The organism is Mycobacterium sp. NGS54, from assembly GCF_059812465.1.
Map to the genome: position 1 here is coordinate 57672 of NZ_JCALCS010000008.1, position 110669 is coordinate 168340.

General features: G+C 68.9%; 113 protein-coding genes and 3 pseudogenes (2 of these 116 cut by a window edge). 59 read left to right on the plus strand and 57 right to left on the minus strand.

All coding sequences use genetic code 11. The features are described from left to right. Window positions 1-483 carry the 5' portion of an SDR family oxidoreductase gene (locus tag AC5Y5E_RS24860; RefSeq protein ID WP_499905824.1) on the minus strand. It extends 195 nt beyond the left edge of the window, so only the first 483 of its 678 coding nucleotides appear in the window; it begins with the start codon at window positions 481-483; its stop codon lies off the left edge, out of view. A gap of 213 nt (window positions 484-696) precedes the next feature. On the opposite strand from AC5Y5E_RS24860, the gene modA reads away from it, so the two are divergent. Next, window positions 697-1494, plus strand: coding sequence for a molybdate ABC transporter substrate-binding protein (gene modA / locus AC5Y5E_RS24865; RefSeq protein ID WP_499905826.1), 798 nt, complete (start codon window positions 697-699; stop codon window positions 1492-1494). Between the two features lie 12 nt (window positions 1495-1506). Here the strand turns inward: modA and AC5Y5E_RS24870 are convergent, their stop codons facing one another. Next, the gene (locus AC5Y5E_RS24870; protein ID WP_499905828.1) at window positions 1507-4128 is read right to left on the minus strand and encodes an ATP-binding protein; all 2622 of its coding nucleotides are present in this window, start codon (window positions 4126-4128) and stop codon (window positions 1507-1509) included. Between the two features lie 123 nt (window positions 4129-4251). Between AC5Y5E_RS24870 and AC5Y5E_RS24875 the strand changes: the two genes are divergently transcribed. The 4 genes from AC5Y5E_RS24875 to AC5Y5E_RS24890 all read left to right on the plus strand — a co-directional run bounded on the left by AC5Y5E_RS24875 (window position 4252) and on the right by AC5Y5E_RS24890 (window position 8313). Next, the gene (locus AC5Y5E_RS24875; protein WP_499906371.1) at window positions 4252-5046 is read left to right on the plus strand and encodes an ABC transporter permease; all 795 of its coding nucleotides are present in this window, start codon (window positions 4252-4254) and stop codon (window positions 5044-5046) included. Further along, a complete protein-coding gene (locus AC5Y5E_RS24880; RefSeq protein ID WP_499905829.1) occupies window positions 5043-6140 on the plus strand; it encodes a sulfate/molybdate ABC transporter ATP-binding protein in 1098 nt (365 codons plus the stop codon). Before AC5Y5E_RS24875 ends, AC5Y5E_RS24880 begins: the two co-directional genes overlap by 4 nt. Window positions 6141-6237: 97 nt before the next feature. After that, on the plus strand, window positions 6238-7236 hold the full coding sequence (locus tag AC5Y5E_RS24885; protein ID WP_499905830.1) for an alanine and proline-rich secreted protein Apa: 999 nt from the start codon (window positions 6238-6240) through the stop codon (window positions 7234-7236). Between the two features lie 48 nt (window positions 7237-7284). Continuing rightward, window positions 7285-8313, plus strand: coding sequence for a zinc-binding alcohol dehydrogenase family protein (locus AC5Y5E_RS24890; protein ID WP_499905832.1), 1029 nt, complete (start codon window positions 7285-7287; stop codon window positions 8311-8313). Window positions 8314-8320: 7 nt separating this feature from the next. Here AC5Y5E_RS24890 and AC5Y5E_RS24895 read toward each other — a convergent pair whose 3' ends face one another. The 3 genes from AC5Y5E_RS24895 to AC5Y5E_RS24905 are packed head-to-tail and all read right to left on the minus strand — an operon-like array spanning window position 8321 to window position 12375. Further along, entirely contained in the window at window positions 8321-9061 is a 741-nt protein-coding gene (locus tag AC5Y5E_RS24895; RefSeq protein WP_499905834.1) for a CPBP family intramembrane glutamic endopeptidase, read from the minus strand. 35 nt (window positions 9062-9096) lie between these two features. Further along, window positions 9097-11484: a phosphoketolase family protein gene (locus AC5Y5E_RS24900; protein WP_499905836.1), complete on the minus strand. Its 2388-nt coding sequence runs from the start codon at window positions 11482-11484 to the stop codon at window positions 9097-9099. Window positions 11485-11526: 42 nt separating this feature from the next. Further along, window positions 11527-12375 carry an SDR family oxidoreductase gene (locus tag AC5Y5E_RS24905; RefSeq protein ID WP_499905837.1) on the minus strand — a complete coding sequence of 283 codons (849 nt, stop codon included), beginning with the start codon at window positions 12373-12375 and terminating at the stop codon, window positions 11527-11529. 108 nt (window positions 12376-12483) lie between these two features. On the opposite strand from AC5Y5E_RS24905, the gene AC5Y5E_RS24910 reads away from it, so the two are divergent. Continuing rightward, window positions 12484-12993: a GNAT family N-acetyltransferase gene (locus AC5Y5E_RS24910; RefSeq protein ID WP_499905839.1), complete on the plus strand. Its 510-nt coding sequence runs from the start codon at window positions 12484-12486 to the stop codon at window positions 12991-12993. On the opposite strand, the gene AC5Y5E_RS24915 is transcribed toward AC5Y5E_RS24910, so the two are convergent. Then, entirely contained in the window at window positions 12990-13892 is a 903-nt protein-coding gene (locus AC5Y5E_RS24915; RefSeq protein WP_499905841.1) for an undecaprenyl-diphosphate phosphatase, read from the minus strand. The two genes, AC5Y5E_RS24910 and AC5Y5E_RS24915, sit on opposite strands and share 4 nt — an antisense overlap. Window positions 13893-14042: 150 nt before the next feature. Between AC5Y5E_RS24915 and AC5Y5E_RS24920 the strand changes: the two genes are divergently transcribed. The 3 genes from AC5Y5E_RS24920 to AC5Y5E_RS24930 all read left to right on the plus strand — a co-directional run bounded on the left by AC5Y5E_RS24920 (window position 14043) and on the right by AC5Y5E_RS24930 (window position 20309). Further along, entirely contained in the window at window positions 14043-16457 is a 2415-nt protein-coding gene (locus AC5Y5E_RS24920) for a CoA transferase (protein ID WP_499905843.1), read from the plus strand. Window positions 16458-16589: 132 nt separating this feature from the next. After that, window positions 16590-18074, plus strand: coding sequence for an acetyl-CoA acetyltransferase (locus tag AC5Y5E_RS24925; RefSeq protein WP_499905844.1), 1485 nt, complete (start codon window positions 16590-16592; stop codon window positions 18072-18074). Between the two features lie 111 nt (window positions 18075-18185). After that, window positions 18186-20309 (plus strand): Rossmann-fold NAD(P)-binding domain-containing protein, encoded by a 2124-nt coding sequence (locus AC5Y5E_RS24930; RefSeq protein ID WP_499905846.1) that lies wholly within the window; start codon window positions 18186-18188, stop codon window positions 20307-20309. A gap of 6 nt (window positions 20310-20315) precedes the next feature. Here the strand turns inward: AC5Y5E_RS24930 and AC5Y5E_RS24935 are convergent, their stop codons facing one another. The 5 genes from AC5Y5E_RS24935 to AC5Y5E_RS24955 form a co-directional block, all read right to left on the minus strand. Beyond that, the gene (locus tag AC5Y5E_RS24935; protein ID WP_499905848.1) at window positions 20316-21041 is read right to left on the minus strand and encodes a DUF72 domain-containing protein; all 726 of its coding nucleotides are present in this window, start codon (window positions 21039-21041) and stop codon (window positions 20316-20318) included. A gap of 69 nt (window positions 21042-21110) precedes the next feature. Next, the gene (locus AC5Y5E_RS24940; RefSeq protein WP_499905849.1) at window positions 21111-21443 is read right to left on the minus strand and encodes a TfoX/Sxy family protein; all 333 of its coding nucleotides are present in this window, start codon (window positions 21441-21443) and stop codon (window positions 21111-21113) included. A gap of 123 nt (window positions 21444-21566) precedes the next feature. Further along, on the minus strand, window positions 21567-22058 hold the full coding sequence (locus tag AC5Y5E_RS24945; RefSeq protein ID WP_499905851.1) for a hypothetical protein: 492 nt from the start codon (window positions 22056-22058) through the stop codon (window positions 21567-21569). A 217-nt stretch (window positions 22059-22275) separates the two neighbouring features. Beyond that, window positions 22276-24588: an endopeptidase La gene (lon, locus tag AC5Y5E_RS24950; protein ID WP_499905853.1), complete on the minus strand. Its 2313-nt coding sequence runs from the start codon at window positions 24586-24588 to the stop codon at window positions 22276-22278. 120 nt (window positions 24589-24708) lie between these two features. Continuing rightward, complete coding sequence (locus AC5Y5E_RS24955; RefSeq protein WP_499905855.1) at window positions 24709-25953, minus strand: alpha-hydroxy acid oxidase; 1245 nt, start codon at window positions 25951-25953, stop codon at window positions 24709-24711. 18 nt (window positions 25954-25971) lie between these two features. Here AC5Y5E_RS24955 and AC5Y5E_RS24960 point away from each other — a divergent pair, with 18 nt between their 5' ends. Further along, on the plus strand, window positions 25972-26409 hold the full coding sequence (locus AC5Y5E_RS24960) for a DUF1810 domain-containing protein (protein ID WP_499905857.1): 438 nt from the start codon (window positions 25972-25974) through the stop codon (window positions 26407-26409). On the opposite strand, the gene AC5Y5E_RS24965 is transcribed toward AC5Y5E_RS24960, so the two are convergent. From AC5Y5E_RS24965 to AC5Y5E_RS24975, 3 genes are read right to left on the minus strand one after another with little or no spacing between them, the layout of a single operon-like run. After that, the gene (locus tag AC5Y5E_RS24965; protein ID WP_499905859.1) at window positions 26406-27701 is read right to left on the minus strand and encodes an alpha-amylase family protein; all 1296 of its coding nucleotides are present in this window, start codon (window positions 27699-27701) and stop codon (window positions 26406-26408) included. The two genes, AC5Y5E_RS24960 and AC5Y5E_RS24965, sit on opposite strands and share 4 nt — an antisense overlap. Window positions 27702-27711: 10 nt before the next feature. Continuing rightward, the gene (locus AC5Y5E_RS24970; RefSeq protein WP_068140282.1) at window positions 27712-28248 is read right to left on the minus strand and encodes an alkyl hydroperoxide reductase; all 537 of its coding nucleotides are present in this window, start codon (window positions 28246-28248) and stop codon (window positions 27712-27714) included. Window positions 28249-28257: 9 nt separating this feature from the next. Further along, a complete protein-coding gene (locus tag AC5Y5E_RS24975) occupies window positions 28258-28845 on the minus strand; it encodes a peroxiredoxin (RefSeq protein ID WP_499905861.1) in 588 nt (195 codons plus the stop codon). A 101-nt stretch (window positions 28846-28946) separates the two neighbouring features. Here AC5Y5E_RS24975 and AC5Y5E_RS24980 point away from each other — a divergent pair, with 101 nt between their 5' ends. Genes AC5Y5E_RS24980 through AC5Y5E_RS24995 form a run of 4 tightly spaced genes read left to right on the plus strand, consistent with a single transcriptional unit; the run spans window position 28947 to window position 31838 of the window. Continuing rightward, window positions 28947-29891, plus strand: a complete 945-nt coding sequence (locus tag AC5Y5E_RS24980; protein WP_499905862.1) for a hydrogen peroxide-inducible genes activator — start codon at window positions 28947-28949, stop codon at window positions 29889-29891. A 26-nt stretch (window positions 29892-29917) separates the two neighbouring features. Continuing rightward, complete coding sequence (locus tag AC5Y5E_RS24985) at window positions 29918-30619, plus strand: EthD domain-containing protein (RefSeq protein WP_499905863.1); 702 nt, start codon at window positions 29918-29920, stop codon at window positions 30617-30619. A 9-nt stretch (window positions 30620-30628) separates the two neighbouring features. Then, the gene (locus AC5Y5E_RS24990) at window positions 30629-31072 is read left to right on the plus strand and encodes a PPOX class F420-dependent oxidoreductase (protein ID WP_499905864.1); all 444 of its coding nucleotides are present in this window, start codon (window positions 30629-30631) and stop codon (window positions 31070-31072) included. Window positions 31073-31088: 16 nt separating this feature from the next. Then, a complete protein-coding gene (locus AC5Y5E_RS24995; protein ID WP_499905866.1) occupies window positions 31089-31838 on the plus strand; it encodes an enoyl-CoA hydratase/isomerase family protein in 750 nt (249 codons plus the stop codon). On the opposite strand, the gene AC5Y5E_RS25000 is transcribed toward AC5Y5E_RS24995, so the two are convergent. After that, window positions 31839-32018 carry a (2Fe-2S)-binding protein gene (locus tag AC5Y5E_RS25000; protein WP_067008254.1) on the minus strand — a complete coding sequence of 60 codons (180 nt, stop codon included), beginning with the start codon at window positions 32016-32018 and terminating at the stop codon, window positions 31839-31841. A gap of 239 nt (window positions 32019-32257) precedes the next feature. Here AC5Y5E_RS25000 and bfr point away from each other — a divergent pair, with 239 nt between their 5' ends. From bfr to AC5Y5E_RS25050, 10 genes are all read left to right on the plus strand, one after another. After that, the gene (gene bfr, locus AC5Y5E_RS25005) at window positions 32258-32737 is read left to right on the plus strand and encodes a bacterioferritin (protein WP_499905867.1); all 480 of its coding nucleotides are present in this window, start codon (window positions 32258-32260) and stop codon (window positions 32735-32737) included. 65 nt (window positions 32738-32802) lie between these two features. Further along, window positions 32803-34899, plus strand: coding sequence for an MDR family MFS transporter (locus tag AC5Y5E_RS25010; RefSeq protein WP_499905869.1), 2097 nt, complete (start codon window positions 32803-32805; stop codon window positions 34897-34899). Then, on the plus strand, window positions 34896-35390 hold the full coding sequence (locus tag AC5Y5E_RS25015; protein WP_066932920.1) for a carboxymuconolactone decarboxylase family protein: 495 nt from the start codon (window positions 34896-34898) through the stop codon (window positions 35388-35390). The genes AC5Y5E_RS25010 and AC5Y5E_RS25015 overlap by 4 nt, the downstream gene beginning before the upstream one ends. A gap of 100 nt (window positions 35391-35490) precedes the next feature. Then, window positions 35491-36372, plus strand: a complete 882-nt coding sequence (locus AC5Y5E_RS25020; protein ID WP_499905871.1) for a TIGR03854 family LLM class F420-dependent oxidoreductase — start codon at window positions 35491-35493, stop codon at window positions 36370-36372. Between the two features lie 22 nt (window positions 36373-36394). Next, on the plus strand, window positions 36395-37747 hold the full coding sequence (locus AC5Y5E_RS25025) for a type I glutamate--ammonia ligase (RefSeq protein WP_499905872.1): 1353 nt from the start codon (window positions 36395-36397) through the stop codon (window positions 37745-37747). Continuing rightward, a complete protein-coding gene (locus AC5Y5E_RS25030) occupies window positions 37744-38838 on the plus strand; it encodes an amidohydrolase family protein (protein ID WP_499905874.1) in 1095 nt (364 codons plus the stop codon). The genes AC5Y5E_RS25025 and AC5Y5E_RS25030 overlap by 4 nt, the downstream gene beginning before the upstream one ends. 30 nt (window positions 38839-38868) lie before the next feature. Beyond that, window positions 38869-39711 (plus strand): lysophospholipid acyltransferase family protein, encoded by an 843-nt coding sequence (locus tag AC5Y5E_RS25035; protein WP_499905875.1) that lies wholly within the window; start codon window positions 38869-38871, stop codon window positions 39709-39711. Further along, window positions 39711-40145 (plus strand): SRPBCC family protein, encoded by a 435-nt coding sequence (locus tag AC5Y5E_RS25040; protein ID WP_499905877.1) that lies wholly within the window; start codon window positions 39711-39713, stop codon window positions 40143-40145. The genes AC5Y5E_RS25035 and AC5Y5E_RS25040 overlap by 1 nt, the downstream gene beginning before the upstream one ends. A 219-nt stretch (window positions 40146-40364) precedes the next feature. Continuing rightward, a complete protein-coding gene (locus AC5Y5E_RS25045; RefSeq protein ID WP_499905878.1) occupies window positions 40365-41729 on the plus strand; it encodes a PPE family protein in 1365 nt (454 codons plus the stop codon). After that, window positions 41726-43102: a PPE family protein, SVP subgroup gene (locus AC5Y5E_RS25050; RefSeq protein ID WP_499905880.1), complete on the plus strand. Its 1377-nt coding sequence runs from the start codon at window positions 41726-41728 to the stop codon at window positions 43100-43102. Before AC5Y5E_RS25045 ends, AC5Y5E_RS25050 begins: the two co-directional genes overlap by 4 nt. Window positions 43103-43136: 34 nt before the next feature. Here AC5Y5E_RS25050 and AC5Y5E_RS25055 read toward each other — a convergent pair whose 3' ends face one another. Further along, window positions 43137-43859, minus strand: a complete 723-nt coding sequence (locus tag AC5Y5E_RS25055; RefSeq protein ID WP_499905881.1) for a ubiquinone/menaquinone biosynthesis methyltransferase — start codon at window positions 43857-43859, stop codon at window positions 43137-43139. 142 nt (window positions 43860-44001) lie between these two features. On the opposite strand from AC5Y5E_RS25055, the gene AC5Y5E_RS25060 reads away from it, so the two are divergent. Together AC5Y5E_RS25060 and AC5Y5E_RS25065 are read left to right on the plus strand one after the other, a co-directional pair. After that, a complete protein-coding gene (locus tag AC5Y5E_RS25060; protein ID WP_499905882.1) occupies window positions 44002-44205 on the plus strand; it encodes a hypothetical protein in 204 nt (67 codons plus the stop codon). 69 nt (window positions 44206-44274) lie between these two features. Next, a pseudogene (locus tag AC5Y5E_RS25065) lies at window positions 44275-44953 on the plus strand (hypothetical protein); the annotation flags it as partial. An 18-nt stretch (window positions 44954-44971) separates the two neighbouring features. Here AC5Y5E_RS25065 and AC5Y5E_RS25070 read toward each other — a convergent pair. Further along, window positions 44972-45061, minus strand: a pseudogene (locus AC5Y5E_RS25070) (nuclear transport factor 2 family protein); the annotation flags it as partial. Between the two features lie 152 nt (window positions 45062-45213). Between AC5Y5E_RS25070 and AC5Y5E_RS25075 the strand changes: the two are divergent. Further along, window positions 45214-47442, plus strand: coding sequence for a glycoside hydrolase domain-containing protein (locus tag AC5Y5E_RS25075; RefSeq protein WP_499906372.1), 2229 nt, complete (start codon window positions 45214-45216; stop codon window positions 47440-47442). After that, window positions 47439-48737 carry a glycosyltransferase gene (locus AC5Y5E_RS25080; protein ID WP_499905884.1) on the plus strand — a complete coding sequence of 433 codons (1299 nt, stop codon included), beginning with the start codon at window positions 47439-47441 and terminating at the stop codon, window positions 48735-48737. Before AC5Y5E_RS25075 ends, AC5Y5E_RS25080 begins: the two co-directional genes overlap by 4 nt. Window positions 48738-49150: 413 nt before the next feature. Here the strand turns inward: AC5Y5E_RS25080 and AC5Y5E_RS25085 are convergent, their stop codons facing one another. Then, a complete protein-coding gene (locus AC5Y5E_RS25085; RefSeq protein WP_499905886.1) occupies window positions 49151-49609 on the minus strand; it encodes a nuclear transport factor 2 family protein in 459 nt (152 codons plus the stop codon). 408 nt (window positions 49610-50017) lie between these two features. Between AC5Y5E_RS25085 and AC5Y5E_RS25090 the strand changes: the two genes are divergently transcribed. Then, on the plus strand, window positions 50018-50200 hold the full coding sequence (locus tag AC5Y5E_RS25090) for a hypothetical protein (protein ID WP_499905887.1): 183 nt from the start codon (window positions 50018-50020) through the stop codon (window positions 50198-50200). Here the strand turns inward: AC5Y5E_RS25090 and AC5Y5E_RS25095 are convergent. From AC5Y5E_RS25095 to AC5Y5E_RS25120, 6 genes are all read right to left on the minus strand, one after another. Beyond that, window positions 50197-51519, minus strand: coding sequence for a cytochrome P450 (locus AC5Y5E_RS25095; protein ID WP_499905889.1), 1323 nt, complete (start codon window positions 51517-51519; stop codon window positions 50197-50199). The two genes, AC5Y5E_RS25090 and AC5Y5E_RS25095, sit on opposite strands and share 4 nt — an antisense overlap. A 58-nt stretch (window positions 51520-51577) precedes the next feature. Next, window positions 51578-51997: a lipoprotein LpqH gene (locus AC5Y5E_RS25100; protein ID WP_499905891.1), complete on the minus strand. Its 420-nt coding sequence runs from the start codon at window positions 51995-51997 to the stop codon at window positions 51578-51580. A gap of 14 nt (window positions 51998-52011) precedes the next feature. Beyond that, window positions 52012-52845 (minus strand): SDR family oxidoreductase, encoded by an 834-nt coding sequence (locus AC5Y5E_RS25105; RefSeq protein WP_499905893.1) that lies wholly within the window; start codon window positions 52843-52845, stop codon window positions 52012-52014. Between the two features lie 6 nt (window positions 52846-52851). Beyond that, window positions 52852-53325: an SRPBCC family protein gene (locus AC5Y5E_RS25110; RefSeq protein WP_499906373.1), complete on the minus strand. Its 474-nt coding sequence runs from the start codon at window positions 53323-53325 to the stop codon at window positions 52852-52854. 31 nt (window positions 53326-53356) lie between these two features. Continuing rightward, window positions 53357-53776 carry a resuscitation-promoting factor RpfC gene (gene rpfC / locus AC5Y5E_RS25115; RefSeq protein ID WP_499905894.1) on the minus strand — a complete coding sequence of 140 codons (420 nt, stop codon included), beginning with the start codon at window positions 53774-53776 and terminating at the stop codon, window positions 53357-53359. Between the two features lie 122 nt (window positions 53777-53898). Further along, complete coding sequence (locus tag AC5Y5E_RS25120; RefSeq protein ID WP_499905896.1) at window positions 53899-54492, minus strand: chorismate mutase; 594 nt, start codon at window positions 54490-54492, stop codon at window positions 53899-53901. 52 nt (window positions 54493-54544) lie between these two features. Between AC5Y5E_RS25120 and AC5Y5E_RS25125 the strand changes: the two genes are divergently transcribed. Beyond that, window positions 54545-55126: a lipoprotein LppJ family protein gene (locus tag AC5Y5E_RS25125; protein WP_499905897.1), complete on the plus strand. Its 582-nt coding sequence runs from the start codon at window positions 54545-54547 to the stop codon at window positions 55124-55126. Window positions 55127-55187: 61 nt separating this feature from the next. Here the strand turns inward: AC5Y5E_RS25125 and ag85B are convergent, their stop codons facing one another. Further along, complete coding sequence (ag85B, locus tag AC5Y5E_RS25130; RefSeq protein ID WP_499905899.1) at window positions 55188-56177, minus strand: diacylglycerol acyltransferase/mycolyltransferase Ag85B; 990 nt, start codon at window positions 56175-56177, stop codon at window positions 55188-55190. Between the two features lie 684 nt (window positions 56178-56861). Here ag85B and AC5Y5E_RS25135 point away from each other — a divergent pair. Next, a complete protein-coding gene (locus AC5Y5E_RS25135) occupies window positions 56862-57989 on the plus strand; it encodes a DUF7159 family protein (RefSeq protein ID WP_499905900.1) in 1128 nt (375 codons plus the stop codon). A gap of 9 nt (window positions 57990-57998) precedes the next feature. Here the strand turns inward: AC5Y5E_RS25135 and AC5Y5E_RS25140 are convergent, their stop codons facing one another. From AC5Y5E_RS25140 to AC5Y5E_RS25150, 3 genes are read right to left on the minus strand one after another with little or no spacing between them, the layout of a single operon-like run. Continuing rightward, window positions 57999-58538, minus strand: a complete 540-nt coding sequence (locus tag AC5Y5E_RS25140; RefSeq protein WP_499906374.1) for a YceI family protein — start codon at window positions 58536-58538, stop codon at window positions 57999-58001. Window positions 58539-58560: 22 nt separating this feature from the next. Next, window positions 58561-59574 (minus strand): alcohol dehydrogenase catalytic domain-containing protein, encoded by a 1014-nt coding sequence (locus AC5Y5E_RS25145; RefSeq protein WP_499905902.1) that lies wholly within the window; start codon window positions 59572-59574, stop codon window positions 58561-58563. Window positions 59575-59584: 10 nt separating this feature from the next. Beyond that, entirely contained in the window at window positions 59585-60862 is a 1278-nt protein-coding gene (locus tag AC5Y5E_RS25150; RefSeq protein WP_499905904.1) for a cytochrome P450, read from the minus strand. A 188-nt stretch (window positions 60863-61050) separates the two neighbouring features. On the opposite strand from AC5Y5E_RS25150, the gene AC5Y5E_RS25155 reads away from it, so the two are divergent. From AC5Y5E_RS25155 to AC5Y5E_RS25170, 4 genes are read left to right on the plus strand one after another with little or no spacing between them, the layout of a single operon-like run. Further along, window positions 61051-61638, plus strand: coding sequence for a dihydrofolate reductase family protein (locus AC5Y5E_RS25155; RefSeq protein ID WP_499905905.1), 588 nt, complete (start codon window positions 61051-61053; stop codon window positions 61636-61638). 49 nt (window positions 61639-61687) lie between these two features. After that, the gene (locus AC5Y5E_RS25160) at window positions 61688-62092 is read left to right on the plus strand and encodes a hypothetical protein (protein WP_499905907.1); all 405 of its coding nucleotides are present in this window, start codon (window positions 61688-61690) and stop codon (window positions 62090-62092) included. A gap of 12 nt (window positions 62093-62104) precedes the next feature. Beyond that, window positions 62105-62395 carry a hypothetical protein gene (locus AC5Y5E_RS25165; RefSeq protein ID WP_499905909.1) on the plus strand — a complete coding sequence of 97 codons (291 nt, stop codon included), beginning with the start codon at window positions 62105-62107 and terminating at the stop codon, window positions 62393-62395. Window positions 62396-62441: 46 nt separating this feature from the next. Further along, on the plus strand, window positions 62442-62687 hold the full coding sequence (locus tag AC5Y5E_RS25170) for an Rv1893 family protein (protein WP_499905911.1): 246 nt from the start codon (window positions 62442-62444) through the stop codon (window positions 62685-62687). A gap of 6 nt (window positions 62688-62693) precedes the next feature. On the opposite strand, the gene AC5Y5E_RS25175 is transcribed toward AC5Y5E_RS25170, so the two are convergent. Together AC5Y5E_RS25175 and AC5Y5E_RS25180 are read right to left on the minus strand one after the other, a co-directional pair. Then, the gene (locus tag AC5Y5E_RS25175) at window positions 62694-63824 is read right to left on the minus strand and encodes a nitronate monooxygenase (protein ID WP_499905912.1); all 1131 of its coding nucleotides are present in this window, start codon (window positions 63822-63824) and stop codon (window positions 62694-62696) included. Window positions 63825-63959: 135 nt separating this feature from the next. Next, on the minus strand, window positions 63960-64409 hold the full coding sequence (locus AC5Y5E_RS25180; protein ID WP_499905914.1) for a hypothetical protein: 450 nt from the start codon (window positions 64407-64409) through the stop codon (window positions 63960-63962). 166 nt (window positions 64410-64575) lie between these two features. On the opposite strand from AC5Y5E_RS25180, the gene AC5Y5E_RS25185 reads away from it, so the two are divergent. The 4 genes from AC5Y5E_RS25185 (at window position 64576) to AC5Y5E_RS25200 (ending at window position 70790) form a co-directional block, all read left to right on the plus strand. After that, window positions 64576-66249: a PE family protein gene (locus AC5Y5E_RS25185; protein ID WP_499905916.1), complete on the plus strand. Its 1674-nt coding sequence runs from the start codon at window positions 64576-64578 to the stop codon at window positions 66247-66249. Between the two features lie 83 nt (window positions 66250-66332). Then, the gene (locus AC5Y5E_RS25190) at window positions 66333-67691 is read left to right on the plus strand and encodes an HNH endonuclease signature motif containing protein (RefSeq protein ID WP_499905918.1); all 1359 of its coding nucleotides are present in this window, start codon (window positions 66333-66335) and stop codon (window positions 67689-67691) included. Between the two features lie 104 nt (window positions 67692-67795). Continuing rightward, complete coding sequence (locus AC5Y5E_RS25195; protein WP_499905919.1) at window positions 67796-69736, plus strand: flavin-containing monooxygenase; 1941 nt, start codon at window positions 67796-67798, stop codon at window positions 69734-69736. Window positions 69737-69764: 28 nt separating this feature from the next. Next, window positions 69765-70790, plus strand: coding sequence for an alcohol dehydrogenase catalytic domain-containing protein (locus AC5Y5E_RS25200; RefSeq protein ID WP_499905921.1), 1026 nt, complete (start codon window positions 69765-69767; stop codon window positions 70788-70790). A 6-nt stretch (window positions 70791-70796) separates the two neighbouring features. Here AC5Y5E_RS25200 and AC5Y5E_RS25205 read toward each other — a convergent pair whose 3' ends face one another. Next, window positions 70797-71714, minus strand: a complete 918-nt coding sequence (locus AC5Y5E_RS25205) for a class I SAM-dependent methyltransferase (protein WP_499905923.1) — start codon at window positions 71712-71714, stop codon at window positions 70797-70799. A gap of 43 nt (window positions 71715-71757) precedes the next feature. Further along, window positions 71758-72189 (minus strand): D-aminoacyl-tRNA deacylase, encoded by a 432-nt coding sequence (gene dtd, locus AC5Y5E_RS25210; RefSeq protein WP_499905924.1) that lies wholly within the window; start codon window positions 72187-72189, stop codon window positions 71758-71760. Between the two features lie 51 nt (window positions 72190-72240). Here dtd and AC5Y5E_RS25215 point away from each other — a divergent pair, with 51 nt between their 5' ends. Further along, a complete protein-coding gene (locus AC5Y5E_RS25215) occupies window positions 72241-72546 on the plus strand; it encodes an MTH1187 family thiamine-binding protein (RefSeq protein WP_499905926.1) in 306 nt (101 codons plus the stop codon). On the opposite strand, the gene AC5Y5E_RS25220 is transcribed toward AC5Y5E_RS25215, so the two are convergent. Both AC5Y5E_RS25220 and lipJ read right to left on the minus strand, forming a co-directional pair. Then, window positions 72543-73037, minus strand: a complete 495-nt coding sequence (locus tag AC5Y5E_RS25220; protein WP_499905927.1) for a macro domain-containing protein — start codon at window positions 73035-73037, stop codon at window positions 72543-72545. The genes AC5Y5E_RS25215 and AC5Y5E_RS25220 overlap by 4 nt on opposite strands. Beyond that, window positions 73034-74389, minus strand: coding sequence for a bifunctional lipase/adenylate cyclase LipJ (gene lipJ / locus AC5Y5E_RS25225; protein WP_499905928.1), 1356 nt, complete (start codon window positions 74387-74389; stop codon window positions 73034-73036). Before lipJ ends, AC5Y5E_RS25220 begins: the two co-directional genes overlap by 4 nt. A 54-nt stretch (window positions 74390-74443) precedes the next feature. On the opposite strand from lipJ, the gene AC5Y5E_RS25230 reads away from it, so the two are divergent. Continuing rightward, on the plus strand, window positions 74444-75733 hold the full coding sequence (locus AC5Y5E_RS25230; RefSeq protein ID WP_499905930.1) for a competence/damage-inducible protein A: 1290 nt from the start codon (window positions 74444-74446) through the stop codon (window positions 75731-75733). A gap of 2 nt (window positions 75734-75735) precedes the next feature. On the opposite strand, the gene AC5Y5E_RS25235 is transcribed toward AC5Y5E_RS25230, so the two are convergent. Then, window positions 75736-77073 (minus strand): MFS transporter, encoded by a 1338-nt coding sequence (locus AC5Y5E_RS25235; RefSeq protein WP_499905931.1) that lies wholly within the window; start codon window positions 77071-77073, stop codon window positions 75736-75738. Here AC5Y5E_RS25235 and AC5Y5E_RS25240 point away from each other — a divergent pair. After that, the gene (locus AC5Y5E_RS25240) at window positions 77063-78130 is read left to right on the plus strand and encodes an amidohydrolase family protein (protein ID WP_499905932.1); all 1068 of its coding nucleotides are present in this window, start codon (window positions 77063-77065) and stop codon (window positions 78128-78130) included. The two genes, AC5Y5E_RS25235 and AC5Y5E_RS25240, sit on opposite strands and share 11 nt — an antisense overlap. Before the next feature lie 32 nt (window positions 78131-78162). On the opposite strand, the gene AC5Y5E_RS25245 is transcribed toward AC5Y5E_RS25240, so the two are convergent. Continuing rightward, the gene (locus tag AC5Y5E_RS25245; RefSeq protein ID WP_499905934.1) at window positions 78163-79413 is read right to left on the minus strand and encodes a PE family protein; all 1251 of its coding nucleotides are present in this window, start codon (window positions 79411-79413) and stop codon (window positions 78163-78165) included. A 212-nt stretch (window positions 79414-79625) separates the two neighbouring features. On the opposite strand from AC5Y5E_RS25245, the gene AC5Y5E_RS25250 reads away from it, so the two are divergent. Further along, complete coding sequence (locus tag AC5Y5E_RS25250) at window positions 79626-80018, plus strand: phage holin family protein (protein WP_499905935.1); 393 nt, start codon at window positions 79626-79628, stop codon at window positions 80016-80018. 3 nt (window positions 80019-80021) lie between these two features. Here AC5Y5E_RS25250 and AC5Y5E_RS25255 read toward each other — a convergent pair whose 3' ends face one another. From AC5Y5E_RS25255 to AC5Y5E_RS25285, 7 genes and pseudogenes are all read right to left on the minus strand, one after another. Then, window positions 80022-80804, minus strand: a complete 783-nt coding sequence (locus AC5Y5E_RS25255) for an enoyl-CoA hydratase/isomerase family protein (RefSeq protein ID WP_499905937.1) — start codon at window positions 80802-80804, stop codon at window positions 80022-80024. Then, window positions 80801-81781, minus strand: coding sequence for an FAD-dependent oxidoreductase (locus AC5Y5E_RS25260; RefSeq protein WP_499905939.1), 981 nt, complete (start codon window positions 81779-81781; stop codon window positions 80801-80803). Before AC5Y5E_RS25260 ends, AC5Y5E_RS25255 begins: the two co-directional genes overlap by 4 nt. A 16-nt stretch (window positions 81782-81797) precedes the next feature. Beyond that, window positions 81798-82286, minus strand: a complete 489-nt coding sequence (locus tag AC5Y5E_RS25265; RefSeq protein WP_499905941.1) for an Rv1352/Rv1906c domain-containing protein — start codon at window positions 82284-82286, stop codon at window positions 81798-81800. Between the two features lie 325 nt (window positions 82287-82611). Next, window positions 82612-83049, minus strand: a pseudogene (locus tag AC5Y5E_RS25270) (Fur family transcriptional regulator); the annotation flags it as partial. A gap of 457 nt (window positions 83050-83506) precedes the next feature. Then, window positions 83507-84001, minus strand: coding sequence for an SRPBCC family protein (locus tag AC5Y5E_RS25275; protein ID WP_499905942.1), 495 nt, complete (start codon window positions 83999-84001; stop codon window positions 83507-83509). An 18-nt stretch (window positions 84002-84019) separates the two neighbouring features. Beyond that, complete coding sequence (locus AC5Y5E_RS25280; RefSeq protein WP_499905943.1) at window positions 84020-84643, minus strand: nitroreductase family protein; 624 nt, start codon at window positions 84641-84643, stop codon at window positions 84020-84022. A gap of 19 nt (window positions 84644-84662) precedes the next feature. Further along, window positions 84663-85145, minus strand: a complete 483-nt coding sequence (locus AC5Y5E_RS25285; RefSeq protein WP_499905945.1) for a carboxymuconolactone decarboxylase family protein — start codon at window positions 85143-85145, stop codon at window positions 84663-84665. Window positions 85146-85344: 199 nt separating this feature from the next. Between AC5Y5E_RS25285 and AC5Y5E_RS25290 the strand changes: the two genes are divergently transcribed. The 3 genes from AC5Y5E_RS25290 to AC5Y5E_RS25300 are packed head-to-tail and all read left to right on the plus strand — an operon-like array spanning window position 85345 to window position 88205. Beyond that, on the plus strand, window positions 85345-86034 hold the full coding sequence (locus AC5Y5E_RS25290) for a hypothetical protein (protein WP_499906375.1): 690 nt from the start codon (window positions 85345-85347) through the stop codon (window positions 86032-86034). 8 nt (window positions 86035-86042) lie between these two features. Continuing rightward, the gene (locus AC5Y5E_RS25295) at window positions 86043-87476 is read left to right on the plus strand and encodes a class I adenylate-forming enzyme family protein (protein WP_499905947.1); all 1434 of its coding nucleotides are present in this window, start codon (window positions 86043-86045) and stop codon (window positions 87474-87476) included. Window positions 87477-87491: 15 nt separating this feature from the next. Then, complete coding sequence (locus AC5Y5E_RS25300) at window positions 87492-88205, plus strand: hypothetical protein (RefSeq protein WP_499905949.1); 714 nt, start codon at window positions 87492-87494, stop codon at window positions 88203-88205. Here AC5Y5E_RS25300 and AC5Y5E_RS25305 read toward each other — a convergent pair. Both AC5Y5E_RS25305 and AC5Y5E_RS25310 read right to left on the minus strand, forming a co-directional pair. Then, window positions 88191-89177, minus strand: a complete 987-nt coding sequence (locus AC5Y5E_RS25305; protein WP_499905950.1) for an NAD(P)H-dependent flavin oxidoreductase — start codon at window positions 89175-89177, stop codon at window positions 88191-88193. The genes AC5Y5E_RS25300 and AC5Y5E_RS25305 overlap by 15 nt on opposite strands. Further along, window positions 89174-89566, minus strand: a complete 393-nt coding sequence (locus tag AC5Y5E_RS25310; protein ID WP_499905952.1) for a tautomerase family protein — start codon at window positions 89564-89566, stop codon at window positions 89174-89176. The genes AC5Y5E_RS25305 and AC5Y5E_RS25310 overlap by 4 nt, the downstream gene beginning before the upstream one ends. 93 nt (window positions 89567-89659) lie before the next feature. On the opposite strand from AC5Y5E_RS25310, the gene AC5Y5E_RS25315 reads away from it, so the two are divergent. After that, window positions 89660-90529: a LysR family transcriptional regulator gene (locus AC5Y5E_RS25315; RefSeq protein WP_499905953.1), complete on the plus strand. Its 870-nt coding sequence runs from the start codon at window positions 89660-89662 to the stop codon at window positions 90527-90529. An 89-nt stretch (window positions 90530-90618) separates the two neighbouring features. On the opposite strand, the gene AC5Y5E_RS25320 is transcribed toward AC5Y5E_RS25315, so the two are convergent. Then, a complete protein-coding gene (locus AC5Y5E_RS25320; RefSeq protein WP_499905954.1) occupies window positions 90619-91422 on the minus strand; it encodes an alpha/beta fold hydrolase in 804 nt (267 codons plus the stop codon). Window positions 91423-91509: 87 nt separating this feature from the next. Here AC5Y5E_RS25320 and AC5Y5E_RS25325 point away from each other — a divergent pair, with 87 nt between their 5' ends. Together AC5Y5E_RS25325 and AC5Y5E_RS25330 are read left to right on the plus strand one after the other, a co-directional pair. Next, complete coding sequence (locus tag AC5Y5E_RS25325) at window positions 91510-91845, plus strand: DUF962 domain-containing protein (protein ID WP_499905955.1); 336 nt, start codon at window positions 91510-91512, stop codon at window positions 91843-91845. Next, the gene (locus tag AC5Y5E_RS25330; protein ID WP_499905957.1) at window positions 91842-92390 is read left to right on the plus strand and encodes a TetR/AcrR family transcriptional regulator; all 549 of its coding nucleotides are present in this window, start codon (window positions 91842-91844) and stop codon (window positions 92388-92390) included. The genes AC5Y5E_RS25325 and AC5Y5E_RS25330 overlap by 4 nt, the downstream gene beginning before the upstream one ends. Here the strand turns inward: AC5Y5E_RS25330 and AC5Y5E_RS25335 are convergent. Genes AC5Y5E_RS25335 through AC5Y5E_RS25360 form a run of 6 tightly spaced genes read right to left on the minus strand, consistent with a single transcriptional unit; the run spans window position 92387 to window position 96144 of the window. After that, entirely contained in the window at window positions 92387-93244 is an 858-nt protein-coding gene (locus tag AC5Y5E_RS25335; RefSeq protein ID WP_499905958.1) for a lipase family protein, read from the minus strand. The two genes, AC5Y5E_RS25330 and AC5Y5E_RS25335, sit on opposite strands and share 4 nt — an antisense overlap. Before the next feature lie 19 nt (window positions 93245-93263). Further along, window positions 93264-93863 (minus strand): YbhB/YbcL family Raf kinase inhibitor-like protein, encoded by a 600-nt coding sequence (locus tag AC5Y5E_RS25340; RefSeq protein ID WP_499905959.1) that lies wholly within the window; start codon window positions 93861-93863, stop codon window positions 93264-93266. Window positions 93864-93915: 52 nt separating this feature from the next. Continuing rightward, window positions 93916-94359 carry an SRPBCC family protein gene (locus AC5Y5E_RS25345; protein WP_499905961.1) on the minus strand — a complete coding sequence of 148 codons (444 nt, stop codon included), beginning with the start codon at window positions 94357-94359 and terminating at the stop codon, window positions 93916-93918. A 35-nt stretch (window positions 94360-94394) separates the two neighbouring features. Continuing rightward, window positions 94395-95399 carry a zinc-binding dehydrogenase gene (locus AC5Y5E_RS25350; protein ID WP_499905962.1) on the minus strand — a complete coding sequence of 335 codons (1005 nt, stop codon included), beginning with the start codon at window positions 95397-95399 and terminating at the stop codon, window positions 94395-94397. A gap of 29 nt (window positions 95400-95428) precedes the next feature. After that, window positions 95429-95833, minus strand: coding sequence for an SRPBCC family protein (locus AC5Y5E_RS25355; RefSeq protein WP_499905964.1), 405 nt, complete (start codon window positions 95831-95833; stop codon window positions 95429-95431). Then, window positions 95830-96144, minus strand: a complete 315-nt coding sequence (locus AC5Y5E_RS25360) for an ArsR/SmtB family transcription factor (protein ID WP_499905965.1) — start codon at window positions 96142-96144, stop codon at window positions 95830-95832. Before AC5Y5E_RS25360 ends, AC5Y5E_RS25355 begins: the two co-directional genes overlap by 4 nt. A gap of 88 nt (window positions 96145-96232) precedes the next feature. Between AC5Y5E_RS25360 and AC5Y5E_RS25365 the strand changes: the two genes are divergently transcribed. Beyond that, complete coding sequence (locus AC5Y5E_RS25365; protein ID WP_499905966.1) at window positions 96233-96955, plus strand: MBL fold metallo-hydrolase; 723 nt, start codon at window positions 96233-96235, stop codon at window positions 96953-96955. Here the strand turns inward: AC5Y5E_RS25365 and AC5Y5E_RS25370 are convergent. Beyond that, window positions 96952-97326, minus strand: a complete 375-nt coding sequence (locus AC5Y5E_RS25370) for a hypothetical protein (protein WP_499905968.1) — start codon at window positions 97324-97326, stop codon at window positions 96952-96954. The genes AC5Y5E_RS25365 and AC5Y5E_RS25370 overlap by 4 nt on opposite strands. A 194-nt stretch (window positions 97327-97520) precedes the next feature. Between AC5Y5E_RS25370 and aceA the strand changes: the two genes are divergently transcribed. The 3 genes from aceA to AC5Y5E_RS25385 all read left to right on the plus strand — a co-directional run bounded on the left by aceA (window position 97521) and on the right by AC5Y5E_RS25385 (window position 101832). After that, window positions 97521-99809, plus strand: a complete 2289-nt coding sequence (gene aceA, locus AC5Y5E_RS25375) for an isocitrate lyase ICL2 (RefSeq protein ID WP_499905969.1) — start codon at window positions 97521-97523, stop codon at window positions 99807-99809. Between the two features lie 319 nt (window positions 99810-100128). After that, window positions 100129-100521: a hypothetical protein gene (locus AC5Y5E_RS25380; protein WP_499905971.1), complete on the plus strand. Its 393-nt coding sequence runs from the start codon at window positions 100129-100131 to the stop codon at window positions 100519-100521. Window positions 100522-100671: 150 nt separating this feature from the next. Continuing rightward, a complete protein-coding gene (locus AC5Y5E_RS25385) occupies window positions 100672-101832 on the plus strand; it encodes an LLM class flavin-dependent oxidoreductase (protein WP_499905973.1) in 1161 nt (386 codons plus the stop codon). A 21-nt stretch (window positions 101833-101853) separates the two neighbouring features. On the opposite strand, the gene AC5Y5E_RS25390 is transcribed toward AC5Y5E_RS25385, so the two are convergent. After that, complete coding sequence (locus AC5Y5E_RS25390; protein ID WP_499905974.1) at window positions 101854-102300, minus strand: hypothetical protein; 447 nt, start codon at window positions 102298-102300, stop codon at window positions 101854-101856. A 286-nt stretch (window positions 102301-102586) separates the two neighbouring features. Between AC5Y5E_RS25390 and AC5Y5E_RS25395 the strand changes: the two genes are divergently transcribed. After that, on the plus strand, window positions 102587-102916 hold the full coding sequence (locus tag AC5Y5E_RS25395) for a hypothetical protein (RefSeq protein WP_499905976.1): 330 nt from the start codon (window positions 102587-102589) through the stop codon (window positions 102914-102916). 33 nt (window positions 102917-102949) lie between these two features. On the opposite strand, the gene AC5Y5E_RS25400 is transcribed toward AC5Y5E_RS25395, so the two are convergent. After that, window positions 102950-103417, minus strand: coding sequence for an SRPBCC family protein (locus tag AC5Y5E_RS25400; RefSeq protein WP_499905978.1), 468 nt, complete (start codon window positions 103415-103417; stop codon window positions 102950-102952). 119 nt (window positions 103418-103536) lie between these two features. Here AC5Y5E_RS25400 and AC5Y5E_RS25405 point away from each other — a divergent pair, with 119 nt between their 5' ends. Continuing rightward, a complete protein-coding gene (locus tag AC5Y5E_RS25405; RefSeq protein WP_499905979.1) occupies window positions 103537-104619 on the plus strand; it encodes a serine hydrolase domain-containing protein in 1083 nt (360 codons plus the stop codon). Between the two features lie 7 nt (window positions 104620-104626). On the opposite strand, the gene AC5Y5E_RS25410 is transcribed toward AC5Y5E_RS25405, so the two are convergent. Both AC5Y5E_RS25410 and AC5Y5E_RS25415 read right to left on the minus strand, forming a co-directional pair. Continuing rightward, a complete protein-coding gene (locus AC5Y5E_RS25410) occupies window positions 104627-106198 on the minus strand; it encodes an allophanate hydrolase (RefSeq protein ID WP_499905980.1) in 1572 nt (523 codons plus the stop codon). Next, complete coding sequence (locus AC5Y5E_RS25415) at window positions 106188-107594, minus strand: TIGR00366 family protein (protein WP_499905981.1); 1407 nt, start codon at window positions 107592-107594, stop codon at window positions 106188-106190. The genes AC5Y5E_RS25410 and AC5Y5E_RS25415 overlap by 11 nt, the downstream gene beginning before the upstream one ends. A 277-nt stretch (window positions 107595-107871) precedes the next feature. Between AC5Y5E_RS25415 and AC5Y5E_RS25420 the strand changes: the two genes are divergently transcribed. The 4 genes in view from AC5Y5E_RS25420 to AC5Y5E_RS25435 are tightly spaced (at most 37 nt apart) and all read left to right on the plus strand, a layout consistent with a single transcriptional unit that may run on beyond the window. Then, window positions 107872-108621 carry an SDR family NAD(P)-dependent oxidoreductase gene (locus AC5Y5E_RS25420; RefSeq protein ID WP_499905983.1) on the plus strand — a complete coding sequence of 250 codons (750 nt, stop codon included), beginning with the start codon at window positions 107872-107874 and terminating at the stop codon, window positions 108619-108621. A 21-nt stretch (window positions 108622-108642) separates the two neighbouring features. After that, window positions 108643-109389, plus strand: a complete 747-nt coding sequence (locus tag AC5Y5E_RS25425) for an SDR family NAD(P)-dependent oxidoreductase (protein WP_499905984.1) — start codon at window positions 108643-108645, stop codon at window positions 109387-109389. 37 nt (window positions 109390-109426) lie between these two features. Next, window positions 109427-110170, plus strand: a complete 744-nt coding sequence (locus tag AC5Y5E_RS25430; RefSeq protein ID WP_499906377.1) for a DUF899 domain-containing protein — start codon at window positions 109427-109429, stop codon at window positions 110168-110170. Window positions 110171-110183: 13 nt separating this feature from the next. Further along, window positions 110184-110669 carry the 5' portion of a sigma-70 family RNA polymerase sigma factor gene (locus tag AC5Y5E_RS25435; RefSeq protein ID WP_499905986.1) on the plus strand. Its footprint extends 492 nt past the window's final position, so 486 of the gene's 978 nt are visible here — the first part of the coding sequence; it begins with the start codon at window positions 110184-110186; its stop codon lies beyond the right edge, outside the window.

Here is a 110669-nt window from a genome sequence, read left to right on the forward strand (position 1 = left end):
GCCGAAGGCCTCCGCCTGTCCCGCGGTCCAATTCGACAGCGTCGCCTTGATCGCGGCGTCGATGCTGCCGGCGGGCGGGTTCTCCGCCACCACGCTGATGATCGAGCCACCCGAGCGCAGGTTGTCGCCAACGGCCTGCACGGTCAGCGCCACCGACAGCACGGTCGCATCCAGGGCGTTGCGCCACGCTTTGGCCGAGTCGGCCAGCGAGTGGGTGCGCGGGTCGCCCGGGTCCCAGGCCGGCGCCGGGACGTTGACGATGGTGTCGAGGTGATGGGGGAACAGCCCGCGCGCCTCGGCCAGGCTGGCCGGGTCGGAGGTGTCGCAGACGATGGCGTCGACGTCCAGTTCCTTCGCGGCGATCTCGACATCGCTGCGACGCGCACCAACGAGGGTCACCTTGTGGCCGTCGTCGCGGAAGCCCTCGGCCACTGTGCGTCCTAGATCCGTGTCGCCCCCGGTGACCAGAACCTCCACTGCCATGACCTCCTCGTGTTCAACGTTGAACCCAGAAGCTGCCTGGGACCTCCGCGCGTTTATGGCATAAATCTAAGAAGATGTTACTGGACGGTAGCTAGTCCGCGAAACTCCGGGCCCCGCGACGCGCGGATTATTTGGATAACTATTCGGCAGCCACTCGTTTGCGGCGATTTAGCCACCGAGCGCGCCGCATCACCGGCGGACTAGGGTGCACCGATGCGGCAGAGCGGGATCATGAGCGGTTTGGTTTCGACAGTGTTGGTGTCCGTCATGGCGTTGGGCCCGCTCGGCTGCAGCTCGAAAACGCCGTCGTCATCGCCCCCTCAGCCGGCCCAGCCCGCCGGGAAGGTCGTCGTCTTCGCCGCGGCCTCGCTGAAGGCGGCGTTCGGCCAGATCGCTGAGCAGTTCAAGATCCAAAACCCCGGCAGCACAGTCGATTTCGAGTTCGCGGGTTCCTCCGAGCTCGCCACGCAGCTGACCCAGGGCGCCACGGCCGACGTCTTCGCGTCGGCGGACACCGCGCAGATGGACACGGTCGCCAAGGCGGGGCTGCTGGCCGGCAACCCGACGAACTTCGCCTCGAACACGCTGGTCATCGTCACGGCGCCGGGCAACCCGAAGAAGGTCGGGTCCTTCGGGCACCTCGCCAAGCCGGGGCTGAGTGTGGTGATCTGCCAGAAGCCGGTGCCGTGCGGATCGGCGACCCAGCGCCTCGAGGACAGCACCGGCGTGCGCCTCAGCCCGGTCAGTGAGGAACTCAACGTCACCGACGTCCTCAACAAGGTCACCACCGGACAGGCGGACGCCGGGCTGGTCTACGTCACCGACGCCCACAGCGCCGGGAACAAGGTGGCGACGGTGAACTTTCCGGAGGCCGCCGGCGCCGTCAATGTCTATCCGATCGCGGTGTTGAAGAACGCCGCACAGACTGCGCTGGCGCAAAAGTTCGTGGCGATGGTCACCGGTGATACCGGTCAGAACATCCTGGCCGGGTTGGGCTTCGCCAAACCCTGACCTTGCGGGCATTCAGTTGGAGCGTTCGAGTTCCGTTCGGGCCTGGTCGATTTGGTCGTAGGCGTACGTCACCATCGCGGCTGTGGCCATCGCCTCTCCCGTGCTGGCGAGCGATTCGTAGGTCTGGTCGCCGAGGACGCCGCGCAGGTCGGCGATGGCGGTGCTGAGTTCCGACGCGGTGAGGGGATTGAAGGCGAAACCGGCGATGGTGGCCGCCGGTTCGAGGCGTCCGAGGCGGTCGAGGAGTACGGCGAGAGTTCCCAGGGCGAAAGGGATGTAGGCGACGTTGCCGGCGTCATAGAAGTTGCGGATCGCCAGAGTGATGTGATCGAGGGCCGCCGGCGGATCGCCGTGTTCGGCCTCAAGCCGAGACAGGACGGTAGCCAGCAGTGCTTCGGCCGCGCGGCTGCCGCTGCCTTGGGCGATCACCAGGCCCCGGCGCAGGGCGTCCAGCGCGCGGGCGGGGTCAGCGTCGCGGCAGGCGAAGCCGTAGGCGTAGAGCGCGTTCGCGAGCACCCAGGGGTTATGGGTGGCTTCGGCCGAGTCGACCAGCCCGTGCGCGGCGGCCCTCGCTTCCGCACCGGCTCCGGCCACCGCAAGTCCGACCACCAGCATCGCCTGGGTGACCGTATGGGTGTCGCGGCCGCGGGCGAACTGGGCGCGACACCACTCGATGTTTCGTTCGGCCTGGCCGACGAGCGGGTACACCGCAGTGAGCGCGCCCTCGGCACCGATCTGCACCTGGCCGCCACCACCGATCACCGTCTGGCCGGCGTCGGCATAGCCGACAGCCTCGTCGATCCGGCCAGTCCAGTAGCACTGCGCGGCGTTCACGTACAGGGTCGCGAGCCGAGGATGGGCAACGGCGCGGGCGGGCTCGATGAGCTCCTCGGCCCAGGCCATGGGCTCATAATTGGCGACCAGAGCGCCGAGGAGCGCCGTGTACGCGGCGATGGCCGCAGCGGTGTCCAGATCGGCTTGGTCGGCGGCCCAGCGAAACGCGGTGCGCAGATTGGCCAGCTCGACGGTGAACCAGGCATACGCATCCCGCTGACGCGGGCTGTCCCACAGCGCCAGGATGTCGGCTTCACGTCCGGCGAAGTAGCGAGCATGGGCATCGCGGACCTCGGTGGCCTGCCCATTTGCGACGAGCTGTTCCTCGGCGAACTGGCGGATCGTTTCGAGCATCGAATATCGGGTCCGGCCCGACGACCGGTCGGCGACCAGCAGCGATTTATGCACCAGGGCGTCGAGTAGGTCGAGGACGGCGTAGTCGTCACCGGAACCCATGACCGCGCAGGCGCTTTCGAGGTCGAACCCGCCGGCGAACACCGAGCACCGCTCCAGCAGGAGTTTCTCCGCGTCCTCCAGGTGGTCGTAGGACCACGCGACGGCGTGGCGCAGGGTTTGGTGGCGTGACAGGCCGCGCCGCGAACCCACCAGGAGCCGGAATCGTTGATCCAGGCGATCTCGCACCTCGCCGGCCGACATCGACGCCATCCGTGAGGCCGCCAACTCGATAGCCAACGGAATACCGTCGAGTCGGCGGCAGATTTCCACGACAGCGACCGCTTCGTCGGGCTGGGCCAGCGAGAAGTCTGAAACCACGCTGTGGGCGCGGTCGACGAAAAGGTTCACGGCGGCGGATTCGGTTCCGGAGTCGACGTCGAGCGACGGGACGCGCCATAACTGTTCCTCGCTGACCCCCAATCCTTCTCGGCTGGTCGCGAGAATCGTTACGGTCGCCGAGGTGGCGAGGATCCCCTCGACGAGATCGGCGATACTGTCGACAACGTGTTCGCAGTTGTCGAACACGAGCAGCCGGACTCTGTCCTCCAGCGCGCCCGCGACGCTGTCGCTCATGCTTTTGCCCGGCTGTTGGATGATGCCCAGCACCGCGGCCACCGCGTCGGGCACCGCCGCGGGATCGCTTACCGCGGCCAAGTCGAAAAACCAGACCCCGTCGGGGAATTCATCGGCCAGCCGCGCCGCGACTTCGGTGGCCAGGCGGGTCTTGCCGACGCCGCCCACCCCGGTCAACGTGACCAACCGACGAGCCTTCACCGCCGCCTGCAGCTCGGCGACCTGCGACTCGCGGCCAATAAAGCTCGTGGTCTGAGGCCGCAGGTTCCCCGGGCTCGCATCCAGCGCCCGCAGCGGCGGAAAGTCTGTCGGCAAGCCCTCCGCTTTGACCTGGAACAGCTGAACCGGAGTCGACAGATCCCGCAGCCGTCGCGGCCCCAGGTCGCGTAGCTCAACACCGCTGAGTAGACCCGCCGTCGACTCAACCAGAAGGACCTGCCCGCCGTGCCCGGCGGCCATCACCCGCGCCGCGCGATTGAGCACCGCGCCGAAGTAGTCCCCGTCGCGCAGCTCGGCCTCCCCGGTCGCAATCCCCATCCGCACCGGCAACTCCAGCGCCCGCTGCGCGGCCACCGCCGCGTCGACCGCGGACCTGGGGGAAGCGAACGCCGCACACACCCCGTCACCGGTGTGCTTGAACAACCAACCCCCGTGCGCCTCGACCGCCGTGCGCAACACCTCATCGTGCGCCGCCAGCGCCGCCCGCATCCGCTCCGCGTCGGCCTCCCACCGACGCGTCGAACCCTCAACGTCGGTAAACAGAAACGTCACAACACCCGAAGGAGCCGGCACCCCAGCAGAATCTCACAACAGACCCGCTCCAAGGCCACACATCGACAGCAACCACTAGGTTGAGGCGATGTAGATCTCCCGACCACGGTTAGGGGTGTACGGATTAGCGAGCGCCGCACGGATCTGCCCCGATGGGTGTACCTCCCCGCCGCCGCGGGGACCGCGTTCGTGGTCGTGCCGCTGATAGCGATCGCGACCAAGGTCGACTGGCCGAACTTCTGGTCGCTGATCACCAGCCCCTCGTCGCGGACGGCGCTGCTGCTGAGCCTGAGGACGGCCGCCGCGAGCACCGCCCTGTGCGTCCTGTTGGGTGTCCCGATGGCGCTGGTGCTGGCCCGCAGCACCGCGCGCCTGGTCCGGCTGCTGCGGCCGCTGATCCTGCTGCCGCTCGTGCTGCCCCCCGTGGTGGGCGGCATCGCGTTGCTCTATGCGTTCGGCCGGCTGGGATTGATCGGGCGATACCTCGAGGGCGCCGGCGTCAGCATCGCCTTCAGCACGACCGCGGTGGTGCTGGCGCAGACGTTCGTCTCGCTGCCGTTTCTGGTGATTGCTCTCGAGGGTGCCGCGCGCACCGCGGGAGCCGACTACGAGATGGTCGCGGCGACGCTGGGGGCGCGACCGAGCGCGATCTGGTGGCGAGTGACGCTGCCGCTGCTGCTGCCCGGGATGACGTCGGGGGCGGTGCTGGCGTTCGCCCGCTCGCTGGGCGAGTTCGGCGCGACGCTGACGTTCGCCGGGTCGCGGCAGGGGGTGACCCGGACGCTGCCGCTGGAGATCTACCTGCAGCGGGTGAGCGACGCGGACGCGGCGGTGGCCCTGTCGATCCTGCTGGTGGCGGTGGCGGCGGTGGTGGTGCTCGGCCTGGGCGCGCGGCGACTCACCGGGGTGTCGGCGTGAGTGAATTGCAGGTCCGCGCCGTCGTCGCCGAACGCGGCGTGGATGTGGAGTTTTCGGTGGCGGCGGGCGAGGTGCTCGCCGTCCTCGGACCCAACGGCGCCGGCAAGTCCACCGCCCTGCACATCATTGCCGGGCTGCTTCGGCCCGACGAGGGCGTCGTGCGACTGGGCGGCCGGGTACTGACCGACACCGCGGCGGGCGTGCACGTGGCAACCCACGAGCGCCGGGTGGGGCTGCTGCTGCAGGACCCGCTGCTGTTCCCGCACCTGAGCGTCGCCGCGAACGTGGCGTTCGGACCGCACAGTCGCCGGGGCGCGTTCCGTTTCGGTCGCGCCGACAAAAAGGCGACCGCGCTGCGCTGGCTGCGCGAGGTGGACGCCGAGCGCTTCGCCCACCGGAAACCGCGCGAGCTGTCCGGGGGTCAGGCCCAGCGGGTCGCGATCGCCCGCGCCCTGGCGGCCGAACCCGACGTGCTGCTGCTCGACGAGCCGTTGGCCGGGCTCGACGTCGCCGCGGCCGCGGGCATCCGCGCGGCGCTGCGCGACGTCGTCACGCGAACCGGCTGTGCGGTCATTCTGATCACCCACGACCTGCTCGACGTGTTCACGCTGGCCGATCGGGTGCTGGTGCTCGAGTCTGGGAAGATCGCCGAAATCGGGCCGGTGGCAGACGTTCTCACCGCGCCGCGCAGCCACTTCGGCGCCCGCATCGCTGGCATCAACCTGGTCAACGGCACCGTAGGGCCCGACGGCTCGCTGCACGATCGCACCGGTGCGCACTGGTATGCCACTCCGGCCCAGGAGCTGGACGGCCGGGTGGTCAACGCGGTCGCGGTGTTCCCGCCGACGGCGGTGGCCGTGTACCGGGATCGACCGCGGGGCAGCCCCCGCAACACGGTCGAGGTGACGGTGGCGGAGCTGGATGCCCACGGGTCCGCCGTCCTGGTGCGAGGCCGCGAGCAGCCGGACGGCGCCCCGGGGCTGGCCGCGGAAATCACCGCGGATGCCGCCACGGAGCTGCGGCTGGCGCCCGGCGAGCGCGTCTGGTTCTCCGTCAAGGCCCACGAGGTCACGCTGTACCCAGCGCCGCACTGACCTGCGCCGACGCGCGCAAGGTTGCACATCGGAAACATCCCACGAACCGCCGCACGGCACCCTTGCGTCACAGCCGTAACGCGGTAGGTTCGTCGCCATGGATCAGGTGGACCCGAACTCGACACGTCGGAAAGGGCTGTGGGCGACGCTGGCGATCGCCACGGTGACCAGTGCCAGCGCCGTCGCCATCGCGTTACCGGCGACCTCCAACGCCGATCCCGAGGTTCCGACGCCCGTCCCGCCGACCACGACGACCGCGGCACCGGCACCGGCGCCCGCGTCGCCGACGACCACGACCCCGCCGCCGCCCGGCGCGCCGGCGGCGCCGCAGCCCCCGCCCGGCGACCCCAACGCAACGCCCCCTCCGCCGGTCGATCCGAACGCGCCGCCACCGCCGGCCGTCGATCCCAACGCGGGCCGGATCGGCAACGCCGTCGGCGGGTTCAGCTTCGTCCTGCCCGCCGCCTGGGTGGAGTCCGACGCGACGCATCTCGATTACGGTTCGGAATTGCTCAGCAAGACGACCGGCCAACCGCCGGCACCGGGGCAGGCGCCGCCGGTCGCCAACGACACCCGCATCGTGATGGGCCGGCTGGACCAAAAGCTTTACGCCAGTGCCGAAGCCAGCGACGCCAAGGCCGCGGTCCGGCTGGGCTCGGACATGGGTGAGTTCTTCATGCCCTATCCGGGCACCCGGATCAACCAGAGCGCCACCCCGCTGACGGGCGCGAACGGGATCACCGGAAGCGCGTCGTACTACGAGGTGAAGTTCAGCGACCCGTCCAAGCCGAACGGCCAGATCTGGACCGGTGTGGTCAGTGGGCCGTCGGCCGGGAACGGGCCGCCCCAGCGCTGGTTCGTGGTGTGGCTCGGAACCTCGAACGACCAGGTGGACCAGGGCGCCGCGAAGGCGCTGGCCGAGTCGATCCAGCCCTGGACAGCGCCCGCGCCCCCCGCGCCGGCGCCGGGCGCCCCCGAAACCGCCCCCGGCGCGCCGGCGCCCGCTCCCGGGGTACCGGCACCCGCCCCGGCGCCGGGCCAGGCGCCCGCGAGCGAAGTCACCCCCACCGCCGCGCCGACGCCGCAGCGCGCCTGATCGGGGCTATCCCGTTGCGGCCGTGACGAATAGCGGCATGATGTAGTGATGGCCCCGGCGGTGACGACCACGACCATGCGCGCGTGGCGGGTGCGCCGCCCTGGACCCATGGCGACCGGCCCACTCGAGCAAGTCACCGCCGAGGTGCCGCGGCCCGCGCCGACTGAGCTGCTGGTGGCGGTTCGCGCGTGCGGCGTGTGCCGCACCGACCTGCACGTCACCGAGGGTGACCTGCCCGTGCACCGCGATCGGGTGACGCCCGGTCACGAGGTGGTGGGGGAGGTCGTCGAGGTCGGCGCCGAGGCGGGTGACGGGTTCAAACCGGGGGACCGGGTGGGCATCGCCTGGCTGCGCCACACGTGCGGCGTGTGCAAATACTGTCGTCGGGGCAACGAGAACCTGTGCCCGGAATCCCGCTACACCGGCTGGGACGCCGACGGCGGGTACGCCGAATTCGCGACCGTCCCAGCCGCTTTCGCGCACCACCTGCCGAGCGGTTACAGCGACACCGAGCTGGCGCCGTTGCTGTGCGCCGGCATCATCGGATACCGGTCCCTGTTGCGCGCGGAGCTGCCTGTCGGCGGGCGGCTGGGCCTCTACGGTTTCGGCGGCAGCGCCCACATCACCGCCCAGGTCGCATTGGCCCAGGGCGCCGAGGTGCATGTGATGACCCGCGGGGCCGAGGCGCGCGAGCTGGCGCTGGAACTCGGCGCCGCGTCGGCCCAGGGCGCGGCCGATCCGCCGCCGGTGCCGTTGGACGCCGCGATCCTGTTCGCGCCCGTCGGCGAGCTGGTGCTGCCCGCGCTGGCGGCGCTGGACCGCGGCGGCACCCTGGCGATCGCGGGAATTCACCTGTCCGATATCCCGTCCCTGAACTACCAGCGCCACCTGTTCCAGGAGCGCCAGGTCCGATCGGTCACGTCGAACACGCGGGCCGACGCGCGCGCCTTCCTCGAGTTCGCCGGGCAACACCACATCGAGGTGACCACGCCCGAATACCCGCTCGCCCAGGCCGACGCGGCCCTGACGGATCTGAGCGCCGGCCGCATCGCCGGTGCCGCGGTCCTGCTCGTCTGAGCGGGGCTCAGCTCGACAGGTGCCACACCAGCGCCGCGGCCAGGGCGCCGAGCCCGTTCAGCGACCAGTGCAGCGCGATCGGAGCGATCAGGCTGCCGCTTCGCCGGCGCAACCAGCTGAAGACGAAGCCGGCCGCCCCGGTCGCCAGCACCGCCAGCGTCACACCGGCCAGCATCCCAGCGAACCCGCCGCCGAACAGTCGGGTGAAGCCGACATTGTTGCTGGTGAGCCCCAGCGACGTGGCGACGTGCCAAAGGCCGAACAGCAGCGACCCGCCCAGCGCCACCCCGCGAAAGCCCCAGGCGCGGTTCAGCGCGCCGTGCAGCACGCCGCGAAACGCCAGCTCCTCGGGGATGACGGTCTGCAGCGGGATGATCACCATCGACGCGATCAGCGCGCCGGAGATCGTGGCGTAGTGGTTGTTCAGAAACATCGGCCGCGTCGCCGGCAACAGGATCCCGATCGCGATCACCGACGCCACGACGGCCACGGCGCCCAGCGCATAGGCCAGCCCGGGCCTCCAGTGTTCGCGGCCGAGACCGAGGTCCGTCCAGCCCAGCCCGCGGTAGCGCATCAACGCGACCAGCCCGACGGCGGCGGCCGGGACGGTCGCGATGCTCGCCCACGGCGTGGTGAAGTGCGCGACGAGGTTCGTCAGCACCAGCACGACGACCACCACGGCAATGTCCAGATGGATGCGCAACCGGTGGAGCGGCGACGGCGGTGCGGCGGCGATGGCGTCGGGCATCCGGCAAGTTTACCTGCGGCCCCCGTCGGGCCAGCTCAGCTCGGCTGGGCCGCCTCCCAGGTCCATCCCGAGATCGCCGGGTCGTCCTCGCCGTGCTCGCGGGTGTAGGCGCGCGCGGCGAGGCGGGCGTCGACCATGCGCTGCCGCAACACGGCGGCCTGGCTGGCCAGCCCGTCCACCCGGTCGATGACGTCGATGACCAGGTGGAACCGATCGAGATCGTTGAGCATCACCATGTCGAACGGCGTCGTCGTGGTGCCGCGCTCCTTGAAGCCGCGCACGTGGATGTGCGGGTGGTTGGTGCGCCGGTAGGTGAGCCGGTGGATCAGCCACGGGTAGCCGTGGTAGGCGAAGATGACCGGCTTGTCGCGGGTGAACAGCGCGTCGAACTCCTTGTCCGGCAGGCCATGCGGGTGCTCGGATTCCGGTTGCAGCCGCATCAGGTCGACGACGTTGACCACCCGGACGGCCAGGCCGGGCAGCTCGCGCCGCAGGATGTCGGCGGCGGCGAGGACCTCCAGCGTCGGGATGTCCCCCGCGCAGGCGAGCACCACATCGGGCTCGGCGGCGGCGGTGCTCGCCCACGGCCAGATGCCCAGGCCGCGCGCGCAGTGGGCGATGGCCTGGTCCATGTCCAGGTAGGCCAGCGCGGGCTGCTTGCCCGCCACGATCACGTTGATGTAGTTGCGGCTGCGCAGGCAGTGGTCCGCCACGGACAGCAGCGTGTTGCCGTCCGGCGGCAGGTAGACCCGCGTCAGCTCGGCCCGCTTGTTCGCGACCAGGTCGATGAAGCCGGGGTCCTGGTGCGACGCGCCGTTGTGGTCCTGGCGCCAGACGTGGGAGGTCAGCAGGTAGTTCAGCGAGGCGATCGGGCGCCGCCAGGGCAGCTCCCTGCTGGTGGCCAGCCACTTCGCGTGCTGGTTGAGCATCGAGTCGACGATGTGCACGAACGCCTCGTAGCAGTTGAACAGGCCGTGCCGGCCGGTCAGCAGGTAGCCCTCCAGCCAGCCCTGGCACAGGTGCTCGGAGAGCACCTCCATCACCCGGCCGTCGGGCGCGAGGTGCTCGTCGTCGGGCCCTATTTCGGAGAGCCACACCTTGTCGGTCGCCCCGTAGACGGCGTCGAGCCGGTTGGACGCGGTCTCGTCGGGGCCCATGAGCCGGAAGCGGTCGGAGTTGCGGGCGATCACGTCGCGCAGGAAGGTGCCCAGTATCCGGGTGGCCTCGTGCGTCTCGGCGGCCGGCTGCGGCACCGCCACGGCGTAGTCGCGGAAGTCCGGCAGCTCGAGGTCGTGCAGCAGCAGCCCGCCGTTGGCGTGCGGGTTGGCGCTCATCCGGCGGTCGCCGTGGGGCGCCAGCGCCCGCAGCTCGGGGCGCAGCGCGCCGTTGCCGTCGAACAACTCCTCGGGCCGGTAGCCGCGCAGCCATTCCTCCAGCTGGGCGCGGTGCTCGGGATTGTCGTGGGTTTCGGCCAGCGGCACTTGATGCGCGCGCCAGGTGCCCTCCACCTTCTTGCCGTCCACCACCTTCGGGCCGGTCCAGCCCTTCGGGGTGCGCAGCACGATCATCGGCCACACGGGCCGCTCCGAGCGGCTCCCGCCGCGGGCGGCGCGCTGGATGGCCGCGATGTCGTCGAAGGCGTCGTCGAGGGCGGCGGCCAGCTGCTGGTGCACGTTGGCCGGGTCGTCCCCGGCGACCGTGATGGGGCGGTAGCCGTACCCGCGCAGCAGGGATTCGAGTTCGGCGTGGGGGATGCGGGCCAGCACGGTCGGGTTGGCGATCTTGTAGCCGTTCAGCTGCAGGATGGGCAGCACGGCGCCGTCGGTGACCGGGTTCAGGAACTTGTTGGAGTGCCAGCCGGCGGCCAGGGGGCCGGTCTCGGCCTCGCCGTCGCCGACCACGCACGCCACCACCAGGTCCGGGTTGTCGAACGCCGCCCCGTAGGCGTGCACCAGCGCGTAGCCCAGCTCGCCGCCCTCGTGAATCGATCCCGGCGTCTGGGCCGCGACGTGACTGGGGATCCCGCCGGGAAAGGAGAACTGCCGGAACAACTTCCGCAGCCCCTCGGCGTCCTCCTCGATGCCGGTGTACACCTCGGTGTAGGTGCCCTCCAGGTAGGCGTTGGCGACCAGCCCGGGCCCGCCGTGGCCCGGCCCGGTGACGTAGATGACGCTGGCGTCGCGGTCGCGGATGACCCGGTTCAGGTGCGCATAGATCAGGTTGAGCCCGGGGGTGGTGCCCCAGTGGCCCAGCAGCCGGGGTTTGACGTGCTCGGACGACAGCGGTTCGGTCAGCAGCGGGTTGTCCAGCAGGTAGATCTGCCCGACCGAGAGGTAATTGGCTGCGCGCCAATACTTGTCGATGAGGGCGAGTTCGTCGTCGGAGAGGGCTGCGACACTGGTGGTCGGGGTTTCTACAGTCACCCCGCCGATTGTCCGCGCCCGAGGTGAACGGCGCTCGTCGCGCTATTCCTCCCCGCGGGCCCGCGCCTCGTACGCCCGGCGCTTCTCCACGTCGACGTCGTCGGTGAAGACGTGGTCGCCGCCGAGCAGGCGGTTGAGCCCCTCGGCGATCCTGCGCGGCCAGAACCTCTGGGACACCACCATCGCGCCGGCGGCCTTGGTGATCCGCACCCGCGGCTTGGGGTGGGCCACCAGCCTGACGATTGCGTCGGCGATCTCGGCCGGCTCGGCGTTGCGGAACCCCTTCATGCCGGGTGTCCCGGCGACGAGCTCGGTGTTGACGAACGTCGGCAACACCATGGAGAACTCCACGCCGGCCGAGCGGTACTCCAGCCGGGCCGAGTCGGTGAACGCGACGACTGCGTGCTTGCTGGCGCAGTAACTGGCCAGGCCGACGATATAGAGCTCGCCGGCCAGGGAGGCGACGTTGATGACGTGCCCGGATCCGCGCGGAACCATGCGCTGCACCGCCAGCTTGCTGCCCAGCATGACCCCGTAGACGTTGATGTCGAGGATGCGGCGGGTGACCGCGTCCGGCTCGTCGATGATCCGCCCGACGGGCATGATGCCGGCGTTGTTGATCAGCACGTCGATCGGCCCGAGCTGGCGCTCGACCTCATCGAGGAAGTCGGCGAACGAATGCGCGTCGGTCACGTCGAGTTTCCCGTAGACGTCGAGGCCGAGCGCAGCGCCCGACTCCTTCACCCGCACCTCGTCGATGTCTCCGATCGCGACCTTGGCGCCCAGGTTATGCAGCGCGGTCGCGGTGGCCAGCCCGATCCCGCGGGCGCCGCCGGTGATAACGACGACCTTGTCGCGGACCCTCAGCCCGATCGATGCCGCATCTGCCATGGCGGGTCCTCCCAAAAAAGTTGACGGGTGTCAGGTTGGCGCTGGGGTAAGCACAGCACTGGACGCCGCCCCGCGCAAATAGCGCCGTGGAAGCCGATACTCGCAACCGTGACCGAGGTGCGCGCGGCCGTCCCGGAGGACGCCGACGAGGTGGCCCGGGTGCAGGTGCGCTCGTGGCGGTCGGCCTATCGGGGCCTGATCGCGCAGGACTTTCTCGACGGCCTCACGCCCGAGTTCTTCGCCCACCGATACACGTTCGGCCGGGTGGGGATTGGGCTGCCGTCAACCCTGGTCGCGGTCGACGGCTCCGATATCCGCGGCCTGGCGACCACGGGCCTGTGTCGCGAGGTGGAGTTCCCGAATCTCGGTGAGCTGATGGCGATTTACGTCGATCCCGCGCACACGCGGACGGGGGTGGGGCGGCTGCTGATGGCCGCCGCGCGCCAGCGGCTGCGCATCCTGGGCGTCGCGGGCGCGTTGCTCTGGGTGCTGGAGGGCAACGTCGACGCCCGCCGGTTCTACGAACGCGACGGGTGGCGTTTCGACGGAACCCGCCGCACAACGGCTTTCGGAAGCGCGCCGGCGCAACAGGTCCGCTACCGCTGCGCACCCGTCTAGTGCAGGCCCAGCCACACCAGGCTGGCCCCGCCCACCAGGGCGCAATAGACGGCGAACGGTGTCAGGGTGCGGGTCTGGAAGTACCGGGTCAGAAACCGCACGGCCAGGTAGGCGCAGACGAAGGAGGCGACGCTGCCGGCCAGCACCTGGCCGCCGATCCCGGCGCCCAGCGGCCCGAACAGGTCGGGAATCTTGTAGACCCCGGCCGCCAGGATGATCGGCGTGGCGAGCAGGAACGAGAAGCGGGCGGCGTCCTCATGCGAGAGCCCGCGCCACAGGCCGGCCACCATCGCGATGCCGGAGCGACTGATGCCGGGCAGCAGCGCCAGGATCTGCGAGGAGCCGATCACCAGCCCGCGGCCCATCGACAGCTGGGCCAGCCGGTTGTCGATGGCCTCGCCGCGATGGTCCTCGTGCTCTTCGTCGCCGGCCGGCGAAACGCGGCGGCGCAGCACCTCGCCGGCATACAGCGCGATGCCGTTGAGCAACAGGAATGCCGCCGCCGGAATGGGTTTGCCCAGCGTGGTCCGGAACAGGTGCTCGAGGGCCACCCCGGCCAGGCCGACGGGGATGGTGGCGACCACGATCAGCCAGGCCAGCCGCTCGTCGGGCGTCTGGATCCGGCGATACCGCAGCGAGGAGAAGAAGCCGGCGACGATCCGCAACCAGTCCCGCCAGAAGAACACCAGCAGGGCGGCGGCGGTGGCGACGTGCAGGCCGACGATGAACGCCAGATACGGCGACTCGGGGCTGGAGACGTTGAGGTCCCGGGCCCAGCGCCCACCGACCAGCGCCGGCACCAACACCGAGTGCCCGAGGCTGGAGACCGGGAACAGCTCGGTGACGCCCTGGAACGCGCCGACTACCACGGCCTCGACGTAGCTCAACTGCGCGGTCATTGGGTGAGGCGCCTCCATCCGGGATCGTGAACAAGAACTACCGAGCGTAGCTGGTCGGGATTCGCGCGCGAACCGGCTTGGGCGGCTGCACATTTGGCCGCCGCGCAACTGCTCGCGGGTGGCCGCTGACCAGCCGGGTACGGTGGGCGGATGGCGGAGGGGCTGCTCGAAACCGTGCGCGTGCTGGACCTGTCGGGTGGCAGCGCCGACGCGGTCACGCGCCTGTTCGCCGATCTCGGCGCCGACGTCCTCAAGATCGAGTTCCCGGGTGGCAGCCTGGGGCGCGACGCCCTGCCGGCGCTGGCCGGCGCCAGCATCCCGTTCGCGCTGCACAACGCCAACAAGCGGGCCGCGGTGCTGGACCCGCTCGAGGACGGCGACTGCGGCCGGTTCCTCGACCTGGCCGCCGAGGCCGACATCGTCGTGGACAGCGGCCTGGCAGGGCACGTCGGTGCCTTCGGGATATCGGGCGCGGAGTTGGCGGCCCGGTATCCGCACCTGGTGGTGCTGTCGGTCACCGACTTCGGCGAGACGGGTCCGCGCTCCGCCTGGCGTGCCACCGATCCGGTGTTGTTCGCGATGTGCGGCTCGCTGGCGCGTTCCGGTCCCACCAACGGCACCCCGGTGCTGCCGCCGGACGGCATCGCCTCGGCCACCGCCGCGGTGCAGGCGGCGTGGGCGGCGCTCGTCGCGTACTACAACCGGTTGCGCTGCGGCACGGGCGATTACATCGACTTCTCGCGGTTCGACGCGGTCGTGATGGCGCTCGACCCCGCGTTCGGCGCGCACGGGCAGGCCGCCGCCGGCACCCGCCACAGCGGGCAGTGGCGCGGGCGCCCGAAGAACCAGGACGCCTACCCGATCTGCCCATGCAAGGACGGGTACGTCCGGTTGTGCGTGATGGCGCCGCGGCAGTGGCGGGGGTTTCGCCGCTGGCTGGGGGAGCCCGAGGAGTTTCAGGGCCCCGAATACGACGCGATCGGCGCCCGGATGGCGGCCTGGCCCGAGATCAGCGTGCTCGCTCAGGCCCTGTTCGCCGACCAGACGATGAAGGACCTGGTCGCGGCGGGGCAGGCCCACGGGGTGCCGATCGCCGCGGTGCTGCCGCCGTCCTGGGTCCTGGGCTCCGACCATTTCCAAGAGGTGGGCGCGATCACCGAGGCCGAGCTGTTGCCGCGGGTGCGGACGAGCGTGCCCACCGGGTATTTCGTCGTCGACGGGCAGCGCGCGGGTTTCCGCACGCCGGCCCCGGCCATCGGGCAGGACCAACCGTATTGGCGCGGTAACCCGGTGCTGGTGCGCGCGCCGTCGGGAAGGGTCGGCGACTACCCGCTGACCGGGCTGCGGATCCTGGACCTGGGCATCATCGTCGCGGGCGGCGAGCTGAGCCGGCTGTTCGGCGACCTGGGCGCCGAGGTCATCAAGGTGGAAAGCGCCGACTATCCCGACGGCCTGCGGCAGGCCCGCGCCGGCGACGCCATGAGCGAGTCGTTCGCGTGGACCCACCGCAATCAGCTCGGCCTGGGCCTGGACCTGCGCAGCGCCGAGGGCAAGGCGATCTTCGGCCGGCTGGTCGCCGAGGCCGACGCGGTGTTCGCCAACTTCAAGCCGGGAACCCTTGCCGCCCTTGGCTTTGACTACGACGCGCTGCGCGCCATCAACCCGCGGATCGTGCTCGCGGGCAGCAGCGCCTACGGCGACAGCGGCCCATGGCGCACCCGGCTGGGCTACGGCCCCTTGGTCCGCGCCGCCACCGGGGTCACCCGGCTGTGGACGTCGGAGGACGCGGACGACCGGGCGGACGGCCAGGCCGGCACGGGACGGCACGCCTTCTATGATGCGACGACGATCTTCCCCGATCATGTCGTCGGGCGGGTCAGCGCCATCGCGGCGCTGGCCGCGCTGATCCGTCGCGATCGCACCGGCGCCGGCGCTCACGTCCACGTCTCGCAGGCCGAGGTGGTGATCAATCAGCTCGACACCCTTTACGTCACCGAGGCCGCGCTGGCTGCGGGCATCGGCCCGATCCGCGACGACACCAGCCTGCACGCGGTCTACCCGTGCGCGGGCGACGACGAATGGTGCGTCATCTCCATCGCCTCCGACGACGAATGGCGCTGCCTCGCAAGCCTTCTCGACCACCCGCAATGGGTTGACGACCCGCGGTTCGCGACCGGCGAGTCGCGGCTGGCCAACCGCCGCGAGTTGGTCGAGCTGGTGTCCGCCTGGACCCGCACCCGCACCCCGCTGCGCAACGCCGAACTGCTGCAGGCGGCCGGGGTCCCGGCCGGTCCGATGTACCGCCCGCCGGACATCCTCGAAGACCCCCAGCTGATCGGGCGAAAGCTGTTCAGCGACATGACTCATCCGCTGATCGAGCGCCCGATGCCCGCGGAGACGGGCCCGGCACCGTTTCAGCACATTCCGCCGGCCCCACAACGCGCGGCGCCCCTGCCCGGCCAGGACACCCGCGAGATCTGCCGGAACCTGCTCGGGTTGGGCGCGGACGAGACCGAGCGGCTGATCCGCGACGGCGTGCTGTTCGCGACCGCCGGACCGACCTAGCCCGGCTGGCCCGTCCCCGCGCGCCGAACGCCGCGCTGGCGTGACGCTCGGCAACCAATGCCGCGCTGGCGTGACGCTCGGCGAGGCCGGGCTGCGGGCCGGCCGGATCCATAGTCACGCTAAATTCGTCGCATGAGCGTCGATCCCAGGACACCGGTGCTGATCGGCTACGGCCAGGTCAACCACCGCGACGAAATCGACCCGGCGGCGCGGTCGGTCGAACCGGTGGACTTGATGGCCGCCGCGGCGCGGGAGGCCGCGGATGCCCGCGTGATCGAGGCGGTGGACTCCATCCGCGTGGTGAACGTGCTGTCGGCGCACTACCGCGACCCCGCGCTGCTGCTGGGCGAGCGGCTCGGCGCCGAGGAATACACGACCCGGTACAGCCCGGTCGGGGGCAACGTCCCGCAGTCGCTGGTCAACCACGCCTGCCTGGACATCCAGCAGGGCCGGGCCGGTGTCGTGCTGCTCGCGGGCGCCGAAACCTGGCGCACCCGCCGGGGGCTCAAGGCCAAGGGCGGCCGGCTCGAGTGGACGGCGCAGGACGAGTCCGTGCCGATGGCCGAGATGATCGGCGAGGACGTCCCGATGTTCGGCGAGGCGGAGCTCAAGAGCGGGCTGAACCTGCCGTCCTTCGTCTACCCGCTGTTCGAGCAGGCGCTTCGCATCGCCAACGGCGAATCCGTCGACAGCCACCTCACGCGCATCAGCGAACTGTGGGCGCGGTTCAACGCCGTCGCGGTCGGCAACCCGCACGCGTGGATCCGCAAGCCGGTGACCGCCGAGGAAATCCGGCGGGCCGGGCCGCAGAACCGGATGATCAGCTGGCCCTACACCAAGCTGATGAACTCCAACAACATGGTCGACCAGGGCGCCGCGCTAGTCCTGACGTCGGTCGAGCAGGCGCAGCGCCTGCAAGTCCCCGCCGACCGGTGGGTGTTCCCGCACGCCGGCACCGACGCGCACGACACCCCCTCCATCGCCGAGCGCGACGAGCTGCACCGCTCGGCGGCCATCCGGATCGCGGGCGCGCGGGCCCTGCAGCTGGCCGGCCTGGGCATCGACGACGTCGACTATGTCGACCTGTACTCCTGCTTCCCCTCCGCCGTTCAGGTCGCGGCGGCCGAACTGGGCCTTAGCACCGACGACCCGGCCCGCCCGCTCACCGTCACCGGCGGGCTGACCTTCGCGGGCGGCCCGTGGAGCAACTACGTCATGCATTCGATCGCCACCATGGCCGAACTGCTGGTGGCCAACCCCGGGCGCCGCGGCCTCATCACCGGCAACGGCGGCTACCTGACCAAACACAGCTTCGGCGTCTACGGCACCGAGCCGCCGGCCGAATTCCGTTGGGAGGATGCGCAGCCGGCGGTGGACCGCGAGCCCACCCGGGAGGGCCTGGTCGAATGGGACGGCGTCGGGACCGTCGAAGCCTGGACCACACCATTCGACCGCGAGGGGCGACCCGAGAAGGCGTTCTTGGCGGTGCGCACGCCCGACGGGGCCCGGACCCTGGCCGTCATCGCCGACCCGGATGCCGCCGAAGCGACGGTGCGTGAAGATATCGGTGGCGCCAAGGTTGCCGTCACCCCGGACGGCAACGCGGCGCTGCGGTAACCGGCCGGGCGGATCGCCACGGGTCAAAGGTCCCCAATCCGGGGGCAACGGTCGCGTAAGTGACACCAACTTGCCTATTGTCGGGTTGGACGTTGGGGGAGGTGAGCCCAGGTGCACGTCCTGGTTACCGACGCCACCGGCGCAGTAGCGCGGCTGGCCGCACGGCAGCTGATCGCTGCCGGACACACGGTCAGCGGGATTGCTGAACACCCCCATCCCTGCTTGGATCCGGGCGTCGAGTTTGTTTGCGCGCCGCTGAGCGACCCCGTCCTGCAAGGCCTGGCCGACGAGGCCGACGCGGTGATCCACCTGGCCCCGATCGACACCAGCGCGCCCGGGGGCGCGGACATCGACGGGGTCGCCCACGTGACTGACGCTGCCGCACGCGCCGGTGCGCGGCTGCTGTTCGTGTCCCAGGCCGCCGGCCGGCCGGAGCTGTATCGACCCGCCGAGGAGCTGGTGTCCACCGGTTGGGCGCCCAGCCTGGTCGTCCGGATCGCGCCGCCCGTCGGCCGCCAGCTGGACTGGATGGTGTGCCGCACCGTGGCGACGTTGCTGCGCACGAGGATTTCCGCGGCCTCGACCCGGCCGATGCGCGTCCTGCACGTCGAGGACCTGGTCCGGTTCCTGGTCTTCTCGCTGAGCACCGACCGCACCGGCGCGGTCGACCTCGCCACCCCTGACACCACCAACGCGGTCACAGCGTGGCGGCTACTGCGATCCGTTGGCCCGCGTTCACGACTGAACGGGGTTCGCAGCTGGTCGAAGTTGATCCCGAAGATGGATCTCACTGCGGTGCAAGAGGATTGGGGTTTCGAATTCGGCTGGCAAGCGCTCGAGGCGGTCGCCGACACCGCGCGCGGCCTCGCCGGGCGCCGGCTCCTTCCGGAGGGTGCGCTCAGCCACGGCGGCCAGGTGGCGCTTCCGGTCGAGGTCCTCCCGCGGCCCCGGCCGTCCGACGAATTGCGCAGCGCGGCCCCCGACGGGATGGAGGGCGAGTTCGACGACCGGATCGATCCCCGGTTCCCGGTCTTCAGTGCTGCCCGGCTGGCCGAGGCGCTGCCCGGCCCGCTCACCCCGATAACGCTCGACGTTCAGCTCGGCGGGCTGCGCACGGCCAGCCGGGTGATGGGCCAAGTGCTCGCGCTGGGCGGCGTGGTCGACGACGAGTGGAGCAGCCGGGCGATCGCGGTCTTCGGCCACCGCGCGTACGTCGGGGTGTCGGCCAACGTCGTCGCCGCCACCCAGCTGCCCGGTTGGGACCAGCACGCCGTCACCCGGAACGCCCTGGCCGACCAGCCGCAGGTCGGCGACGTCCTGCCGTTCGGCGAGCCGAAGCTGGCCGAGGGGGCGCTCGGGTCGCTCGCCAAAGCGGTCGTGACGGCGCGCTCGCTGGCGGTGATGCGCCACCTCAAACGCGACACGCTGGCCTACGCCGCGGCCGCGAAGGCCGAGCACGCCGATGCAGCGCAGCTGGCCGCGCTGCCGGAAGCCGCCCTCGAGGTCCGGGTGCCGCTGCTGCGGGATCGCATCCACCAGGGCTGGATCCTCACGGCGTTGTGGCTGATCGATTCGGGGGTCACCGCGGCGGCCCTGGAGCCCACGCGGGCCGCGTCCCGGGTGGCGGGACTGGGCACGATCGTGGAAAGCACCCGCATCGCGTCCGAGGCCGCCGAACTGGCGGCGGCGTTGCGCAGCGATCCACCGTTGTGTGCGCTGGCCGCCGAGGGCAACATCGGCAGCATCCGTGCGCTGTCTCCCGACACCGCCGCCGCCCTCGACGCCGCCGTCGCCAGGATCGGGCACCGCGGGCCGGGGGAGGCGGAGCTGGCCAGCCCGGTGTTCAGCGACGACCCGGCGATGTTGCTGACGGCGGCCGCCGAGCTGGCCGACCCCGCGCTGGTCACCGAGCCGGCGCCGCCTCCTTCACTCGTGCGGCGAGTGGCCGCCAACGCCCGCGGCTCGCGTGAGCTGGCCCACGACGCCACCCTGCGGTTCACCCATGGGCTGCGGATGACGTTGCGCGAGTTGGGATCCCGGCGGGTCGCGGCGGACCTGATCGACCTCGCCGACGACGTCTACTACCTCACGTGTGACGAGCTGATCACCATGCCGGCCGACGCGCGGCTGCGGATCAAGCGCCGCCGGGCCGAGCGGGAGCGGCTGCAGGTGCAGCGCCCTCCCGACGTCATCGACGGCAGCTGGGCCCCCGTGGGCCAGCTCGGCGACGCCTGAGCGCCGTCAACCCACCAGCCCGCGCAGGAATAGCGCGTTGCGCACGGCGTGGCCGCCCAGATCGTTGTTGAAATACATCCACACGTCCCTGCCGTCGCGGCCCCATTCGGCGATCTGGTCGGCCCAGCGTCGCAGCTGGTCGTGCGAGTAGCAGCCGGCGTAGATCGCGTCCTGATCCGGGCCGTGCATCCGGACGTACACCAGATCGGTGGTGGCGCGGGGCACATACGCCAGCCCGGCACCGCTCATCACCACGTACGCGGCGCGGCGGCGTTCCAGCAATTCGTACACGGCCGGCTCGTTCCAGGACGGGTGGCGCAGCTCGACGGCCACGCGGATGGATTCGGGCACGCTGCCCAGGAAGGCGTCCAGGCGCGCGTCGTCACGCTGTTGCCCCGGGTGCAGTTGGACGAGCAGCACCCCGCGGCGGTCGCCCAGCAGCTGCCAGCAGCGCTCGAACCGCTCGATCCACGGTTCGGGCGAGGACAGCCGACGATAGTGCGTCAGCCCACGATGCGCCTTGACCGACATGCGGAAGCCGTCGGGCAGCTGATCGCGCCAACCGGCGAACGTCGAATCCTTGGGCCACCGATAGAAACTCGCGTTCAGCTCGACGGTGTCGAAGACCTCGACGTAGCGGGCCAACCGGCGCGCCGACGGCAAGCCCGTCGGGTAGAGCACGTCAGCCCAATGGTTGTAGGACCATCCGGAGGTGCCGATCCGCACGGTCAATGCCGGTGCACCTCGTCGTTGTCCACACCGCACCGCCTACCCGAACCGTTCTCGAGCAAACCCCGGCCGTCACTTCGGGGGCAGGCCGCGGGCGTAGCCGGCGCCCCGGGTGACCCAATCCTGCAGTTGCCGTTTGGTTCGCACGCCGTCGGCGTCGACGCGCAGCCAGCCGCGGGCTTCCCGGCCCGCCATCACCATGGGGCCGACATGGGCACGCTTCAGCAGCTTGTCGGTGTCCTGTGGCGGCACCCGGACCAGCAATCCGCCCTGGCCGCTGGCGGCCACCGACATGTTGCCGTTGATCAGGAACGCCAGACCGCCAAACATCCGCTTCTCCTCGACGCCGCGCTGGGGGCCGAGCAGTTCGCGGATCCGGTTGACCAGGTCTTCGTCATAGGCCATGGGCCGACCCTAGCCCCGAGGTCCGACAGGCTCGGCGATATGTCGATCACCCGACACCCAGAAATGAGGACAGCCGCCCCCTTGCGGGGGCGGCTGCCACATTCCGGTTTTTAAGTACCGGTGTTAGCGGGGCGTTCCGATGGTGCCGCCGCCGTTGACCTGGCCCCCGGCGTTGCCCGCGGGGGTGTACGCCTGGAAACCGGTGGACGTGTTGACGCCCCACTGGCCCACGTCCGGATTGAACACGACCGGAAGCTGGGTGCCGTCGGGGTCACCGACGGGCGGAATCCAGGTGGCCGGCAGCCCGTAGCGGCCCGGGTCGTTGTAGTGCCCCGGCGGCGGGAAGCCGTTCTGGCCCGGGGGAAGCGGGCTGCCCGGCGCGTTGCAGTTCACGCCCGGCGCGCCGGGGTTACAGATCGGCAGACCGGGCACGGTCTGGCCCGGACCCGGCAGGTCACGGTCGCCGCCCGGCACGTTCGGCCCCGGCACATTGGGGCCGGGTCCCGGCACGTTCGGGCCCGGATCGGCCAGCGCGAAACCGGTTCCGATCCCCAGCGCCGCGGATCCCAGGCCACCGGCCATCGCGGCGGTGGCGGCGATCTTGGTGAGGTTCATGTGAACTCCTTGTCCAGCTTGGCTGCGACGCACGCAGCGCAACAGCATTGACGGTGTTGTTCAGTTGTCTCCCCAAGCTCCTGGATCGGGGCCGAGGGAAGGGGGATGACCCCCTGGTCCCTCGGCTACCCGAGTCGGCCGAGCCGAAAACACGCTCGGGCCGATTGATTGGCAGCAGACTCCCAGGCTTTCGACAAGCGACTGGCAGCCGGCGCGCCTAGGCGGCGACGGTCGCGGCCTGCGGCACGGGTTCGAGCGCCTGCGCGACGATGTCGGCGACGTCCGTCATCGGCTTCACCTGCAGCGCGCCGAGCACCTCCGCCGGGACGTCGTCCAGGTCCGGCTCGTTGCGCGACGGGATGAACACCGTTGACAGGCCGGCACGCTGGGCGGCCAGCAGCTTCTGCTTCACGCCGCCGATCGGCAGCACCCGCCCGTTCAGCGTGACCTCGCCGGTCATCCCGACGTCGGAGCGCACCTGGCGTCCGGTCGCCATCGACACCAGCGCGGTCACCATCGTGACGCCGGCCGACGGCCCGTCCTTGGGCACCGCGCCCGCGGGCACGTGCACGTGGATGCGCCGGTCCAGCGCCTTGGGGTCGACCCCCAGCTCCGCGGCGTGCGAACGCACGTAGGACAGCGCGATCTGCGCCGACTCCTTCATCACGTCGCCCAACTGACCGGTCAACTGCAAACCGGGCTCGCCGTCGGTGGCTCCCGCTTCGATGTAGAGGACGTCGCCGCCCAGGCCGGTCACGGCCAGGCCGGTGGCCACCCCGGGCACCGCCGTGCGTTCGGCGGACTCGGGCGTGAACCGCGGACGGCCCAGGTAACCGACCAGGTCGGGCTCGTCGATGGTCACCGGTTCGTCGGCGATCTTGGTCGTCACCTTGCGCAGCGCCTTGGCCAGCAGCCGTTCGAACTGACGAACCCCCGGCTCGCGGGTGTAATCCGCCGCGATCTTGCGCAGCGCGGCGTCGGTGACCGTGACCTCGTCATCGTTCAGCGCGGCCCGCTCCCGCTGCCGGGGCAGCAGGTAGTCGCGGGCGATGGCGACCTTGTCGTCCTCGGTGTAGCCGTCGATAGTCACCAGCTCCATGCGGTCCAGCAGGGCCGACGGGATGTTCTCGATCACGTTGGCGGTGGCCAGGAACACCACATCGGACAGGTCCAGGTCCAGATCCAGGTAGTGGTCGCGGAACGTGTGGTTCTGCGCCGGGTCGAGCACCTCGAGCAGCGCCGCGCTCGGGTCGCCGCGGTAGTCGGATCCGACCTTGTCGATTTCGTCCAGCAGCACGACGGGATTCATCGAACCCGCCTCGCCGATCGCGCGCACGATCCGGCCCGGCAGCGCGCCCACGTAGGTGCGCCGGTGGCCGCGGATCTCGGCCTCGTCGCGGACACCGCCCAGGGCCACGCGGACGAACTTGCGGCCCAGCGCCCGGGCCACGCTCTCACCCAGCGACGTCTTCCCGACGCCGGGGGGACCGGCCAGCACCATCACGGCGCCGGAACCCCGCCCGCCGACGACCTGCAGCCCGCGCTGCGCACGCCGGGTGCGCACCGCCAGGTATTCGACGATGCGGTCCTTGACGTCGTCCAGCCCGTGGTGGTCGGCATCCAGGACGCCCCGCGCCGCGGCCAGGTCCGTCGAATCCTCGGTCCGCACGTTCCAGGGCAGGTCGAGCACGGTGTCCAGCCAGGTGCGAATCCAGCCGCTCTCCGGGCTCTGGTCGCTGGAGCGTTCCAGCTTGCCGACCTCGCGCAGCGCGGCCTCGCGCACCTTCTCGGGCAGGTCGGCGGCCTCGACGCGGGCCCGGTAGTCGTCGGACCCGTCTGGCTCGCCCTCGCCCAGCTCCTTGCGGATCGCGGCCAGCTGCTGGCGCAGCAGGAACTCCTTCTGCGTCTTCTCCATGCCGTCGCGAACGTCCTCGGCGATCTTCTCGTTGACCTCGACCTCCGCCAGGTGCGAGCTGGTCCAGTCGATCAGCACGCGCAGCCGCTCGGCCACGTCCACGGTTTCCAGTAGCTGGCGCTTCTGCACGTCGGTCAGGTATGACGCGTAGCCGGACGTGTCCGCCAGCGCCGACGGGTCGGTCAGGCTGTTGACGTAGTCGACGATCTGCCAGGCCTCGCGGCGCTGCAGCATGGCCAGCAGCAGCTTCTTGTATTCCGCGGCCAGGGCCTTGATCTCGTCGGTCGGCTCCGGCTCGGGCGCCTCGGTCACCTCGACCCACAGCGCGGCGCCGGACCCGGACGCGCCCGCCCCGATGTGTGCGCGACGCTCGCCACGCACAACGGCGGCTGTGCCGCCGCCGGCGATCCGGCCGACCTGCAGAATCTTCGCGATCACGCCGTGGCTCGGGTACCGGTCGTCCAGCCGCGGGGCGATCAGCAGCTGCCCGGACTCGCTGGCCTGCGCGGCGTCGATCGCCGCTCGCGCGGCGTCGTCCAGCGCAATCGGCACCACCATTCCGGGCAACACGATCGTCGGTGTGAACAACACCGGCACGGACTTGGCTTCAGCCATTCGATCCTCCAAAAGTTGAGTCTGCTGCGCTTAACCCAGCCGGGCACGGGTTTGTTCCCGACGTGATTTCGCCACGAGCGTGCGGCCAGCCGCACGCTCGGACGCGGGTGCGCACCGCCGTTACGCTGGCGGCGAAATCGGTCCCAGCCGCTGCAATTGCGTCACGTGCTTGGGCGAAAGCTCCTCGAGGCAGGTGGCGCCCAGTAGTCCCATCGTCCGGATGATCCCGCTCCGCAGGATCTCGATGGCGCGGGCCACACCCGCCTCGCCGCCGGCCATCAGCCCGTACAGGTAGCCCCGCCCGACCAGCGTGCACCGGGCCCCGAGCGCGATCGCCGCGACGATGTCGGCGCCGGACATGATGCCGGTGTCCACCAGGATCTCGGTGTCCTTGCCCAGCTCACGCGCGACCGTCGGCAACAGGTGGAAGGGCACCGGGGCCCGATCCAGCTGGCGCCCACCGTGATTGGACAACACGATCCCGTCGACGCCACGGTCCACGACGGCGCGGGCGTCCTCGAGCGTCTGGATCCCCTTGACCACCAGCTTGCCGGGCCATTGGGCCTTGATCCACTCCAAGTCATCGAAGGTCAGGCTGGGGTCGAACATCGTGCTGAGGTACTCGCCGACCGTGCCCGACCAGCGGTCCAGCGAAGCAAAGGCCAGCGGCTCGGTGGTCAGCAGGTCGAACCACCACTTCGGGTGCGGCACCGCGTCCAGGACGGTGCGCAGCGTCAGCGTCGGCGGGATCGTCATGCCGTTGCGGTTGTCGCGCAGCCGCACGCCCGCGACGGGGACGTCGACGGTGGCCAGCAGGGTGTCGAATCCCGCGTCGGCCGCGCGCTTCACCAGCGCCATCGAGCGGTCCCGGTCCCGCCACATGTAGAGCTGGAACCACTTGCGGCCCTGGGGAACCGCCGTGACGAGGTCTTCGATCGCCGTGGTGCCCAGGGTGGAGAGCGAGAACGGGATTCCCGCCCGCGCGGCTGCCCGCGCGCCGGCGATCTCGCCCTCGGTGTGCATCAGCCGGGTGAACCCGGTGGGCGCGATCCCGAACGGCAGCACGACCGGCTGGCCCAGGACGTTCCATCCGGCGGTGACATTGGAGACGTCGCGCAGGATGGTCGGGTGAAACTCGATGTCGCGGAACGCCTGTCGGGCCCGCGCGATGGACAGCTCGTCCTCGGCGGCGCCGTCGGTGTAGTCGAACGCCGCCCTGGGGGTGCGGCGTTTGGCGATGCGGCGCAGGTCCTCGATGGTGTACGCGGCTGCCAGGCGGCGCTTGGTCGCGTCGAGTTGCGGCCGTTTGAACTGCATCAGCGGCGCCAGGTCGCGCACCTTGGGCATTCGTCGCTTGACGGCCATGTATGCAACCGTAGTCATGTGGCATCGGCAAGCGACCCATTCGATCTGAGACGTTTCGTGTCGGCACAGTCCGGGATCTACCGCGCCGCCGTCGAAGAGCTGCGCAATGGACGAAAACGCGGTCACTGGATGTGGTTCGTCTTCCCACAACTGCGCGGGCTGGGCAGCAGTGCGATGGCGGCCCGCTACGGCATCACATCGCTCGAGGAAGCCCGCGCCTATCTGCAGCATGAGCTCCTCGGGTCGCGACTACGCGAGTGCACTCAGCTGGTCAACCAGGTGAAGGACCGCTCGATCATCGACATCTTTGGTTCGCCCGACGACCTCAAGCTGCGCTCGTCGATGACGCTGTTCGCCCACGCGACCGACGATAACCACGACTTCGTCACCCTGCTCGACAACTACTTCTACGGCCAGGAGGACCCTCTGACCTTGGCGCGGCTGACGGGCCCCTAGGCCGGGCCTAGAATCCGCCAGCCATGTGGCTCGACGACCACCGCGTCGACGACCTCCCGTGGCGGCGCCGAGGAGCCGGCGAGCACCTGCAGGTGGGCCGTGCCGAGCTCCGACAGCGGCGCGCGCATCGGCTCGTCGCCGATATTGAGCGCGACCAGCAGCGCGTTGTCACCGCTGCGCGTCTCGTAGACGTAGTGCCGGTTTTCCAGCCGCAACGCGGTCGTCGAGGCCGCGTGCAACCACGGGTGACGGCGGCGCAATCCGACGAGGAACTGGTGCAGTCTCCACATCTCGGCGCCGAACACGTCTAATTCCAGTGGGGGAGTGCCGAACTCGGGGCGCACCGCGTCGTCGCCGCCGTATCGCTCCTCCTTGACGCCGCGGAACCCGAGCTCGTCGCCGGCGTACACGCTGGGCACCCCGCCCACGGTAAGCAGGATCGCCAGCGCCTGGGCCACGTGCCCGGGTCGCTCGAGCCGGCTGGCGATGCGGGTGACGTCGTGATTGCCGATGAACGTCAGCGGGGCGAAGGTGGCCAGAAACTCGTTGTGCCGCTGCAGCGCCCAGTCCAGCTCGAAGAAGTTGCCGTCGTTGAGGCTGCTCCAGATGGCCTTCCACAGCTCGTACTGGGTCGCCGAGTCGAACTTCGCCGCCTCGACCACCGCGGCGTAGTCGCCATGGATGAGCTCGCCGACGAACCAGGCGTCCGGATGCTGCTCGCGCACCCGCGGCAGCGTCGACGCCCAGAATTGTTGCGGCACAATGTAGGCCGCGTCGAGGCGCCAGCCGTCCGCGCCGCGGCGCAGCCAGTGCGCCATCACGTCGGCGACGTAGCCGACGACCTCGGGGTTGTCATGGTTGAGCGTGATGAGTTCCGAGTGGCCCTCGAAGGTACCGCCGCTGAACCACCCCGGTGCCTCGTCGCGATAGCGCGGAAAGTCCACGCCGACGTGATTGAACACGCCGTCGAGCAGGATGCGCAGGCCGCGGCGGTGGGCCTGGGCGACGAGGTAGTCGAAGTCGGCGTCGTCCCCGAGCCGCGGATCGATCCGGTAGTGATCGGTGGTGTCGTAACCGTGTGTGCGGGAGGCGAATATCGGGCCCAGCGCGATCCCCGACGCCCCCAGCGCGATGGCATGGTCGAACCAGTCGACGAGCCGCCGCAGCCGATGTTGACTCGGCTGCGGCGGCTCGGACGATTCCGGCTCGTATGATTCCGGAAATGCCCCGACGAATCCCAGCGGATAGACCTGCCACCAAATCGCGTGCTCGATCCAGGCGGGTTTCGTCACAACGGCGCGATCAGCCGACGGCGGCCAGTGTCTGGGCGGCGACGATCGCTTGCGCCACACCGGCGACGATCGCCGCGGCCTTCAGCGCCTCGAGGATGGCCTCGCGGTCCACGCCCGCCTCGCGCAGCGTGTGCTCGTGGGCGACGACGCAGTGCGAACATCCGTTGATCGACGAAACCGCGAAGGACCAGAGCTCGAAATTCGCCTTGTCCACACCCGGGTTGGCGATGATGTTCATCCGCAGCCCGGCCCGCAGATCGTCATACTGGCCGTCCAGGAAGCCGCGGCCCCGGTAGAACACGTTATTCATGCCCATGATGGACGCGGCTCCCAGTGCCGCCTGGTACGCCTCGGCCGACAGGTAGTCGCCGGCCTCGGCGCCAATCTCGGCCAGCACCTGGGTGTTTCGCGTGGCCGCGGCGCTGGCCAGCAGGGTGCCCCAGAGCTGCTCCTCGTTCAGCACCGTGCTGCGTGTGATCGAGCCCAGGTTGAGCTTGAGGTCCTTGGCGTATTCGGGCAGCGCGGCCTTGAGGTTCTCGACGCTCATCTCGCCCCCTTATGCCGATGCCTTGAGCAGCTCGCCGGCGTCGATGGTCGGGTCGCCCTTGCGCCAGTTGCAGGCGCACAGCTCGTCGGATTGCAACGCGTCCAGGACTCGCAGCACCTCGTCGACGTTACGCCCCACGGATCCCGCGGTCGCCGAGACGAATTGGATTTCGTTATTCGGATCGACGATGAAGGTGACCCGGTCGGCGACGCCGTCGGCGTTGAGCACGCCCGTGGCCAGCGAAAGCTCCCGTTTGATGTCCGAAAGCATCGGGAAGGGCAGCTTCTTGAGGTCTTCGTGCTGCGCGCGCCACTGGAAGTGCACGAACTCGCTGTCGATCGAGACACCGAGAACCTGGGCGTCGCGGTCGGAGAACTCGTCGTTGAGCTTGCCGAACGCCGCGATCTCCGTCGGGCACACGAAGGTGAAGTCCTTGGGCCAGAAGAAGATCACGCGCCACTTGCCGTCGTGGTCCTCGTTGGTGATGGTGGTGAAGTAGTCGCCCGGTTGCTTGGCGTCGACCTTCGACAGGTCACCGCCGATCAGCGCGGTGAGCTGGTAGGCGGGGAATTGGTCGCCGATTGTCAGCAGGGACATATCGCTCCTTAACTGGAATTATTCAAGATTAGCCGTCTGCAACCATGATGCCGCCCCACGCATTTGAAGTAAAGGTGATATATCACACTATACTTATTGGTATGACCGATAAGACCTATCAGCCCACCGTCGCCGGTCTCCGCGCGTTCGTCGCGGTCGCCGAGAAGCAGCATTTCAGTAGCGCCGCAACAACTCTCGGCGTGAGCCAGTCGACGCTGTCGCAGGCGTTGGCGGCGCTGGAGGCGGGGCTGGGCACGCAGCTGATCGAAAGATCGACCCGGCGTGTCTTCTTGACGGCGGAAGGCACGCAGCTCCTGCCGCGGGCCCAGGCCGTGGTCGAGGCCGTCGACGCGTTCAGTGCCGCGGCAGTGGGCGCATCCGATCCGCTGCAGGCCGGCGTGCGGTTGGGACTGATCCCCACCGTGGCGCCCTACGTGCTGCCGACGGTGCTGGCCGGGCTGGCCGACCAACTGCCGTCGCTCACGTTGCGGGTGATCGAGGATCAAACCGAGCGGCTGCTCAGGCTGCTGCGTGAGGGAGCGCTGGACGCGGCGCTGATTGCGCTGCCCGCCTCCGACGTGCCGGGCGCGGGCATGACGGCGATCCCGATCTATGACGAGGACTTCGTGCTCGCCCTGCCGCCGGGGCATCCGCTGTCGGGCAAGCGCCGGGTGCCCGCGACCGCGCTGGCCGAGCTGCCGCTGTTGCTGCTGGACGAGGGGCACTGCCTGCGCGACCAGGCGCTGGACGTCTGCCAGAAGGCGGGCGTGCGGGCCGAGCTGGCCAACACCCGCGCCGCGTCGCTGGCCACCGCGGTGCAGTGCGTGACCGGCGGGCTGGGCGTGACGCTCATTCCGCAGAGCGCGGTACCGGTCGAGGCCGCCCGCAGCCGGCTCGGGCTCGCGCAGTTCGCCGCGCCGCGCCCGGGGCGGCGGATCGGACTGGTGTTTCGCTCCTCGAGCGGCCGCGACGAGTCCTACCGGCAACTGGCGGCGACGATCGGCACATTGATCGGCCAGGAACACGAGGTACGCCCGGTCAAATGACCGATCGCCGGCGGTAAGTTCGGCGCATGGAAAAGGTGATCGCGGTACTGATGCGCCCGGAGCCGGACGATGACTGGTGTGCCCGCCAGCGGGGTCACGTCGCCGGCGCGCTGTTGGAGCTGGGCCTGTTCGGGCTGCAGGTGAACGTCCGTGACAGCGCGGTGCGTCATTCCCTGATGACGCTGACGACGATGGACCCGCCGGCGGCCGCGGTGGTGAGCATGTGGACCCAGCAGTGCTATGGCGACCAGATGCAGGCGGCGCTGAAGTTCCTCGGCCAGGAATGCGACCAGCTGGCCGCCTACCTGGTGACGGAATCGGTCCCGCTCGCCGCGCCGCCGACCGAACCCGGTTGTCGGACAACGGGTCTGGCCAACATCGCGTTGCTGCGCCGGCCCGCACAGCTGGACCAGGCGACCTGGCTGGCCCGGTGGCAGGGCGACCACACCTCGGTGGCCATCGAGACGCAGTCGACGTTCGGCTATACCCAGAACTGGGTGGTGCGAGCTCTCACCCCGGACGCGCCGGGAATCGCGGGCATCGTCGAGGAGTTGTTCCCCGAGGAGGCGATCACCGATCTGAAGGCGTTCTTCGGTGCCGCCAACGACGACGACCTGCAATACCGGCTCGGCCGGATGGTCGCCAGCACAACTGCATTCGGCGCCAACGAGAACATCGACACGGTGCCGACCAGCCGCTACGTGTTCAGGACACCATTCCGGGATTGAGGATCGCTCATGACAACGCTCGACGAGGCAGTGGCGCTGGCCAAGGAAGAGAGCGGTCTTGCCGTGGTCTCGACGATTCGCGCCGACGAAACCGTGCAGGCCTCGCTGGTCAACGTCGGGCTGCTGCCGAATCCGGCCACCGGTGAGCCCTGCTTGGCCTTCACCACGTACGGCAAGGTCAAGCTCGCCAACCTGCGAGCACGCCCGCAACTGGCCGTCACGTTCAAGAACGGCTGGCAGTGGGCGACGGTCGAGGGCCGTGCGGAGCTGGCCGGCCCGGATGACGCGCAGGGCTGGCTGAGAGACGCCGACCAGTTGCGGCTGCTGCTGCGCGAGGTGTTCACCTCCGCCGGCGGTACCCACGACGACTGGGACGAGTACGACCGCGTCATGGCCAAGGAGCGGCGCGCGGTGGTGCTGATCGCGCCGACCCGCGTCTACAGCAACGGCTGACCGTTAGGCTGCAGCGGTGACGCTGCAGATCGACGACAAGAACCGGGTACGCACCCTCACGCTCAATCGGCCCGAGGCGCTCAACGCGTTCAACGAAGCGCTGTATGACGCGACGGCGGACGCGCTTCTGGCCGCCGCCGACGATCCCGAGGTCGCCGTCGTCCTGCTGACCGGCGCGGGCCGCGGGTTCAGCGCGGGCACCGACCTCGCCGAGATGCAGGCGCGGATCACCGACCCGGGCTTCACGCCCGGAAAGCACGGCTTCCCCGGCCTGATCGACGCGCTCGCCGCGTTCCCGAAGCCCCTGATCTGCGCCGTCAACGGCGTCGGCGTGGGGATCGGCGCCACCATCCTCGGCTACGCCGACCTTGCCTTCATGTCGTCGACTGCCCGGCTGAAGTGCCCCTTCACCAGCCTGGGCGTGGCCCCCGAGGCGGCTTCGTCGTATCTGCTGCCGCAGCTGGTGGGCCGGCAGAACGCCGCCTGGCTGTTGATGTCCTCGGAATGGGTCGACGCCGACGAGGCGCTGCGGATGGGTCTGGTCTGGCGGGTCTGCGACCCGGAGGACCTGCTACCCGAGGCACGCCGCCACGCGGAAGTCCTTGCGGCCCGGCCGATTTCGAGCCTGATGGCCGTCAAGCACACGATGATGGAACCGGTGCGTCCCGAGATCGCGGCGGCCAGCGCACGCGAGGGCGCTCACTTCGCCGAATTGATGGGCGCACAGGCCAACGCCGCGGCCCTGGCGGACTTCAACAAGCGCTAGCTATTGGGCCGGCTCGAATTGGCGCGAGGCGGCGATGATCGCGCGCAGGGTGCGCCTGCAGCGCCCGCAGTCGCCGCCGGCCCCGCACGCCTCGGCGACCTCCTTGGACGTCGACGCTCCCTGCGCCACGACGTCCGACACGGTTTGATTGGTGGCCCCGACGCACAGGCATACGTACATCAGCGCACCCCTCGGGCGCGGGCGTAAGCCGAGCGAACCAGCCGCATGTTAGCGAAGTCTACCCTAAGTAGGTTAGCGACGCCTAACCCCAAAAAAGTGACCCGCGCGACACACTGAGCACAGCCATACCTTCCTGGAAGATTCCCATCCGGCATGGCAAAGTGCTGGTAGCGCCCGGTGTTTCAGCCCAGCCCGCCGCCGCGGCGAGACGTGACAGCCCTCAGACGCTAGGAGTGACGATGCAAGGTGATCCGGATGTTCTGCGCCTGCTCAACGAGCAGCTGACCAGCGAGCTCACCGCGATCAACCAGTACTTCCTGCACTCAAAGATGCAGGACAACTGGGGCTTCACCGAGCTGGCCCAGAAGACCCGCGAAGAGTCGTTCGACGAGATGCGCCACGCCGAGGAGATCACCGACCGCATCCTGCTGCTCGACGGGTTGCCGAACTACCAGCGCCTCTTCTCGTTGCGCGTCGGCCAGACGCTGCGCGAGCAGTTCGAGGCCGACCTGGCCATCGAATACGAGGTGCTGGATCGGCTCAAGCCGGGGATCATCATGTGCCGCGAGAAGCAGGACAGCACCAGCGCGAACATCCTGGAAAAGATCGTGGCCGACGAGGAAAAGCACGTCGACTACCTGGAGACCCAGTTGGAGTTGATGGAAAAGCTGGGCGAGGAGCTGTACTCGGCGCAGTGCGTGTCGCGTCCGCCGAGCTGACGAGTTGATTGCCGCCGCCTGACGCTGGGCACCCGTATGCATCGGGCGCCGACGGAAGGGCAGGCATGACGAGCACGACACCGGCTGCGGTTCCGACCCGCCAGGCCCACGAGTCCCCGCCCGGCGACGCCGCGGTCAACCCGCAGCGACGGAATTTCATCTTCGTGGCGGTCCTGCTCGGCATGCTCATGGCGGCACTGGACCAGACGATCGTTGCGACCGCGCTGCCGACCATCGTCGCCAACCTCGGCGGGGCGGGCCATCAATCGTGGGTGGTCACCAGTTACCTGCTGGCGTCGACCATCATGACCGCCCTCGTCGGCAAGTTCGGTGACCTGTTCGGCCGCAAGCGGGTGTTCCAGGCGGCCGTGGTGTTTTTCGTCGGCGGGTCAGTGCTGTGTGGGCTCTCGACGTCGATGGGCATGCTGGTGGCGGCGCGCGCGCTGCAGGGCATCGGGGGCGGCGGGCTTATGGTGACGGCCATGGCGCTGATCGGCGAGGTGATTCCGCTACGCGATCGCGGGCGCTACCAGGGCGCGATGGGCGCGGTATTCGGCGTCACCACGGTGATCGGGCCCCTGCTCGGCGGGTACTTCACGGACCACTTCACCTGGCGCTGGGCGTTCTGGATCAACGTGCCGATTTCCGTCGTGGTCTTCTTCGTGGCGGCCGCGGCCATCCCGGCACTCTCCGACCGCAGCAAACCGGTCATCGACTACGTCGGGATCCTGCTCGTCGGGCTGGGTGCCTCGGGCCTGACGCTGGCCACCAGCTGGGGCGGCACCACGTATCCGTGGGGCTCGGCGACGATCGTCGGGCTGTTCGCCGGTTCCGCGGTGGCCCTCGGGACCTTCGTCTGGGTCGAAAGCCGCACGGCCGCACCGATTCTGCCGACCCGGTTGTTCGGCAGCCCGGTTTTCACGGTGTGCTGCGTGCTGTCCTTCGTAGTGGGGTTCGCGATGCTGGGCGCCCTGACGTTCCTGCCCACGTACATGCAGTTCGTCGACGGCGTCTCGGCCACCACGTCGGGCCTGCGCACGCTTCCCATGGTGGTGGGGATGCTGACCACGTCGATGGGCAGCGGTGTGCTCGTCGGCCGGACGGGCCGATACAAGGTCTTTCCCGTCGCGGGCACCGCGGTGATGGCGGTGGCTTTTTTCCTGATGTCGCGGATGGACCCGTCGACGTCGGCCTTGGTGCAGTCGCTGTTCCTGGTCATCCTCGGCGCGGGGATCGGGATGTGCATGCAGACGCTGGTCCTCATCGTGCAGAACACCTCGAGCTTCGACGACCTCGGGGTCGCCACCTCGGGCGTGACCTTTTTCCGCACCATCGGAAGTTCTTTCGGCGCAGCGATATTCGGTTCGCTGTTCACCAACTTCCTGCACAGTCGGATCGGTCCGGCCCTGGCCGCCGGCCGCGCGCCGGCCGCGGCGGCCGCGTCACCCGAGGCGCTGCACCGGCTGCCCCGCGACATGGCCGCGCCGATCGTGCGGGCCTACGCCGACTCGCTCACCCAGGTATTCCTGTGGGCGGTTCCGGTCGCTCTGGTCGGCTTCGTCTTGGCGCTGTTCCTGCGCGAGGTGCCACTGCGCGGCATCGGCAACAAGCGGGGCGACATCGGTGAAGCGTTTGCCATGCCGACCAGCCAGACTCCCGACGAGATGCTGGAGGCCGCGATCGGCCGGCTGCTGCGGGGCGTTCCCGGCATGCGACTGCGCAGTATCGCGATGCGACCCGATTGCCGGCTCGACGTCGCCGGGTTGTGGGGCGTCCTGCGTATCAACCGCTACGGGCAGATGTACGGGGTCGCGCGGCTCACCGACATAGCGGACTACCTGCGCATCCCGTTCGAGGTGCTGGAGCCCACCTTCTCCCGCCTCGTCGCCGCCGGTTACGCGCGGGGCGACGGCGACGAATTGTGGCTGACCCCCGCCGGGGCGCAGCAGGTCGACTATGTCCAGGCGCTGCTCGTGGCCTGGCTCGTCGACAAGCTGGAACGCTCGCCCGGCTTCGAGGGGCGCCCCGACCGCAGGCAGGTGCAGGCCGCGCTCGAACGCGTCGCGCATCGCGTGCTGGCCCAACGTGATTGGGACGACGAGACGCCGACGGTGGCCATAAACGCGCTAGGTCAGGGGGCTGGGCGTACCATCACGCCATGAGCCGAATCGGAACGTTCGCTGACGACGACATCTATGGCTGGGCCGCGAAGTCTCCGGACCTCGGCGGCGCGATCGCCAACTTCAGCCAGGCGGTCTACACCAAGAACCGGCTGCCCATGCGCACCCGAGAACTGGCGCGCACGGTCATCGCCCATGACAACGAATGCACGGTGTGCATGAACACCCGCGACGCCGACGGGCCCGCGGCGGGCGTCGACGAAGAGCTCTACGAGCACGCGCTGGAGTGGCGCACCTGGCCCGGCTACAGCGAGCAGGAGCGCCTGGCCGCCGAGTTCGCGCACCGCTTCGGCACCGAACACACCAAGCTGCGCGACGACGAGGACTTCTGGGCCCGCGCCAACGAGCACTTCTCCGAGGAGCTGCTCGCCGACCTCGCCATGTCCTGCGCCCTGTGGGTCGGGATGGGCCGGATGCTGCGCACCCTCGACATCGGTCAGGCCTGCAAGCTCACCCTGCCCAGCCGCGCCTAGGCGTCGCGACACTGCAACGGCTGCGACGGCGTGCCGGGAAACGTCGCAGCCGGTTAAGTTTCGCGGGCACAAATCGCCTCGCCGCCATGTTGCGGTACCTGTGAAGATTCGTTTCGGCGTCAGCCTGGGCGCGGATACCCCTCCGGACCGGCTCGCCGGCATCGTCGATCACCTGGAGAGCAGCGGTGTGGACTCGCTGTGGTTCTCCGAGCTGGTCTACTCCCCGGCGGTCGATCCGGTGGTCGGCATGGCCTACGCGCTGGCCCGCACGGCCCGGCTGAAGGTGGGCACGTCGGTGGCCGTGCTGCCGGGCCGGCACCCGGTGCTGGTGGCCAAGCAGCTCGCGTCGTTGGCCGCCGTCGCCCCCAAGCGGGTCCTGCCCGTCTTCGGGCTGCGGTCGGCGATCCCGGCCGAGCGCGAGGTGTTCGTCGTCCCCGACGGGGAACGCGCGGCGGTGTTCGACGAGGCGCTGCGGGTGCTGCGCGCGGCGCTGGTCGACGATTCGGCGACCTACAGCGGGCGGTATTTCACGGTGAGCGGGGCCGCGGTCGCCCCGCGGCCGGAGCCGCCGCTGGACATCTGGCTGGGTGGTTCGGCGCCGGCGGCGTTTCGGCGCATCGGCGCGCTGGCCGACGGCTGGCTGGGCAGTTTCCTCACCCCTGCCGAGGCCCGCGCCGGGCGCGAGGCGATCGAACGCGCCGCGGAGCGGGCCGGGAGGCGAATCGAGCCCGATCACTACGGCATCTCGCTGGCCGTCGCGGACGGCGAGTTGTCCCCGGAGCTGATGGCCGCGGCCCGCCGGCGTCGCCCCGAACTCGATCCCGGCGAGCTGATCGCCGCCGATTGGGACCGGCTGCACCGCCAACTCGACGGCTACCTCGACGCCGGGCTGACAAAGTTCGTCATCCGCCCGGCCGGCATGGCGCCGCTGGACGGCTTCCTCGACCGGTTCGCCGCCGAGTTGATCCCGCGCCAGAACTGATCGACTTGCCACAATGGCAGCCATGACAGCCACGCCCCTCGCCGCCGCCGCGATCGCCCAGCTGGAGGGCGAAGGCGTCGACACCGTCATCGGCTCCGTGGTGAACCCCGCCGGTCTCACACACGCCAAGACCGTGCCCATCCGGCGCACCAACACCTTCGCCGATCCCGGCCTGGGCGCCAGCCCGTCCTGGCACGGATTCGCCATCGACCAGAGCGGCATCGCCTTCAGCGACGACGTCGGGGTGGTCGGCGACCAGCGGCTGCGCATCGACCTGTCGGCGATGCGGATCGTCGGCGACGGGCTGGCCTGGGCGCCCGCCTCGTTCTTCGAGCAGGACGGCACGCCCGTTCCGGCGTGCGCCCGCGGAACGCTGGGCCGGATCGAGGCCGCGCTCGACGAAGCGGGCCTCGAGGCGGTCGTCGGGCACGAGATCGAGTTCCTCCTCGTCGCCCCCGACGGCGGCCGGCTGCCCGCGACGCTGTGGGCGCAGTACGGCCTCGCCGGCGTGCTCGAACACGAGGCCTTCATTCGCGACGTCAACGCCGCGGCCACGAGGGCCGGTGTGGCGATCGAGCAGTTCCACCCCGAGTACGGGGCCAACCAGTTCGAGATCTCGCTGGCGCCGCTGGCTCCGGTCGCCGCCGCCGACCAGCTGGCGGTGACCCGGCTCATCATTGGCCGGGCCGCCCGCCGCCAAGGGTTGCGCGTCAGCATGTCGCCGGCGCCGTTCGCCGGCAGCGTCGGATCCGGCGCACACCAACACTTTTCGCTGACGAGCGCCGAAGGGCCGCTGTTTTCCGACGGGGCCGGGCGCGCGGGCATGACGGCGGCGGGGGAGAACGCCGTCGCCGGGGTGGTCGCGGGGCTGCCCGACGCCCAGGGCGTCCTGTGCGGATCGATCGTGTCGGGTCTGCGGATGCGGCCCGGCAACTGGGCCGGGGCCTACGCATGCTGGGGAACCGAGAACCGGGAGGCCGCCGTGCGGTTCGTCAAGGGCGGGCCCGCGAGTCCTCGTGGCGCCAACGTCGAAGTCAAGATCGTGGATCCCTCCGCCAACCCGTACCTGGCGACGGCGGCGATCCTCGGCCTGGCGCTGGACGGAATCAGGCGCGAGGCGGAACTGCCCCCCGAGATCACCGTGGACCCGGCCAACCTGTCCGAGTCGGAACGCGCCGAGGCCGGCATCGTGCGGCTGCCCGAAGCCCAGTCGGAAGCCCTTGCCGCGCTTGATGGTTCGGCGCTGCTGCGGGGAATCCTGGGCGACGCCGCGGTCGACATGGTGGTCGCGGTCCGGCGCCTGGAGCATCAGCGCTACGGCGACCTCGATCCGGAGCACCTGGCGGACAAGTTCCGGATGGCCTGGAGCCTGTGAACGCCCTGGCCGAACACATCGATCAGGTGGCGCTGATCGACCAGCACGTGCACGGGTCCTGGTTGGCGGCGGGGGATCGGGCGCGGTTCGAGAACGCCCTCAACGAGGCCAACACCGAACCGCTCATGGATTCCGGCCTCGACTCCCAGCTCGGCTTCGCGGTGCGCGCCCATTGCGCACCCATCCTGGGTCTGCCCAAACACGTTGAACCGCAAGCCTACTGGGAACACCGCAGCCAGCACACCGAGGCGGAGCTGGCGCGCCTGTTCCTGCCAACCGCCGGGGTGAGCGACTGGCTGGTGGACACCGGGATCGACGGCGTCGCCGGCCTCGCCGAGCTTCGCGAGTGGTCGGGCAACCGCACCCACGAGGTCATCCGGCTCGAGCAGGTGGCGGAGCAGGCCGCGCAGGCGCCGGGTGACTACGCGTCGGCCTTCGAGGAGATCCTGCACCGGCGCGCGGCCACCGCGGTCGGCACCAAGTCGATCCTGGCCTACCGCGGCGGGTTCGACGGTGACCTGAGCGAACCGTCGGCGCCCCAGGTCGCCGAGGCCGCGGGACGGTGGCGCCACGACGGCGGCACCCGGCTACGGGATCGGGTGCTGCTGCGGTTCGGGCTGCACCAGGCGCTGCGGCTGGGCAAGCCCCTGCAATTCCACGTCGGCTTCGGCGACCGGGACTGCGATCTGCACCGGGCCAACCCGCTGCTGCTACTCGATTTCCTGCGCCAGTCCGGGGGCACGCCGATCGTGCTGTTGCACTGCTATCCCTACGAGCGCGAGGCCGGTTACCTGGCGCAGGGGTTCAACAACGTCTACGTCGACGGGGGGCTGAGCGTCAATTACCTGGGGGCGCGCGCCCCGTGGTTCATCGCGCGGCTGCTGGAAATGGCGCCCTTTCGCAGGATCTTGTACTCATCGGACGGGTACGGCCCCGCGGAGTTGCACTTCCTCGGTGCGACGTTGTGGCGCAAGGGTATTCATCGCGTGTTGAGCGGATTCGTCGCCGACGAAGAGTGGAGCCGGGACGACGCGATCCGGGTGGTCGACCTCGTCGCCCGTGACAACGCCGCCCGCATCTACCGCGTTTGACGCCCGGTAGCACCGGGGTACCCCGCCGTAATGGCGACCATGGGGGACGTCTTGGAGTGGGCCCGCAACCAGGTGGTGTCGCGGGTCCCGAAAGCCGACCTGGACCAGCGCGACCCCGACTACATCCGCGACCAGCTTCCGGGCACCTGGCTGCTGGCGTCGCTGTACTTCCGGGCGGACGTGCGCGGCCTGGACCGGATTCCGGCCGACGGGCCGGTGCTGCTGGTCGGTAACCACAGCGGCGGCAACGTGCCCCCGGACACGTTCGTGTTCACGCTCGCGTTCTGCTCCTACTTCGGCGTCGAGCGGCCCTTCTATCAGCTGGCCCACAACCTCGTCGTGTCCGCGCCGCCGCTGGGCTGGCTGCGCAAGTTCGGCACCGTCGCCGCAAACCCCGAAAACGCCCGCCTGGCACTGGAATCCGGCGCGGCGCTGCTGGTCTATCCCGGCGGCGACTACGAGGTCTTCCGCCCGTCGTGGGAACGCCACAAGGTCGACTTCGGCGGCCGCATGGGCTACGTGCGGCTGGCGCGCGAAACGGGCGTGCCGATCGTCCCCGTCGCCAGCGTGGGCGGCCAGGAGAGCGCACTGTTCCTCAACCGCGGACAGTGGCTGGCCAAGCTGCTGATGGCGGACAAGTTGCTGCGGCTCAAGAGCATCCCGATATCGCTGGCGCTGCCGTGGGGCCTCAACATCAGCGACCTCGCGGGCCACATTCCGCTGCCGACGAAGATCGTCATCGAGGTGCAGCACCCGATCGACGTCGACGGCTCGGAATTCGAAGACCAAGCCGTGCACGACAAGGTGACGGCCAGCCTGCAGGGCGGCGTCGACCGCCTGGCCGCCGAGCGTCGATTCCCGGTGATCGGCTGATGCGCGTCGAACGCCGCTGTGTCATCAACTCCGACCGCGACGCGGTCTGGAAGATCGTCAGCGACCCGGACTGCTACCCGTCCTTCATGACCAGCCTCGAGCGGTGGGAGTCGTCCAACGACATCGACCGCGGCCTCGGGGCCCGCTACACCGTGCACTGGAAGATCGGCTCGGTGCCGGTCGGCGGGCTGATCGAGGTGGTCGAGTTCGACGACCGCCGCGACCTGGCGTGGGTGGGCATCACCGGGGTCAACCTGCGTGGGCGCATCCGGCTGCGCGACGGCACCGACGGCAAGACCAAGGTGACGTTCCGGCTGTCGTATCAGGCGCCCGGCGGTTTGATCGGCTACATCGCCGACCGCATCGCGGTGCGTCAGGTGGGCCGCAACCTGTCCGCAACCCTCAAGTGCCTCAAAGGCCTGGCCGAGTCGTAGCCGTTCTACCGCGAGCAGACGCAGAATCGCCCAATTTTGGGCTTTAGTAGGCGATTTTGCGTCTGCTCGCGCTGGCCACCGGGGCCAGATGCGCCGCCCGCATCCGTCCGTAGTCCGCCCGTGACAAGCCGCCCTCCGCATCGTCGTCTCGATTTCTATCCTTCCGAGGCGAAGAGCGCCATGCTTACGCCGGGGCCAGTTAGCGAGGAGGTAGTACTCGTGAATTTCGGGGCATTGCCGCCGGAGGTCAACTCCGCGCGGATGTATATGGGAGCGGGTTCAGGCCCGTTGATGGTGGCCGCGTCGGCATGGGACGGGCTGACGGCGGCGTTGAGTTCGGCGGCAGGCGCGTATCAGGCCACGATCGTGGAGCTCACCGGCGGGCCGTGGTTGGGCGCGGCGTCGATGTCGATGGCGATGGCGGCCTATCCCTACCTGCAGTGGATGAATACCACCGCGATACAGGCCGAGCTGACCGCCAACCAGGCCAGGTCGGCGGCCGCGGCGTACGAGGCGGCCTACGCCGCCACGGTGCCACCGCAGGTGATCGCGGCCAACCGGGCGTCGCTCATGGCGTTGATGGCCACCAACGTCTTCGGCCAGAACACCGCCGCGATCGCCGCCACCGAAGCCGAGTACGGCGAGATGTGGGCCCAGGACGCCGCCGCCATGTACGGCTACGCCGGCGCGTCGGCGGCCGCGACGACCCTGACGCCGTTCAGCACGCCGGCGCAGAACACCAACCCCGCCGGGGCGGGGGTCCAGCCCGCCGCCGGGGCGGCCTCGTCGGCGCAAGCAACGGTGTCACAGGCACTTTCCGCCTTGTCGGCCGTGCCCGGCGCGCTCGGAAGCCTCGCCGCGGGATCACCGTCGTTCGACCCGGTGACATGGTTGATCGACCTTTTGAACAGCCCCCTGGGCGTCGCACTCAACACCTTGAGCGCCGCTGTGAGCATGCCCGTCAACAGTATCGGCAATAGCGGCTCGTTCCTGGCTGTCGACGCGATCTACTTTGTGGCTCCGTTGATCTCCGCAGCGTTCCCGGGGCTGGCGCCGGTGGCTCCGGTGGCCGGCGCGGTGCCGGCGGGCCTGGCGGCGTCCGATGTCTCGACCCTGGCGGGCTCGGTGGGCGGTGCCGACGTATCGGCGGGCCTGGGCCGGGCGGCGTCGGTCGGCGACCTCACGGTGCCACAGTCCTGGGGCCGCGCGGCGCCCGAAATCCGCCTTGCCGCAAGCGTATTGCCGATAGCAGGCCTGGACGCGTTGCCCCGGGCGGAGGCGGCCGCGCCGGCCGGCTGGTTCGGCGGCATGCCCCCGATCGGCAGCGTCGTCAACGCACCCCGGATCGGGGAAGGTCCTTCCAGCTCCCGTGCCCGTCACAAAGTGATCCCCGAGATAGCGACGGGCGGGAATCTGCTGGCGAGCCCATCGGATTCGCAGCCGAAGCCGACCCGACGAGAGCCGGATGGCGAGTTGGGCGATCGCGAACGCGCCGAACTGGACGAACTGCGCCAGGAGATGGCCGATCTCGCGATGGAACGAGACGCGGTCGCCCGCCTGATCAAGGAGGCAATCCGGCCATGAGCGTCTTCGATTTCGGGGCCTTACCACCGGAGATCAATTCGGGGCGGATGTACATGGGAGCGGGTTCGGGCCCGCTGGTCGCGGCGGCATCGGCTTGGGATGGGCTGGCGGTTGAGCTGGGTTCGGCGGTGAGTGGGTATCGGGCGGCGGTCTTGCAGCTGACCGGCGGACAGTGGTTGGGCGCGGCGTCGGCGTCGATGGCCGCGGCGGCTTTCCCCTATGTGCAGTGGATGAATACCACCGCGATGCAGGCCGAGCTGACCGCCAACCAGGCCCGGTCGGCGGCCGCGGCGTACGAGGCGGCCTACGCCGCCACGGTGCCACCGCCGGCGATCGCGGCCAACCGGGCGTCGCTCTCGGCGTTGGTGGCCACCAACATCTTCGGCCAGAACACCCCCGCCATCGCGGCCACCGAAGCCCAGTACGCCGAGATGTGGGCCCAGGACGCCGCCGCCATGTACGGGTACGCCGGCGCGTCGGCGGCCGCAACGACCCTGACGCCGTTCAGCACCCCGGCGCAGGACACCGACCCGGTTGGAATCGCCACCCAAGCCGCCGCGGTCGGCCAGGCGACCGGCACACCCGCCGCATCGATCCAATCAACGCTGTCACAGCTACTGAACGCGGTGCCCAACGCGCTGCAAGGACTCGCCTCGGGCGGCCCGGCGCAGTGGCTGCTGGACCTGCTGAACAGCGCCCCGGTCCAGGCCTTCGAAGGCCTGATGTTCGGCACCGCGGGCTATCAAAACCTCTTCAGCACCGGGGCCTTTCTCGCCTCGGGAGTCTCGTTCCTGGTGGCCCCGTTCGAAAACCCGTGGATCCAATCTGGATTGGTGTTGTCGGAGGCCGCGGCGCCGGCGGCCGCGGCCTCCGACGTTTCCGGGGTGCCCGTGGGCGCGGGATCGACCCTGGCGAGCTCGGTGAGCGGTGCCGGCGCATCGGCGGGCCGGGCGGCATCGGTGGGCGGACTTTCGGTGCCGCAGTCCTGGGGCAACGCGGCCCCCGAGATCCGGCTGGCCGCCAGCGGACTGCCGATGGCCGGGGCCGCCGCGGTGCCGCAGGTGGGGGCGGCGGCCTCGCTCGGCGGGGTGCCCGCGATCGGCCCGATCGGCAGCGTGGTCAACGCGCCACGGAACGGAGCGGGCGCCGCCGGCGGCCGCGCGCAGGCCCAAACCGGCGCGGAAAAGGCCCCGACCGCGCGTGCGCAGGCACACTGGCGCGGATTCGACCTGTTGACCCCCGACGGGCGGTCGCCGTTGAGCGAGCGTGAGGAACTCATCGCGCTCCGGAAGGGGGTCGCCGCCCTGACCCGGGAGCGCGATCTGCTCAAACGCTCGGCAACCCTGTTGATCCAGGAAGCCCTACAGCGCTAAGCCGAATCCGTTGCCGCCGTTGCCGTTAGCTCTGTCAGGCGGCCTCGCGCGAACCGAAATGAACAGTCGCGAACCCGCTGCTCAACGAGACGTAGCCGGCATCCACGAAGCCCGATTCCCGCATCGTCTCGGTCAACCCGTCCCGCGACAGCCAGGTGCGGATCGAATCGGAGGTGTAGTGGTGGGCGTCGCGATGCCAGGCCACGGCCCAGCCCAGCGCCGGCATCAGGACGAAGTACAGCGCGTCGTGCAGGAGCGTCAGCGTCTTCGAGTTCGGCTTGCTGAAATCGAGCACCATCAACCGGCCGCCCGGCCGCAGGACGCGCCGGAATTCGCGCAGCGCCCGGCCGCGGTCCGCGACGTTGCGCAGCCCGAAGCTGATCGTCACGACGTCGAACGACGCATCCGGGAAGCGCAGGTCCATGGCGTCGCCCTCGTGGAACTCGACGCCGCCGCGCTGTCGCCCCCGGGCGACCGCAAGCATCGCCGCACAGGAGTCGACGCCGACGACCCGGCCGTTCGGCCCGACCGCCGCCTGCTCCAGGAACGCGAGGTCGCCGGTTCCGGTCGCCACGTCCAGCACCCGTTCGCCCGGCCGCAGGGCGCAAAGCTCCATGGCCTGGCGCTTCCACAAGCGGTGCAGCCCGAGGGTCCACAGATCGGTCATCACGTTGTAGCGCGTCGCGAGCGCCGAAAACAGCTCCTTGACGTAGCTGCTCTTGGCCTCGTCGGACTCGTTCCATCGCCGGGTGATCATCGGATCCGCACACCCCTTCCGATCGAGGTCGGGTTGGTTCCAGCTCGACGGTCGGCGTTGCCGACGCCATGATGCCTGTCTAACATGTGTCTAATAGCCTTGACTACTGGTAGGGGCCAGCCACGATCCGAAGGCATCCGCCATGCTGCATTTACTGCCCAAATCTCACTCGCCATCCGATTCCGTGTCGCCCGACGCCAAGGCGCAGCACCACTGGCCCGGTGCCTCGGTTATCGCCGCGATCGGGCACATGCACATCGGGCTGCCCGAGCCGCGGACCTACCCGCTGCACGAGCCCCGATTTTTCGAGGACGAGCTGATGTCCCGCCTGATGGAGCACCTCTGAATCATTCTGCGCGGTAACCGTTTTCGACGGCCTCCGCCCGATTGTGCGCGGCAGCGGAGCACATCCGGCCTGAACTCCGGCAGCGGCAACATCGGCATCGGCAACTCCGGCACCGGCAACATCGGTTTCTTCAACTCCGGCAACGGCAACATCGGCATCCTCAACGCGGCCATCAACACGCCGGGCGGCCAGGGCAACTTCGGCATCGGGAACTCCCGGCCTGGGGAACATCGGGTTCGGGAACTCCGGCACGGCCAACTTCGGCTTCGGCAATTCCGGCGTGCTGGACACCGGGTTCTTCAACTCGGGGCAGTTGGACACCGGCTTCGGGAATGCGGGCGGCACGCTGGATACCGGCGGCAACACGGGCTTCCGGAATTCGGGCAACACGAATACGGGCTGGGGGAATTCAGGCAACGTCAACACGGGCATCTGGAATTCGGGCAACGTGAACACGGGCCTGGGGCTGACCGGTGACAGCGGCCTGACCACCTCGGGCCTCGGCAACACCGGCTTCGACGTTTCGGGCTTTGGAAACACCGCCAGCGGGGGCACCACAGCCGACGGCTTTATGTCGGGATTTGGAAACAACGCCTACGGCAGCACGGTGAACGGTCTAGTCTCGGGCTTCTTCAACACCGGGGTCCCGAGCGCCTCGAATCCCGGCATATCCGGTCAGGTCTCGGGCTTACTCAACGCCGGCAATCTCATATCGGGCTTGTTCGGCCTGAGCAACTTCTTCAAGTAACTCTTGGCGACACCGTCCTCAGACCAACGCCGTCGCGTCAAACACCAAGCTGGTGTCGGCGGTCGCCAAGTTCTCGAAGTGGTTGGGCGGCGCGAAGGCCACGAGGCTTCCCTGGCATCTTCTACCCGCGTCTGTGGCCGTTGGTCGCCGAGGAAACCTGAACGGCGGGCCGCGGCGTCGTCCGCCTGACTCGCGGAGTTCACACGGCGGAAACCCGTGGTCGCCGTCTGACTGCGTAGCCTGCCTCCATCCTCGAACACATTGATCCCTTCATCGGCACCGCCGCGACGCAGCTACCGTCGCCGCGGGACCTCGCTGCGACCTGGTGGTGGCCGAAGCCGCAGGTGGGCAACACCCACCCCGGAGCGGTCTCCCCCTTCGGCATGGTGTCCGCCTGCGCGTACTCCGGTGCCTACCCGACCGGTTACGGCCGGTACCCCAAGATCACCGAGGGACTGCCGCCGGAGATCTTCGCGGAGACCCAGGCGTCGGGGTTCACGCACTTCCAGCAGTCCGGCACCGGGGCGATCCGCAAGTACTACAACTACGCCCGCGTGACGCCGATGCTGGACCCGCTGGACAACCTCGGGACGGCGTGGGCGCTCCACGCCGAGACGTCGTCGCCGGGGTACTACGCGGCGACCCTCGACAACGGCATCCGGTGCGAGATCACCGTGGGGGACAAGGTGGCGGTTCACCGCTACGCGTTTCCCGAGCACCGCAACGCCCGCGTCGTGCTCGACCTGTCGTGCGGCGGCCTGGTGATCGAGCACGGTCGGACGGTGCCGCTGCGCGCGCAGGTCGAGAACCTCGGCCGCGGCAAGGCGCAGGGCACCGTGGTCATGGAGGGGGTGCCGCTCTCGGTCGCCGTCGAGGTCGAGGCCCCCGGTTGGCGCCAGATGCTCTGGCACGACAAGCGACTGATCGACGGGGGCACCCGGCTCGACTTCGACTACATCCGCCCGACCACCCTGCGGCCGTTCGGGCTGTTGTTCATGGGGCCGGCCCAGGCGGGGACCGTGATCGAGGTCCGGATCGGGTTCTCCCTGCGCGGCACCGAGCAGGCAACCGACAACCTGCGCACCGAGTGCGATAGCGGCAAGCACACCTTCGACGTCGTCCGCGCCCGGACCCGGAAGAAGTGGAAGGAACACCTCGACCTGATCCAGGTCGAAGGCGGCTCCGAGGCGCGCCGTCAGGTCTTCGGGACCGCGCTCTACCACTCCCTGATCAAGCCCTGTTTCGGTGACGACGAGTCCCCGTTCTGGCCCAACAGCGGGCCGTTCGCGTTCGACGTCTGCACCATGTGGGACATCTACAAGACCCAGATCCCACTGCTCATGGCGATCGTGCCGGAACGGGCCGCGGACCTCCTGGAGTCGTTGATCCGGGTCTGCGAGGAAGAGGGCAACTTCCCCGTCGGCTACCGGATGGCCCGCGGGGCGGACCGGTTCTTCCGGCAGGCGAGTGCGTTGGCCCACACCGCCCTTGCCGACGCGCAGGAACTGAACCTGCGGGAGATCGACTGGAGTTGGGCCCTGGTCCACATGGTCGACGACCTACGGCGGATGTACGGCGAGGACTTCATCGAGAAGGGCATCGTCCACCCCATCACCCACACCCTCGACCTCGCCTACGCCTACTACTGCACCGCCAAGGTCGCCCGCGCGGTCGGGGACACCCGGCTCGCCGCGGAGTCCGAGGAGCGCAGCGCGGGTTGGGTGAACGCGTTCGACGCCTCGAACGGCCTGTTGAAGGACTCGGAGTACTACGAGGGCGGTAAGTGGAACTACTCGTTCCGGTTGATGCACGACATGGCCGGCCGGATCGCTCTCGCCGGCGGGGACGAGGCCTTCGTCGGCATGCTCGACGCATTCTTCGGCTACTGCGCCGAACCGGTGACCCAGCCGGGCATCGAACCGAAGCCCGCCGAGATGGAGATCGGCTACGCGCTCAACCGGTTCGAGGGATTGAACAACGAACCGGACATGGAGGCCCCGTGGGCTTACCACTATGCCGGCCGACCCGACCGGACGGCCGAGGTGGTGCACGCGGCGCTGACGTGGCAGTTCGGCACTGGCCCCGGTGGCCTGCCCGGTAACGACGACAGCGGCGGCCTGTCCGCCTGGTACGTGTGGGCGTCGCTGGGGCTCTTCCCGGTGGCCGGCCAAGGTCTCTTCTTGGTGAACACTCCGGCTTTCGAGCGTTCCCGCTTACTGATCCGGGGCAAAGAGTTGACCATCACTACCAGCGGATTCGTCGAACAGCCGATCGGGTCCGACGGCATCGACTCGACTCCGTCGGTGCAGTACGTGCAAGCCGCAACGTTCAACGGCACACCGCTTCAGGGAACCCACATCTCTGCCGGGGAGTTGCACGCAGCAGGAACGCTGCACATCGAGCTGGGTCCGGAACCCAGTTCGTGGGGCCGGTCGGAGAGACCGCCGTCGGCCCGAGGCCCTGTCCCGACGACCCAGGGTGCACCATGAACCGTCCTCTTCGTCGTCTCGTCATCGTCGTCCGAGCCGACCCGGTCATCTGCGGCCACAGCGGCGAGGCCCGTAACCTCGCCGAGGTCGCGCTGAAGCGCGGGTTCGACGACGTTCGACTGTTGACGTGGCCGATTCCCGTATTGGAAGGTGCGGGACTCCCGCTGAAACCCTTGGATCGCCTGCAGGACTACAGTCCCGGCATCACCGTCGAGCGGCCCGAACCGGTCGGTGACTACCGCGTCCCGGACGGTCGCTACATGGCCGGCCTCACCGGGCGCCTGGTGGAACTGCTCACCGACGGTGTTCCGACGACCTGCCTGTCGATGTACCTGATGCCGCACACCATGGTGGTCGCGGACGCGGTGACCGCCGCCGCCGCAGCAGGTCTCGACACGGATGTCACCACAATCGCGAAGGCGGTCGGGTCGGATGTCACGAATGTGATTCGTAACTGCCTGCTCGACGGGGGGGTCGGTGCCGCGATCGCGTTGATGGCCCGCTACTTCGGCAGCGACCGGGTCGTCGCCGTGTCGGAATACACGAAGGACGAGATCGTCGCCGCGGCAACCGAACTCGACGAACGCGCCGGGACCCGGTTCGCGCAGGAATGCCGCGATCGGATCGAGATCAGCTACCCGGCGATCAACACCGGGGCGTTCCTCGACCTCGACGAGGAGGCGGTCGAGGCGGCCCTGGCCAGTCGAGGGCTCGAGCGCAACGGCTACGTCCTGTTCCTGTCCCGGGTCGCCCGGGCCAAGGGCGTGGACGACCTGATCCACGCCTACCGCGATTCCGCTGCGGCGCAGAAAGTCAAGCTCGTCGTCGCCGGCACCGGACCGCAACTGCAGGAGTACAAGGACCTGGCGGCGGGGGACGACCGCATCGTCTTCCTGAGTGACGTGGACGACGACGAGAAGCCGCTGCTGATGCGCGGCTGCGCGGCCTACGCCCTGCCGACGCGGCCGGAACCGGAGTTCGTCGAGACCTTCGGGATCGCCCTGACCGAGAAGATGCTCGCGGGCGGTGGCCCCGTCATCACCTGCCTGACCGGTGGGACCGGGGAAGCGGTGGGCGACACCGCGTTCATCGTGCCGCACAGCGACCGGGCGGCGCTCGCGGAAACCATCGACCGGGCGATCTCGTTGCCGGAGTCCGAGCGACACGCGATGGAGATGAGAGCGCGGCAGCACGCTCTGACCTTCGATCGGTTCCGGGTCTTCGACGACATGTTCGGGACGAGCGAGTCGCCGGGGTACGTCGGGCCGGCCGAGTTGGCGGCCACCGGCACCTGAACGGGCCCCTCCGCCGTCGAGCGGTACCACGGCCGCCCCGGCGTGCCCCAGGATCAGGCGTGGATCGAGTCGTTCTCCGGGCATTTTCGTTCACGAAAGCCACAAATCAGCCTCCGCGTGGCCTCGTCGGTGATCTGGCTTCAGTGACTCTCAGAACTAGTTGGAAGAATTGCTTAGGCCCGCGGTCACCATTGCGGCCCCACCCATGCCCCAGCGTGCGGGCGATGCCGCCACGGTCCCACGGAATCCCGTCAGGAGAGATGACCTCGCCCGCCGGAACGGCGCGCATGGCGCGATTCCACGACCGCACCTCGGGGGCGAGATCCAGCAAAGGGTCTGACACGTCAATCGTGTGACATATAGCGTTGTGCTAGTCGAACATCACTCGAACATCGCCCTTAGAGCGGATAGTGTCAGACTAACGCTGTGGCATCAAATACCCAGCTAGTGTCCGCATTCGCAAGATTCTCGAAGTGGTTGGGCGGCGCGAAGGCCACGAGGCTGTTCATGTCCCAATAGTCTTTCCACACGGTGATCTTGCCGTTCTCGACCTTGTGGACGGTGACGAACCTGAGCACGCCCCGCTCGCCCGACGCGAAAGTCCAAGTCTCCGAATGCTCGTAGATGACGTCGGAGCCGTTGGACACCAGCACGCCGTCGTGGTTCTCGTAGGCCGCCAGCGGCTCGAGCCCGATCTTGAGCCGTTTCACGATGTCTTCGGGGCCGCGCGCGGCCAGGGCGGGGACGGGCATGTCGACGTAGAGGCAGTCGTCGCTCAGGAACGTCTTCACCGCATCCCAGTCACGTCGCGAGAGCGCCTTCCACATGCCGACGACGACATCCTCGACCGCGACTTCGGAAACCTGTGTCATAGCGGCAAATAAACCGGGTTACCCCACACGTGTCAACCATCGCCTCTTCGGCACATACTCGCCAGCGTGACCACGCTGCGGCGCTATCTCGCCGAGGAGATCGCGACCCGACCACGTCGATGGCCTGCTGACGCGCCGCGAAACCCTGCGGCGGGGCAAGGCGCTCGCTCGCGGGTTCCGGGGGACCAGCGAGGATTGCCACGACTGGGTGACACCCACGGCTACCGATACGGCGATCGGATGGGCTTGGCAATTCGGGATTTTCGCGGCCGGCACGTTGCCCGCGGTGATCATCGTCGCGTCGGGCGCTCCGCCGGCGAAGCGGTTCCGCGGGCCAGGACCCTTAAGCGTCGACCAACCGCGCATAAATGCAGTCGCTGCGTGCGGCTTTGCCGCATACTTGGCGACGTGACATCGCATCGCGATACCCCCGAGGAGACGGGGGCGCATCCGGTCGACGGCGTGCTGACCCGGCGCGACGCCATCCGACGGCTGGCACTTGTCGCCGTCACGGCGGCCCCCAGCACCCTCGTCGCGGCCTGTTCCGGCAACAGAAGCTGGCCCGGGCGGCGGCGTCGGCGTCGCCGTTAGGCGTCGACGGGAGCCATCGCCCGTGCCGGCCCCAGCACCACCGGCAGCGTCGACCAACCGCGCAACACCCGCGTGTCTCGCCGGCTCCCGGTGCCGGCCGCCCGCACTTCCGGAAAACGGTCGAAGAACGTCCGCAGCCCGACTTCCCCCTCGGCACGCGCGAGGGCGGCCCCCAGGCAGAAGTGGCGCCCGCCGGAGAACGCGAGATGCCTTCCCGCGTTTGGCCTTTCGATGTCGAAGCGATTGGGATCCGGGAATACCGACGGATCCCGGTTGGCGGCGGCCAGATATATCACCACCAAGTCGTCCCGTTTGATCCGCATGCCGGCCACTTCGACGTCCCGCAGCGCCACCCGCGCGGTGAGCTGCACCGGCGAGTCGAGCCGCAAAATCTCCTCGACGGCGCCTGCCCACAACTCGGGACGGCGACGCAACGTCTCCAGATGCTCGGGCGTGTCCAGCAGCATCCGGATCCCGTTGCCCAGCAGGTTCACCGTGGTCTCGAAGCCCGCGGCCAACACCAGGCCGGCGATCGCCTGCAGCTCGTTCGCGTCGAGATGTGTTTCGGCGGAGCCACTTTCAGCGGTTTGGATCAGCTGGCTCATCAGATTGTCGCTCGGGGCGCGCCGCAATTCGCGCAGGTGGTCGGAGAGCCAGGCGTTGAACCCGACGATCCCTTGCTGCACCGTGCGGTATTGCCACCAGGGCAGGCCGATGTCCAGGCTCGGCGCGCCGAGCTCCCCGAACTCCAGGACGCGGGGCCGGTCCCGCTCGGGGACTCCCAAGATGTCGCTGATGATCGCGACCGGAAGCTGCGAGCAGTAGCTCCCGACGATATCCACCACGCCGGACTGGCCGGTCAGCTGATCCAGCAGCTCGGTCGCGGTGTGCTGGACGCCGTCGCGCAAGGCGGCGACCGCCCTGGGCGTGAACACGGCCGACACCGTCTTGCGGTAGCGGGTGTGGTCCGGTGGCTCGACGGCCAGCAGCGACGGCGCGCGCAGCGGATGCATGAGATCGTCGTTGGTGCGGCGCTCCAGCCAACGCAGCGGGGCCGGCAGGTTCGAGCCCATGTTCACCACGCGGAAGTCGTCGGACCGCAGCAGCTCGTGGGCCAGGGCGTGGTCGGTGGTCAGGTAGTTGACGCGGCCCTTCACCAGCGGTCCCTGGGCGCGCAGTTGCTCGTAGAACGGGACCGGATCTTTGGCCACCGTCGGGTCGGCGATCAACCTGGCCTGCAGGTCGCCCCGGCGCATGCCGATCGCCGCGACGCTCCGAATAAACCCGTGCATCACGAGCCAGTGCAATCTCTCCTTCACGGGGCCTCCATCAGCTCGGGTGGTCTGAACCCAGCGTAGGCCGAATTCGCCTGAGCGCTCAGCACTCGGCGGTGATCTTGAAGTCGGTGGTCACCGTCTTATTGGGATTGCTGCTACTGATGCCATATGCGCTGCCGGTAATGGTGTAGGCGTTGTTGGTCAGCTCGACACGCGCGTCTCCGACCCCGCCTTGCCAGAAGCTGCCGGTGAAGCCGGCGAAGTTGCGGATCTTCACCCACTGCGGGATGGCCCGGTAGCCGCTGAGCATCACCACCGCCTCGACGTGTGCATCGTGATCGCCGATGTCGAGGGTCCGGTAAGACTGGTTCTGGCTGCACGCGGCGGGACGCGTCGTCTGGGTGGCGCCGCCGATGGTCACCCGGGCGGCTTTCCGGGGCACCGTCTGCGCGTGACCACACCCCACGACGCCGGCCCCGGCGATCAGGACGAAAACGGCTGCGATCCAACGGTTTCGCACCAGGGCACCTTCCCTTATTGCTGCTTCGGCATCAGCGCGGGCAGGGCCTTGACGATGCGGCCCCGCACCAACTCCGGGCTCAGACCCTTGAGCAGATCGATCACGCGAATACTCTTGGGCACGTACCAGTGCAGCCGCTTCGGATTGTGGTAGGCCTGCCATGCGGCCTCCGCGACGCTGCTGGCTGGCATCAGCCGCATCATGCCCTTCTTCGGCGCGCTCGCGCGGAGCTCCTCGCCGGACATCGCCGCCCCGCCGTCGTCCGAGTGGTTGGTTGTCGTGGTGAGGATGGCGGTGTCGATCAGACCCGGCAACACGTCCGCGACGCGCACACCGTGGCGTTGCCATTCCACGCTCAGCGCCTCGGTCAACCCCTTGACCGCGTGCTTGGTCGACGAATACACCGCGATGCGCGGCATCCCGTAGGTGCCCGCCGAGGACGACGTCGAGAACATCAGGCTGCCGTGGGTCTTCTTCAGGTAGGGCAGCGCGACGTAGGCGCCGGTCAGCACCGCCTTGTAGTTCACCTCCACGACGCGCATCGCGGCTTCGTAGGGCACGTCCTCGAACCAGCCCGATTCGCCGATGCCGGCGTTGTTCCACATCATGTCGAGCCCGCCGTCGGCGTTGCCGGCGCAGAAATCGGCCAGCGCGCCCTCCAGCGCGGCCTTGTCGGTCACGTCGACGGCGCGCGTCCACAGCCGGTCGTCACCCAGCTCTGCGCGCAGCGTCGTCAGCCCGTCCTCGTTGCGGTCGACCGCGCCGACGCGCCAACCGTTGGCGTGGAACAGCTTGGCTCCCTCGCGGCCCATGCCACTGCCCGCGCCGGTGATGAAGACCGATTTCACGTCGCGTCAGCCCGCCTCGACCACGTCTTTGATCCGGTTGAGGGTCTTGGTCATATCGCGGACGTTGCGTCGCCTGCGCAGGAATCCGCCCAACAACCAATAGACGCCGAGCCACGGCGCGGGATTCAGCCGAAACGACTCGGTCACATCGGTGCCGCCGCCGCTGGGCGCCAACCGGTAGTGCCAGTTGTTCACCGCCCGGTCGCCGAGCATCACCGCGAACCCGAATTCGCGGCCGGGTTCGCACGCGGTGACCTTGCACGTCGTCCAGTAGACGGGTCCCATCTCGTTTCGCCGTACGTGGCCGCGAAACTTGGCGCCGAGCGCGGGGCCGGTCGCGTCGCCCAGCCACTCCGCCTCGAACACCTCCGGGGAGAACCGTCCCGTGTTGCGAACGTCCGCAATGAGATCCCAGATCTTGTCCGCGGGCGCCGCCATGTGAACCGTCGCCGAACCTTCCATGGGCTGATCCAAACACAGCTTCGCCCCGGCTCATAGGGCGCGATATTTGTCAGTGCGGGATGGCGGCCTGGATGAGCCCGTTGATGATCTGTTTGATGCCCTGGGCGGGGTGCGTGTACATCGCGATCGGGAGGCCGGACGCCGAGCCGCACTTCGGCCACGGGTCGAGTCCGTCTTGCGCGAAAACCCGGTTGGCGACGGCGATCTGGTCTTCCCTGGACGCGGCCGCCGGATTGCCGACGCCACCGTAGGCGGCCCAGGTGCCCGGCTTGAATTGCAGCCCACCGTATTCGCCGTTTCCGGTGTTGGCGTGCCAGTTGCCGCCGGACTCGCATTGCGCGACCGCGTCCCAGTTGGGGGCGCCGGGAGCGGCGCCTGCGACGCCGGAGGAACTCAGCGATGCTGCAACGAACCCGCCGATCATGACGGACGTGACGAGAGGCTTGCAGAGTTTTCTCATGCCAGACATTTCGACGGGCGTGTCCGAAGCGTTACCGATTCGAAAAGGTCGCGAGATAAGCCGCCTAGCAGGGAACTTGGGCCACTGACCAGCGAAATCAGAGCTTTAGAGAATCGTGAGAAATGGATAAATTAGCCCTGGCAATACGACTGGGTCGCACGCGAAAGGGCTTGTTGGTAAAGGCCGTCGAGTTTGCGGGCGCGTACGACGTCGCTCCTGGCGGCGTCCAGGTCGGTGGCGCAGCCTGGCGAGTGCAACAGGTCCCAGCCGGCCACGATCTGGGCCAGCATCGTGTGGTTGAGGCCATCGATCGTCGACCGCGACTCCGACAGGTCCGGCGCCGCGGTTGGTGCATCCGCCGGGTTCAGCTTCCAGTCGGCGAACCGGCTGTATTCGATTGCCTCGGTGGCGCTTATCTGATCGCCGAAGACCCGGGTGACGTAATCGGGGTCGACCCGCGCGGCGCTCGCCTCGGCGCCCAGTTCGGCGAGCTGCTGCTGGACCCGGCCCGGGTCCTCGATGGCGCCGCGCGTGTGCCATTTGAAGGCGGCCACCGGCTCGGCGACCTGCAGCCGCTGCGCGGCCGCGTCGACCAAGCCGATCAGCGGGCTGTCGGTGTCGCCGCGCGCCGGCGTGGGCGGTGCCGCACACACCAGGGCCCCAAGCAACCCGGCCAACGCGAGGCGCCCCACCGGGCGGCAGAACCGCCCGCAATTGCCGGTCATGACCATCATTCTGGCCCGACTCCGACGTTCCGCCGAGTTAGCCTGGGCACTGATGCCGCAGGTGTCTTCCGGAGATTGGTTGCGCTCGACGCAGGTTCGCGCGCTGATCGCCGCCGCGCTGACGGCCTCGCTGGTCCTCGGCGGAACCATCCTGTTGGTGGACAGGCTGCATACCACGACCTCCGACGTCCTCGACCATCCCGCCAACCCGGTCAGCGACGCTCAGTCCGAGGCCCAGGCGGTCGACTCGGCCCGACAAATCGTGACCCTGACCGGGCTGCGGACGGCGTCGGCAGGCTACACGTTCATGTCGTGCAAAAATCGCGAAGATCCGCCGTACCAGGGCGCGATCTACCTGACCTTCGCGCTGCCCACCGATGCGCGGCCGGAAGCCTACTTCCCGACCCTCGCCGCGACGCTCGCCGGCCACGGCTGGACCGAGGGCCTGCCGCCCAACGATCACCTGTTCGCCAGGTCCCTCACCAAGGACGCCGTCACGGCGATCGTGTACCGGGAGACCGACGCGCCGAACGTGGGCGTCCTGCGCGTCTACGGCCAGTGCCGGAACATGAACAACCACCGCACCGACGCGACCGCGTGGACCGACGTCACCGACCGGTTGAAGGCCCCCTAACGCGCTACTGCGCCTGACCTCGTCGTCAAGCGCAGTAGCGGAACCTCCGGCAGATCAGGTGTTATCCACCGCCGCCGGGGGTAGCTCCCAGGCTGCTCTGCAGGTCGCCCTTCATGGCGTTGAGCTGCGCTCCCCAGTACTCCCAGCTGTGGGTTCCGTAGGCGGGGAAGTTGAACACGGCGTTGTGGCCGCCCGCGGCGTTGTAGGCGTCCTGGAACTTCTTGTTGACGCCGATCATGAAGTTGCTCTCCAGGAACGTGGCCGGCAAGTTGGCACCGCCCAGTTCGTTCGGGGTCCCGTTGCCGCAGTACACCCAGAGCCGGGTGTTGTGTTCGACGAGCAGGTTGACGTTGACCAAGGGGTCGTTACGTTGCCACGCGGGGTCGTTGTCCGGTCCCCACATGTCTTCCTTCTTGTAGCCGCCGGCATCGCCCATCGCCAGGCCTATCCAGCCCTGCCCGGTGGACGGGCTGAGGTAGCCGGACAGCGAGCCGGCGTAGACGAACTGGCCGGGGTGGTAGTTCGCCAGGTTCATCGCCGACGCGCCCGCCATCGAGATCCCGATCGCGGCGCTGCCGTTCGGCTTGACGCTCCGCTGCGACGACAGGTAGCCGGGCAGCTCGCTAGTCAGGAACGTCTCCCACTTGTAGGTCGAGCAGCCGGCCTTCCCACACGCCGGGCGGTACCAGTCGGTGTAGAAGCTGGACTGCCCACCGACCGGCATGACGACCGACAGGCCCGACTTGTAGTACCACTCGAACGCGGGCGTGTTGATGTCCCAGCCGTTGTAGTCGTCCTGGGCACGCAGGCCGTCCAGCAGGTAAACAGCCGGCGAGCCGCTTCCACCGCTTTGGAATTGGACCTTGATGTCGCGGCCCATCGAAGCGGACGGAACTTGCAGGTACTCGACCGGCAACCCGGGGCGCGAGAACGCCCCCGCGGTCGGCCCGCCCCCCGCAAGACCGATCAGGCCCGGCATGGTGACAGCCGCCGCCGTACCGACCAAAAGCCGGCGCCCCCAGGCCCGGATCTTCTCGCTCACGTCTGTCATACCTGCCCCTTGTCCGTCCGTGTGATCGCGGTCTCAGGCAGGAATTTACCGGGTCATTGATCAAAATGTCGATCGGGACGCGTTGGTGTCTCAGTTTCATATCGGTTTCGGCCCGAATTTCGCATTGTGGATTAAGTCGATGGCGACGGCGCGAGTGCGACCGCGGCGGGCCCCAGGCAGGCGACCTTTCCGCCGGAAAGCCCGAGGCAGCAGGCCGTATCGCGCGCGGGAGGCCGGGGGAGCCCGCCGCATCCGACTTAAGAGGACGACCACTTCCGATCGAATGGCGCGGCCGATTTCCATCGCGCGGCGCGCGACATAGTCCGGTCCCGCCGGGAGTGTCGGAGTTGGTCGCCCACGCGTTCGATTGGCGCCGGCGAGCGCGGCAATTTTTCGCGGCCGTAAAAGCCCGGCCGGTTGAAATCGGGTAGCGCCTCACCAGCCGTTTTGCGTCGACCGTCCGGCAGCGATTCTCGGATTCAACCCGTTCGCCTGCGCGTATGGGGGAGATTTGGAACCGGGGGAGCCGAACTCGCGCGGACCGCGTAGGCTCTCACGGAGCAAGCCGATGGAGACCACACAATCCCGGTCCGTTCCGGCCCTCATAGAACTGCCGCGCCAGCCTTTTTGGTGCGTGAGTGCGGCTGAGGGCGTAGGAGGTCCGGGACCGATTGAGGTGCAGACTTGGACACGGTACTAGGGCTATCGCTGACGCCGACCACGGTCGGGTGGGTCCTGGCTGAAGGGCACGGCGCAGACGGCACGATCCTGGACCACCGCGAGCTGAGCCTGCGCGCAGGGCGCGGCGCGCGCGCCCTGAACACCGCGGAGCAAGTGGCGGACGAGGTGTTGCGGGTGGATGCGATGGCGTCCGCCGGCGAGCGCCGGGTGCGCGTGATCGGGCTGACCTGGAACGACGACGCGTCCGCGCAGGCGGCGCTGCTGTTGGAGGCCTTGACCGACGCCGGCTTCGACAACGTGGTGCCCGTCCGGTTGCTGGAGGCGGTCGAGACCCTGGCACTCGCGATCGCACCGGTCATCGGATATGAGCAGACGGCCGTCTGCATCCTCGACCACGAGTGGGCCACGGTCGTCATGGTCGACACCCATGACGGCCAGACCCAAACGGCCGTCAAGCACGTGCGCGGCGGCTTCGACGGGCTGACGTCCTGGCTGAGCGGGATGTTCGAACGACGGACGGGCTGGCGGCCCGGCGGGGTGGTTGTCGTCGGCGCGGGCAACGACGTTGATGGATTCTCGTGGCAGCTCGAAAAGACCTTGCCCGTACCGGTTTTCGCGCAGACGATGGCCCAGGTGACGATCGCGCGCGGCGCGGCGCTGGCCGCGGCGCGCAGCACCGAATTCACCGACGACCAACTCGTGTCGCATTTGGGTGAGCCCGCCGCCGCGCCCGAGGCGCGCCCCCGCAAGCTGTCTTACGCCGGCGCCGTGACCGCGTTGGCCGCGGGCGCGATCACCTTCGTCTCGTCGCTCTCACTCGCCCTGGGCATTCAACTGGCCCCGGCCAGCGAGTCCGCTCCGGGCAAACGGGTCGTGCACGCGCCGCCGCCGCAGATCGCCGAGGCCGTCGCGCCCGCTCCCGCACCGCCGCCGGAAGCGGTGCCGCCCGCGGCGCCGTCGAAAGCGCCCGCGGGGGTACCGGCCCCGGAGCCGGGGTCCGGAGGGGAGCAGCAAGCCGCCGCCGAACAACAGCCGGACTCGAACGACCGTCAGCCGTACTTGACGCGGGTGCTCGAGCACATCCCCGGGGACACGGGTGAACCCGCGCCGCCCCACGCGCCGACGCCCTAGCGCAGGAGCTCAGCCGTCCTTGGCGTGAGCGGCGCTGAACGACACCGTCACCTCGTCGCCGACCCGCAGCGAGCCCATCAGCAGTGAGTATGGCTTGACGCCGAAATCGGTTTGGCGAACCCGCGATTCGGCGGTCATTTGCCACCGGTCGCCGAGATCATCTGTGCGCAAATCGATTACGTGCTTTCTGGACTGCCCGTTGATGTGTAGTTTTCCGGCGAGACGGTACCCGTCGCGGGTCTTATCGATCGTGTCCGCCATGAATCGGATCTCGGGATAGCGGTTGGCGCCCAACGACTTCAGCGCGTTCGATTTCACCAGGGCCTTTTCCGGCCCGGACAACGCCTTGACACCGCCCTCGCCGCGCAGCACCTCGAACGACTCGACGTCGACGGTCAGCTCCGCGGTGACGGGCTCAGCGGCGGCCCAGGCCACCGTGGCCTCCCAGCGCGTCATCGCGATGGTGAGCCGATGGCCCATCCGCGCCGCCCGGCCCGCGACGCCGGTGCGGATCAGCAACTCACCGTCGGAGGCGGTCAGGGTCCACAGGTTGGTCACAGCGCGGCCGTCGTCACATCGTCAACACGGTGCGGTAGTGCGCTCGCCCCTGCTCCAACGCCGCAAAGCCCTCGGCCGCCTGCGCCAGCGGCAGCTCCTCGATCCACGCCCGCACACCGGACAGGACCGCGAAATGCATGGTGTCCTCGACGTCTTTGGCCGTGCCGGAGGGATGGCCGACGATGCTGACCCCCGGGCCGATGAGCTGGATGGGACTGATCGGCAACGGTTCGGGCGTCACGCCGATGGTGACGAGCTCGCCTTGCGGCGATATCCCGCCGACGGTCGCGGCCATCGCCGGCGAGTTGCCCGCGGTCGCGAGCACCACCGCCGCGCCGCCCAGGGCCTTCAGCGCTTCCGCCGGATCGGCGGCGGTGGAGTCAATGTAGTGGTGGGCGCCCAACTTCCGGGCGTCCTCCTCCTTGCCGCTACCACGGTTGATCGCGATGGTCTCGAAACCCATCGCCCGCGCGAACTGTACCCCGAGGTGGCCGAGCCCGCCCACCCCGAGGACGGCGACGCGGTCGCCCGGCACCGCCTTCGTATGCCGCAAGGCGTTGTAGGTGGTGACGCCGGCGCAGCCCATCGGCGCGGCCTCGGCGTCGGACAGCCCCACCGGTATCCGGGCGAGCGCGCTGCCCGGGACGGTCACCGACTCCGCGTACCCGCCCGGATATTGGTAGCTCGGGACCTTCCCGTTCTCGCAGTGAATGAAGTGCCCTTTTCGGCACTGATCGCAGTGGTAGCAGCACCCGCCGAACCAGCCGACCGCGACGCGATCGCCGACCGCGAAACCCTCGACGCCGGCACCGAGTTCGGCGATCGTCCCGGCGATTTCGTGCCCGGGGGTCAACGGCCACGTCATGCCCGGGAAGCCACCCGCGACAAAGTGTGCGTCCGTGCCGCAGATCCCACAGGCGGTGACCGTCAGCCGCGCCTCGTCCCGGCCCGGCGGCTTCGTTTCGACATCGACCAGTTCCAACGGTGCCCCGGCCGACCTTACGTGAACAGCTCGATGGGTAGCCATGAGCTTGAGGCTAGTGCGCGGCAGGTGCTTTCGCGCCGTCGGTGTGGTAGTCGACCTGCCAGTGCTTGATGCCGTTGAGCCAGCCCGAGCGCAGCCGCTCGGGCTTACCGATCGATTCCAGGTTCGGGATGCCGTCGGCGATCGCGTTGAACATCAGATCGATCGTCATCCGGGCGAGGTTGGCCCCGATGCAGTAATGCGCGCCGGTTCCACCGAATCCCACGTGCGGGTTGGGGTCGCGCAGGATGTTGAAGGTGAACGGGTCGTCGAACACCTCCTCGTCGAAATTGGCCGAGCGGTAGACCATTACCACCCGCTGGCCCTTCTTGATCTGCACGCCGGACAGCTCGTAGTCCTCCAGCGCGGTGCGCTGAAACGACGTGACCGGGGTGGCCCACCGCACGATCTCGTCGGCCGCGGTGCCGGGGCGTTCCTTTTTGAACAGCTCCCACTGGTCGGGGAAATCGGTGAACGCCATCATGCCCTGGGTGATGGAGTTACGGGTGGTCTCGTTGCCGGCCACGGCCAGCAGGATGACGAAAAAGCCGAACTCGTCGTCGGAGAGCTTGTGGCCGTCGATGTCGGCCTGCACCAGCTTGGTGACCAGGTCGTCGCCCGGGTTCTTCGCCCGGTCGGCGGCCATCTGCATGCCGTACGTGATGAGTTCGACGGACGCGGTGATGGCATCGTTGTTGGCGAATTCGGGGTCCTGGTCGCCGACCATCTCATTCGACCAGTGGAAGAGCTTCTTGCGCTCGTCCTGGGGAACGCCCATCAACCCCGCGATGGCCTGCAACGGCAGCTCGCACGAGACCTGCTCGACGAAGTCACCGCGACCCTCCGCCGCCGCTTCCTGGACGATGTGCCGCGCGCGCTCGGCGAGGTCGCCGCGCAGGCGCTCGATGGAACGGGGAGTGAAAGCCCGGGAGATGATCTTGCGCAGCCGGGTGTGTTGCGGCGCGTCCATGTTGAGCAGCACGAACTTGCCCCGTTCGACCTGCTCGCCGACCGTGCCGTCCTTGTACCGCGGCAGCGCCGTCTTCTGCAGGCTGGAGAAGACGTCGCTGCGCAACGAAACCTCTTTGACGTCCTTGTGCTTGGACACCACCCAGAAGCCGCCGTCGTCGAACCCGCCCGCCCCGATCGGCTGCTCGTTCCACCAGATCGGCGCGGTCCGGCGCAACTCAGCCAGCTCTTCCACCGGGAGCCGCTCGGCGTGGATGTCCGGGTCGGTGAAATCGAATCCGGGCGGCAGATTCGGCTCGGTGGTCGTCTTCGATGCTGACAAGGTCCGCTCCTTCATACGAAGTCGTCTAGTCGTCTTCTTTGTGCCAAATAAACCACTGCTACACCGTGGTTGGGAAGGATTGCGGCAAGATCGCCGGGCCGAATTGCAACGTGTTCATGTGGCGATGAGTTTCGCGGGGGGCGCCGGTCTGTATCGGTACGACAGACCCGCCGACCGGAAGGAAGCACATGCGCATCGTTGCCAGCCACTTCATGAGCCTGGACGGGGTTGTCCAAGCCCCGGGCGGCCAGGGCGAGGACAGCGACGGGGGATTCGCACACGGCGGTTGGTCGATGCCGTACTTCGAACCCGAGACCATGGGACCGGCCGTCTCCGAGCTGCTGGCCGAGACCGACGCGCTGTTGTTCGGCCGTCGCACCTGGCAATCGATGGCGGCCGCCTGGCCCGCCCGCGCCGGTGACGAGTTCGCGGACCGGATGAACGAGATCCCCAAATATGTGGCGTCGCGGACGCTCAGCCAAGACGATCTCGACTGGCCGGGCTCTATCCTGCCGCCCTCCGACGACGTCATCGGCGCGATCCGCGAACTGCGCGCCCGCGACGGCCGGTCGCTGCAGGTGATGGGCAGCGCGTCGCTGGTCTCGCAGCTGATCGAGCACGACCTGGTCGACGAATACCGGCTGATGCTCGAGCCGATCGTGCTCGGCGGCGGCAAGCGGGTGTTCCCCGACGACGGACGGGTCCGCGCGCTGGAGCTGGTGTCCGCGACGCCAACGGGCACCGGCGTGCTGATCTGCACCTACCGGCGCCGTTGACGGTCCCATATGCTTTGATGCAGGTCACAGGCGACAGGCGGGGTGGAACATGATTCGCGAACTGCTCAGCGCCGCTTCCATAGCGGGCATCACGATCGGTGTGGCGCCGTGCGCGGCCGCCGATCCGCATTACGACGGCGACGTGCCGGGGATGAGCTATCAGGCGTCGCTGGGCGCGCCCTGCGACAACTACGAGAGCTTCATTTTCGGACGGGGCCCCAGCGGCCAGGCGGAGGCGTGCCACTTCCCGCCGCCGAACCAGTTCCCCGCCGCCACCACCGGCTACTGGGTCATCTCCTATCCGCTGTACGGCGTGCAGCAGGCCGGCGCGAAGTGCCCGGGCCCGCAGGCGGCGGCGCAGTCCGAGCGGGGCCTGCCCATGCTTTGCCTGGGAGACAAGGGGTGGCAAGAGGGATGGTTCACCGGTGCGGGGTTCTTCCCCCCGTCGGGATGACCGGCTGACGCGATGAGCCAGGCCCAGCCCCCCGAAGCGCCGGTGCCGCGCTGGCTGCGGTTCGTGCTCGCGTCGGATCGCGCGGGCTCGGCCTGGTACGTCGGGACCGGCTTCTTCTTCGCTCCGGTGCTCGCCGTGCTGTCGCCGTGGCCGGCGGTCACCGCCGTGCTCTGGGGGTTCATCGCGGTCACCGGACTGTGGCTGGGCCTCCTCGGTATCGCGATGGCCGTCGGGCTGGCCCGGATATTGCGGTCCGGCGCCGAGATCCCCGAGGATTACTGGCGCACCCTGGTGAACTACTAGAGCCACTAGAGTCGTACCAAAGGTCCTGCGACAAAAGGAGATTCCGATGGGCTTCAATCCGAAGGACGCCGTCGACGCGGCCCGCGACATCGCCACCAACGCCGTCGAGAAGGCTTCGGACATCGTCGAGCACGCCAGCGACATCATCCGGGGCGACATCGCCGGCGGCGCCAGCGGCATCGTGCAGAACTCGATCGACATCGGCACGTACGCGGTGGACCGGACGAAGGAGGTCTTCACCGGCCCCGCGGACGAAGTCGAAGTCGACGGAGTGGACGAAGCCGACGAATAGCCGTCGTCAGACGGTGGCGGCCTCGTTCAGCTCGTCCAGCCGGTTGGTCGCTTCCAGGTACTCCTGCACCCACCGCTCGATGACCGTCGCCGTCTTCTCCACCTTGGTGAACTGCCCGACCACCTGACCGACCGGGTTGAACGCCACGTCGACCGACTCGTTGGGGTACCTGTTCGTGGCCCGCACCGCCATGCCGGAAACCATGTACTGCAACGGCATTCCGAGCGGCTTGGGGTTATCGGGCTGCTCCCACGCCTCGGTCCAGTCGTTGCGCAGCATCCGGGCCGGCTTGCCCGTGAACGAACGGCTCCGGACGGTGTCGCGGCTGCCCGCCTTGACGTACGCCTGCTGCTGCACCGGCGTGTTCGAGGACTCCTCGACCATCAGCCACTGCGAGCCGGTCCAGGCGCCCTGGGCGCCCAGCGCCAGGGCGGCCGCGATCTGCTGGCCGCTCCCGATGCCTCCGGCCGCCAGCACCGGCACCGGCGCGACCTCCTTAACGACCTGTGGCCACAACACGATTGAGCCCACCTCGCCGCAGTGCCCGCCGGCCTCGCCGCCCTGGGCGATGATGATGTCGACGCCCGCGTCGGCGTGCTTGCGCGCCTGCGACGGCGAGCCGCACAGCGCGGCCACCTTGAGCCCGGCCTCGTGAATGTGCTTGATCATGTCGGCCGGCGGGGTGCCCAGCGCGTTGGCGATCATCTTCACCTTGGGGTGCTTCAACGCCACCTCGACCTGCGGGGTGGCCGTCGCCTCCGTCCAACCCAGCAACTGCAGGGTGTCCCCGTCGCTGTCTTCCACCGGCACCCCGTGGTCCGCGAGGATCTTCTTGCCGAAGTCGAGGTGCTCCTGCGGCACCATCTTGCGCAGCGTCTCGGCCAGCTCCTCGGCCGACAGGTGCGAGTCCATGCCCTCGTATTTGTTCGGGATCACGATGTCGACGCCGTAGGGGTGGTCGCCGATGTTCTCGTCGATCCAGTTGAGCTCGATCTCCAGCTGCTCGGGCGTGAAGCCGACGGCGCCCAGCACGCCGAAACCACCGGCCTTGCTGACAGCCACCACGACATCGCGGCAGTGGGTAAAGGCGAAGATCGGGAACTCGATGCCGAGTTCGTCGCAGATCGCGGTGTGCATGCCTACTCCTGGAAGCTTGACCTGTTGTAAAGAGATGCGAAAAGAACTGAAACGTGTTCTAGTTTAGTACGGACCCCGCTGACGTGGCCAGCCGCCCCCGACCAGCGCGTAGCCACTACGACGTGTCGCGGCGCATCAGGTGACCCATACGACCACAAACGCCAGCATGCCGCCGAAGCAGACCAGGTGGTCGCGGCAGATCGCCCGCGCCAGCCGGGTCTGTTCGGCCGGCCCGTCCGTCCGGTGCCCGAGCCGAACCGCGGCGGGCACCGTGCGCGTCAGCGCCAGCGCCATCGGGACACCCGCGAGCGCCGCCGATGTCGCCAGCAGCCACCCGGGGTCGCGGCCTTTAGCGGCCTGAATCCCCAACGCGGCCAACATGATCAGCATGACCAGGGCGATCAGCCGGCTCATCGGTCGCGACGTTGTCGTCGCGCGGTGGTAGTAATTCGCGATCGAAGTCAGCACGGGCTCGGGCAATTGCTTACCCGCGCTTCGGTTTTGGAGAACCTGAACGTCGAAAATCAGGTCCATCCATAGAACGGCGAGCAGAAATCCGCCGCACGCCGTGAGTAAAGGGGCCATGACGTTCGTTGCCTCCGGTTCGCCTGGGCGCCACAAATGCGAGATCGGTTTATTGTTCTGCGCTTAGCCGCCGCTGGGAACCAGCTTTGAATTGTTGTAAACATATCGAATTAGCGGCCCGGGATGCCTAACATCCGCTGAGGGCGGGTGACCTGGAGGTTGTCGGATGTCGTTTGTGGTTGCGGTGCCGGAGGCGGTGGCGGCGGCGGCAGAGAATGTGGCGAATATCGGTTCGACGCTGAATGCGGCCCGTTCGGCCGCGGCGGCCAACACCACCGGCGTTCTGGCCGCGGCAAGCGATGAGGTGTCGACGACGATCGCTTCCTTGTTCTCCAGCCACGCCGCCCAATACCAGTACGTCAGCGCCCAGGCGGCGGCCTTCCACGCCCAATTCGTCCAGCTTCTGCAGGGCGCCGGCGGCGCCTACGCGGCGACCGAGGCAGCCAGCGCGAACCCGCTGCAGACCGCTGCGCAAGACGCGCTGGGCGCGATCAACACCCCCACCGAACTGCTGTTGGGGCGCCCGCTGATCGGCAACGGCACCGACGGCGCGGCCGGCACCGGGGCGGCTGGCGGGCCGGGCGGGCTCATCTGGGGTAACGGCGGCACCGGCGGCTCAGGTGGCGCCGGTATGAACGGCGGTGCCGGCGGACCCGCCGGCCTCATCGGCGCCGGCGGAACAGGCGGCACGGGGGGTGCCGGCATGGCGGGCGGCCGTGGCGGCACCGGCGGGTGGCTCGCTGGCAGTGGCGGTATCGGCGGCGCCGGCGGGACCGGCGGCGGGGCCGGCGGGGCAGGCGGCAACGCGCTGCTGTTCGGCTTTGGTGGCGCCGGCGGGGCCGGCGCGTCCGCGGGCGGCGCCTTGAACGGCGGGGCCGGCGGTGCCGGCGGCAACGCCGGCTTCTTCTCAGGCATCGGCGGGGCTGGCGGGACCGGCGGCGACGCCACCGGCACCGGGAACGGTGGGGCCGGCGGGGCCGGCGGCAACCAGACCGGCCTCTTCCTTGGCTTCGGTGGCGCCGGCGGGCACGGCGGCGCCGCCACCGTCGGTATTGGCGGGGCCGGCGGCAACGGCGGCCAGGGCTTCGCCCGCCTCCCCTTCGGGATTGACTTGAGCCTCGGCGGGAACGGCGGGATCGGCGGCGACGCCACCGGCCTCGGGGGCACCGGCGGCGCAGGCGGCGCCGGCGGGAACAGCGGTTCGTCCGGCTTCTTCGGAATCGACTTGGCCCAAGGCGGCCTTGGCGGAGCCGGCGGCGCCGCTGCCGGCCTCGGGAGCACCGCCGGGGCCGGCGGGGCCGGCGGTGCCGCCGCCGCCCCCGACTTCTTCGGGTGGGGCGCTTCCGTCGGCGGCAACGGTGGGGCCGGCGGTGCCGCCAGTGGCATCGCGACCGGCGGCGCCGGCGGGGCCGGCGGCGAAGCCGCCACGGTGAATGGCATCGCCGGTGGCGGTGCGGGCGGAGCCGGCGGCGCCTCGGCCCTCGGCAACGGCGGCACCGGTGGGGCGGGCGGCCTGGCCGCGGCGCTTCAGGGCGCAATAGGCGGTGCCGGCGGGCACGGCGGCGCCGCTCCCGCCGGTACCGGCGGCAACAACGGCGGCGACGGCGGCGCGGGCCTTGGGTTCTTCGGTGCCGGCGGCGTCGGCGGCGACGCCGGCACCGGCGGCGGCCCGGCCAACGGCGGCAACGGGGGCAACGCCGGGATCATCGACATGGGCACCTACAACCCATCGATCTTCGGCGTCGGCGGCAACGGCGGCAACGGTTTCGGCACCGGGCACGGCGGCACCGGCGGCCTCGGCGGTCACTTCGGCGCGCCCGGCAAGCACGGAACTCCCTAGTCGCTGAAATCCCTTGTGTCACTCTGGCTTCAGGGGTCACATATCGGCGTTTGTTGTCGGTGGCCGTTCGTACGATTCGGGTTATGGATGCGAGCAGTCGTGAGGAGATCGTCGAGGTTTTCGACGCGCTCGATCACGACCTGAAGCGCCTGTGCGACTTGTCTTTTGACATGCTCACCACCCCGGAACGGTTGCGGGCTCTCGAGCGCATGGAAGGCGCGGCGCGTCGGCTGCGCGCCCCGCAGCACACGCTGATCAATCAACTCGCCGCCCAAGCCAGCGCTGAAGAACTCGGTGGCACGCTGCGTGGTGCGCTGGCCGACCGGTTGCGCGTCACCAAGGGCGAGGCCGGCCGGCGTATCGCCGAGGCCGAGGATTTGGGTGAACGCCGGGCGCTGACCGGGGAGCCGCTGGCACCACAGTTGGCCGCGACCGCGGCCGCCCAACGCGACGGCTGCATCGGCGACGGGCACGTGAAGGTCATCCGCAGCTTTTTCGCCCAGCTGCCCGACGACGTCGACCCGGGCACCCGGGAGGCCGCCGAGGCCGATCTGGCCGGCAAGGCCCGCGGCTATCGGCCTGATGAATTGGCCAAATACGCCCAGCGGATCATGGACTGGCTGCACCCGGACGGCGAATACAGCGACACGCAGCGGGCCCGCCGGCGCGGCATCACGCTGGGCGCCCAGGAACTCGACGGGATGTCGCGCCTCACCGGGTTGATCACTCCCGAATTGCGGGCCGCGATCGAAGCCATGCTGGCTAAGCTGGCCGCCCCCGGCGCGTGCAACCCCGACGACGAAACCCCCGTGGTCGATGACGATCCCGACCAGGATGCGGTGCGCCGCGACACCCGATCCAGCGCCCAGCGCAACCACGACGCCTTCCTCGCCGGGCTGCGTGCCCTGTTCGCCTCCGGCAAGCTGGGCACCCACAACGGGTTACCGGTGTCGATCGTTGCCACCACCACGCTGCGGGAGCTGGAGGCGGCCACCGGCAAGGCGCTGACCGGCGGGGGCACCTTGGTGCCGATGTCGGACGTGATCCGCTGGGCCGGCCACGCCCACCACTACCTCGCCATCTTCGACCAAGCCAAGCCGCTGGCGCTCTACCACACCAAACGCCTGGCCAGCCCGGCACAGCGAATCATGCTCCACGCTCGCGATCGCGGCTGCACCAAACCCGGCTGCGACGCCCCGGCCTATCACAGCCAGGTCCACCACGTCACCGGCTGGAAAACCACCCGCCGCACCGACATCGACGACCTCACCCTGGCCTGCGGCCCCGACAACCGCCTCGCCGAACAAGGCTGGACCACCCGCACCAACACCCGCGGCGAAACCGAATGGCTACCCCCACCCCACCTCGACCGCGGACAACCCCGCACCAACAGCTTCCACCACCCCGAACGATTCCTGCGCGACACCGATGATGACCCGTAGCGGCTCTTGATCGGCTCCGCCGTCACGCGGTAGCGTGGTCCTGCCAATTACGAAACCATGCGTAGCGTAATTGGAGAGCCCCGCCTACCGGAAGGATCGGCTTAATGCGCAGCCGCTATGCCGGCCATCCGTTCACCACCCCGACGGCCGAAATCGCTGTCGCGCTCGAGGATGTCAGCGTCCCGACCTTGCTGCTCTCGCTCGTCCACATCACTGGCGACCCGCGGTTCATCCGGGACTTCAAACCCATGGGGATCTTCCTCAACGAGGTCCAGGGGTTCATGTCCGAGGAGGACAAGGCCCGCGCCCGCGCGGCGGCGCTGCCGGTGATCACCGATTACCGGGATCGCGGTTGTCCCGAACCCGAGCCTCTGAGCGCAGAGCTCATCCGCGAGATGATGGACTGGGCCGCCTGCGAACACGTGACCGACGATTACCTGCCGCTGATCCTCGAGGAGATGGATCTCGAGGGCGTCGACCCCCGTCGCCCGGCCGCGCTGCCGGCCGAAGCCGCCGCCGAGCTACCGGTCCTGGTGGTCGGGTGCGGCGAATCGGGCATTCTGGCCGGAATCCGCCTCAAGCAAGCCAACATCCCGTTCACCATCGTCGAAAAGAACGCCGGGCCCGGCGGAACGTGGTGGGAGAACAGCTATCCCGGCGCCCGTGTCGATGTCGCGAACCATTTCTATTGCTACAGCTTCGAACCCAACAACAAATGGACTCACTTCTTCGCCGAGCAGCACGAGCTGCAGGACTATTTCACCGGGGTGATGAACAAGCACGACCTGGCCCAGCACGTCCGGTGGAACACCGAGGTGGTCGCGGCCGAGTGGAACGACCCAGATGGGGCGTGGACCGTCTCCCTGCGCAGCGCCGACGGTGAGACGAGCACGATCACCGCGCGTGCCGTCGTCACCGCGGTCGGGCAGCTGAACCGGCCGAATATCCCCGAATTCGACGGGGCCGACAGCTTCGAGGGACCGTCGTTTCACTCCGCCGCCTGGGATCACTCGGTCGACCTGACGGGCAAGCGGGTCGCTCTGATCGGGGCCGGCGCCAGCGGATTTCAGATCGCACCCGCGATCGCCGACCAAGTCGAGCGGCTGACGGTGTTCCAGCGGACCGCGCAATGGATGTTTCCGAACGCCATGTACCACGACGAGGTCGGCGACGGCGTGCGCTGGGCGATGCGCCACCTGCCGTTCTACGGGCGGTGGTATCGGTTCCTCGTGCTGTGGCCCGGCGCCGACAAGGGCCTCGACGCGGCGGAGGGTGACCCGAATTACGCCGATCAGGACTACGCCGTCAGCGACATCAACGCCGCCGCGCGAATGATGTTCTCGCAGTGGATCACCAGCCAGGTCGGCGAGGGCCCGGACTCCCAAGAGCTGTTGGACAAGGTGCTGCCCGACTACCCCGCCACGGGCAAGCGGACCCTCCAGGACAACGGCAGCTGGTTGCGGACGCTGCAACGGGACAACGTCGAGCTGGTGCGCACGCCGATCCAAAAGATCACGCCGCACGGCGTCGTTACCGAGGACGGCGTTACGCACGACGTGGACGTCATTGTCTACGCCACCGGATTCCGGCACACCGATGTGCTGTGGCCGCTGAAAGTGCGGGGCCGCAACGGGATTGGCCTGCACGAGATGTGGGGGAGTCGACCGTACGCCCACCTGGGCATCACCGTGCCGGGATTCCCGAACTTCTTCATCATCTACGGACCCGGAACCCACCTCGCCCACGGCGGCAGCCTGATCTTCCAATCCGAACTGCAGATGCGCTACGTCGACCAGTGCCTGCGGCGGCTCGCGGAGCAGAGGCTGCATTCGATCGAGCCCAAGGCCGAGGCCGCCACCGCATGGCACGAACGGACACAAACGCAGATCAAGAAGATGGTCTGGTCGCACCCCGCGGTCAAGCATTCCTATTTCAAGAACGCCGACGGCGAGATCCACACCGTCAGCCCGTGGCGCCTCAACGAGTACTGGGCCGCGGTGCGCGAGCCCGACTGGTCGCAATTTCTTGTGCGACAAAAAGAGTGAGTGCGAGAGCGAAAGTGAGCACATCAGCATGCGCACGGTAGTCGTCGACGGACCCCGCAACATTCGAGTGGAGACCCGCCCGGATCCCGCGCTGCCCGGCCCGGACGGAGCCATCGTCGAAGTCACCGCCGCCGGCATCTGCGGATCCGATCTGCACTTCTACGAGGCCGATTTCCCGATGCCCGAGCCGATTGCGCTGGGCCACGAAGCCGTCGGCACCGTCGTGGAAGTCGGACCCGAGGTGCGTACGGTCAAGGCCGGCGACCAGGTCATGGTGTCCTCGGTGACCGGCTGCGGCCACTGCCCGGGCTGTGCCACCCGCGATCCGGTCCTCTGCTACTCCGGGTTTCAGATCTTCGGCGGGGGTCTGCTCGGCGGTGCGCAGGCCGATCTGCTCGCCGTGCCCGCCGCCGATTTTCAGCTGCTGAAGACCCCCGAGGGGATCAGCACCGAGCAGGCGCTCCTGTTGACCGACAACCTGGCCACCGGCTGGGCCGCCGCGCAGCGCGCCGATATTCCGCTCGGCGGCACGGTGGCCGTGATCGGACTGGGCGCCGTCGGGCTGTGCTCACTGCGCAGCGCGCTTTTCCAGGGCGCCGCAACGATTTTCGCCGTCGATCAGGTCGATGGCCGGCTGGACCGCGCCGCCCGGTGGGGAGCCACGCCGATAAAGGCGCCGGCGGTCGAGGCCATCCTCGCGGCGACGGGGGGCCGCGGCGCCGACGCCGTGATCGACGCCGTCGCCACGGACGCGTCCCTGACCGACGCGCTCAATGCGGTGCGGGCGGGAGGCACCGTCTCGGTGGTCGGTGTGCACGATATGAATCCGTATCCGCTCAACGCCCTGGGCTGCCTGATTCGCAGCATCACGCTGCGGATGACCACGGCGCCGGTCCAGCGGACGTGGCCGGAGTTGATCCCGCTGCTGCGGTCCGGCCGGCTCGACGTCGACGGAATCTTCACCACCACACTGCCGCTGGACGAGGCGGCCAAGGGCTACGCGACCGCCGAGGCGCGGTCCGGGGACGAGGTGAAGGTCCTGCTGACGCCTTGACTCGGCTCAGCCCGAGCGCGTCGCCGTGATGTATTGCGAGTGCATGAAAGCGTCGATCTTGACGTCGACCTCCGGCGGGGTCATCCCGTAGCCGGCCTGCAGGTCCAGCGTGTTGCGGACCGGTTCGACCGCCCAGCCGTGCGCGGCGAGCGACTCCGCCGGGTCGGACGTGGGTTCGTAGGTGAGGGCGGAGAAGTCCACGTCGCCGGACATGTTCACGCCGGGGTGGTCGGCTTCGAGGGCGGCGAGCTGCTGGCGGTCCAACCGCGAGCCCAGCGCGCCGATGGCGATTCGGCTGCCGGGCGCGCTGAGCCCGCTGATGCGGGTGAAGAGCGCGTTCTGGGCTTCGTCGGTCAGGTAGGGCAGCACCCCCTCCACCGACCAGGCGCTGGGCGTCTCGGTGTCGAAGCCGGCCTCTTCCAACGTGCGCGACCACTCCGTGCGCAGGTCGGCCCCGACCTCGACGCGGCGAGCCTTGGGCGTGGCGCCGTGCTCACCGAGGACGCGGGCCTTGAATTCCAGGACTGCGGGCAGATCGACCTCGAAAACCGTCGTGCCGGAAGGCCATTCCAGGCGATAGGCCCGCGAGTCCAATCCGGCGGCGACGATCACCGCTTGCCGGATGCCCGCGGCGCCGGCGGACGTGAAGAAGTCGTCGAAGAACCGGGTTTGCACGCCGTAGAGGCGCGGAAAGGCCGTCTCGTCGTCGGAGGTTCCGGGATTGGCTAGCACACCGGCCAGGTACGGGTCCTGCGAGGCGGCGATGAACAGCTTCGCGTAATCGTCGCGGACCAGCGGTTGCGGTCCCACCGCGTGCAGCGCCCGCCATCCCGCCACCAGCAGCGCGGTGTAGCCCACGCCACTGACGATGTCCCACTGATCGTCGTCGGAACGAAGCGAACCGAATTCCGGCGTGGTGCTCATGAAAAACCGCTCATGAACAACCAACGTACCCGCGCCGCTGCCGTCACAGCTCCAGCATCACCGTGACCGGGCCGTCGTTCACCAATTCGACATCCATGTGCGCGCCGAACACGCCGGTCTGCACCTCGGCGCCCAGCGCTCGCAACGCGTCCGCGAACACCACCACCAGCGGTTCGGCGAGCTCTGCGGGTGCAGCCGCGTTCCAGGACGGACGCCGGCCCTTGGCGGTGTCGGCGTACAGGGTGAACTGGCTGACCACCAGGATGGGCGCGTCGACATCGGACGCGGACCGTTCGCCGGCGAGAATGCGCAGATTCCAGAGCTTTTCGGCCAGCCGGCGCGCCTTGTCGGGATCGTCGCTGTGGGTGACACCGACGAACGCCAACAGGCCCTGGCCGTCCGGCCGGACGGCTCCCACCTCCCGGCCGTCGACCGACACCGACGCCGACGAGACCCGTTGCACCAGAACCCGCATGGCCCTCGATGCTGCCAGGTTCGCCACGAGAAGGTTGGGTAGGCTCGTAACGTGTCGGTGCTCGTCGCGTTTTCGGTCACCCGGCTGGGCGTCGGCGAGGGCGTCGGCGAGATAGTCGCCGACGCGGTTCGCGTGGTGCGCGAGTCCGGCCTGCCCAACAAGACCGACTCCATGTTCACCGTGATCGAGGGCGCCAGCTGGGAGCAGGTGATGGGCGTCGTCCAGCGCGCCGTCGAGGCGGTGGCCGCCCGCGCGCCCCGGGTCAGCACGGTGATCAAGGTGGATTGGCGAGCCGGGGCCCACGACGCGATGACGCAGAAGGTCGCCACCGTCGAGCGTCATCTGGCCGGCGGTTAGCCGCGTACCGCGTCCCGGAACGCCCGCTCGGCCGCGTCGCCGTGGACCGCGAACACGACCTTTTCCAGCGAGCTCGGCGGGTGTTGCCGGACGACGTCGACCATCAGCCGTGCCGCATTTTCGAGCGGGAAGCCGCCGACGCCGGTGCCGAATGCCACCAGCGCGAGCGAGCGGCAGCCGAGTTCGTCGGCCTTCCGTAACGTGGAAGCCGTTGCGCGCGTGATGATCTCGGCGGACGTCGGGCCACCCGGCTCCATCGTCGCCGCGTGGATCACGTAGCGCGCCGGCATGTCGCCGGCGGTGGTTTCGACCGCGTCCCCGAGCCCGATCGGCGCTTTCTCCGTGGACTCACGTTGCACCTCGGCCCCGCCGGCGCGGGCGATGGCCGCAGCGACACCCCCACCGTGCCGCAGCTGTGTGTTGGCCGCGTTGGTGATCGCGTCGACGTCGAGCCTGGTCACGTCCGCCTGCAAAACCTCGAGCTCGATCATCGGCGGACCACCGCGTAAAGCCGCCACAAGTCCGGCACGCCCTTGAGCTCGTACTCACCGCGCGGCGCGAAGTCGCGCCCGGAGCCGGCGACGATGTCGCGCAAGGTCGAGGACACCAGCACCTCGCTCGGCCCGGCCAGCGCCGAAACGCGCGCACCGATGTGTACCGACAGCCCGGCGACGTCGTTGCCGCGAACCTCGATCTCGCCCGCGTGAATGCCGACCCGCACCTCGACGCCGAGCACACGCACCGCCTCGACGACGGCGTCGGCGAACGAAATTGCGGCGCTGGGACTCACAAACGTCGCGAGGAATCCGTCACCGGCCCGGTTTCTTTCGGTCCCGCCGAATCGCCTGATCTCCCCGCGGACCACGTTGTCGTGCCGGTCGAGCAGATCTCGCCAGCGTTGGTCGCCGAGTTCGGCGGCGCGCTGGGTGCCGCCGACGATGTCGGTGAACACGATCGTGGTGAGCACGCGCTCACTGTCGGAGCCCCCGCGAACGCCGGTGATGAACTCCTCGATTTCCCCGAGCATCGGCCCGGCGTCGCCGACCCAGTACAGCGAATCTTCGCCCGGCAGTTCGACATAGCGTGCGCCGGCGATGTGCTGCGCCAGGTAACGACCATTGTCCACTAAGATGAATTTGACGTTATCACGATGCAGGACAAGGGTTTTCACGCCGATGCGGGGGAGTGTGTCGCGCACGTCGCTCTCGGTCACTACTTTGCTCACGGCACGCGCCATGCTCGGTGACGCCGCGCGGTTGCCGGCGATGTCCCACCACGCCCGAAACGCGTCGTCGCGCGCGACGCTGGGCGCGATGATTCCCAGCACGTCGAACCCCTGTTCAACCGCATCGGGCTCGATCGCGACGGACGTGAACGGGTCGGTGGCGCTGGGCCGCGCGCCGACGGGGTAGTCGGGCGCCCACAGCACCCGCGCCGTGCCATTGACGATCACCAGGCTGCGCACCCGTTCGGCGTAGTCGGCGGCAAGCACCAGCCCACTCATCGCGTTGTAGCTCGTCGCGAGGATGGACGCCTGCTCGCTGCCGACCGCATCCATCACGGCGATCGCGTCCTCCGCCCAGAACTTCGGCCCGATCATCTCCAGCGAGGCCACCCGCGACGACAGGCCCATTCCGCGGAAATCGAAGCGGATCACGCGGCTGAACGACGCCAGGCGCCGGTAGAAGCGGTACAGGGAGGGCTCGGCGTCGATCGAGTCGATCGGTATCGACGGTCCCGCCAGCAAGACCAGGTCGACCGGGCCTTCGCCGAAGACCTGGTAGGCGATGTCGATATCACCGCATTTGGCGTAGCGAATCCGCGGCGCAGACGTCCCGGCCACCGCCTCAGGCTAGTGCAGTCAACCGACACAAGACACGCCAGTAGGCTCATGCCGGTGAGCGCACGTGCAGGCATCGTCGTCACCGGAACCGAAGTCCTCACCGGGCGCGTTAAGGACGCGAACGGTCCCTGGATCGCCGACCGCCTGCTGGAGCTGGGCGTCGAGCTAGCGCACATCACCATCTGCGGTGACCGCCCGGCCGACATCGAGGCGCAGCTGCGTTTCATGGCCGAGCAGGGCGTCGACCTGATCGTGACCAGCGGTGGGCTCGGCCCGACGGCCGACGACATGACCGTCGAGGTAGTGGCGCGCTTCTGCGGCCGCGAGCTGGTCCTCGACGAGAAAACCGAGAACAAGATCGCCGAGATCCTCAAGAGATTGATGAGCCGCAATCCCGCGTTCCAATCCGCTCTTGACCCCGGCACTTTCGAGTCGATCAGGGCCGCCAACCGTAAGCAGGCGATGGTCCCCGAAGGCGCGCAGGTGCTCGACCCCGTCGGCACCGCACCGGGCGTGGTGGTGCCCGGCAAGCCCACGGTGATTGTGCTTCCGGGACCGCCGCGCGAGCTACAACCCATGTGGCACACCGCAATCGAGACGCCCGCCGCGCAGGAGGCGATCGCCGGCCGAACGTCCTACCGGCAGGACATGATCCGGATGTTCGGCCTGCCCGAGTCGGGGCTGGCCGAGACGCTGCGGGACGCCGAGAAATCCGTCCCCGGCTTCGGGCGCCTGGAGATCACCACCTGCCTGCGCCGCGGGGAGATCGAAATGGTTACGCGCTACGAGCCCGACGCCGCTGACGCCTACGCGCGCCTGACCGAGGTGCTGCGCGAGCGCCACGGAAATCAGATCTACTCCGAAGACGGCTCGAAGGTGGACGACCTGGTTGCGCGGTTGCTGCAAGGCCGCTGGATCGCGACGGCGGAGTCCTGCACTGCGGGCCTGCTGGCGGCGCGGCTGACCGATCGGGCCGGGTCCTCGGACTATGTGGCGGGCGGCGTCGTGTCCTATTCCAACGAGGCGAAGGCCCAACTACTGGGCGTCGACCCGGCGCTGATCGAAAAACACGGCGCGGTGTCCGAGCCGGTGGCCGAGGCCATGGCGGCGGGCGCGCTGAAGCGCTTCGGTGCCGACACCGCCGTCGCGATCACCGGGATCGCCGGCCCGGGCGGCGGCACCCCGGAAAAGCCCGTCGGCACAGTGTGTTTCACCGTGATACTGGGTGACGGCCGCACCGATACCCGAATGCTGCGGCTGCCCGGGAACCGCTCCGACGTCCGCGAGCGGTCGACGACGGTCGCGATGCACCTGCTGCTGCGCATGCTCGGCGCCGCCGAATAGCCTCACGTCATTTCGGTTGGCAAGAAAGCGCTTTCGGAGGTGCCGAAGCGAATCCCCGTGGCATCCTTGCCGATCAGCGTGAGGAACGCCACGGCAATCAGCACCGGCACGATCGTCGCCGCCAGCGCGAAGGGGTAGCCGTGCGACTCGGCCAGGCGCTCCTGGATGGGCAGGTTGAACGCGGCCAACAGGTTGCCGAGCTGGTAGGTCACGCCGGGGTAGAGGCCGCGGATGGCGTCCGGGGACATCTCGGTGAGATGCGCGGGGATGACGCCCCACGCGCCCTGCACGCAGAGCTGCATCAGAAACGAGCCGAGGCACAGCATCGCCGCGCCGTGCGAGTAGGCGAACAGCGGCACGATCGGCAGGCCCAACAACGCGCAGAAGATGATCGTGTAGCGGCGGCCGAACCGCTGCGACATCGTGCCGAAGAACAGGCCGCCGATGATGGCGCCGATGTTGTAGACGATGACGATCACCTTGACGGTCGCGCTGGGCAGGCCGGCGCCGTGATTGCCCGTGGCCCCCAAGAACGTGGGGTAGACGTCCTGGGTGCCGTGGCTCATCCAGTTGAAGGCGGTCATCAGCAGCACCAGGTAGAAGAATCGGCGGATGATCGCCGCGTCGCGCAGCACGTCGCGGATCCTGGTGCTGGTGAGCCGCATCCGGTCCTGCGCGGCCTCCCACACCTCGGACTCCTCCACGCGGTACCGGATGATGAGGCTGATCAGTGCCGGGATGATGCTCAGGGCGAACAGCCAGCGCCACGACAACCCGAGCCAGTTCATCACCACCAGCGACGCGACGCTCGCCAGCAGATAACCGAACGCGTAACCCTCCTGCAGTAGCCCCGAGAAGAACCCGCGCCGCTCCACCGGAACCTTCTCCATGGCCAGCGCGGCCCCCAACCCCCACTCACCGCCCATGCCAATGCCATACAGCAGCCGCAGCACCACCAGAACGGTGAAATTGGGCGCGAACGCGCACAGGAACCCCACCACCGAGTAGAACATCACGTCGACCATCAGCGGGAGCCGCCGCCCGACGCGGTCGGCCCACAGCCCGAACAGCAGCGCGCCGACGGGGCGCATGATCAGGGTTGCCGTCGTGACGAACGCGACCTCCGCCTTGCTGATATGGAACGTCTTGGCGATGTCGGCGTAGACGAGCACGACGATGAAGTAGTCGAACGCGTCCATCGTCCAGCCCAGCAGCGCCGCGACGAACGAGTTTCGCTGGTCGGCGGTCAACTTCTTTCGAGGGCTTTGTGTGGTCACTTCAGCATCGTGCAGTACCGGGCGGCGATGCGCGAGAGTAAGTTCCGGATACATGCGAATCATCGACGCCGATGGACACGTTGCCGAGAACTCCTCGCTGGCGATCGAAGCGATCAAGCGCTGGCCCGACCACGTCAGGCCCAGCACGGACGGGCGGCTGCGGTTGGTGTTCGAGGGCCGCAACTACCCGGAGGACGAGGGTCCCGGCGCGGGTTGCCCGCCCGAGCACGGGATCAGCAAGGCACCCGACATCAATTGCCGCTCACCCGAGGGCGTGCTGGGCGACGCCGACCGCGATCACATCGACACCATGGTGCTGTATCCGAGCATGGGACTGTGCGCGCCCAGCTTGGAGGACCCGGAATTCGCCGCGGGGTTCTCGCGGCTCTACAACCAGTGGATCGCGGATTACTGCGCATCCTCGGGGGGCCGGCTGCGCGGCGTGGCGGTCACCCCGATCGAACACGGCCAGGCGGCCATCGACGTGATGACCGAGGCCAAGGAGCTCGGGCTGGTGGCGACGCTGATCCCCCCGGCGCTCAAGGCCCGTAACCTCGACCACCCCGATCTCGATCCGTTCTACGCCGCCGCCGTCGAGCTTCAGATGCCGCTGGGCGTGCACGGCGCACCCGGCATCCACCTGCCGAAGATCGGCGTGGACCGATTCACCAATTACATTCAGGTGCACTGCATCAGCTTTCCCTTCGACCAGATGACGGCGATGACCGCGATGGTCTCCGGCGGCGTCTTCGAGCGGCATCCCCAGTTGCGGGTCGCGTTCCTCGAGGCGGGCGCGGGGTGGGTCCCGTTCTTCATCGATCGCCTGCACGAGCATTACGAGAAGCGGGGCGACTGGGTCGAGCGCGGCTGGCGCCGCGATCCGCACGAGTACCTGGCCGCGGGCAACATCTTCGTGACGTGCGAGCCGGAGGAACCGATCCTCCCCGGCGTGATCGACGTGCTGGGCGCCGACTTCATCATGTTCGCCAGCGATTACCCGCACTGGGACGGCGAATGGCCGGAGAGCACCAAGCACCTGCGGACGCGCGCGGACATCAGCGAGGAGGCGCGCGAGAAGATCGGCGCACTGAACGCGCAGCGCTTCTACAACCTGAATTAGGTCGCGGCCGCGGGTTTCGTCGACGCCGCTGGCTATGGCGTCCCGTTGTTGCCGGGTGCGCCGAGCAGGATCAGCGAGCCGGTGCCGCCGGTACCGGGTGTGCCCGGTGGAGTACCAGCCGCGGCGTTGCCGCCGTTACCACCGTTGCCGACAAATAGGCCGCCATTGCCGCCGTTGCCGCCGCTACCGCCCGGGGCGAGGACGCCGGCCCCGCCGCCGCCTCCGGCGCCGCCGTTGCCGATGATGAGCCCACCTTTGCCGCCTTGACCGCCGTGACCGCCCGCGGCGAGGCCGAGCCCGCCTGTGCCGCCGTCGCCGCCGTCGCCGAACAGCAGGCCGGCATTGCCGCCGGCCCCGCCCGCGCCGCCGTTCACGCCGTTGCCGGTGCCGCCGGCCCCACCCGCGCCGCCGGCGCCGTACAACAGGCCCCCGGCCCCGCCGGCCCCGCCGGCCCCGCCACTGCTGGCGGCGGACGCGCCGCCGCCGCCGGCCCCCCCGGTGCCGAACAGCCCGCCGGCCCCGCCGGCCCCGCCGGCCCCGCCGTTGGTGGTGCCGAAACCGCCGAGCCCGCCGACGCCGCCGTTGCCCCACAGCGCCCCGCCGGCCCCGCCGATCCCGCCGGCCCCGCCGATCCCGGTGGTGGCGGCCCCGCCGGTGCCGCCGGCCCCGCCATTGCCCCACAGCAGCCCGCCAGCCCCACCGGCCCCGCCGAGCCCGCCGGTGGTGCTGCCGACCCCACCGGTCCCGCCGGCCCCGCCGACTCCGAACAGTCCGGCGGCTCCGCCGTTGCCGCCGTTTTCGCCGTTCCCACCGCTGCCGCCGGCCCCACCATTGCCGAGCAGCCAGCCACCGTTCCCACCGTTTTGCCCGGTCCCAGGGGCCCCGTTGGCGCCGTTGCCGATCAGCGGGCGCCCAGTCAGTGCCAGGCTGGGCGCGTTGATCAAACCGAGAAGATCCTGCTGGATCGTCTGCGCGGGATTGGCCGTAAAAGCTGCAACATTGGCAGCCTCCGCGCCGACATAGGATCCCGCACCGGCGGTCAACGCCTGCACAAACTGGTCATGAAACGCCGCCGCCTGCGCACCGAGCGCCTGAAAACTTTCACCGTGGGCGGAGAACAGCGAGGCAATGGCCGCCGACACCTCGTCCTCGGCCGCGGCCAGCACCCCCGTCGTCGGGGCCGCCGCCGCTGACTTGGCCGCGGTAAGCGTCGAGCCGATGCTGGACAGATCTGTTGCCGCCGAAGTCAGGAACTCTGGGGCCGCCGTCAAGAAATAAGACATCGCTGTCCTCCTGCCGCGTAATCGCCCCCGGCTGGTAAGCAGTATTGCGCGACAACGACGTCACCACCAGTAGTCGCGCGTTAGACACTCATCGGTGCTCCACTCGATATCGCCGAGGCCGGGGCATCCGTGAGCAAGCCCCGCTGGTCACCGGGTTAGCTGGACGCGTGTCGCACTACACCTGAACTGAGCCGGGTGGGAGGATTTCCCGCATGGGCCCTTTTCTGCTTCGCGCCACATTGAGCGGACTCGCCATGTGGATCGTCACCCTTTTCGTGCACGGCATGAGGTTCGTCGGCGGCAGCACCACGTTGCAGACGATCGGCATCATCTTCGTCGTCGCCGTGATCTTCGGTCTGGTCAACGCGTTCATCAAGCCCGTCGTTCAGATCCTGTCGATCCCGCTGTACATCGTGACCCTCGGCCTCTTCCATATCGTCATCAACGCGTTGATGTTGTGGATCACCTCGTGGATCACGGTGCACACCACCCACTGGGGACTGGAGATCGATCACTTCTGGTGGACGGCGATCTGGGCCGCGATCATGCTGTCCATCGTGAGCTGGGTGCTGTCGCTGGTCATTCGGGACGTCACGCGCGCCTGAGGCTCAGCGCGCCCGCCAGCGCGGCGGTCGCTTCTCGGCGAACGCGCGCGGCCCCTCCCTGGCGTCCTCGGTCTCGAAAACGCGGTCGCTGTGCCGGGTTTCGTTGTCGTAGGCAGCCTTGAGGTCGAGGGCCAACCCTTCGACGGCGGACTGCTTCGTCGCGAAGACCGCCAAGGGGGCGTTGGCAACGATGCGCTCGGCGAAGTCGTAAGCGGTGTCCATCAGCCGATCCGCCGGGACCACCCGGTTGATCAGTCCCATGGCCAGGGCCCGTTCCGCGTCCACCATGTCGGCCGTCAGCAGCAGCTCCATCGCCAACGGGTAGGGCATCTGACGCGGCAGCCGCACGGTGCTCCCGCCGCCGGCGAAGAGGCCGCGCTTGGGCTCCATCACCGCGAAGCGCGCCTCGGGGACGGCGACCCGGATGTCGGTGGAGGTCAGCATCTCGAAGCCGCCCGCGACGCACGTCCCGTTCACCGCGGCGACGATCGGCTTGTACACCGGGAACCGGTGCAGCACCGCGTGGATGGCGTCGTCCTTGTTCCACCCCGCGGGCCTGGGCAGGTCGCCGGTGAGCTCGGGGATGAACTTCTTGAGGTCGGCGCCCGTGCAGAAGTCCCGGCCGACGCCGGTGATCACGGCAACCCAGGCCCGTTCGTCGTCGCGGAACGCCGCCCAGGTGTGGGCCAAGTCGCGAAAGTGGGCCATGTCCAACGAGTTTCGGGTCTCCGGACGGTTGATCGTGATAGTGGCGACGTGATCGTCCAGCCGGTAGTCGATGCTCACCGAGCAACTCCGTCGGCCAGACGCACCACGTCGCGCGCGCACCCCCACGACAGGGTCACGCCGTTGCCGCCGTGGCCGTAGTTGTGGACGCACCGGGCCCGCCCGAGCGGCTCGGCTTCCACCCGCACCGACGGCCGGTCGGGACGGAGCGCGGTGATCGTCTCGAGCACCTCGGCCTCGCCGAGTCGTGGCTCGATCCGGCGGCACCGTTGCAGGATGCGGTCGGTCACCTCGGGATCCGGGGTGGTGTCCCAGCGGTCGGGGATGCTGATGCCGCCGCACACCACGCGCTGCGGGTGCGGGAAGAAACAGGTCCATTCCGGATCCTCGTTCAGCTCGATAAACAGTTGCCGCAGACCGGGATTGGTCAGGACGACGTGCTGGCCGAACAGCGGCCGCACACTGTTATCGCCTACCAACGCCCCCGCGCCGAGCCCGGCGCAGTTGACGACGATCGGTGCCGCGTCGGCGACCTCGGCCAAGGACGCGACCGGGCGCGTCTCGATTTCGCAGCCGGCCGCGGCCAGCCGCCGGGTCAGGTAGTCGAGATAGTGCGGCATGTCGATCATCGGCATGGTGGCGCGGAACCCGGCGCCGAAGCCCTCCGGGACGTCGCCCGGGTCCGCCGGGCGCAGGTCTGGGATGAGCTCGGCCACCGGCGAGGCCGCCTGTGCTTCGACGAATTCCCCGACCGCCAGCGCCGGTGCCATGCGAACGCCGGTGCCGGGCTCGTCGGCCAGCTTGGTGAACATTTCCAGGGAGTGCTCGCTCCAACGCAGGGTCGCCGCGGCGCGTTCGGCGGGTCGCGGGGGAGCCCATACCGCGCCCGCCACCGCCGAGGTCGTCTGTTGCGGCAGCTCGGCCGCCCACACCCGCACCGGCCAACCCGCTTCGGCCAGGCACACGGCCGACGTCAAACCGCTGACGCCGGCGCCGACGACGACGATGTGCTGCTGGTCACCCGCGTCACTTGCCAATGGCAGCAAGCTCCCGTCAGGAATGGGGGGGTTGCTGGCCGTTCTGGCCGCCGAGCAGCCCGTTGAGAATGCCGAGGGTGCCTTGCACACCCGCGGGCGGCGCACTGGGCGGCACGGCGGCGTCCGGGGTCAGCTGCCACGGCTGGCAGCCCGTTGTCTTGAAGGACTTGTCGGTCGGATCGATCTGCACGACCTGTGGCTTCTTGCTCAGGGCGTTGTCGATGAGGTTGCCGTCGGGGTTGCCCGACCGCTTCCAGTAGCAGGTGCCGTCGCCGACGGGACCCGCCGAGCTGTAGATGCCCGGCGCGATGTCGGTGCCGACCGCGTACGTGCCGTCGTGGTCGATCGCCGTCTTCGGTGCCGATGCAGGTGAGGCGCCCGGTGACGGTGACGGCCCGGGTGAGGGCGGCGGCGTCGGCTCCGGATCGGCGCCGGCGACTCCCGCGGACACGGCCCAGCACGCGAGGAGCAGCCCCACCACGGATGCTTTCACCTTGGACCCCATGAACCAGCAGCTTACCGGCGTGAGCGACTCATTTCACATCGATGTTGACCGAGCGCGCAGAGGAAGGCTCCTCGCGCGGCCCGTTGCTGGCCACTGTGGCATCAGCGATGTCGTAGCGAGCCCACCCGGCGTTGGCTCCCAGCCCGCCTGTTCCAATTCCGGCCGCCTTCAAGACGGTAATGGGCGTGACCGGGCCGGGGGCAAGCCACCCCGCAGCCGGCGTGGATGGCGCCAGCACCGGTTGGCCGATGTCGTTGGGGACTGGAGGGTCGTCGCTCGGGCACGGTATTTGATCCGGAATCTGGGTGGTGGGGTGGTGGGCGTCGTTGGCTCGCGACCCGTCCGAAGCCCAACAGCCGGGACAAAGGCCCCAATAGATGATCTCGGCCCCGTCGACGTGGAAGCCGTTGGGGTCCGGAACGGATAAGCAGGGCGCCGCACCGGTCACGCAGTCGACGTCTTCGATCGCCCCGCAGGTCCTGCAGACCGTGTGATGGTGGTTGTCGCCCACTCGGGTTTCGTAGCGGGCGACCGAGCCCGGCGGCTGAACCCGTCGCAACAGACCCACGTCGGTCAGCGCGTGCAGGATGTCGTACACGGCCTGCCGCGACACATCGGGGAGGCTGGCGCGCACTGCCCCGATGATGGTTTCCGTGTCGGCGTGCGGATTCAGTTGCACGGAATGGAGCACCGCGATCCGCGGGCGGGTCACGCGGAGGTCGGCGTTGCGCAGGCGTTCGGTGTAACTCGCCAACTGGGGCACCTGCACGAAATGCAAACCATTTCTGGAACTGATGTTTTTCGTGGAATCGACCAAGCCTCTGACCCCTTCCGTCGGGCCGGGAAACCCTCCGATGGTACGACGCCCGTGACGACCGCATGGGAACGATGTTTTCACGGCGGAGCCAAGGCTAGGGGGCTTGCGCCTCAGATTGTGCGTTTTCGCACAAATCGTTCCGGGTTTTTAACATAGGTGCCGACCGTCGGCGACGCGTGTGTTCCCCTGAGCGCAAAGGCATTCCAGTAGACCGTAATTTGCGTCTGGAACGTACCGCCGGTCATTTGTCTTCGGATTTGCGGGGCGGCTATGCCGCGTCGGCGGGAGCGGCCACTGTCGGCACACCCAGCACCGGTTGTGCACCCGGGGTCTGACATGTTCGGCACGACGAACGCCTCGGCGCGCGCCGAAATGCGTAGCGAGACTTGCCGTGAGAACGGATTTACGTCAGCCGGCGCACCTTGCCCGCGTAGCCCAGCGCGTGCTCGTACGTGTCGAGGTTGTCGCGAGAAATCCTCGCGTGCACGGGGCGCTCCAGGAAGAAGCGCAGCACCGGGTTGTAGGCATGGTAGGTCTCGTGGAACGTCAGCACGGTGGTGCCGTCGGGCTGCTCCTCGAGTTCGTGATAGCCCTCCGCGCGGGACCACAGCGGCGCGCCGACCGCTACGTACCGCGACAACTTATTGATCTCGGCCTCGGTCACGCTCTCCCAGGACCGCCCCTTGCCGCCGGAGAGCAGGTACTTGGGTACCGGGAAGATGCAGGTGCGCACCAGGCCCTCGCCGGCCTCATTGCCTTCGTTGAGGATTTCCATGCTGCCGGTGGGCCACGTGAGCACCCGCGGCCGGGGCGCGTTCGGCGGCACCGGTGGGTGCAGCACCCGCCATACCTTCCGCGGCGGCGCGTCGACGTGGAATCGCACGGTGTAGGACTGCATCAGTTCTCTCCAACCAGGCTATCCCCAGGAATCCCAATAAGTGATCGTCTCCGCGGGCGGCCGCGCGGCCGGCCGAAAGTCGGTGCCGATGGTGTAGGCGACCGGGAACAGCGCGGCCTGGGTGGCGGTCGGCGGAATGCCGAGCAACTCGGCCACCTCCTTCTCCTTGGCCAGATGCATTGTGGTCCACACCGATCCCAGCCCACGCGACCGCAGGGCCAGCAGGAAGCTCCAGCCCGCCGGGATGATCGACGCCCAGGCCGACGCGGCGGTCAGCAGATTCGAGTTGTCGATGCGGTTGTCCAGACAAGGGATCACGTGGACGGGCACCCGGGCCAGCGTGTCAGTCAGGGCCAGCGCGCCGGCGTACACGCGCTGGGTCTGCGGATCGGACGCCTCCTTGGCCGCGTACGCGAGGTACTCGGCGCCGACGCTGCGGTAAATGTCGCCGATCGCGGCGCGCTTGTCGGGATCGGTGATCACCAGCCATCGCCAGTCCTGCGCGTTGCTCGCGGTCGGCGCCTGCATCGCGAGCCGGATGCACTCGAGGATCACATCGCGACCGACCGGCCTGCTCAGGTCAAGGCGTCTGCGCACCGCCCGGGTGGTGGTCAGCAAGTCGTCGACCGAAGCGAGGTCCATTAGGTCCTTCCCGACGGGGTTAGAGGTCGATCGCACAGGACTGGTCGACACCCAGGACGGTCAGCGAACGCCCCAGGCCCAGGAACACCGCGACACACAGCGTGAGATCGAGGATCTCCTCGTCGGAGAACGACTGCCGCAGCCGGTCGAAGAACGCGTCGCCCATCGACGCGTGATCGGTGGCGAAGCGGTCCGCATACTCGATGGCCAGGCGCTGGCGCGTGGTGTAGCCGGGGTAGCTGACGTACGCGGCGACATTGTCGTACAGCTCGGGGGCTACCCCCGCGTCCAGCACCGACTGCGCCCGGAAGTCCGAGCAGGCGACGCAGTCGTTGATCTGAGCGATTCGCATCCGGGCCAGCTCACGCTCCTCGGCCGGCAGGATGCTCTGCTGGTATGCGCCCCGAATCATCCGCTCGACCATGGAGCCGAGCGGCGGCCGTAGCGACCAGATCATGGCGGCATCGCCACCGGGGCCATCCGGGACATTGACTCGGGCCATCCGTGAACTCCTGCCCGGGAAAGATCGTTACCTAGTCGAGCAAACCAGATTCTCAACTCGGCTGTCTAGGTCGGCGCTCGCATGCAACTGTGCATATGTATACCCGGCGCGGACCCGAAAATTTGGTTGGCTACCGTCCGTGGATTGAGGGCGCTCATCGGGCGAGCGTCCCGAATGTGGAGGTTTGTGCGTGCTGTTCATGCACGAAGTGCACAAGGTGCGGGGCCGCAGCGAGGATGACTTCGAGGCAGCGTTTCGACAGGGCTGGATGCCCATACTCGCCGGCGGGAGCGACGCGCGGTTGCTCTGGTACGCGAACCAGGCCCATGGCAGTGGACCCGCCTACACGGTGGTCACCGTGACCGCCGTCCGCGACGGCGCGGCCTGGGAGCGCCTGACCACGCGGGTCCAGAAGGGCGATCTGCAGGAGTGGATGCGCCACCTCGACGAGCTCCGCCACGAGGTCGACGCCAAGCTGCTGGTCCCGCTGCCGTGGTCGCCGCTGCAGGAGGTGGCCCTCGACGAGGTGCCGGTCGACGGGCGAGAGCACGAGATGAGCCTCTACATGGAGGACACCATGTGGCCGTACGAGGACAAGTTCGAGGAGTACATCGTCAGATGCGGCGAGGTCTACGCCAAGAGCCTCGACCAACCGTCATCCATGCTGAGCATGCACGCGGCCTTCCAGCCCGCGCTCGGCAGCCATGTGCGCCGTGAGGTGATCCTCATGCAACGCATCAGTCGGCCGGAGGCGTTGCTCGATCTACTCCGCACCCACATTCCCGCCGAGTACCGCGCCCCCGGGACATGGATGTACGACGCCCTGGACCTGCGCGACCAGTGGACCAGCCGGCTGCTGCGCACCTCCGAGTGGTCGCCGCTTTATTAGGACCGCGGATGAACACCGGGACGATCCACGAGGCCGCGGCGACCGGCGATCCCACCCGCGCCGCCCTGATCATCGACGGGCGCACCATCAGCTACGGCGAACTCGCGGCGACGGTGCGACGGTGCGTTACGGCCCTGGCCGCCCGGGGCGTGGCGCCCGGGCAGCGGGTCGCGGTGGTCGACAACGGCAGCCTGCTGTCGATTGCGACCTTGCTCGGGGCGGCGCGAATCGGCGCCGCCGCCGCGCTGATGAATCCCGCGCTGACTCCGCCGGAGCTGCAGGGACTCCTCAAGAATGCCGGCTGTGCGGACGTGGCGGTCGCGGGGGAGCAGTACGTCGGGCGGGTGCGCGACGCGGGTGCATCGACGGTCTTGACGCTCGCCGATCTCACCGATGACGGGCCCGAGCCCGCGCCGCCCGTCGACGACGGGGAAGCCCTGGTCCTGTTCACCAGCGGCACGACCGGACTCCCCAAGGCCGTCGGCATCTCCACCCGGCAGCTCACCGCGCGGATCACCGGGATGGCCGCGCCGTTCCGGGTGGACGCCGCGCCCGCGGTGGGCATGATGTGTGTCCCGTTCTTTCACGTCGGCGGCTCCCTTGGCACCCTCGGCAGTTTGTACTCGGGAAACACCTCGGTGGTGCAGCCGCGCTTCGATGCCGGCGAGTGGCTGCGGCTGGTGGCGGAGCATCGGGTGACGGCCACCTTCATGGTGCCGACGATGCTGCAGCGCATCCTCGATCACCCGGACTTTGCGACCAGCGACCTGACGTCCCTGGTGGCCATCGCGTACGGGGCCGCCGCCGCGCCAATTGCGTTGGTGCGCAGGGCAATGGCCGCGCTTCCGCACGTCGCGTTCGCCAACGTGTTCGGCCAGACGGAGACGCTCGGGGCGTACACGACGCTGCTGCCTCAGGATCATCGCGATCCGGCCCGTGCCGGTTCGGTCGGCCGGCCGCTGCCCGGGGTGGACGTGCGGGTCGTGGACCCGGCCAGCGGCGAGGACGTCGCGCCCGGAACCGTCGGGGAGCTGTGGGTGAACACCACCCAGAACGTCACCGAAGGCTGGCTGCGCACCGGTGATCTCGCCCGCCGGGATCCGGACGGCTACATCTTCCCGTGCGGCCGGCTGAGTGACACGATCAACCGTGGGGGAGAAAAATTCGGACCGGTCGAAGTCGAGGAGGCATTGCGTTCGCATCCGGCGGTCAGCGACGTCGCGGTCGCCGGCGTGGCCGACGACGAGCTCGGCCAGCGGGTCGGGGCCGCCGTAGTGGCCTGCGCCCCAGTGACACTCGAGCAGTTGCGATCGCACTGCCGCGACTTGATCGCGTACTTCAAGCTGCCCGAGCGCCTGGCGGTCGTCGATCAGATTCCGTACAACGCGACCGGCAAGGTCAGCCGCCGCCAGATCGCCGCGCTCATCGCGGATAGCGCCTGAAGTCAGGGAGTGCCAATGCTGTTTCTCCACGAGACCCACAAGGTGGTGGGCGCGCGGGAGGAGGAATTCGAGGCCGCCTACCGCGAAGGCTGGATGCCCACCCTGGCCAACGAAGACAACGCCCGGCTGCTCTGGTACACCAACCACGCCCACGGGTCCGGGGTGTCCTACAACGTCGTCACCATCACCGCGATCAGCGACGGCGCTGCGTGGGAAAGCCTGGTCCACCGCGCCCAGACCGGGGACCTTCGCCCATGGATGCGCGAGCTGGACAACCTGCGCCACGACGTGACGGGCAAGCTGCTGCTGCCCGTCTATTGGTCACCGCTGCAGACGGTCGACCTGGCGAGCGTGCCCACCAGCGGCGAGACCCACCCGCCGACCATGTTCATGGAGGACACCGGCTGGCCCCACGCGCCGCTGGACGACTACATCCGGTCCTGGGACGAGATCTACTACCGGCCGCTGTCCAAGGCGCCGGCCGGTATGCGGATCCTCGACATCCAGGCGTGCTTCCAGGTGGCCCATGGCAGCTATCGGCGGCGAGAAGCCATGCTGTGGCAGAAGATTGACGACGCCAACAACTACGCGGCCCTGGTTCACCTGCTCACCAAGGAGGTCCCGGCCGAGCACCGGAGGCCCGGCAGCTACATGGTGGAGGCCCTGAAGTTCCGCGATCAGTGGGAAAGCCGCCTGCTGCGCACGTCCGAGTGGTCACCCCTGTACTGAGCTCGGCACGCGCGTGCGGTTCAGGATCCTGGCCGCCTCGCCGACCATGTCGGCGACGACGTCGGCGGCGGGCTGGACTTGTCGAATGCGCCCGACCGCCTCGCCGATGATTATGGCCGCGGTGTCGAAATCCTCTTCAGCCGTTGCCGTTTCGAATGCCTCCACCGCATCGGCGACCGAACCCGACAATTGGTCATCGTTGCCGTGCCAGGTGTCGAGGAAGGAGTTGCCCAGCGCCCGCACGGTGTATTCGGCGGGCCAATCCAACCGCCGCACAACGTCATAGACCCGGGTCCGCACGGTTTGGTCCCCGCTTGCGTCGATGGCGCGCTGCTGGGCCCGCGGCGATATCAGCGCCTCCGGGGTCGCCCAGAACCTGGTGCCCACCAGCGCGCCGTCCGCGCCGAGCGCCAGCGCGGCGGCCAGCCCCCGGCCGTCGGCGACACCGCCCGCGGCCACCACGAGCGTTCCGGGCGAACGCTCGGCTACCAGGTCGACGACGTCGGGCACCAGCGTGAAGGTGGAGCGGACGGTCATTCCGTGCCCGCCCGCCTCGCCGCCCTGGGCCACGACAATCTCGGCGCCACCGTCGAGCGCCCGGCGCGCGTGGTCGAGGGTCTGCACCTGGGCGGTGAGCGGGACACCGGCCGCGTGGATGCGGTCGGCGAACGGCCGTAATTCACCGAACGACAACATGATCGTGGCCGGTCGCCGCGCCAGGACCTCGTCGAGCAGCTCGGGGGTGCGGGCCAGGCTCCACGTGATGAACCCGGTTCCGACCCGAGCCCCGCCGGCCTGGTCGAGTTCGCGCCGCAGCCACGCCGCGTCGCCGTAGCCGCCGCCGATGAGGCCCAGGCCGCCGACCGATGTCACCGCCGCCGCGAGCCGACCGCCTGCGACTCCCGCCATCGGCGCGAGCAGGATCGGGTGTCGGATCCCGAAGTATTCGGTTAGGCGGGTGCTGAGGTTCATTTCAGTTCTCCGGTGAGGAACTGGGCTCGGCCATGTCCGAAAGACCAGTCCTCGTCGCCGTTTTCGGTGATCGAGACGATCAGATCGGCCGGGTCGATCCCGCACCGCTCGTACAGAATCGTCGCCAGCAGTTCATAGAACTTCTCCTTCATCGCCCGCGTACGCCGCCGGCTCACCACGTGCACGATCACCTGCCGGTCCGAACGCGTGATCCCGAGGCCGGTGTCCCACGTGACGATCTCGTGGGCGGGGTGGGTGCGTACCACCTGGTAGCGGTCGCGCGGCGGCACCCCGAACGCTTCGACAACGGCCTCGTGGACGGCGTCCAGCAGCGCCCGCGCCTCCGACGGCGTGCGGCCCTCGATGAGGTCGATGTACAGCAACGGCATTTTGTCTCCTTGGGTTTGTCTCCTGCGTACGACGCTAGGTCCACCGACGTCCGCAGTGAAATGCCTGCTGTAATCGATCTATGCTTGTCAGACATGGGCGGTCTGGATAGCGGCCGGGTCGAGCTGCGCCACCTCAGGGCGTTCGAGGCGGTGGCGCGACTGAAGTCGTTCACGCAGGCCGCCGAGGAGCTCAGCATCACCCAGCCGGCCCTGAGCCGCACCATTCAACAGCTGGAAGACGCGCTGGGCGTGGCGCTGCTGGACCGCAGTTCGCGGCACGTCGAGACGACGCAGGCCGGCCGGACATTCCTCGACCACGTCGAACGGGTCCTCGCCGAGCTGGGACGTGGCCTCGCAGCCGTTCGCCGGCAGGCAAGCATCCGCCTCGGGTTCAGCTGGTTGCTGCCCGACCCGTGGGCGCAGGACACCGTCGCCCGCTTCGAACTCGCCACCGGGACGACGGTCAGGCTCATCCGCACCGACGATGCGCTCAACGCGGTGCAGCAGGGGAAGGTTGACGTCGCCGTCGTGCGCGGGCAGGTGACCGCGACGGCCGTGCGGGTCGTGCACCTGTTCGACGAATCCCGGGTGGCGGTGTGTGCTGTGCACTCGGCGCTAGCGCGGCGATCGGAGCTGGATTGGGCCGAGGTGCCGCGCTGGCCGCTGGTCGTCAACACGGCCAGCGGCACCACCGGCCCGTGGTCGTGGCCCGCGGGCGCCGGACCGGAAACGATCGTGGAGACAGCGAATTTCGACGAATGGATCGAGTCCGTCGCCGCCGACCGCGGCATCGGCGTGATCCCCGACGTCGCCGTCAGGCGCAACATCCACCCCGGCGTGCGGTTCATTCCGCTGCACGGAGCACCCCAGAGCCCCGTCGCGCTGGTGTTTCTGCCGCGCGGCCGCAACGCCGTGCTGCGCCGCTTCGTCGAGGCGGCCGTCGAGAGCGCGCAAGGGTCATGAGGGGCCTTCTTCGCGAAACTTGAACGGGCGCTGCGCATCTCGGCGTATCGTCACCGCCATTGCAGTGTCGCGGCGCCACCACGCAACAATCACCGCCGCAGGCTGACCGATTCCAGGAACGGCTCCGCCACTGCGAGAAAGCCGGCGGGATCCGACGAGAACACCACGTGACCGGTATCGAGGATCTCCAGCCGGGAGCCGGCGATGGCGTCGTGCGTCGCGCGGCCGGCCCGCAGCGGTATCGCGATGTCCTTCTTGCCCCACACGATGAGGGTGGGCACGGACAGCTCGCCGGCGCGGTCGCGCAGGTCGTGCTCGGGCGTGGCGAAGCTTCGCCACAGCGCCGCTCCGGTACGGATGCCCTCGGGAGTTTTCGCCACCGCGGTCGCACGCTCGACGATCCGCCGGTCGTTGTCGGTCCTGGCCTTCATGTAACCGCGGACAAAGAGGGGAGCGGCCCGGCGGAACACCGCCGGCGTGCCGAGCATTCGGCAAAATCCCCGGACCGCGGGGGTCAACGGCACGAACCCGCCCGTGTTGACCAGCACCAGACCCGCGACGCAGCCGGGGCGGCTGATCGCCAGCCGCGCGGCGGCAAACCCGCCGACCGAATTCCCGATCACCACCACCCCGGACAGGTCCAGGGCGTCGACGACGTCTTCGAGCACGTCCGCGAAGAGCGGTGCGCTGGCCTCCATGGGGGAGCTGACCGGATCGGATTCGCCATGCCCGGGCCAGTCCACCGCGATGGTGCGGTAGTTCCGGGCGAGCGCGTCGACGATCGGATCGAAGTCGTGTCGGTCGTGCAGCGAGGCATGCAGCAGCAAAAGGGTTGGGCCACTTCCTAATTCGTAGTAGGCAACGCACCCCGCCCGGGTTTGGATGGTCGGCATGGGAGTCCCTCTCATAGGCGTTGACCGACTGGTCGGTCATCCCGTACGCTACAACGAGAGGAACGCCTTGACAAGGAGGGAATCCAGTTGGAACAAGCCCCGCCTCCCGAAGCACCGTTCGCGGAGAAGATGACCTACTACCGAACGCAGCACACCTCGAAGGGGGTACGGGCGGTGCACCGCGTCGGCATCCCGATCATCGCGGCCGGACTGCCGCTGTTGTTCGCCAGGCCGAAGGTCGGTGCCACCATGTTCGTCGGCGGCTGGGCCATGAACATCCTCGGTCACAAAGTGTTCGAGAAGAACCTCCCGTCGACCCACAAAGGGTGGCTCACTTACCAGCTCACCGGGGTAATCGACGTGTGCGAACAGTACGGCGAGATGCTGGCCCGGCGAAGCCAGCGCAGGGCGGCCGCGCGGTGAGGCCGCCCGAGCCGGGACGCAATGCGCTGCTGGACGCGGGACAGCGGCTGCTGGGATCGGCCGACCTGGCGCGGATTTCGGTCAACGCGATCGTCGCCGAGGCCGGCATGGCGAAAGGCAGCTTCTACCAGCATTGGCCAAGCCGCTCGGAATACGTGCGGGCCTTGCACGCCCGGTTCCATGACGACCTGCAGGACTCAATCGCCGCCGCCGGCGGCGACCTGCCGCCCGGCCGCGAGCGGCTGGAGGCGGGGATGAACGCCTACCTCGACGGCTGCCTGGCCGAGCCGGCCACCAAGGCGCTGCTCGTCCAGTCGCGCACCGAGGCCGGGCTGAGCGACCTGGTCGCCGCGCGCAACGAAAGCGCGGCCGCGCTCATTGCGCCCGATCTGGTCGCGCTGGGGTGGGCGCCGCCGGAACCGGTCGCGGCGCTGCTCGTCGCGGCGGTCGCGGAGATCGCCCTGATCGAGCTCGCCGCCGGCAAGCGGGACAAGCAGCTGCGCCGCGGGTTGCTTCGGCTCGCCACCCGGACACCGGCGGACTAAGAGGGTTTGCAGGCGGGTTCCAGGGGCAGCACCGCGCCGCCGGACTGCAGGGACACCAGGTACAGGTAGGTCGCGAGCGAATGTTCGCAGGACACCGAGTATTTGACCAGAACCTTCGGCGGAAGCGGCAGCAGCCGGACCGGGTTGAACCAGTACGGGTTCAGCACGTGTTCATAGTCCACCGGGGGAGGCAACACCGTGACGATGTCCAGGCGGTTCGCGATGCGGGACGAGTCCTTCACCACCTGGCCGAAGGTGGCGGCGAACAGCGAATCCCCGGTACGCGGGCTGCCGTAGGTATAGACGGCCGGCGTGGTGAACGCCGTGTTCGCCGCCACGTCGAGGGCCAGCAGCGTCGCCAGGGCCCCGCCCAGGCTGTGGCCGCAGATTGTCAGTGCGCCAACGGCTTTCGGGAACGCAAGCGTTGCGAGCGCGTCGACCACCTTGGGCGAATCCGGCGTGGGTCCCGTCCGCAGGGATCCGTACATGTCGGTGAAGCCGTCCTCGGTGTTGCCTGCGCCGACCAGGAACGGGCATGGCACCAGGCCGAACTCGGCGTCGTGAATCCATTCCAGCCACCCTTCGGTGCCGCGGATCGCGATCGCCACGTCGCCGGTGTTGGTCTCCTGGCAGATCAGCCCGATGGAGACCTCGTCGTCGACCCGGGCCGGGTTCATGTCGGTCGCCAGGTCGTTGGCGTAGACCGTCGTGACGATGGTGTAGTCGACGCCGCCGGCGCTCAGCGCGTGACCGGCCCGGTTCGTCAAATCGCCGGGCGGTGTCGCGTAGGTGGCGTTGAGGAGCTGGCCGAATTGTATTGCCCGCGTTGCATCTAAGGTCGGTTGTGCCGGCACGGCGCCCCCGCTCGGATCATCAGGCTTCGAAGGTTCCGGTGAACTGCGCCTGTCCGTGTCCGGTGGTGGCCTGCGTTATCGCCTGTGCCGCTTGCACGCCGGCCAATCCCGGGGGGAGCTGGTAGTTGGCGGGGAGCTGGTAGAGGGTGAACCGGTAGTGGTGCACCCCGGTACCCGCGGGCGGGCAGGGGCCACTGTAGCCGGCCTGGCCCGCCGAGTTCGGCAGGCTGCTGCCGCCGGCGGGGCTCTGGCCGTCGCCGGTGCTTCCCGGGCCGGGCGGGATCCCGACGACAATCCAGTGGACGTAGAGCCCGCGCGGCGCGTCGGGGTCGTCGACGACGAGCGCCCCGCCCAACGGCGCCGACCACGTCAAGGGCGGCGCGACGTTGGCTCCCTTGCAGGTGTATTGCGCGGGGATCGGCGCGCCGTCGGCGAACGCCGGACTGCTGAGCGTCACCGGTCCGGTGCCGGGCGCTTGGGGGACGGTCCGCGCCAGTGTCGTCACCTTCGGTGTCTGCGGGCCCGTCGTCCGGCTGCCACCCTGGCCGCCGCAGCCGGCCAGCGCGACGAGGAGCGCCAGCCCGGCGGCGACCGGCGCGGTGCGGTGAAGAGATTCCATACCCGACAGTGTCGCGCGCCGACGGTTGGTCGGGAAGGACCCGTTTCGGAACCTACCTGCCGGCCTTGACTTCGAGCACGCGCTTACGCAGGCCGTCGGTCGCGGTCTCCATCAGGCCCTTGGTCCCCCTTTTGACCAGAAACCCGGGGACCGGAACGGACAGGTCCACGGTCAGATCGAAACGCACCCGGGTGGAATCGCCGTCGGGCGTCAGGGTGTAGCGGCCCTCCTGGGCGCGCTGCTGTTTGGAGCTCTCCAGCGTCCAGCCCACGCCGTCGTCGTGCACCGAATAATCGAGCACCTGCTCGTCGCTGACGCCCACGATCTTCACCGTCTGCCGCGATTTGCTCGGATGGCCCTCCGCGTCGCGTTCCAGGATTTCGACCTTCTTGTGAAACGAGGACCACTCGGTCAAGGACTCGAGGTCGAACAGCACGTCCATGATTTCGTCGGGCGTCGCGTCGATGACGACTTCGCGGGAATCGGTGATAGCCATAACGGATTAGATAGCCAATGTCGCGGCGCTAAAACTCACGGCACCAGCACGACCTTGCCGACGTTCTCCCGGGCCGCCAGGATCCGGTGTGCTTCCGGCGCCTTGGCGAACGGGACCGCCGCATGGACGACGGGGGCGATCGTGCCGTCGCCGAGCGCCTCCGCCAGGGGAGTGATCCACGGCTCGAGCGTGCCGCGGTCGTCCCACAGCCGCAGCATGTTGATGCCGATCACGGCCTTCGACTCCGAGAGCTGATCGAGTAGGTTGAAACCGCGCAGCATCGCCAAGGCATGCGGCGCGGCCACACGCAGCGAGCGCTTCTCACCATGTTGCATGTTCGAAATGCCATAGCCCACAAGCCTTCCGCCCGGCCGGAGCAAGGCATAGGACCGCCGCAGCGACGTGCCGCCCAGCGCGTCGAGCACCAGATCGTACGGTCCCAGGCCCTTCCACCAGCCGTCGCGGCGGTAGTCGATGCACCGGTCGACGCCCAGCTCGGCGAGCTTCGCATGCTTTGCGGGCGACGCGGTGCCGTGCACCTCGGCCCCGGCGGCCTTCGCGAATTGGACGGCGGCGATGCCCACCCCGCCGGCCGCGGCGTGCACCAGCACCCGCTCGCCGGCGCGCAGCGACCCGTAACCATGCAGCGCCGCCCAGGCGGTCGCGTAGTTCACCGGGACGGCGGCGCCCTGCTCGAAGCTCAACACGTCGGGAAGCACGACGGAATCGTTCGCCGCCACGTTGACCACCTCCGAGTAGCCGCCGAATCGCGTGCCCGCCAACACGCGTTCGCCGACGCGGTCGGGATCGACACCGTCGCCGACGGCCTCGACCGTCCCGGCGACCTCGTAGCCGACCACCGCCGGGAGCTTCGGCGCATCGGGATACAGGCCGACGCGGGCCAGGTGGTCGGCGAAGTTGACGCCGGCCGCCCGCACCGCGACTCGCAGCTGCCCGGGGCCCGGTGGCGGCGGGTCCGGCCGGTCTTGGACCCGCAGCACCGACGGGTCGCCGTGCTTGGTGATGACGACTGCGCGCATCGTGTGATGGTCGCACACCGCCGGGCGCTTCATGCCCGCGCGGCCACCCCTGTGAGGCGGGGGAGAACGACATCGCGCCAACCGGGACCCATGCGGTCGAAGGCCTGCGCCATCCTGGTGTCGTTCAGGTCAAAACCACTGTGTTCCAAGAACACCCGAGTGCCGTCGCCTTCGGGCTCGAGGCACCAGGTGAGCGTCCAGGCCGGGGTGAACGTGTAGACGAAGCGGCGCGGGGGATCGACCTCGAGCACTTTGCAGGGTTGGCGGCCGTAGCCGGGCATGTCGAGGGTGAACTGGTGGCCGACCACCGCGGCCACCTCACCCTCGGCCCACCACAGCCGCATCAGCTCCGGTTCGGTCAGCAGCCGCCACACCTTCTCCGGCGGCGCCGCGACGAATTGGTCCACCCGGATCGTTGCGGGCGTCTCGCTCATTCCAGCTCCTCTGCCGCCTCGGCGAGCCCGGCCAGCCGCGCGCGCCAGAACTTCTCGAACGGATGTAGCCACTCGCCGAGCTCCGCCAGCGGTTCGGCGGTCAGGCGGTAGATGCGCCGACGGCCCTGCGGCTCGCCGGTCACCAGCCCGGCGTCGCGCAACACCTTGAGGTGCTCGGCGACGGCCGGGCGGCTGAGCTCGAACCGGTCGCTGAGTTCCCCCGCGGACAGGGGCCGTCGGGCCAGGATCTCCAGCAGCTCCCGCCGCACCGGGTTCGCCAGAGCGAGAAAGACGCGATCAGCGGCGGCCACCCGCGCAATATATGTCGGGAAATTCCGACATGTCAACTTTTTCCGACATGTCCTGCCGCCGCGATACGATCCGGGCTACCGTCCTCTTGTGCGCTTGGCTTGGGAACGACTGACCGACACGGTGCATCGCTGCCGGCTGGCGTTCTGCGACGTCACGGTCGGGCTGGTGCAGGGCGCCGGCGGAGCGCTGATCATCGACACCGGAACCACCCTCGCCGAAGCGGCCGCCATCGACGCCGATGCGCGACGGCTCACCGGGCGCCACGTGACTCACGTTGTGCTGACGCACAAGCACTTCGACCATGTCCTGGGTTGCTCGGCGTTCGGCGATGCCGAAATCCATTGCGCGCCTGAGGTAGTCGAATATCTCACGTCGGGCACCGGACACCTTCGCGAACACGCGCTGAGCTACGGGGCGAACGCCGCCGAGGTCGATCGCGCGATTTCGGCGCTGCGGCCACCCCGGTGCGGTCTGTACGAAACCGAGATCGACCTCGGCGACCGCACCGTGACGGTGACCCACCCGGGGCGCGGCCACACGAACGCGGACCTGGTCGTGGTGGTGCCCGCCCGCGACGGTGCGGGTGAGCCGGTCGTGGTGTTCACCGGTGATCTCGTCGAGGAGTCCGCCGACCCATACGTCGACGCCGATTCGGATCTGCCGGCGTGGCCGGCAACCCTTGATCGATTGCTCGAGATCGGTGGTCCCCAAGCCGTCTACGTCCCGGGCCACGGGAAGACTGTCGACGCCGAATTCGTCCGCCGGCAGCGGGATTGGCTGAAGAAACGCAGGCTCTCGGCGCCCGGCTAGGCGCGGGCGGTTGTGCAGGCCGCGATGAGGGCGTCGGGATCGGTAACGCTGACCCACAAGGATCGCAGCGTCACCGATCTGATCCAGACTTTCGCCTGCACCGGCGGCTCGATCGTCAACGCCACCAGCCCCTTGCCCGACCCGTTGACCAACCAGCGGCCTCCCGCGTAGTGCACGCCCCAGGTGAAGACGCGCTCGTTGGCCGCTTCGGCCTTGGTGATGGAGGCCAAGGGGATGTCGGCCTCGAAAGCCCAGCCCATCTTGACGTGCAGCACGCCTTCGTCCAACCGGATCTCGCTGTGGCGGGGGCCAAGTCCGACCGGAATCGCCAACGGAAGATACCAACGCTCAAAGCGCAAGCTCGTCTGCACGATACGGAGACTACCGATCGCTGACCCGCTTTGCTGGGTATTGCGCGGGGAAGCCGCCGAGCGCGGCGGTCCAGGTCGGCCGGAGTACGGCCCGGCAACAGTTCCGATTCGGGACCATTGCCCCCTGATTGAACCGCCGTGTCCGGGGATAAACTCACGGTCAGCCGATTCGCGCTGAAGAGGAGCGTCATCCCATGGCCATCATCGAAACGGACACCGAGGTCCGCACGCCGTTCGAGCAGGACGTCGAGGCTACGCAGCGATACTTCGAGGGTTCGCGCTTTGCCGGGATCACCCGCCTGTACACGGCCCGCCAAGTCGCCGAGCAGCGCGGCACCATTCCGACCGACTACACCGTGGCCCGGGAAGCGGCGGCGGCGTTTTACGACCGGCTGCGCGAACTCTTCGCGGCGAAGAAGAGCATCACGACGTTCGGCCCGTATTCGCCGGGCCAGGCGGTCAGCATGAAGCGGATGGGGATCGAGGGCATCTACCTCGGCGGCTGGGCGACCTCGGCCAAGGGCTCCACCACCGAAGACCCCGGGCCGGACCTCGCCAGTTACCCGCTGAGCCAGGTGCCCGAAGACGCCGCGGTCTTGGTGCGCGCGCTTCTCACCGCGGACCGCAATCAGCAGTACCAGCTGCAACAGATGAGCGAGCGGCAGCGCGCCACAGCCAGACAGTATGACTACCGGCCCTTCATCATCGCCGACGCCGACACCGGTCACGGCGGTGATCCGCACGTGCGCAACCTGATCCGCCGGTTCGTCGAGGTCGGCGTGCCGGGTTACCACATCGAGGATCAGCGTCCGGGCACCAAGAAGTGCGGTCATCAGGGCGGCAAGGTTCTGGTGCCGTCCGACGAACAGATCAAGCGCCTCAACGCCGCCCGCTTCCAGCTCGACGTCATGCGGGTGCCCGGCATCATCGTCGCGCGCACCGACGCCGAGGCGGCCAACCTGATCGACAGCAACTCCGACGAGCGCGACCAGGCGTTCCTGCTCGGAGCCACCAACCTGGGCATTCCCTCCTACAAGGCCTGTTTCCTGGCGCTGATGCGCCGCTTCTACGAGCTAGGCGTCAAGGAGCTGAACGGTCACCTCTTGTATGCCCTCGCCGACAGCGAGTACGTCATCGCCAACGCGTGGCTGGAGCGGCAAGGGATCCTCGGCGTGGTCTCCGACGCCGTCAACACCTGGCGGGAGAACGGCAAGGACTCGATCGACGACCTCTTCGATCAGGTCGAGTCGCGGTTCATCGCCGCCTGGGAGGACGACGCCGGGCTGATGACCTACAGCGACGCCGTTGCCGAAGTACTGGCCTTCGGCGAACGCGAAGACGAGCCGGCGACCATGACCCCCGACCAGTGGCGGACGTTCGCCGCGCGGACGTCCCACTACGCCGCCCGGGAGAAGGCAAGGGAGTTGGGCGCCGCGCCCGACTGGAGCCCAGAGCTTGCGCGGACTCCCGAGGGCTATTACCAGGTCCGGGGCGGCATTCCGTACGCGATCGCCAAGTCGTTGGCGGCCGCGCCGTTCGCCGACATCCTCTGGATGGAAACCAAGACAGCGGATCTGGCCGACGCCCGGCAGTTCGCCGAGGCGATCCACGCCGAGTTCCCGGACCAGATGCTGGCCTACAACCTCTCGCCATCGTTCAACTGGGACACCACCGGGATGACCGATGAGGAGATGAAGCAGTTTCCCGTCGAGCTCGGCAAGATGGGCTTCGTCTTCAACTTCATCACCTACGGCGGCCACCAGATCGATGGCGTCGCCGCCGAGGAGTTCGCCACCGCCCTAAGGCAGGACGGCATGCTGGCGCTGGCGCGCCTGCAGCGCAAGATGCGTCTGGTCGAGTCTCCTTACCGGACACCGCAAACCCTGGTGGGTGGCCCGCGCAGCGACGCGGCGCTGGCCGCCTCCTCGGGCCGCACCGCGACCACCAAGGCCATGGGGAAGGGCTCGACCCAGCATCAGCACCTGGTGCAGACCGAGGTGCCGAAGAAGCTGCTGGAGGAATGGTTGACGCTCTGGAGCGACCACTACCAGCTGGGCGAGAAGCTCCGCGTGCAGTTGCGGCCGCGTCGCGCCGGCTCGGATGTGCTGGAACTCGGCATCTACGGCAACGGGGACGAGCAGTTGGCCAATGTCGTCGTCGACCCCATCAAGGATCGCCACGGCCGCAGCATCCTTCAGGTCCGCGACCAGAACACGTTCGCCGAGAAGCTGCGCCAGAAGCGGCTGATGACCCTGATCCACCTCTGGCTGGTACACCGCTTCAAGGCCGACGCCGTCATCTACGTCACCCCGACCGAGGACAACCTCTATCAGACCTCGAAGATGAAGTCCCACGGCATCTTCAGCGAGGTTTACCAGGAGGTCGGCGAGATCATCGTCGCCGAGGTGAACCGCCCACGCATCGCCGAGCTGCTGGCTGCCGACCGCGTGGCGCTGCGGAAGCTGATCACCAAGGAAGACTAGGGCGACTCGCGGCGGGCGCGCCGTCGGGCATTTGCTGGCGGCGCCGTGGCGTCGCGGCATGCCCGGCGCCCAGGCCCGCCATCCGCGCCTCGGCGCGCGCCGTCTTCAATCCGCACGACGACTCGCTCGCGGAATGCGCTTCGGCTCGCATTCGTCGCCCGCTGCGACGGCGGCACATCCCGACGCAACCGCGCCCGCGGCCCTCCTGCGTCTCCGGCCTCGACTGCGGAGCCGGCCGACCCGTTTGCGACGGCGAATGCCGGGGTACGGAGCAATGGATCGCATCAGAGTGGCGCGAGTGGGGAGTGGGGAGTTGGCGATGAGAACTGGAGCTAGGAATGCCGTCGCGCTTTTCGGCGGTACGGCGATACTCGTGCTGGCCGTCGGATGTGGCGGCGGAGGTAAGGGGCCGAACAGCAGCAGCACGACGCCATCCACCACCACCACTCCGTCGTCCAGCGTGGCGCCCGCGCCGTCCACGGCGCCGGGCGGACCGACCGGCGGCGGTGGTCCCGGCGGCGGGGGCGGCGGTGTCCCCGGTGGCCCGACCGGCGGCGGCGGCCCCGGCGGCGGCGGTGGCAGCATCCCCGGTGGCCCGACGGGCGGCGGCGGTCCCGGCGGCGGGAGCGGCAGCATTCCCGGCGTCGGTGGCGGCGGCGGAGGACCGGGCGGCGGCGGAGGTTGCATCGGCAACATCTGTGGCGGCGGCTAAAACATCGCCACGGCGAGGACTTGCTCCCAAGCCGGTGGGGCCATGTGAATCTGGCCCCGCCGGCTGAGCAATATCTGGCGTCGGCCCTTTTGACCTAACCGGCGGCGGCTTGGGTTATGGTTCGGGCAACTCGACCGCAAGGGGACGCCAATGGCCAAACTCAGATTCGGATATTTCATCGCCCCCTTCCACCGGGCCGGCACGAATCCGACGCTGGCCCTGCAGCGCGATCTCGAGTTCGTCGAGCACCTCGACGCGGTCGGCTTCGACGAGGCCTGGATCGGCGAGCATCACTCGGCGGGCAGCGAGATCATCAGCTCCCCGGAAGTCTTCATCGCCGCGGCCGCCGAACGCGCCAAGCGGATTCGCTTTGGCACCGGGGTCATTTCGCTCGCGTATCACAATCCACTCTGGGTCGCCGACCGGTTGATGCTGCTGGATCACCTCACGCACGGGCGCGTGATCGGCGGGATGGGGCCCGGCTCCCTACCGACGGATTCCGGGATGATCGGGCTGAACCCCACCGACACGCGCGAGCTGCTGGAGACCAACCTCGACATCGTCGTGCGGTTGCTGGCGGGGGAGACGGTGAGCGCGAAAACCGCCACGCACCAGCTCTATGACGCCAAGTTGCAGCTCGCCCCGTACTCCGACGGCGGGATCCCGTTGGCGGTCGCCGCGGTCGCCTCGCCGACCGGGGCGCGGCTGGCCGGCAAGCACGGCATCGGGCTGCTGTCCATCGGGGCGACGCTGATCGTCGAGGGCTTCGACGCGCTGTCCTACCACTGGGGCATCGTCGAAGAGCGCGCCGCGGCCTTCGGCACGGAGGTCGACCGCAAGGACTGGAGCCTGGTCGGGCCGATGCACATCGCCGAGACGGACGAGCAGGCCCGCGCCGACGTGAAATTCGGCATCGAGTCGTGGTTCAACTACTTCCAGAAGGTAGCGGCCTTCCCCCAGATGACCATGCCGGGGGAGCAGCTCGACGAGATGATCGACATCATCAACGAGAGCGGGGCCGGCGTGATCGGCACGCCCGAACGGGCGCGGGCCCAGGTGCAGCGGCTCTGGGACCAATCCGGTGGATTCGGCTGCTTCCTGCAGATGGGCCACGAGTGGGCCAACCCCGCCGCCACCAAGCGGTCCGCCGAGCTGTTCGCCGCCGAGGTGATTCCGCACTTCCAGGGTCAGGCGCAGCCGACGCTGGACGCTGCCGCGCGCGCCGGGCAGGTGCGCGAGGGCCTCGCGCAGTCTCAGCTGCAGGCCGTCGAGCACATGACCAAGAAGTATGAAAGCGAGAAAAGCGGCTGACGGGCGAAAAGCCGCATGGCCCTACGGGTTTTCCGTGGTCACCGGGTTGGGGGTCGCGGGATTCGTCACGCCGGGAAGTTGACCGGGCCAGGGCGGCAGCCCGGTGTTCGGTTCGGACGCCGGCGCAACTTCCAGCGGGACGCATTTTTTCGGGGTGAGCGCGTTTTTCCATGCGCCGGGTGGGTTCGGCGCAGCCGACAGCGAACCGTCGGGGCAGCGGAAAGAACACGAACCTTCGAGCGCCCCCAGCGGAGTGATGACCGAGGCGTTGAACAAGAAAATGTTGATGCCGCCGACACCCTGCACGGCGCCGCCGCCGTATTCGCAGTGCCAACGACTGCCGTTCTCTTCGACCGGGAAGTCACACCAGTAGTGATAGGCCCCCATCTCCATGCCCGAGCCCCCCACGCCGGGATAGTCGCACAGTCCGGGGCCGGGCACGTTTCCGCCGATATCCGCTTGCGCCACGGGAACACTCAGACCTAGCCAAGCGGCGGCCGCTATGCCCGGAACAACGAATTTCCTCATTCGTCCACCTCTTCACAGCGGCCGAAGCACACCGCCGCATCGTGGGTAATTACCCGGCCCGGCAAAACCACGGCGCCCCTAGTATTTGGCCGCGCGCGTCTCGTTTAAACCTTCCAATTGTCGAAATAGATTTCATATGCGCGCGCCAGCGCGTTCCCAGCCTGCAGCTAGCAGCGGGGCGCATAAATGACGGATGACAAGCACCGCCCCCGATAGGCGAGCGCGAATGGTGCGGCTGGTTTTGGCCGGGGCCGCGACCTTGGCGATGATCGCATCGTTCGACGCCGCGCGCCCCGATACGCACCCGGCGCCCGCGTCCGTGCGCCTGACGGACCTGGCCCTGCCGGCCCCCGCGAGCGGTCCCTTCGGGGGCTTCGCCACCGACGGCGACGACGACTGGGCTCAGGAACAGGCTCAGCAGCAGGAACAGCTCGCGCTGCAGCAGATGCAACAGTCCATGCAGCAGGCCGAGCAGCAAAACGAAGCGGCTCAGCAGCAGTTCCTACAGGACATGCAACAGGCCCAACTGACCGAGCAGCAGGCCAACAATCCCTAAGCGTTTCGAAATCCCTTGCGCACCAAGGTAATTCTATCCTCCGCCGTGCGATTCGCACTCGGCCGCCTTCACCAGCCGGCCCGCGAAGAACCGGACCGCGCCGCCCATGGCCGCCCGCATCATCGGACCCGTCCCGGGAACTCCCTCGACGAACTCGCCGGTCCAGCGAATGTCGGTGCCACCGGCAGGATTCGGGGTGAAGGTGACCTCACCGGAGTAATCCTTGGCGGGGCTCGGCGGTCCGACCAGCTTGTAGGCGTGGCGGTGATCCTGCTCGTAGGCGACGGTTTCCTCCTGCACGAGCAAGGGCCACATGCCCACCTTGCGGATGGATCCGACGCCGCCCGGCGCGGGATCCCCCTGACGCGCCCAACTCGACTGAAGGACGATCGGCTTGGCCCACTTTGACCAGTTGGCACCGTCGGCCACCAGCCGGAACAACGTCGCCGCGGGCGCGCTGCTGGTGCGGTTGATTTCGAACGAGAACCTACGACCCGACATCCCGACTCCCTGGTGAAGATCGCTGAGTGACCCGGATGGCACTGCCGCGTACCATACCTCTACCGCCTCAAAGCGTCGTTTCTCTGCGGGGCCTCGCGCCGAGCGCAATCATTCACGGTATGGCTCGGCGGTTCGCGTTTCTCGCGGTGTTGCTGCTGGTCGGTGCCTGCGCTGGGGGACGCGGACCAGCGCCCACCACCACGCCGACAACCGATCACGGCGACGCGGCGGCCCGCAGCCAGAGCGTGCTGGACGACGCTATCGAGGCCCGCGCGCCGGGGTGCTCGGCCGCGGTCGGCGTCAAGGGAAAGGTGGTGTGGACGGGCGTTCGCGGCGTCGCCGACATGTCGAACGGTGCGGCCATCACCGCGCACACGGTGTTCGACATCGCCTCGGTGTCCAAGCAGTTCACCGCGACCGGGCTCCTCTTGCTCGTCGCCGCCGGCAAACCGGCCCTCAGCGACCCCGTATCCCGCTACATCCCCGAGCTGCCGACGTGGTCCACCACCGTCACCGTCGGGCAGCTGATGCACCAGACGAGCGGAATCCCCGAATATGTCGGGCTGCTCGAGGCGCAGGGTTATCAGCTCGGCGACCGCACCACCGAGGACGAGGCCATGCGGGCGCTGGTCGCCGTGCCGAAGCTGGAATTTCAGCCCGGTTCCCAATTCGAGTACTCCAACTCCAACTACCTGCTGCTCGGCGAGATCGTCCGCCGCGTCGCGCGGGAACCGCTGCCGCAGTTCCTCGCCGAACAGATCTTCGGTCCGCTCGGCCTGGCCATGGTCCTCGACCCCACCGGTCCGATTGCCGAGAAGGCCGTCTCGTACGAGAAGAGCGGCAACGGGTACCGGGAGACCGACCCCCGCTGGGAGCAGGTCGGCGATGGCGGAATTCAAACCACGCCAAGCCAATTGGTCGGGTGGGCCGACAACTACCGGACCGGCCGGGTGGGCGGCGCCGCGCTCCTGGATGCGCAGCTCGCCGGCGCGGTGCCCACCGAACCGGGCGGCGCCGACCGGTACGGAGCCGGAATCTACTTGATGGGCAACGGCACGCTCGATCATGACGGCGCATGGGCCGGGTTCGTGACGGCATTCCGTGTGAGCAAGGACCGAAACACGTCCCTGGCCATCAGCTGCAACACCGACAGGCAAGACCCCGAAACCCTGGCCGACTCGCTGGCCAAACTCTGGATGTAGCCGGCGGTCAGCTCCTTTCGGTCAGCCCGGTGACCGTCCGGCCGTCCTCGAGTTCGATCGCGCTCAGCATTACGGGTGCCCGAAGGTCGGCCAGCAGGCGCCCGAGCCCGGCCTCGGACACCCGCCACACCTCGGCGCGCGAAGGCGCACCCCGTCCGGGCTTGGGGGTGGCATGACCGACGTGGCGGGCGCCCAGCCGTTCGAGTTGGCGGCGCAAGGGTCCCGAATCGAACAGTGCCACCTCGCAGCCGCTTTCGATCAGAGGCGGGGGTGGCACTCCGCCGAAGCGGGCGGCGATGTCGACGGCGATTTGGTCGTGGAACGCGGGCGCGACGATCGTCACGCCGAACGGACCGCCCGTGGCCGTCGGTTCGCCGGGGACGGCCACCGCGGCCATGTCGAGCAGGTTGCAGAAATTGGTGTAGGTGCCCATTCGCCGGTTGATCGAGAACGGTTCGGCGGCAACGTCGGCCAGCGCGGGGTGTTCGGTGGTGGTCGGGAGCAGCAACGCATCGAATCCGGCGAGGAGCTCCGCGGCGGCGACCCGTGCGCGCGCCAGCGCATCGAGGTCCGCGGCGAACGCGGGGCCGGTGATCGCGCGCCCCGCGGTGATGATCGCCGCGACGTGGGGGTCCGCGCCCGCGGGCGCGGTGTCGAGGAATTCGCCCACGGCGGCGTATCGTTCGGCGACGAACGCGCCGTCATACAGCAGCAGGGCCGCCTTTAGCAGGACCGAGATGTCGACCGGTTCGATACCCAATCCGGCCTCGGCGGCGCGAATCACGCTGCGCTCGAACGCGTCTCGGTAGGCGTCGCTGAGCGCGGTGCGGTTCGCGACTTCGGGGATCGCCACGCGGGGTGCGTCGGACGCGGCCAGGCGAACGTCGGGCGGCCAGGCGCGGCTGCGGGGATCGCGGCGGTCGGACCCGGCCATCACCGCCGCCGCGGCGCTCGCCACGTGGAGGTCCGCCGCGAGCACCGAGACGGCGTCGAAGCTCGGGCAGGCCGGAACGACCCCGTGGGTCGGGATGATGCCGAGCGTGGGTTTGATGCCGACGATCCCGTTGAGCGCGGCCGGTACTCGGACGGAGCCCGCGGTGTCGGTGCCGATGCCGACGTCGGCGATGCCCAGCGCGACCGCGACGGCGGAACCCGAACTGGAGCCCCCCGCGACCAGGTGGGGATGGCGCGAATTGCGCACCGCGCCATAGGGAGTCCGGGTGCCGACCAGGCCGGTCCCGAATTGGTCGAGGTTCGTCTTGCCCAGCACGACGGCCCCGGCGTCGCGGAGCCGATCGACGGCGGCCGCGGTGGCTGCGGGCAGGTGGGCGAATTCGGGGCACGCGGCCGTGGTCGGCAGGCCCGCCACGTCGATGTTGTCCTTGACGGCGACCACCAGTCCCGCCAGGGCCAGGCTCTCGCCCGCGGCGAGCCGTCGCTCGACCGCGCGGGCGTCGGCGAGGACGTCGTCCTGTTCGCGCAGCGTGATCCAGATTTCGGGACGGTCGGCCTGTGCTATGCGCCGATACGCGGCGCGGACGCGCGCCGTGGGGGATCCGGCGGGCGCGTCAGATGACATATGGCGCGATGAGGACCATGGCGCTGGCGACCGCGAAGCCGACGAGGAAGGCGATCACCGTAAAGCCCATCACCTGACGGACATTCAGCTTGGCGATGGCGAGCACCGGCAGCAGCCAGAACGGCTGAATCATGTTCGCGACGCCCTCGCCGACCGCGACCGACATCGAGGTCAGCCCGAGGTATGCCGGCGAGTGTTGACCGACGGCCAACGCCGAGTCGACGGCGATCGGTCCCTGCACCGCCCAGTGCCCACCGCCGGACGGCACGAACAACGAGATGATGACCGACCCCACGAATGTCAGGAACGGCAGCGTGTACTGATCGGCGCCGCGCACCAGCGCCTCGGCCAGCACCGTCTGCAGCGCCTTGCCCGATCCGGTGGGCAGATAACCCAACAGGCCGACGATCCCGCCATACAGGGGATACTGCAGCAGCAGCGGGCCGGACACCTTCGCGGCGCCGGAAAACGCGCGGATGAAACGGATCGGCGTCCGGTGCAGCAGGGCGCTGGTGATGGTGAACAGCATGATCATCGACGAGATGTTCAGCGCGAACCCGCTCAGCACGAAGTACGCGATGCCCGCGACGAAGACGATGACGTTGAGAATCCACAGGTTTTCCAACCACTCGGCGAACGTCCGCTTGCCGCTGGGCGCGGGCGGCTCCGGCTCCTCGTCGAAGACCGCCGGATCGGGCTCGAGACCGGCCCTGGGCTCCATCCGCCAGATCGCGACGGCGAGCAGCGCGACCACGGTGATCACGGCGATCCAGTTGTAGGGCTGGAAAACCGTCAGCGCCAACGGCACGGTCGTGCCGGTGATCTTGTGGATGACGTTGATCGGGCTCGTCGTGTCGGTGTTGGCGAGCGCGATCGACGACGACAGCCCCTGCGTCCAGACGAGGTAGCCCATGAACCCCGTCGCGATCAGGTAGCCGAAATGCGCTCCCCGCAGGCGCTTCGCGACCTGGCGCGCCACCAGAGCGCCCGCCACCAGGCCGAGTCCCCAGTTGAGCAGGGAGAAGACGGTGCTGACCGCAAAGCACAGCAGCGCCCCCTGGACCTGGTTGGTCGGCTTGCTCGCGAGACGGACGATGGCTCGCTTGAGCGCGGGCGCCTCGGCCAGCGTGTACCCCGTCACCAGCACGAGCACCATCTGGAACGCGAAGGTGAAGATGTTCTGCGGTCCCCACACTCCGCCGTACCACGCCTTGAGAATGCCGGAGGCCGTCGCTCCCCGGACGAGCACCGCGACGAGCGCGACGACGATGAGCGTGAGGATGACCGCGAACAGGTAGGGGTCGGGCATCAGGCGTTCGACATAACGGACGCACAGCTCCGTCAGGCCCTGGATCAAGCCGCGTCGTTGCACCGGTCGACGCTGTGTCGTGGTCATCTGGTTCCCCTAAATCTCCCCGTTCGCAAAACCCCGCCTAAGGCAACCCCAATTTTGTTGCCGCCGGGTGAATTAACCGAACCCCGTCGGCGATGACAACCGCGGTTGCCAGAGGCCGCCGGCCCGCCGGGCGCCCGGCGCGGAAACTGCGGCCCGACATCGCGATGAGTTTCGGCGACGGAACCTGTCTATATCTGTAGTTCGATCGGACTCGATCGGCTCACCATCGACGCCCCCGCACCTCGTGCGGGGGCTTTTCACTTGAGAGGGGCTTGTCATGGGCTTGGCAGTGGACACGGCAGAGGACACCGGCGCAGACAAATCGGTCTTGGTCACGGGCGCCAACCGCGGAATCGGTCGAGCCCTCGTGGAGGAGGCCCTCCGCCGTGGGGCCGGGACGGTGTACGCGGGCACGCGAGACGGTTCCTCCTTTCCCGACGAGCGGGTGGTCCCGGTCGCGCTCGACGTGACCGACGCCGAACAGATCCGCGCGGCCGCCGCGACGGTGGAATCGCTCGACGTGCTGATCAACAACGCCGGCATCGCGCAATACGACGACCTGACCGATCCCGCGATGCTGGAACGGCACCTTGCCGTGAACCTGTTCGGCACCCATGCGGTGACCCGGGCGTTCCTGCCGGCGCTGATTCGTTCCGGGGGAGCGGTGATCAACAACCTGTCGGTCAACGCGCTGGCGCCGTTGCCGATCATTCCGGCGTACTCGCTGTCCAAGGCGGCCGCGTTCAACCTCACCCAGTCACTGCGGGCCGTCCTGGGCCCCCAGGGCGTGCGGGTTTTCGCGGTCTTCACCGGCCCGGTGGACACCGACATGAGCCGCGAACTCGACATCCCGAAGGCCACCCCGCGCTCGGTCGCGGCGGCCGTCTTCGACGCGCTGCACCGCGGCGAACTGGACATCTTCCCCGATCCGATCTCGCAATCCATCGCCCGGGGCTGGGACAGCACGCCCGCCAAGGAATTGGAACGCCAGTACGCCCAACTGCTTGCGACAGCGACCCCCGCATAACACCATCACCAGGAGGACAAGATGAACAACCTATCCGGCCAGACCGCACTCATCGTGGGCGCAAGCCGGGGCCTGGGCCGCGGCATCGTGACGGCCGCGGCCGAAGCCGGCGCCTCGGTCGTCGCCGTGTCCCGCACCGCAACGACGTTTCCCAACCCGGCCAATGGCGCCGGCAGCATCGAAGCGGTCGTCGCCGACGCCGCCGATCCGCCGGCGGCCGGCACCCTGCTGGATCGATACGACCCACAGGTTCTGGTGCTGGTGGCCGGGGCAAGCCCGTTGCCCCGCCCGCTTCAGCACCACACCTGGGAGACGTTCTCGGCCAACTGGAACACCGACGTGCGCATCGCCTTTCATTGGCTGCGCGAGGCGCTGCTCCGGCCGCTGCGGCCCGGCAGCCGGGTGGTGGTTTTCAGCAGCGGTGCCGCCCTGGCGGGATCACCGCTCAGCGGCGGGTACGCCGGCGCCAAAGCGACGCAACGCTTTATCACCGGCTACGCCCAGGACGAGGCGAACCGCGCCGGTCTGGGCATCACCTTCACCGCACTGATGCCGCGCATCACGCCGCTGACCGGACTCGGCCGCCCCGCCGTTCAGGCGTATGCGGCCCGCGAGGGCCAATCCGAGGAGGAGTACGTCAAGCAGCTCGGCGAGCTGGTCAGCCCGCGGGCGGCCGGCGCGGCCGTCGTGGAGCTGGTGCAGTCCGACACCGACGCCGTCGCCGCGGGCTACCTGCTGACCGGCGCCGGCCTGCAGAAGATCGCCTGAAAACCGTTAAACGACAACCGAAAGGCCCGACATGAACATGCAGACGCCCCCGATCGTATCGGCGCAGGACTGGGAGGCCGCACGGCAGCGGCTGCTGGTCAAAGAGAAAGAGGCGGTCCGGGCGCGCGACGCGCTGGCCGCCCAGCGCCGGCGGATGCCCTGGCTGGAGGTGGACAAGCCGTACCGGTTCGACGGCCCGGAAGGCGGGGTGAGCCTGCTGGACCTGTTCGAGGGCCGGCGGCAGCTGGTCGTCTACCGGGCGTTCCTGGAGCCGGGGGTGGACGGCTGGCCCGAGCACGCGTGCCGCGGCTGCTCGATGATCGCCGATCACATCGGCAACCTGGCGCATCTCAACGCCCGCAGCACCACCCTGGTGTTCGCCTCCCGCGCCGGCCAGCCGGACATCGAGCGGGTGAAGGCTCGGATGGGGTGGCAGATGCCGTGGTACACGATCACCGACGACTTCGATCGCGACTTCGGGGTCGACGAGTGGCACGGCACCAACGCGTTCATCCGCGACGGCGAGCGGGTGTTCCGCACGTACTTCATCAACAACCGCGGCGACGAGGCGCTGGGTACTACCTGGAGTTATCTGGACATGACCGCCCTTGGGCGTCAGGAGGATTGGGAGGACTCCCCGGAAGGCTATCCGCAGGGACCCGCGTACGCGTGGTGGAACTGGCACGACGCGTACGGCGATCAGCCGGCCCAATGGTGGGCAGACCCCGAGCCGGGCGAGCACGATCCCAGCGATCCCCGGCCGTCGCGCCGGGAGTCGTGAAAGGCTGTCGGCAATGCCGGACGCCGGCGTCGACGATTTCGCGCAAGTCGCCGAACAGTATCGGCCCGAGTTGCGGGCGTATTGCTATCGCATGATCGGATCCGTCGACGAGTGCGAGGATCTGGTGCAGGACACCTACCTTCGCGCGTTGCAGGCCTACGAGAGGTTCGAGGGCCGCTCGTCGGTTCGGTTGTGGCTCTACAAGATTGCCACGAACACCTACCTGAACGCGTTGCAGACGCGCCAGCGGCGTCCGCTGCCGTCCGGGCTGGGCGCCCCGGCCGACAGTGCGACGACCGTGCTGGCCCCGGCGAAATCGGACATCCCATGGTTGCAGCCCGCGCCCGACAGCCTGCTGTACGGCGCCACCGACGATCCCGCCGCGGTCGTGTCGTTGCGCAGCAGCGTCCGATTGGCGTTCGTAGCCGCGCTGCAACATCTGTCGTCGTTGCAGCGCGCCGTTCTGGTGTTGCGCGACGTATTGGGTTGGCAGGCCAGC

Excerpts from the sequence above, each read along its gene's own strand:
- modA (WP_499905826.1), top strand. The coding sequence starts at position 697 with ATGCGGCAGAGCGGGATCATGAGCGGTTTGGTTTCGACAGTGTTGGTG.
- AC5Y5E_RS24885 (WP_499905830.1), top strand. The coding sequence starts at position 6,238 with ATGGATCAGGTGGACCCGAACTCGACACGTCGGAAAGGGCTGTGGGCG.
- AC5Y5E_RS24890 (WP_499905832.1), top strand. The coding sequence starts at position 7,285 with ATGGCCCCGGCGGTGACGACCACGACCATGCGCGCGTGGCGGGTGCGC.
- AC5Y5E_RS24895 (WP_499905834.1), bottom strand. The coding sequence starts at position 9,061 with ATGCCCGACGCCATCGCCGCCGCACCGCCGTCGCCGCTCCACCGGTTG.
- AC5Y5E_RS24905 (WP_499905837.1), bottom strand. The coding sequence starts at position 12,375 with ATGGCAGATGCGGCATCGATCGGGCTGAGGGTCCGCGACAAGGTCGTC.
- AC5Y5E_RS24915 (WP_499905841.1), bottom strand. The coding sequence starts at position 13,892 with ATGACCGCGCAGTTGAGCTACGTCGAGGCCGTGGTAGTCGGCGCGTTC.
- AC5Y5E_RS24920 (WP_499905843.1), top strand. The coding sequence starts at position 14,043 with ATGGCGGAGGGGCTGCTCGAAACCGTGCGCGTGCTGGACCTGTCGGGT.
- AC5Y5E_RS24925 (WP_499905844.1), top strand. The coding sequence starts at position 16,590 with ATGAGCGTCGATCCCAGGACACCGGTGCTGATCGGCTACGGCCAGGTC.
- AC5Y5E_RS24940 (WP_499905849.1), bottom strand. The coding sequence starts at position 21,443 with ATGGCCTATGACGAAGACCTGGTCAACCGGATCCGCGAACTGCTCGGC.
- AC5Y5E_RS24945 (WP_499905851.1), bottom strand. The coding sequence starts at position 22,058 with ATGAACCTCACCAAGATCGCCGCCACCGCCGCGATGGCCGGTGGCCTG.
- lon (WP_499905853.1), bottom strand. The coding sequence starts at position 24,588 with ATGGCTGAAGCCAAGTCCGTGCCGGTGTTGTTCACACCGACGATCGTG.
- AC5Y5E_RS24955 (WP_499905855.1), bottom strand. The coding sequence starts at position 25,953 with ATGGCCGTCAAGCGACGAATGCCCAAGGTGCGCGACCTGGCGCCGCTG.
- AC5Y5E_RS24970 (WP_068140282.1), bottom strand. The coding sequence starts at position 28,248 with ATGAGCGTCGAGAACCTCAAGGCCGCGCTGCCCGAATACGCCAAGGAC.
- AC5Y5E_RS24975 (WP_499905861.1), bottom strand. The coding sequence starts at position 28,845 with ATGTCCCTGCTGACAATCGGCGACCAATTCCCCGCCTACCAGCTCACC.
- AC5Y5E_RS24980 (WP_499905862.1), top strand. The coding sequence starts at position 28,947 with ATGACCGATAAGACCTATCAGCCCACCGTCGCCGGTCTCCGCGCGTTC.
- AC5Y5E_RS24985 (WP_499905863.1), top strand. The coding sequence starts at position 29,918 with ATGGAAAAGGTGATCGCGGTACTGATGCGCCCGGAGCCGGACGATGAC.
- AC5Y5E_RS24990 (WP_499905864.1), top strand. The coding sequence starts at position 30,629 with ATGACAACGCTCGACGAGGCAGTGGCGCTGGCCAAGGAAGAGAGCGGT.
- AC5Y5E_RS25000 (WP_067008254.1), bottom strand. The coding sequence starts at position 32,018 with ATGTACGTATGCCTGTGCGTCGGGGCCACCAATCAAACCGTGTCGGAC.
- bfr (WP_499905867.1), top strand. The coding sequence starts at position 32,258 with ATGCAAGGTGATCCGGATGTTCTGCGCCTGCTCAACGAGCAGCTGACC.
- AC5Y5E_RS25010 (WP_499905869.1), top strand. The coding sequence starts at position 32,803 with ATGACGAGCACGACACCGGCTGCGGTTCCGACCCGCCAGGCCCACGAG.
- AC5Y5E_RS25015 (WP_066932920.1), top strand. The coding sequence starts at position 34,896 with ATGAGCCGAATCGGAACGTTCGCTGACGACGACATCTATGGCTGGGCC.
- AC5Y5E_RS25025 (WP_499905872.1), top strand. The coding sequence starts at position 36,395 with ATGACAGCCACGCCCCTCGCCGCCGCCGCGATCGCCCAGCTGGAGGGC.
- AC5Y5E_RS25035 (WP_499905875.1), top strand. The coding sequence starts at position 38,869 with ATGGCGACCATGGGGGACGTCTTGGAGTGGGCCCGCAACCAGGTGGTG.
- AC5Y5E_RS25040 (WP_499905877.1), top strand. The coding sequence starts at position 39,711 with ATGCGCGTCGAACGCCGCTGTGTCATCAACTCCGACCGCGACGCGGTC.
- AC5Y5E_RS25050 (WP_499905880.1), top strand. The coding sequence starts at position 41,726 with ATGAGCGTCTTCGATTTCGGGGCCTTACCACCGGAGATCAATTCGGGG.
- AC5Y5E_RS25055 (WP_499905881.1), bottom strand. The coding sequence starts at position 43,859 with ATGATCACCCGGCGATGGAACGAGTCCGACGAGGCCAAGAGCAGCTAC.
- AC5Y5E_RS25060 (WP_499905882.1), top strand. The coding sequence starts at position 44,002 with ATGCTGCATTTACTGCCCAAATCTCACTCGCCATCCGATTCCGTGTCG.
- AC5Y5E_RS25080 (WP_499905884.1), top strand. The coding sequence starts at position 47,439 with ATGAACCGTCCTCTTCGTCGTCTCGTCATCGTCGTCCGAGCCGACCCG.
- AC5Y5E_RS25085 (WP_499905886.1), bottom strand. The coding sequence starts at position 49,609 with ATGACACAGGTTTCCGAAGTCGCGGTCGAGGATGTCGTCGTCGGCATG.
- rpfC (WP_499905894.1), bottom strand. The coding sequence starts at position 53,776 with ATGTCTGGCATGAGAAAACTCTGCAAGCCTCTCGTCACGTCCGTCATG.
- AC5Y5E_RS25120 (WP_499905896.1), bottom strand. The coding sequence starts at position 54,492 with ATGACCGGCAATTGCGGGCGGTTCTGCCGCCCGGTGGGGCGCCTCGCG.
- AC5Y5E_RS25125 (WP_499905897.1), top strand. The coding sequence starts at position 54,545 with ATGCCGCAGGTGTCTTCCGGAGATTGGTTGCGCTCGACGCAGGTTCGC.
- ag85B (WP_499905899.1), bottom strand. The coding sequence starts at position 56,177 with ATGACAGACGTGAGCGAGAAGATCCGGGCCTGGGGGCGCCGGCTTTTG.
- AC5Y5E_RS25145 (WP_499905902.1), bottom strand. The coding sequence starts at position 59,574 with ATGGCTACCCATCGAGCTGTTCACGTAAGGTCGGCCGGGGCACCGTTG.
- AC5Y5E_RS25155 (WP_499905905.1), top strand. The coding sequence starts at position 61,051 with ATGCGCATCGTTGCCAGCCACTTCATGAGCCTGGACGGGGTTGTCCAA.
- AC5Y5E_RS25160 (WP_499905907.1), top strand. The coding sequence starts at position 61,688 with ATGATTCGCGAACTGCTCAGCGCCGCTTCCATAGCGGGCATCACGATC.
- AC5Y5E_RS25165 (WP_499905909.1), top strand. The coding sequence starts at position 62,105 with ATGAGCCAGGCCCAGCCCCCCGAAGCGCCGGTGCCGCGCTGGCTGCGG.
- AC5Y5E_RS25170 (WP_499905911.1), top strand. The coding sequence starts at position 62,442 with ATGGGCTTCAATCCGAAGGACGCCGTCGACGCGGCCCGCGACATCGCC.
- AC5Y5E_RS25175 (WP_499905912.1), bottom strand. The coding sequence starts at position 63,824 with ATGCACACCGCGATCTGCGACGAACTCGGCATCGAGTTCCCGATCTTC.
- AC5Y5E_RS25180 (WP_499905914.1), bottom strand. The coding sequence starts at position 64,409 with ATGGCCCCTTTACTCACGGCGTGCGGCGGATTTCTGCTCGCCGTTCTA.
- AC5Y5E_RS25185 (WP_499905916.1), top strand. The coding sequence starts at position 64,576 with ATGTCGTTTGTGGTTGCGGTGCCGGAGGCGGTGGCGGCGGCGGCAGAG.
- AC5Y5E_RS25190 (WP_499905918.1), top strand. The coding sequence starts at position 66,333 with ATGGATGCGAGCAGTCGTGAGGAGATCGTCGAGGTTTTCGACGCGCTC.
- AC5Y5E_RS25195 (WP_499905919.1), top strand. The coding sequence starts at position 67,796 with ATGCGCAGCCGCTATGCCGGCCATCCGTTCACCACCCCGACGGCCGAA.
- AC5Y5E_RS25200 (WP_499905921.1), top strand. The coding sequence starts at position 69,765 with ATGCGCACGGTAGTCGTCGACGGACCCCGCAACATTCGAGTGGAGACC.
- AC5Y5E_RS25205 (WP_499905923.1), bottom strand. The coding sequence starts at position 71,714 with ATGAGCACCACGCCGGAATTCGGTTCGCTTCGTTCCGACGACGATCAG.
- dtd (WP_499905924.1), bottom strand. The coding sequence starts at position 72,189 with ATGCGGGTTCTGGTGCAACGGGTCTCGTCGGCGTCGGTGTCGGTCGAC.
- AC5Y5E_RS25220 (WP_499905927.1), bottom strand. The coding sequence starts at position 73,037 with ATGATCGAGCTCGAGGTTTTGCAGGCGGACGTGACCAGGCTCGACGTC.
- AC5Y5E_RS25240 (WP_499905932.1), top strand. The coding sequence starts at position 77,063 with ATGCGAATCATCGACGCCGATGGACACGTTGCCGAGAACTCCTCGCTG.
- AC5Y5E_RS25235 (WP_499905931.1), bottom strand. The coding sequence starts at position 77,073 with ATGATTCGCATGTATCCGGAACTTACTCTCGCGCATCGCCGCCCGGTA.
- AC5Y5E_RS25245 (WP_499905934.1), bottom strand. The coding sequence starts at position 79,413 with ATGTCTTATTTCTTGACGGCGGCCCCAGAGTTCCTGACTTCGGCGGCA.
- AC5Y5E_RS25250 (WP_499905935.1), top strand. The coding sequence starts at position 79,626 with ATGGGCCCTTTTCTGCTTCGCGCCACATTGAGCGGACTCGCCATGTGG.
- AC5Y5E_RS25265 (WP_499905941.1), bottom strand. The coding sequence starts at position 82,286 with ATGGGGTCCAAGGTGAAAGCATCCGTGGTGGGGCTGCTCCTCGCGTGC.
- AC5Y5E_RS25275 (WP_499905942.1), bottom strand. The coding sequence starts at position 84,001 with ATGCAGTCCTACACCGTGCGATTCCACGTCGACGCGCCGCCGCGGAAG.
- AC5Y5E_RS25280 (WP_499905943.1), bottom strand. The coding sequence starts at position 84,643 with ATGGACCTCGCTTCGGTCGACGACTTGCTGACCACCACCCGGGCGGTG.
- AC5Y5E_RS25285 (WP_499905945.1), bottom strand. The coding sequence starts at position 85,145 with ATGGCCCGAGTCAATGTCCCGGATGGCCCCGGTGGCGATGCCGCCATG.
- AC5Y5E_RS25290 (WP_499906375.1), top strand. The coding sequence starts at position 85,345 with ATGCACGAAGTGCACAAGGTGCGGGGCCGCAGCGAGGATGACTTCGAG.
- AC5Y5E_RS25295 (WP_499905947.1), top strand. The coding sequence starts at position 86,043 with ATGAACACCGGGACGATCCACGAGGCCGCGGCGACCGGCGATCCCACC.
- AC5Y5E_RS25300 (WP_499905949.1), top strand. The coding sequence starts at position 87,492 with ATGCTGTTTCTCCACGAGACCCACAAGGTGGTGGGCGCGCGGGAGGAG.
- AC5Y5E_RS25305 (WP_499905950.1), bottom strand. The coding sequence starts at position 89,177 with ATGAACCTCAGCACCCGCCTAACCGAATACTTCGGGATCCGACACCCG.
- AC5Y5E_RS25310 (WP_499905952.1), bottom strand. The coding sequence starts at position 89,566 with ATGCCGTTGCTGTACATCGACCTCATCGAGGGCCGCACGCCGTCGGAG.
- AC5Y5E_RS25315 (WP_499905953.1), top strand. The coding sequence starts at position 89,660 with ATGGGCGGTCTGGATAGCGGCCGGGTCGAGCTGCGCCACCTCAGGGCG.
- AC5Y5E_RS25320 (WP_499905954.1), bottom strand. The coding sequence starts at position 91,422 with ATGCCGACCATCCAAACCCGGGCGGGGTGCGTTGCCTACTACGAATTA.
- AC5Y5E_RS25340 (WP_499905959.1), bottom strand. The coding sequence starts at position 93,863 with ATGGAATCTCTTCACCGCACCGCGCCGGTCGCCGCCGGGCTGGCGCTC.
- AC5Y5E_RS25345 (WP_499905961.1), bottom strand. The coding sequence starts at position 94,359 with ATGGCTATCACCGATTCCCGCGAAGTCGTCATCGACGCGACGCCCGAC.
- AC5Y5E_RS25350 (WP_499905962.1), bottom strand. The coding sequence starts at position 95,399 with ATGCGCGCAGTCGTCATCACCAAGCACGGCGACCCGTCGGTGCTGCGG.
- AC5Y5E_RS25355 (WP_499905964.1), bottom strand. The coding sequence starts at position 95,833 with ATGAGCGAGACGCCCGCAACGATCCGGGTGGACCAATTCGTCGCGGCG.
- aceA (WP_499905969.1), top strand. The coding sequence starts at position 97,521 with ATGGCCATCATCGAAACGGACACCGAGGTCCGCACGCCGTTCGAGCAG.
- AC5Y5E_RS25380 (WP_499905971.1), top strand. The coding sequence starts at position 100,129 with ATGAGAACTGGAGCTAGGAATGCCGTCGCGCTTTTCGGCGGTACGGCG.
- AC5Y5E_RS25385 (WP_499905973.1), top strand. The coding sequence starts at position 100,672 with ATGGCCAAACTCAGATTCGGATATTTCATCGCCCCCTTCCACCGGGCC.
- AC5Y5E_RS25395 (WP_499905976.1), top strand. The coding sequence starts at position 102,587 with ATGGTGCGGCTGGTTTTGGCCGGGGCCGCGACCTTGGCGATGATCGCA.
- AC5Y5E_RS25400 (WP_499905978.1), bottom strand. The coding sequence starts at position 103,417 with ATGTCGGGTCGTAGGTTCTCGTTCGAAATCAACCGCACCAGCAGCGCG.
- AC5Y5E_RS25405 (WP_499905979.1), top strand. The coding sequence starts at position 103,537 with ATGGCTCGGCGGTTCGCGTTTCTCGCGGTGTTGCTGCTGGTCGGTGCC.
- AC5Y5E_RS25410 (WP_499905980.1), bottom strand. The coding sequence starts at position 106,198 with ATGTCATCTGACGCGCCCGCCGGATCCCCCACGGCGCGCGTCCGCGCC.
- AC5Y5E_RS25415 (WP_499905981.1), bottom strand. The coding sequence starts at position 107,594 with ATGACCACGACACAGCGTCGACCGGTGCAACGACGCGGCTTGATCCAG.
- AC5Y5E_RS25420 (WP_499905983.1), top strand. The coding sequence starts at position 107,872 with ATGGGCTTGGCAGTGGACACGGCAGAGGACACCGGCGCAGACAAATCG.
- AC5Y5E_RS25425 (WP_499905984.1), top strand. The coding sequence starts at position 108,643 with ATGAACAACCTATCCGGCCAGACCGCACTCATCGTGGGCGCAAGCCGG.
- AC5Y5E_RS25430 (WP_499906377.1), top strand. The coding sequence starts at position 109,427 with ATGCAGACGCCCCCGATCGTATCGGCGCAGGACTGGGAGGCCGCACGG.